At 42.8% G+C, this 108,584-nt stretch carries 93 protein-coding genes, 2 rRNA genes and 2 pseudogenes; 59 read left to right on the top strand and 38 right to left on the bottom strand.

Annotation, left to right across the window (positions count from 1 at the left end):
• Positions 1-173: ribosomal RNA gene (locus BM739_RS14080) — 16S ribosomal RNA — on the bottom strand; the annotation flags it as partial.
• 605 nt (positions 174-778) lie between these two features.
• On the opposite strand from BM739_RS14080, the gene BM739_RS14085 reads away from it, so the two are divergent.
• Positions 779-1,330 carry a gamma carbonic anhydrase family protein gene (locus BM739_RS14085; RefSeq protein ID WP_076541700.1) on the top strand — a complete coding sequence of 184 codons (552 nt, stop codon included), beginning with the start codon at positions 779-781 and terminating at the stop codon, positions 1,328-1,330.
• A 113-nt stretch (positions 1,331-1,443) separates the two neighbouring features.
• Here the strand turns inward: BM739_RS14085 and BM739_RS14090 are convergent, their stop codons facing one another.
• From BM739_RS14090 to BM739_RS14105, 4 genes are read right to left on the bottom strand one after another with little or no spacing between them, the layout of a single operon-like run.
• A complete protein-coding gene (locus BM739_RS14090) occupies positions 1,444-1,719 on the bottom strand; it encodes a DUF1488 domain-containing protein (RefSeq protein ID WP_076541702.1) in 276 nt (91 codons plus the stop codon).
• Between the two features lie 40 nt (positions 1,720-1,759).
• Positions 1,760-2,575 (bottom strand): shikimate dehydrogenase, encoded by an 816-nt coding sequence (gene aroE, locus BM739_RS14095; RefSeq protein ID WP_076541704.1) that lies wholly within the window; start codon positions 2,573-2,575, stop codon positions 1,760-1,762.
• Positions 2,576-2,621: 46 nt separating this feature from the next.
• The gene (locus tag BM739_RS14100; protein WP_076541706.1) at positions 2,622-3,875 is read right to left on the bottom strand and encodes an amidohydrolase family protein; all 1,254 of its coding nucleotides are present in this window, start codon (positions 3,873-3,875) and stop codon (positions 2,622-2,624) included.
• A gap of 11 nt (positions 3,876-3,886) precedes the next feature.
• On the bottom strand, positions 3,887-5,269 hold the full coding sequence (locus BM739_RS14105; RefSeq protein ID WP_076541708.1) for an amidohydrolase: 1,383 nt from the start codon (positions 5,267-5,269) through the stop codon (positions 3,887-3,889).
• A gap of 186 nt (positions 5,270-5,455) precedes the next feature.
• On the opposite strand from BM739_RS14105, the gene BM739_RS14110 reads away from it, so the two are divergent.
• Complete coding sequence (locus BM739_RS14110) at positions 5,456-5,893, top strand: group II truncated hemoglobin (protein ID WP_076541710.1); 438 nt, start codon at positions 5,456-5,458, stop codon at positions 5,891-5,893.
• 37 nt (positions 5,894-5,930) lie between these two features.
• Here the strand turns inward: BM739_RS14110 and hemF are convergent, their stop codons facing one another.
• The 6 genes from hemF to BM739_RS14140 all read right to left on the bottom strand — a co-directional run bounded on the left by hemF (position 5,931) and on the right by BM739_RS14140 (position 10,922).
• Positions 5,931-6,851 (bottom strand): oxygen-dependent coproporphyrinogen oxidase, encoded by a 921-nt coding sequence (gene hemF, locus BM739_RS14115; protein WP_076541712.1) that lies wholly within the window; start codon positions 6,849-6,851, stop codon positions 5,931-5,933.
• Between the two features lie 39 nt (positions 6,852-6,890).
• Entirely contained in the window at positions 6,891-7,457 is a 567-nt protein-coding gene (locus BM739_RS14120) for an L-threonylcarbamoyladenylate synthase (protein WP_076541714.1), read from the bottom strand.
• 93 nt (positions 7,458-7,550) lie between these two features.
• Positions 7,551-8,114 (bottom strand): type I DNA topoisomerase, encoded by a 564-nt coding sequence (locus BM739_RS14125; protein ID WP_076541716.1) that lies wholly within the window; start codon positions 8,112-8,114, stop codon positions 7,551-7,553.
• A gap of 131 nt (positions 8,115-8,245) precedes the next feature.
• The gene (locus BM739_RS14130) at positions 8,246-8,719 is read right to left on the bottom strand and encodes a DUF494 family protein (RefSeq protein WP_076541718.1); all 474 of its coding nucleotides are present in this window, start codon (positions 8,717-8,719) and stop codon (positions 8,246-8,248) included.
• Positions 8,720-8,721: 2 nt separating this feature from the next.
• Positions 8,722-9,735 carry a DNA-processing protein DprA gene (gene dprA / locus BM739_RS14135; RefSeq protein ID WP_076541720.1) on the bottom strand — a complete coding sequence of 338 codons (1,014 nt, stop codon included), beginning with the start codon at positions 9,733-9,735 and terminating at the stop codon, positions 8,722-8,724.
• Positions 9,736-9,818: 83 nt separating this feature from the next.
• Entirely contained in the window at positions 9,819-10,922 is a 1,104-nt protein-coding gene (locus BM739_RS14140; protein WP_076541722.1) for a LysM peptidoglycan-binding domain-containing protein, read from the bottom strand.
• Positions 10,923-11,057: 135 nt separating this feature from the next.
• Here BM739_RS14140 and def point away from each other — a divergent pair, with 135 nt between their 5' ends.
• The 5 genes and pseudogenes from def to BM739_RS14165 all read left to right on the top strand — a co-directional run bounded on the left by def (position 11,058) and on the right by BM739_RS14165 (position 16,758).
• Entirely contained in the window at positions 11,058-11,570 is a 513-nt protein-coding gene (gene def / locus BM739_RS14145; protein WP_076541724.1) for a peptide deformylase, read from the top strand.
• An 8-nt stretch (positions 11,571-11,578) separates the two neighbouring features.
• Positions 11,579-12,574 carry a methionyl-tRNA formyltransferase gene (gene fmt, locus BM739_RS14150; protein WP_076541726.1) on the top strand — a complete coding sequence of 332 codons (996 nt, stop codon included), beginning with the start codon at positions 11,579-11,581 and terminating at the stop codon, positions 12,572-12,574.
• Positions 12,574-13,857 carry a 16S rRNA (cytosine(967)-C(5))-methyltransferase RsmB gene (gene rsmB / locus BM739_RS14155; protein ID WP_076541728.1) on the top strand — a complete coding sequence of 428 codons (1,284 nt, stop codon included), beginning with the start codon at positions 12,574-12,576 and terminating at the stop codon, positions 13,855-13,857. The genes fmt and rsmB overlap by 1 nt, the downstream gene beginning before the upstream one ends.
• A 29-nt stretch (positions 13,858-13,886) precedes the next feature.
• Positions 13,887-15,296, top strand: coding sequence for a Trk system potassium transporter TrkA (trkA, locus tag BM739_RS14160; RefSeq protein WP_076541730.1), 1,410 nt, complete (start codon positions 13,887-13,889; stop codon positions 15,294-15,296).
• A gap of 19 nt (positions 15,297-15,315) precedes the next feature.
• Positions 15,316-16,758 (top strand): annotated as a pseudogene (locus BM739_RS14165) (TrkH family potassium uptake protein).
• Between the two features lie 22 nt (positions 16,759-16,780).
• Here the strand turns inward: BM739_RS14165 and hemG (BM739_RS14170) are convergent.
• Positions 16,781-17,335, bottom strand: a complete 555-nt coding sequence (gene hemG, locus BM739_RS14170) for a menaquinone-dependent protoporphyrinogen IX dehydrogenase (RefSeq protein WP_076541732.1) — start codon at positions 17,333-17,335, stop codon at positions 16,781-16,783.
• 172 nt (positions 17,336-17,507) lie between these two features.
• On the opposite strand from hemG (BM739_RS14170), the gene BM739_RS14175 reads away from it, so the two are divergent.
• Positions 17,508-17,816 carry a metalloregulator ArsR/SmtB family transcription factor gene (locus BM739_RS14175; protein ID WP_076541734.1) on the top strand — a complete coding sequence of 103 codons (309 nt, stop codon included), beginning with the start codon at positions 17,508-17,510 and terminating at the stop codon, positions 17,814-17,816.
• A 6-nt stretch (positions 17,817-17,822) separates the two neighbouring features.
• Here BM739_RS14175 and hemG (BM739_RS14180) read toward each other — a convergent pair whose 3' ends face one another.
• The 4 genes from hemG (BM739_RS14180) to pepQ form a co-directional block, all read right to left on the bottom strand.
• Positions 17,823-18,359 carry a menaquinone-dependent protoporphyrinogen IX dehydrogenase gene (gene hemG, locus BM739_RS14180; protein WP_076541736.1) on the bottom strand — a complete coding sequence of 179 codons (537 nt, stop codon included), beginning with the start codon at positions 18,357-18,359 and terminating at the stop codon, positions 17,823-17,825.
• 72 nt (positions 18,360-18,431) lie between these two features.
• On the bottom strand, positions 18,432-19,889 hold the full coding sequence (locus BM739_RS14185; protein WP_076541738.1) for a TrkH family potassium uptake protein: 1,458 nt from the start codon (positions 19,887-19,889) through the stop codon (positions 18,432-18,434).
• A gap of 183 nt (positions 19,890-20,072) precedes the next feature.
• Positions 20,073-20,687, bottom strand: coding sequence for a YigZ family protein (locus BM739_RS14190; protein WP_076541740.1), 615 nt, complete (start codon positions 20,685-20,687; stop codon positions 20,073-20,075).
• Positions 20,680-22,002: a Xaa-Pro dipeptidase gene (pepQ, locus tag BM739_RS14195; RefSeq protein ID WP_076541742.1), complete on the bottom strand. Its 1,323-nt coding sequence runs from the start codon at positions 22,000-22,002 to the stop codon at positions 20,680-20,682. Before pepQ ends, BM739_RS14190 begins: the two co-directional genes overlap by 8 nt.
• A 248-nt stretch (positions 22,003-22,250) precedes the next feature.
• Here pepQ and fadB point away from each other — a divergent pair, with 248 nt between their 5' ends.
• The 5 genes from fadB (at position 22,251) to BM739_RS14220 (ending at position 30,114) form a co-directional block, all read left to right on the top strand.
• Positions 22,251-24,401, top strand: a complete 2,151-nt coding sequence (gene fadB / locus BM739_RS14200) for a fatty acid oxidation complex subunit alpha FadB (protein WP_076541744.1) — start codon at positions 22,251-22,253, stop codon at positions 24,399-24,401.
• A gap of 22 nt (positions 24,402-24,423) precedes the next feature.
• Complete coding sequence (gene fadA, locus BM739_RS14205) at positions 24,424-25,593, top strand: acetyl-CoA C-acyltransferase FadA (protein WP_076541746.1); 1,170 nt, start codon at positions 24,424-24,426, stop codon at positions 25,591-25,593.
• A 216-nt stretch (positions 25,594-25,809) separates the two neighbouring features.
• Positions 25,810-26,055, top strand: coding sequence for a sulfurtransferase TusA (gene tusA, locus BM739_RS14210; RefSeq protein WP_076541748.1), 246 nt, complete (start codon positions 25,810-25,812; stop codon positions 26,053-26,055).
• Positions 26,056-26,057: 2 nt separating this feature from the next.
• On the top strand, positions 26,058-26,504 hold the full coding sequence (locus BM739_RS14215) for an MOSC domain-containing protein (protein ID WP_076541875.1): 447 nt from the start codon (positions 26,058-26,060) through the stop codon (positions 26,502-26,504).
• Between the two features lie 412 nt (positions 26,505-26,916).
• Positions 26,917-30,114 (top strand): amidohydrolase family protein, encoded by a 3,198-nt coding sequence (locus BM739_RS14220; RefSeq protein WP_076541750.1) that lies wholly within the window; start codon positions 26,917-26,919, stop codon positions 30,112-30,114.
• Between the two features lie 95 nt (positions 30,115-30,209).
• Here the strand turns inward: BM739_RS14220 and BM739_RS14225 are convergent, their stop codons facing one another.
• Positions 30,210-30,779 (bottom strand): DNA-3-methyladenine glycosylase I, encoded by a 570-nt coding sequence (locus tag BM739_RS14225; RefSeq protein ID WP_076541753.1) that lies wholly within the window; start codon positions 30,777-30,779, stop codon positions 30,210-30,212.
• A gap of 119 nt (positions 30,780-30,898) precedes the next feature.
• On the opposite strand from BM739_RS14225, the gene glyQ reads away from it, so the two are divergent.
• Entirely contained in the window at positions 30,899-31,804 is a 906-nt protein-coding gene (glyQ, locus tag BM739_RS14230; protein WP_076541755.1) for a glycine--tRNA ligase subunit alpha, read from the top strand.
• Positions 31,805-31,815: 11 nt separating this feature from the next.
• Entirely contained in the window at positions 31,816-33,885 is a 2,070-nt protein-coding gene (gene glyS, locus BM739_RS14235; RefSeq protein ID WP_076541758.1) for a glycine--tRNA ligase subunit beta, read from the top strand.
• A gap of 102 nt (positions 33,886-33,987) precedes the next feature.
• On the opposite strand, the gene BM739_RS14240 is transcribed toward glyS, so the two are convergent.
• The 5 genes from BM739_RS14240 to dnaA form a co-directional block, all read right to left on the bottom strand.
• On the bottom strand, positions 33,988-35,091 hold the full coding sequence (locus tag BM739_RS14240; RefSeq protein WP_076541761.1) for an HDOD domain-containing protein: 1,104 nt from the start codon (positions 35,089-35,091) through the stop codon (positions 33,988-33,990).
• A 114-nt stretch (positions 35,092-35,205) separates the two neighbouring features.
• Positions 35,206-37,623 (bottom strand): DNA topoisomerase (ATP-hydrolyzing) subunit B, encoded by a 2,418-nt coding sequence (gene gyrB / locus BM739_RS14245; RefSeq protein ID WP_076541763.1) that lies wholly within the window; start codon positions 37,621-37,623, stop codon positions 35,206-35,208.
• A 15-nt stretch (positions 37,624-37,638) separates the two neighbouring features.
• Entirely contained in the window at positions 37,639-38,721 is a 1,083-nt protein-coding gene (gene recF / locus BM739_RS14250) for a DNA replication/repair protein RecF (RefSeq protein ID WP_076541766.1), read from the bottom strand.
• Positions 38,722-38,843: 122 nt separating this feature from the next.
• Positions 38,844-39,944, bottom strand: a complete 1,101-nt coding sequence (gene dnaN / locus BM739_RS14255) for a DNA polymerase III subunit beta (protein WP_076541768.1) — start codon at positions 39,942-39,944, stop codon at positions 38,844-38,846.
• A 19-nt stretch (positions 39,945-39,963) separates the two neighbouring features.
• A complete protein-coding gene (gene dnaA / locus BM739_RS14260; RefSeq protein ID WP_076541770.1) occupies positions 39,964-41,352 on the bottom strand; it encodes a chromosomal replication initiator protein DnaA in 1,389 nt (462 codons plus the stop codon).
• 448 nt (positions 41,353-41,800) lie between these two features.
• On the opposite strand from dnaA, the gene rpmH reads away from it, so the two are divergent.
• The 6 genes from rpmH (at position 41,801) to BM739_RS14290 (ending at position 46,225) form a co-directional block, all read left to right on the top strand.
• Positions 41,801-41,938 carry a 50S ribosomal protein L34 gene (gene rpmH, locus BM739_RS14265; protein WP_011867659.1) on the top strand — a complete coding sequence of 46 codons (138 nt, stop codon included), beginning with the start codon at positions 41,801-41,803 and terminating at the stop codon, positions 41,936-41,938.
• A 16-nt stretch (positions 41,939-41,954) separates the two neighbouring features.
• Entirely contained in the window at positions 41,955-42,311 is a 357-nt protein-coding gene (gene rnpA / locus BM739_RS14270) for a ribonuclease P protein component (RefSeq protein WP_076541772.1), read from the top strand.
• Entirely contained in the window at positions 42,278-42,532 is a 255-nt protein-coding gene (gene yidD, locus BM739_RS14275; protein ID WP_076541774.1) for a membrane protein insertion efficiency factor YidD, read from the top strand. The genes rnpA and yidD overlap by 34 nt, the downstream gene beginning before the upstream one ends.
• Positions 42,533-42,535: 3 nt before the next feature.
• Positions 42,536-44,164, top strand: coding sequence for a membrane protein insertase YidC (gene yidC / locus BM739_RS14280; RefSeq protein WP_076541776.1), 1,629 nt, complete (start codon positions 42,536-42,538; stop codon positions 44,162-44,164).
• Positions 44,165-44,246: 82 nt separating this feature from the next.
• Positions 44,247-45,605: a tRNA uridine-5-carboxymethylaminomethyl(34) synthesis GTPase MnmE gene (gene mnmE / locus BM739_RS14285; RefSeq protein WP_076541778.1), complete on the top strand. Its 1,359-nt coding sequence runs from the start codon at positions 44,247-44,249 to the stop codon at positions 45,603-45,605.
• 8 nt (positions 45,606-45,613) lie between these two features.
• On the top strand, positions 45,614-46,225 hold the full coding sequence (locus tag BM739_RS14290; RefSeq protein WP_076541780.1) for a PolC-type DNA polymerase III: 612 nt from the start codon (positions 45,614-45,616) through the stop codon (positions 46,223-46,225).
• A gap of 31 nt (positions 46,226-46,256) precedes the next feature.
• On the opposite strand, the gene BM739_RS14295 is transcribed toward BM739_RS14290, so the two are convergent.
• Positions 46,257-47,126 carry a LysR substrate-binding domain-containing protein gene (locus tag BM739_RS14295; protein ID WP_076541782.1) on the bottom strand — a complete coding sequence of 290 codons (870 nt, stop codon included), beginning with the start codon at positions 47,124-47,126 and terminating at the stop codon, positions 46,257-46,259.
• 142 nt (positions 47,127-47,268) lie between these two features.
• Between BM739_RS14295 and BM739_RS14300 the strand changes: the two genes are divergently transcribed.
• The gene (locus BM739_RS14300; protein ID WP_076541784.1) at positions 47,269-48,399 is read left to right on the top strand and encodes an S-(hydroxymethyl)glutathione dehydrogenase/class III alcohol dehydrogenase; all 1,131 of its coding nucleotides are present in this window, start codon (positions 47,269-47,271) and stop codon (positions 48,397-48,399) included.
• A 77-nt stretch (positions 48,400-48,476) separates the two neighbouring features.
• Positions 48,477-49,319 (top strand): S-formylglutathione hydrolase, encoded by an 843-nt coding sequence (gene fghA / locus BM739_RS14305; protein ID WP_076541786.1) that lies wholly within the window; start codon positions 48,477-48,479, stop codon positions 49,317-49,319.
• Positions 49,320-49,438: 119 nt separating this feature from the next.
• Here the strand turns inward: fghA and BM739_RS14310 are convergent, their stop codons facing one another.
• The gene (locus tag BM739_RS14310) at positions 49,439-50,746 is read right to left on the bottom strand and encodes a sodium:alanine symporter family protein (protein WP_254843550.1); all 1,308 of its coding nucleotides are present in this window, start codon (positions 50,744-50,746) and stop codon (positions 49,439-49,441) included.
• Positions 50,747-50,926: 180 nt separating this feature from the next.
• Here BM739_RS14310 and mioC point away from each other — a divergent pair, with 180 nt between their 5' ends.
• From mioC to deoD, 23 genes are all read left to right on the top strand, one after another.
• The gene (gene mioC, locus BM739_RS14315) at positions 50,927-51,367 is read left to right on the top strand and encodes an FMN-binding protein MioC (protein WP_076541790.1); all 441 of its coding nucleotides are present in this window, start codon (positions 50,927-50,929) and stop codon (positions 51,365-51,367) included.
• A 490-nt stretch (positions 51,368-51,857) separates the two neighbouring features.
• Positions 51,858-53,747, top strand: a complete 1,890-nt coding sequence (gene mnmG, locus BM739_RS14320) for a tRNA uridine-5-carboxymethylaminomethyl(34) synthesis enzyme MnmG (RefSeq protein ID WP_076541792.1) — start codon at positions 51,858-51,860, stop codon at positions 53,745-53,747.
• A 121-nt stretch (positions 53,748-53,868) separates the two neighbouring features.
• Positions 53,869-54,492 carry a 16S rRNA (guanine(527)-N(7))-methyltransferase RsmG gene (rsmG, locus tag BM739_RS14325; RefSeq protein ID WP_076541794.1) on the top strand — a complete coding sequence of 208 codons (624 nt, stop codon included), beginning with the start codon at positions 53,869-53,871 and terminating at the stop codon, positions 54,490-54,492.
• Between the two features lie 56 nt (positions 54,493-54,548).
• Positions 54,549-55,331 (top strand): ParA family protein, encoded by a 783-nt coding sequence (locus tag BM739_RS14330; protein WP_076541796.1) that lies wholly within the window; start codon positions 54,549-54,551, stop codon positions 55,329-55,331.
• Positions 55,332-55,353: 22 nt separating this feature from the next.
• Entirely contained in the window at positions 55,354-56,253 is a 900-nt protein-coding gene (locus BM739_RS14335; RefSeq protein ID WP_076541798.1) for a ParB/RepB/Spo0J family partition protein, read from the top strand.
• Positions 56,254-56,479: 226 nt separating this feature from the next.
• Complete coding sequence (locus tag BM739_RS14340; protein ID WP_076541800.1) at positions 56,480-56,863, top strand: ATP synthase subunit I; 384 nt, start codon at positions 56,480-56,482, stop codon at positions 56,861-56,863.
• A gap of 12 nt (positions 56,864-56,875) precedes the next feature.
• Positions 56,876-57,697 carry a F0F1 ATP synthase subunit A gene (gene atpB, locus BM739_RS14345; protein ID WP_076541877.1) on the top strand — a complete coding sequence of 274 codons (822 nt, stop codon included), beginning with the start codon at positions 56,876-56,878 and terminating at the stop codon, positions 57,695-57,697.
• 32 nt (positions 57,698-57,729) lie between these two features.
• Positions 57,730-57,993: a F0F1 ATP synthase subunit C gene (atpE, locus tag BM739_RS14350; protein ID WP_076541802.1), complete on the top strand. Its 264-nt coding sequence runs from the start codon at positions 57,730-57,732 to the stop codon at positions 57,991-57,993.
• Between the two features lie 28 nt (positions 57,994-58,021).
• Positions 58,022-58,492 carry a F0F1 ATP synthase subunit B gene (gene atpF / locus BM739_RS14355; RefSeq protein ID WP_076541804.1) on the top strand — a complete coding sequence of 157 codons (471 nt, stop codon included), beginning with the start codon at positions 58,022-58,024 and terminating at the stop codon, positions 58,490-58,492.
• Between the two features lie 16 nt (positions 58,493-58,508).
• Positions 58,509-59,042, top strand: a complete 534-nt coding sequence (gene atpH, locus BM739_RS14360; RefSeq protein WP_076541805.1) for a F0F1 ATP synthase subunit delta — start codon at positions 58,509-58,511, stop codon at positions 59,040-59,042.
• Positions 59,043-59,056: 14 nt separating this feature from the next.
• On the top strand, positions 59,057-60,598 hold the full coding sequence (gene atpA / locus BM739_RS14365) for a F0F1 ATP synthase subunit alpha (RefSeq protein WP_076541807.1): 1,542 nt from the start codon (positions 59,057-59,059) through the stop codon (positions 60,596-60,598).
• A gap of 49 nt (positions 60,599-60,647) precedes the next feature.
• On the top strand, positions 60,648-61,508 hold the full coding sequence (gene atpG / locus BM739_RS14370) for a F0F1 ATP synthase subunit gamma (protein WP_076541809.1): 861 nt from the start codon (positions 60,648-60,650) through the stop codon (positions 61,506-61,508).
• A 34-nt stretch (positions 61,509-61,542) separates the two neighbouring features.
• Positions 61,543-62,934: a F0F1 ATP synthase subunit beta gene (gene atpD / locus BM739_RS14375; RefSeq protein WP_076541811.1), complete on the top strand. Its 1,392-nt coding sequence runs from the start codon at positions 61,543-61,545 to the stop codon at positions 62,932-62,934.
• Positions 62,935-62,967: 33 nt separating this feature from the next.
• On the top strand, positions 62,968-63,396 hold the full coding sequence (locus BM739_RS14380) for a F0F1 ATP synthase subunit epsilon (RefSeq protein WP_076541813.1): 429 nt from the start codon (positions 62,968-62,970) through the stop codon (positions 63,394-63,396).
• A 211-nt stretch (positions 63,397-63,607) separates the two neighbouring features.
• Entirely contained in the window at positions 63,608-64,972 is a 1,365-nt protein-coding gene (gene glmU / locus BM739_RS14385; RefSeq protein WP_076541815.1) for a bifunctional UDP-N-acetylglucosamine diphosphorylase/glucosamine-1-phosphate N-acetyltransferase GlmU, read from the top strand.
• Between the two features lie 164 nt (positions 64,973-65,136).
• Positions 65,137-67,257, top strand: coding sequence for a TonB-dependent siderophore receptor (locus BM739_RS14390; RefSeq protein ID WP_076541817.1), 2,121 nt, complete (start codon positions 65,137-65,139; stop codon positions 67,255-67,257).
• A 211-nt stretch (positions 67,258-67,468) separates the two neighbouring features.
• A complete protein-coding gene (locus BM739_RS14395; RefSeq protein WP_076541819.1) occupies positions 67,469-68,239 on the top strand; it encodes a DeoR/GlpR family DNA-binding transcription regulator in 771 nt (256 codons plus the stop codon).
• Positions 68,240-68,279: 40 nt separating this feature from the next.
• Positions 68,280-70,109, top strand: coding sequence for a glutamine--fructose-6-phosphate transaminase (isomerizing) (glmS, locus tag BM739_RS14400; protein ID WP_076541821.1), 1,830 nt, complete (start codon positions 68,280-68,282; stop codon positions 70,107-70,109).
• 174 nt (positions 70,110-70,283) lie between these two features.
• Complete coding sequence (locus BM739_RS14405) at positions 70,284-71,156, top strand: metalloregulator ArsR/SmtB family transcription factor (RefSeq protein WP_076541822.1); 873 nt, start codon at positions 70,284-70,286, stop codon at positions 71,154-71,156.
• Between the two features lie 60 nt (positions 71,157-71,216).
• Positions 71,217-72,239 carry an ArsJ-associated glyceraldehyde-3-phosphate dehydrogenase gene (locus BM739_RS14410; RefSeq protein ID WP_076541824.1) on the top strand — a complete coding sequence of 341 codons (1,023 nt, stop codon included), beginning with the start codon at positions 71,217-71,219 and terminating at the stop codon, positions 72,237-72,239.
• Between the two features lie 17 nt (positions 72,240-72,256).
• Positions 72,257-73,486, top strand: a complete 1,230-nt coding sequence (arsJ, locus tag BM739_RS14415; RefSeq protein ID WP_076541826.1) for an organoarsenical effux MFS transporter ArsJ — start codon at positions 72,257-72,259, stop codon at positions 73,484-73,486.
• A 474-nt stretch (positions 73,487-73,960) separates the two neighbouring features.
• A complete protein-coding gene (locus BM739_RS14420) occupies positions 73,961-75,187 on the top strand; it encodes a NupC/NupG family nucleoside CNT transporter (protein ID WP_076541827.1) in 1,227 nt (408 codons plus the stop codon).
• 56 nt (positions 75,188-75,243) lie between these two features.
• Positions 75,244-75,957 carry a purine-nucleoside phosphorylase gene (gene deoD, locus BM739_RS14425; RefSeq protein ID WP_076541829.1) on the top strand — a complete coding sequence of 238 codons (714 nt, stop codon included), beginning with the start codon at positions 75,244-75,246 and terminating at the stop codon, positions 75,955-75,957.
• Positions 75,958-76,125: 168 nt separating this feature from the next.
• Here the strand turns inward: deoD and BM739_RS20550 are convergent.
• Positions 76,126-76,377: pseudogene (locus tag BM739_RS20550) on the bottom strand (hypothetical protein).
• Between the two features lie 539 nt (positions 76,378-76,916).
• Between BM739_RS20550 and BM739_RS14430 the strand changes: the two are divergent.
• The gene (locus BM739_RS14430; protein ID WP_076541830.1) at positions 76,917-78,695 is read left to right on the top strand and encodes a sodium:solute symporter family protein; all 1,779 of its coding nucleotides are present in this window, start codon (positions 76,917-76,919) and stop codon (positions 78,693-78,695) included.
• Positions 78,696-78,978: 283 nt separating this feature from the next.
• Positions 78,979-79,386 (top strand): hypothetical protein, encoded by a 408-nt coding sequence (locus BM739_RS14435; protein ID WP_076541832.1) that lies wholly within the window; start codon positions 78,979-78,981, stop codon positions 79,384-79,386.
• Positions 79,387-79,534: 148 nt separating this feature from the next.
• Here the strand turns inward: BM739_RS14435 and BM739_RS14440 are convergent, their stop codons facing one another.
• The 3 genes from BM739_RS14440 to BM739_RS14450 form a co-directional block, all read right to left on the bottom strand.
• Positions 79,535-80,605 carry a polysaccharide lyase family 7 protein gene (locus BM739_RS14440; protein WP_076541834.1) on the bottom strand — a complete coding sequence of 357 codons (1,071 nt, stop codon included), beginning with the start codon at positions 80,603-80,605 and terminating at the stop codon, positions 79,535-79,537.
• A 74-nt stretch (positions 80,606-80,679) separates the two neighbouring features.
• Positions 80,680-81,930 (bottom strand): alginate lyase family protein, encoded by a 1,251-nt coding sequence (locus BM739_RS14445; RefSeq protein ID WP_076541879.1) that lies wholly within the window; start codon positions 81,928-81,930, stop codon positions 80,680-80,682.
• A 346-nt stretch (positions 81,931-82,276) separates the two neighbouring features.
• Positions 82,277-83,236 (bottom strand): polysaccharide lyase family 7 protein, encoded by a 960-nt coding sequence (locus BM739_RS14450; protein WP_139326896.1) that lies wholly within the window; start codon positions 83,234-83,236, stop codon positions 82,277-82,279.
• Between the two features lie 283 nt (positions 83,237-83,519).
• Here BM739_RS14450 and BM739_RS14455 point away from each other — a divergent pair, with 283 nt between their 5' ends.
• The 6 genes from BM739_RS14455 to BM739_RS14480 all read left to right on the top strand — a co-directional run bounded on the left by BM739_RS14455 (position 83,520) and on the right by BM739_RS14480 (position 91,711).
• On the top strand, positions 83,520-85,082 hold the full coding sequence (locus tag BM739_RS14455; RefSeq protein ID WP_076541836.1) for a polysaccharide lyase 6 family protein: 1,563 nt from the start codon (positions 83,520-83,522) through the stop codon (positions 85,080-85,082).
• Between the two features lie 35 nt (positions 85,083-85,117).
• On the top strand, positions 85,118-86,737 hold the full coding sequence (locus BM739_RS14460) for a chondroitinase-B domain-containing protein (RefSeq protein ID WP_076541838.1): 1,620 nt from the start codon (positions 85,118-85,120) through the stop codon (positions 86,735-86,737).
• Between the two features lie 50 nt (positions 86,738-86,787).
• Entirely contained in the window at positions 86,788-87,612 is an 825-nt protein-coding gene (locus tag BM739_RS14465; protein WP_076541840.1) for a hypothetical protein, read from the top strand.
• Positions 87,613-88,212: 600 nt separating this feature from the next.
• Positions 88,213-88,929, top strand: coding sequence for a FadR/GntR family transcriptional regulator (locus BM739_RS14470; RefSeq protein ID WP_076541842.1), 717 nt, complete (start codon positions 88,213-88,215; stop codon positions 88,927-88,929).
• Positions 88,930-89,134: 205 nt separating this feature from the next.
• On the top strand, positions 89,135-91,000 hold the full coding sequence (locus BM739_RS14475) for a DUF294 nucleotidyltransferase-like domain-containing protein (RefSeq protein WP_076541844.1): 1,866 nt from the start codon (positions 89,135-89,137) through the stop codon (positions 90,998-91,000).
• Positions 91,001-91,711 (top strand): 3'-5' exonuclease, encoded by a 711-nt coding sequence (locus BM739_RS14480; protein ID WP_076541846.1) that lies wholly within the window; start codon positions 91,001-91,003, stop codon positions 91,709-91,711.
• Positions 91,712-91,985: 274 nt separating this feature from the next.
• Here the strand turns inward: BM739_RS14480 and BM739_RS14485 are convergent, their stop codons facing one another.
• From BM739_RS14485 to BM739_RS14495, 3 genes are all read right to left on the bottom strand, one after another.
• On the bottom strand, positions 91,986-92,609 hold the full coding sequence (locus tag BM739_RS14485; RefSeq protein WP_076541848.1) for a bifunctional 4-hydroxy-2-oxoglutarate aldolase/2-dehydro-3-deoxy-phosphogluconate aldolase: 624 nt from the start codon (positions 92,607-92,609) through the stop codon (positions 91,986-91,988).
• A gap of 78 nt (positions 92,610-92,687) precedes the next feature.
• Positions 92,688-93,629, bottom strand: a complete 942-nt coding sequence (locus BM739_RS14490) for a sugar kinase (RefSeq protein WP_076541850.1) — start codon at positions 93,627-93,629, stop codon at positions 92,688-92,690.
• An 18-nt stretch (positions 93,630-93,647) separates the two neighbouring features.
• Positions 93,648-93,980 carry a cupin domain-containing protein gene (locus BM739_RS14495; RefSeq protein ID WP_076541852.1) on the bottom strand — a complete coding sequence of 111 codons (333 nt, stop codon included), beginning with the start codon at positions 93,978-93,980 and terminating at the stop codon, positions 93,648-93,650.
• 435 nt (positions 93,981-94,415) lie between these two features.
• Between BM739_RS14495 and BM739_RS14500 the strand changes: the two genes are divergently transcribed.
• The gene (locus tag BM739_RS14500; protein ID WP_076541854.1) at positions 94,416-96,551 is read left to right on the top strand and encodes a heparinase II/III family protein; all 2,136 of its coding nucleotides are present in this window, start codon (positions 94,416-94,418) and stop codon (positions 96,549-96,551) included.
• 4 nt (positions 96,552-96,555) lie between these two features.
• Positions 96,556-98,706: a heparinase II/III family protein gene (locus BM739_RS14505; protein WP_076541856.1), complete on the top strand. Its 2,151-nt coding sequence runs from the start codon at positions 96,556-96,558 to the stop codon at positions 98,704-98,706.
• A 156-nt stretch (positions 98,707-98,862) separates the two neighbouring features.
• On the opposite strand, the gene pstB is transcribed toward BM739_RS14505, so the two are convergent.
• The 4 genes from pstB to BM739_RS14525 form a co-directional block, all read right to left on the bottom strand.
• A complete protein-coding gene (gene pstB / locus BM739_RS14510) occupies positions 98,863-99,612 on the bottom strand; it encodes a phosphate ABC transporter ATP-binding protein PstB (RefSeq protein WP_076541858.1) in 750 nt (249 codons plus the stop codon).
• An 11-nt stretch (positions 99,613-99,623) separates the two neighbouring features.
• Positions 99,624-100,487, bottom strand: a complete 864-nt coding sequence (gene pstA, locus BM739_RS14515; RefSeq protein ID WP_076541860.1) for a phosphate ABC transporter permease PstA — start codon at positions 100,485-100,487, stop codon at positions 99,624-99,626.
• Positions 100,487-101,398 carry a phosphate ABC transporter permease subunit PstC gene (gene pstC / locus BM739_RS14520; protein WP_076541861.1) on the bottom strand — a complete coding sequence of 304 codons (912 nt, stop codon included), beginning with the start codon at positions 101,396-101,398 and terminating at the stop codon, positions 100,487-100,489. Before pstC ends, pstA begins: the two co-directional genes overlap by 1 nt.
• 74 nt (positions 101,399-101,472) lie before the next feature.
• Positions 101,473-102,282 carry a phosphate ABC transporter substrate-binding protein gene (locus tag BM739_RS14525; protein ID WP_076541864.1) on the bottom strand — a complete coding sequence of 270 codons (810 nt, stop codon included), beginning with the start codon at positions 102,280-102,282 and terminating at the stop codon, positions 101,473-101,475.
• A 661-nt stretch (positions 102,283-102,943) separates the two neighbouring features.
• Between BM739_RS14525 and BM739_RS14530 the strand changes: the two genes are divergently transcribed.
• Positions 102,944-104,143, top strand: a complete 1,200-nt coding sequence (locus tag BM739_RS14530; protein WP_076541866.1) for a potassium/proton antiporter — start codon at positions 102,944-102,946, stop codon at positions 104,141-104,143.
• Between the two features lie 45 nt (positions 104,144-104,188).
• On the opposite strand, the gene BM739_RS14535 is transcribed toward BM739_RS14530, so the two are convergent.
• From BM739_RS14535 to BM739_RS14545, 3 genes are all read right to left on the bottom strand, one after another.
• Positions 104,189-104,401: a DUF2061 domain-containing protein gene (locus tag BM739_RS14535; protein ID WP_076541867.1), complete on the bottom strand. Its 213-nt coding sequence runs from the start codon at positions 104,399-104,401 to the stop codon at positions 104,189-104,191.
• 190 nt (positions 104,402-104,591) lie between these two features.
• On the bottom strand, positions 104,592-105,494 hold the full coding sequence (locus BM739_RS14540) for a 1,4-dihydroxy-2-naphthoyl-CoA synthase (RefSeq protein ID WP_076541869.1): 903 nt from the start codon (positions 105,492-105,494) through the stop codon (positions 104,592-104,594).
• Positions 105,495-105,581: 87 nt separating this feature from the next.
• The gene (locus BM739_RS14545; protein ID WP_076541871.1) at positions 105,582-105,929 is read right to left on the bottom strand and encodes a hypothetical protein; all 348 of its coding nucleotides are present in this window, start codon (positions 105,927-105,929) and stop codon (positions 105,582-105,584) included.
• 169 nt (positions 105,930-106,098) lie between these two features.
• On the opposite strand from BM739_RS14545, the gene ccoG reads away from it, so the two are divergent.
• A complete protein-coding gene (ccoG, locus tag BM739_RS14550; protein ID WP_076541873.1) occupies positions 106,099-107,526 on the top strand; it encodes a cytochrome c oxidase accessory protein CcoG in 1,428 nt (475 codons plus the stop codon).
• A gap of 595 nt (positions 107,527-108,121) precedes the next feature.
• Positions 108,122-108,584: ribosomal RNA gene (locus tag BM739_RS14555) — 16S ribosomal RNA — on the top strand; the annotation flags it as partial.

Below are 108,584 nucleotides of genomic sequence, written 5' to 3' on the forward strand. Positions count from 1 at the left end.
ATTAGCAGTCGTTTCCAACTGTTATCCCCCTCGACTGGGCAGATCCCTAGGCATTACTCACCCGTCCGCCGCTCGTCAGCAAATTAGCAAGCTAATTCCTGTTACCGCTCGACTTGCATGTGTTAGGCCTGCCGCCAGCGTTCAATCTGAGCCATGATCAAACTCTTCAATTAAAGTTTTGTTGAAACATCCACTCTTATAAATAAAAGCTTCGTTTCGGCTCAATGAATTCTGATTTCGATTTAAAGACTCGGAAGAATCTCTAAAACGTTTGTTACATATTGCTATGAACACTCATTGTTACATTGAGTAATAATTTTGATTGCATCCTAAGATGCAATTTCGATTAACTTAATGCCTGTGAATGTCCACACAGATTTCTTGTTTGATTTGTTAAAGAGCGTTGATATCAATTTTTCAGATACCGCCGTTAGACGCTAGGTCGTTGGCTTGAGGAGGCGTATTTTACACTTCCCGCTGTTGGCGTCAAGTCATTTTTAAAGTTAATTTAAAATGCTTTTCAACCGGTTAATTATGATGCTTTAAAAGCAGCTTAATTAACGCTAACACCTTGAGGCTATTGGCCTGTCGCCGTGTCAGTGGATGCGCATTATAGGGAAGTTAAGATTTAGCGCAAGGGCTTTTATGAAGAAAAATGCCTTTACCTGTTCGCTTGCTGAGATTTTAAACTAATCAGCTAGTTTTTATGCATTTTTAGGCGCCAACAGCGACTTTTTGGCTTTATACTGGGTGCAATTAAACAAATCAGGGATTTTATATGTTTAGCTCTATTCGTTCTTATCAAGGTATTCACCCTCAATTGGCAGATAATGTCTATGTAGATAGTGCAGCAGTTTTAGTGGGTGATATCGCCCTAGATCATGATGCGAGTATTTGGCCTATGGTCGCTGCCCGTGGTGACGTGAACATTATTCGTATTGGCAAGCGTAGTAATGTGCAGGATGGATCAGTACTTCATGTGACCCGTAAGTCTCCATCAAAGCCTGAGGGTAATCCGCTGATCATTGGTGATGATGTCACGATTGGCCATAAAGCGATGTTACATGGTTGCACGGTTGGTAATCGGGTCTTGGTTGGCATGGGAGCCATTTTATTGGATGACGCGATTGTTGAGGATGATGTGATTATCGGCGCAGGTTCTTTAGTGCCACCAGGGAAAGTACTGCAAAGTGGTTTTCTGTATGTAGGAAGCCCTTGTAAACAGGTTCGCCCTTTAACTGATAATGAAATGGCTTTCTTACCACAATCAGCTGATAACTATGTCAGATTGAAAAATGAATACTTAGTGGATCTGCAGACTACAAGATAATTCTAATTGTGCCCTACTCATGTGATACAAATATAAGTAGGGCTATTATGCTAGAAATATTGCTTGGGCGATGCTTGAGTGTATAAAGCGATAAGACTCTTATGATGAGACTCTTATATAGTAATGTTTCCCTGCTGATCAAAGTCTTCTGCTTCTATCATCTCTTCGGCTATATCTTCTAGATCAAAACGTACTCGCTCGAATAATGCAAATGCTTGTTCTGCTTGCATGGATTGCTCAGTTGCGGTTTGTTGACCGCTTAGCTGTAACAACCTTTCCTTGCTAACAATGCAATTGATATTCATGCCTTGTACTTGACCAATAAACAGCATTGTTTGTTGTTGAGTATTCCATTCAACGAGATCGGTAAATATTACACTTTGGTTCATCTTAAATACTCGGTGTTTTAAGTGGTTTACTTAAGTAGTTTTACTTGAGTTGTGCTCTTAGGGTTTCATGGATAGCCTGAGTAGCCGGTTTAACACCACGCCAAATATAAAAGCTTTGGGCAGCCTGTCCCACCAGCATTCCCAAACCATCGGCCACGGATTGTGCGCCATTTGCTAATGCCCATTGGTTAAATAAGGTAGTCTCGGCACCATATGACATATCATAGCAGCAGGTGTGACTTGCTATGATCTGCTCTGGTAATTTAATCAACTCACCAGCTAATCCGGCTGAGGTTGAGTTGATGACAATATCAAATGCTTCATTTAAGTCATCAATGGGTTTAGCATCTACCTTGCCATATCCAGTAAAAATACTTTGCAAGGTTTGTGCTTTAGCATAGGTGCGATTACAAATAGTGACTTCTGCTTGCGACTCCAGCAGAGGTTTAAGGCAACCTCGTGCTGCACCACCCGCTCCAATTAACAATACACGCTTACCCTTTAAATCACCAAAGTGCTGCATAACATCACTGACTAAACCAATGCCATCGGTATTATCACCACGGATGCGTCCATCAGCTAAATAGATAAGGGTATTCACGGCACCTGCCAGTTTTGCAAGATCGCTTAACTCATCACATATGGCATAAGCTTGCTCTTTAAAAGGCGCGGTGACATTGGCGCCTTTACCACCGTCATTGAAAAAAGCCATTAGGGATTGAGAGAACTGATCCACAGGTGCAAGAATTGCTTGATAGCTAATGTCCTGCCCAGTTTGACGCGCAAACTCAGTATGAATGAATGGCGATTTACTTTGAGCAATTGGATTGCCAAATACAGCATACTTATCGGTCATTAACTTTCTCTATTCCCTAATGATTAATTCAACTTATGTGCATGGCTTATTGCGTATAAGCTTGTGGCATAGTCGACTTCTGGATATAGCGGTCGCGAAGCTCATCTTGGCGACTTTGCATGTTTTGTACTTCACCGTTAATCCACATTGTTTGAATCGCACTACTGTATTCAAATGGGTCGCCGCTCCAAAGCACCATATCTGCTGGTTTTCCTGTGGCAATTCGGCCAGCATCTAGATGGAAGATATCGGCCACGTTAGCCGTTATTGATGCCATCGCTTGATTATAATCCATGCCATTGGCAACCGCATTACCTGCTGCGTAACGTAAGCCATAAATGCCATGGGCATCACCCGGTGTCGCCAGTATCACTTTGACCCCAGCTTTACTTAATTTTCCGGCGTTATCCAGTGAATTATGTAAAGAGTCAAAACTTTCAGGTAAATTGCGCATCGCATCCATAACCACAGGAATATTAGCTGCCGCCAATTGCTCAGCAACCACAACGGCATCGGCAGCTTCAAGTAATACCAAATCGAGGTTAAAGCGAGCTTTTAAGTCAATTAGCTGCAAGATGTCACTGGCTCTGTCGACATCAACCACCATGGTTATCTCACCAGCAAGCACTGCGTTAAGGAGTAACTCTTCTTTGCTTGGCGGTTTTGTTGCATCGGCTTGTTTGTCCGCAGTTAATGCTGTTTGCCTTGCTTCCAGTTTATTGATCAGTTGCTGCATACCGATAATACGTGAGCCTTCATGCACTGCACCTAACTGTACTAGCACGGCTTTTTCAGTTGCAACCACACTATCCCAGTTTCCTGTTAGCTCGACTTCAATAGCTTGGCCTGAAAAAATAGACTCTCCACCACCTGGTACCACGATATTACGGGTAATGCCGCCTTTGCGGGCAAAGGCGATTGCGCTACTTTTAGGGTTAAAGGCTAAACTTGGGTCGAAGGTGATATCTGCGTCTTTAGCATTGACGTCACGGGTTATTTTTTCTTGACCAATTTCTACCAAACCTAAGTAGTTCATTGAGCCAATAAAGCCTGGGGTTAACACACTGCCCTTGGCATCAATAATATTATCCGCAATAACAGCTGAGTCATTGGGCTGCTTGGCATTTACAGCGATGATGTTGCCATCTTCAATGACAACCGTAGCACTATCAAGCACGCCTTGTTCTGTTGAGGTATATACCTTAACGTTAGTAATTGCCGTGGTTGCAGCAGACGCGATGATTGGGGTCAAACTCGCGAGCATAGCGCCAACGACCAGTGATTGGTTAAACTTTTTCATTGTATTGCTCCTTATTGTTGACCTAGCATGAAATCACTTTTAGCGCGGTAAGCATCGTCTTGATGATCAAACACTTTGGCGCCATCGATAAACACTTGCTCAGCTTTGGCATACACACTAAATGGATTGCTATTCCAAATTACCACATCGGCGTTTTTACCCACTTCAAGGGAACCGGTTTTATCTGCAATACCTAATGACTTGGCCGCATTCGAGGTGATCCAACCAATAACGTGTTCTTCTTTTAGATCAAAACCGTTTTGATTAGCACTATGCATAATTTTGGCGGTTTCTTGGTTAAGGCGCTGAATGGTCACGCTAGAGTCGGAATGCACCACAGCGCAGGAGTTGTTAACCGCATCTACGATGGCTGCATTTTCAACCACCATGTCATAGGCTTCCATTTTAAAGCCCCACCAATCAGGCCACATTGCGGCGCAGTTACCATTTTCAGCTAACAACTCAGCTATTTTATAACCTTCAATTGCATGGTGGAATGTACCGGAGTGATAGTTAAACTCTTTGCCTAAATCCACCATCATCGCCATTTCTTCCGCTTTATAACAATGGTTATGAATTAAAATGTCACCCTCTAACACGCCGCGTAAAGTGTCTTTGGTAAGATCTCGCTCTGGCGCTGATGGGTTTAAACCAGCAGCATAATCCGCATCATATTTATCCCAAGCTCGCTTGTACTCAGTGCCCTCAATGAAAGCTTGACGATAACCCGCCATATTACCCATTCGGGTCATGGGCGCTTCTTTACGCTTTCTGCCATAGGCACCTTTAGGGTTTTCACCACAGGCCATTTTCAATCCATAAGGGGCTTGGGGGAACTTCATGCCTTGCATGGTGGTTGCTGGGATGTTTTTTAAGGTCACCCCGCGACCACCAATTAAATTGGCAGAGCCAGGTAAGATTTGTAAAGTGGTGATACCACCTTCACGGGCACGATTAAACCCCGGATCTTGCGGCCATACGCTATGCTCTGCCCACACTTCAGCGGTATTGGGAGAGGTCACTTCGTTGCCATCGCCATGGGCATCTGCGCTAGGGCTTGGATACACGCCAAGGTGGGAGTGAACATCTACAATACCTGGGGTTATCCATTTACCGCTAGCATCAATCACAGTGACATTGTCTTGACTTAATTGCCTGCCAACCGCATTAATTTTGCCATCCATCATTAGGACATCAGCGCCGTCGATTCTTTCACCTGTACCTGTTAGCACAGTAGCATTAATCAGCAAGGTCGATGTTCTTGGCATCACTTGGTAAGTACTTGGGTAGGGATTTTTATTAATACTAACTTTAGGGTCTTGCTGGGCTGAGTTACAGCCAAGCAGGGCTGTTGAAATCGCAATTACAATTAATCTTGGTGCCATCTTGGCCATGATCTCGGTCCTCGTTATTATTGTTATTAGAACGCCTAAGTTATCCGATAAGCATCTGACATCACAACAGATAAATTTAGCAAAACATTAACAAAATATGTTTATGGCTTAGTAAAGCGAGAGATATAAACGGGATTAATCGTTATAATCAAGCCACTTTCATTACTTGTACTCAGTGTCGATACCATGAATTGGTTAAAAAAACTTTTTAGCAATAAGGCGCAACCTGATGACCGAGATCCAAATCAGTCCAATGCCTATGATTTAATTGGTGGCGAGAAGACCATTCGCTTAATTGCCCAAAACTTTTACCAGCAGATGCAAAGCCGTGAAGACACACAGCCGCTACTAGCTATTCATCGCGCTCCAATTAAAGATTCACAACAAAAGTTATTTGAGTTTTTAAGTGGCTGGTTAGGTGGGCCACAGCTTTATCAGCAAAAGTATGGCCACCCGGCATTACGGGCACGGCATATGCCGTTTGATATTGACCAAACGATGGTTGATCAATGGTTAACCTGTATGGAGCAAGCCATTGCTGAGGTAATAAAAAAGCCTGAACATCAACAAGTGATATTTCAGGCTGTTTCGCAGCTGGCTAATAATATGCGCAACAAAGACTAACTTTCGAGCTTTAACTAATTTGTTGGCTAAATAAAGACTAGCTTTCGAGCTTCAACCAATCTTGTGGTTTAAGATAACGCTCATATAACTCCGCCTCTTGGGAACCTTCTTCTGGGGTAAAGCCATATTCCCAGCGAACTAAGGGCGGCATAGACATCAAAATAGACTCGGTGCGGCCACCGGTTTGTAAGCCAAATAAAGTGCCACGGTCATAAACCAAATTAAACTCAACATAACGGCCACGACGGTACAGCTGGAACTGGCGCTCATCATCGTTATATTCAAGATCTTTATTGCGCTCAACAATCGGCGAATAAGCCGTTAAGAAACCATTACCCACGGCTTGCATAAACTCAAAACTCTTATCAAAACCAGGTTCATTGAGATCATCAAAGAATAATCCACCGACACCACGGGTTTCATTACGATGAGGCAAAAAGAAGTATTCATCACACCACTTTTTATATTTTGAATAAACCTCATCACCAAATGGGGCGCAAATATCGGCCGAGGTTTGATGCCATGAAACCACATCTTCTTCAAATGGATAGTAAGGGGTTAAATCAAATCCGCCGCCAAACCACCATACGGGATCGGCGCCATCTTTATGGGCAATAAAAAAACGCACATTGGCATGAGTGGTAGGAATAAAAGGGTTTTTAGGATGGATAACCAATGACACGCCCATAGCTTCAAAGCTGCGTCCAGCTAATTCTGGTCGATGAGCGGTGGCTGATGCCGGCATTGCAACGCCCATCACGTGAGAGAAGTTAACACCAGCTTGTTCAAATACATGGCCTGCGGTCATCACCTTACTGGTGCCACCACCACCTTCGGCGCGCTCCCATGATTCCGCTTGAAAGCTGGCCTTTCCATCTAATGCTTCTAAACCAGCACAGATATTGGCTTGTAGAGATAACAGGTACTGCTTTACGACTGCGGCATCAGGCATTGCCATATCAAATTCCTTATTGTTTATTCGATTATTTTTATTAAATTACTGTCCGTTACGTAATATTTTGCCGCTACGAGCATCGATAATGGTTGAAGGCTGACGCTGAGCGCCAAGCTCACCGGTTATCACAGCCGCAACACTGCTTGTAAAAGTCTCTTGAATTTCAGCGATGGTCAGTGCGGGCGCATGACCGGCTAAGTTAGCACTGGTGGAAACAATGGCTTTATTAGTGGCATCACATAATGCTTTTACCACTGGATGAGCCGAAACTCGCACCGCAATGGAGTCAAACTCGCCGCATAATAATTGGCTAACCTCAGACTTAATTGGCATTACAAAAGTAAAAGGCCCGGGCCATTTACTAAAAGCGAAGGCAAGTTGTGCATCTGTGAGTTGTGATTCATCAATATAGGGCTGCAGTTGCTTGTAATCGCTGGCAACCAGAATAACGCCCTTCTGCCAAGGACGTTGTTTGATTTCAAGTAACTTTTGAATAGCTGATAGGTTATCAGGATCGCACCCAAGGCCATAAACGGCTTCAGTGGGGTAAGCGAACACTTCTCCTTGCTCAAACACTTCAGTAACATCTGCTGGATGCAACAACTGCATGAAATACCCTTTAATCTTATAAATTATCGACAAATTATACAGACAATAAGGATATGAACAAATACTGATATAAGGCGGATATAGCCAAAAAAGTTATATTGGACGCTTATATTTACATGATTTTTGCGGGCATTCTAAGCGGCTTCCGGCAGCGCCTTTGCGCTCAACTAAAATACCAAAATCACACTCAGGGCAAGATTCATTATGGGGCGGGAAATTCACCAAGTACTTACATTTAGGGTAAGTGTTGCAGGCAAAAAAGGTTTTACCAAAGCGACTGGTACGAGATTCTAAATGGCCTTTTTTACAATGGGGGCAGTTGATAACCTCTGCATTTTCATCGTGATCGTGTTTTTCAATGTGAGTGCACTGTGGATAGTGAGTACAGCCAATAAAAATACCAAAGCGGCCAGACTTAACGGCTAACTCATTGCCACACTCTGGACATTCAGAGCCTTCAATTACTTGAGTTTCAATGGACTCATGTTGAACCAGAGGTCGCGTGAAGTCACAAGTGGGATAATTATTACAGCCTATGAATCCACCATGTTTACTATTTTTAACTGATAACTCACAGCCACACTTAGGGCAGAGTTCAAACTCTTTTTCCAAAGCATGCTCGTGCACAGTAAACAATTGCTGATCGATTTTAGACATTTTACTCTCAATATTACATAAAGGTGTCACCCTATTCAGGTTACACAGGGATGACAAAATAGCCAAGCTGACGATCAAAAAAGGAGGCCTAGCCTCCTTTTTAGTTAACTCATCACAATCGGTTTAAAGACTTAAGAATGTAACCGCCCATCAGGCTGTTCAAAAATAAGATCTTCCATTTGCTCATAAGCAGACTCGTTGCCTGGTACATTAAATAACACCATCAACACCACCCACTTTAAATCTTCCAAGATTAGGGTGGTTTCATCTAACGCCATCACGCGTTCGATGACCATTTCACGGGTTTCAACACTAAGCACTTGGATTTGTTCAAGGAACAATAAAAACCCTCGACACTCAACATCCAATTTATCCATTTCGTCTTTGGTATAAATACGGAAAGACTGCTGGGCGTGATTGCACAAGTATGGTTTATCGCCTTCTTGTAAATCAGCCAGTCGTTCTAGCCAAGACAGGGCTTTCAAAATATCTGCTTGATGAAAACCTGCTCGGGTTAACTCTTTGGTAAGCTCATCTTCGTCAACTAATAGCTCTACTTCGCTATGAACATAGTTTTCAAAAAGGTACATGAGGATATCAAACATGGCTATCTCCTCTCTAATCTGACGTAACCACCAGGCACTTGTGCCACCTGGCCCTGTAATTCAAGTTCAAGCATTTCAACTAACACCAGATCTATCGGCTTTCCACTATGCTCGACTACCGCATCTAAACTAGTAGCCTCATAACCTACACTAGCTAACAGCGCAGAAAATGGCAAATTTGTTGTATTATCTGCTATATGGTGACGATTAGCGACATTTTCAAGGTGAAACTGCGTCAATGGGGACAATTCTTCAACAACATCTGTTGCACATTCTACCAATTTAGCGCCATTTTTTAACAAGTCATGGCATCCTTGGTTATAGCCACCGATCACCGAGCCGGGCACAGCAAACACTTCTCGATTTTGCTCCATCGCCAAGCGCGCACTGATCAACGAGCCACTTTTGCGTGTTGCCTCCACCACAATCGTGCCCAGTGATAAACCACTAATAATGCGATTTCGCCGCGGAAAATTACCTGCATAAGGGCCAATCTGTGGCCAAAACTCACTTAGTACACAACCTTGTTGCTGAATTTGATGATACAGATTGCTATGGCGTTTGGGGTAAATACATTCAACCCCTGTACCTAACACCGCAAGGGTTGCGCCATTACTATCTACTGCCCCTTTATGGGCCGCGCCGTCAATCCCAGCCGCCATACCGCTGGTTATTGCAAAGCCCATCTGAACCAGCTCTGTGGCTAACGCCTTTGCCATATTCAAACCGCCAACGGATGCATTGCGACTGCCTACCATGCCAATTGAAGGTCGTAGCAGCGCTTCGAGCTGGCCTTTAATAAATAACACTCCTGGAGGATCTGATATTTGTTGTAGTAGTGCAGGATAGTCAGGGTCTGACAAAGTAATGATGTGATGTTGCGGGGATTGATTAAGCCACTCAATGGCCAAATCAACTTTATCAAAATCAATTTGGCATTGAGACAGCAGCTTTGCCGATAATGGCAAAGACTGCTTTTCAAACTCTAAACGTTGCCGTAATTCCTCAACATCCATTTGAGTTAATAATTGTTGAATCCGGGCGGGTCCTAGCCCGGATACTGCACAAACAACTAGCCAGTCGACCAGTTTATTATCGATTACTCGCCTTTTAACTCAGTCGTCTTAGGGGTGACTAACTTATCGTCAACTCGCACAGGACGCTCATTGGCAATAATAATCGCCATACTGGTCTTTTCGAAAACTTTAAACACCATTAACTTGCCATGGAAAATATCAGGCATGGTAATCGCATTATCGTCAGATATTTTGGCTTTTAAGTTGTCGTAAGCACTGCGGTCAATGGTTGATACCGGCATACCGTCGCTATTAATAACAATGGTTTCACCGTTGCGATAAATACCAAACACATGGCCGGTGTCGATACCATCAACAGCCCCTTTATCAAGGTAAACAATATCTAACTTGCCAACTTCACGAATATCTTTCTCAATGGCTAACACGTTAGCAGGCACTGTTTCTGGCGCCGCTTTAGGGATAAAGTAAGCTGACATCAGCGCTTCATCTTCTACTGGTGCTACTTTAAAACCGGCTTTCGATTCGCGTAAGTTACTCAGTAATTGCACTTTCGAAATGTCGCCAGATTCAATCACTCGACCACTGGCAGTCAAAATAATTTCTTGTCCTAGTAAGTCGCTATTTTCTTTATCAAAAAACTCTCGACCTTCTTGGTATACCGCCAGCTTTTCGCCCACAGGTAAATTGGCATTGATATAAACCACATCACCTACTGTATGATGACGCGATGGGCTTTCACCAGCAAGGATCATTGGCAAGCCATCAAGCCACTCTGGGTCTACGATTCGGTTTTGCACCAAATAAGGCTGGATCAGTGATAAATCAATCGCAGGGATTGGACCACCTTTGTCGCTAATGCGCCCTTCAGGGCCTTTTTTGATATGCTGCTTTAATACTAATCGTGGTTGTCCATCGATAAACACTAAGGTGAGTCGATCGCCAGGATAAATTAAATGCGGGTTCGCAATCTGTGGATTTGCGCCCCATAATTTAGGCCAGCGCCAAGGATCTTCTAAGAAAAAAGCTGATATATCCCACAGCGTATCGCCTTTTTTAACGATATAAGAGTCGGGGTGACCAGACTTTAATGTTAACTTATCCGCCAAAACCAAGGTTGAGGCTATGGTACTTAGTGTCAAAAACGCGAGTAAAAATATCCGTTTCATGGTTCATTCCATGTGTTTAGCTCTTTATTAGAGCTTTTGCTGTTATTGATAGTCAGTAAGGATTAAAATTAACCCATTAACCAAGCCAGTATAGCTAACTGGCTGAAATTTGACAGACTTGTTAAGAGTTTATATATGCCATTATTAAAAGTTTTACGTTTTCCAGATGAAAGATTACGCACAGTTGCTAAGCCTGTCACCGATTTTGGTGAGGTTTTGCAAACCCAAATAGATAACATGCTTGAAACAATGAACGAGGAAAAAGGCATTGGACTTGCGGCAACGCAGGTAGATTTCCATCAACAATTAATTGTGATGGACCTACAGGATGAAGTTGAGCGTCCGACTATTTTCATTAACCCTGAGATTGTCAGCAAAAGCGGCGAGTTCACTAATGAAGAAGGCTGCCTTTCGGTTCCGGGCATTTACGCCAAAGTTGATCGTGCTGAATTTGTTACCTTAAAAGCCCTAGACCGTCACGGTAAAGAGTTTACGGTTGAAGCGGATGAGCTATTTGCTATCTGTCTGCAGCACGAAATGGATCATTTAAAAGGCAAGTTGTTCGTCGATTACTTGTCAAAAATGAAACGTGACCGTATCAAGACTAAACTTGAGAAAGAAGCCCGTTTAGAAGCAAAAGAAGCATAGGACTCCATTTGAAACCGTTAAATATTATCTTTGCTGGCACGCCAGACTTTGCCGCTTTACATTTGCAGGCACTTATTAATTCCGACCACAATGTGATTGCGGTGTATTCGCAGCCTGATAGACCTGCGGGCCGTGGTAAAAAGCTGCAAGCTAGCCCGGTAAAGCAGCTTGCTGTTGCCAACGATATCCCGGTATATCAGCCGCCATCATTACGCAAAGAGGATGCTCAAGCTGAGCTTGCTGCCTTAAACGCTGACATTATGGTAGTAGTGGCATACGGGTTAATCCTGCCAAAGATAGTATTAGATACGCCAAAACTGGGTTGTATTAATGTGCACGGCTCTATATTGCCTCGCTGGCGTGGCGCCGCGCCAATCCAGCGCGCACTTTGGGCTGGTGACAGCGAAACTGGCGTCACCATTATGCAAATGGATATCGGTTTAGATACTGGTGACATGTTGCTAAAAACCTCGCTTAAAATTGAAGACACCGACACTTCTGCAAGCCTGTATAGCAAGCTAGCCGAGCAAGGCCCACAAGCATTAATCGAAGCGCTTGAAGGTATTAGTGATGGTAGCTTAACCCCAGAGAAGCAAGATGAGTCTTTAGCCAACTATGCTGAAAAGCTATCTAAAGAAGAAGCTCAAATAGATTGGACTAAGCCTGCGAAGCAATTATGGCAAGAAATTCGCGCCTTTAATCCTTGGCCTGCCAGTCACTTCGAGCATCAAGGTAATACCATCAAAGTATGGCAAGCGAGCTACAGTCATGATGTCGATAGTCAGCATGCAAACGCTCAGGCCACACCAGGTACTGTGCTAGAAAGCAATAAACAAGGCGTCACCGTCGCTACGGGCGAAGGCACTTTGCAGCTGCAAGTCATGCAATTACCGGGTAAAAAGCAAATGCCTGTCGCTGATATTCTTAACTCACGCGCAGACTGGTTTGCCCCCGGGGTAAACTTTAACCCTGTCGCTAAAGAAGACAATGAGGCACAGTCATAATGAATGTTAGAGCGCTCGCAGCCAAAGCCATTTTCAATGTACTTGAGAAAGGCATTTCACTATCGGTGGCCTTGCCAGATCAACAACAGCATCTCGAAAATGGTAAAGACAAAGCCCTATTAGCAGAACTTTGTTATGGCGTAATGCGTCAACTGCCACAACTGGATAAATGTGTCAGCGACTGTTTAAGCAAGCCCTTTAAAGGTAAGCAGCGTATATTGCACCAATTATTATTGGTGGGTTGTTATCAGCTTTACTTCACTCGAATTCCTGCCCACGCGGCCATTTCAGAAACCGCTGAAGCTTGCAGACAAATGAAATTTGATGGCTTAGTTAAAGTGGTTAATGGTGTATTACGCACAATTCAGCGTAAAGAAGCACCACTAAATACTGACAACGATACCCTAAAATACAACACCCCAGCCTGGTTTATTAAACGCCTAAAATCGGCCTACCCCGATCAATGGCAACAGGTTATTGAGCAAAGTCATCAACGCCCACCAATGTGGCTGCGTAACAATCAACTATCACAAACTCGTGAGCAGTACTTAGCCCTACTTGCTGAACAAGAAGTAGAAGCCAGTGCTGGCGAAAGTGATGATGCAATTTTACTTGCTAGTCCAACAGATGTAATGCGATTACCCGCTTTTGCAGAAGGTGCAGCCTCAGTACAAGATGGCGCCGCGCAGTGGGCAGCAACGCTATTAGCACCAGAAAGTAATGAACTGGTTCTTGATGCCTGTGCAGCACCTGGCGGAAAAACCTGTCATCTAATAGAAACTGCGCCCAACATTAGCTTAGTCGCGGTTGATTTTGATGAAAAACGCTTAGAGCGTGTGCAACAAAATCTGGACAGATTACAATTAAAAGCGCAAGTTATTCATGGTGATGCAGCCAATATTGATACTTGGTGGCAAGGTGAAAAGTTTGACCGGATCTTATTAGATGCCCCTTGCTCTGCAACCGGTGTCATTCGTCGCCACCCTGACATTAAGTGGCTACGTAAAAACAGCGATATTGATGAATTGGCTTTACTGCAACAACAAATCATTGATCATTGCTGGAAATGGCTCAAACCCGGCGGCACCATGCTTTATGCCACTTGCTCAATTTTGCCAGAAGAAAACAGCCAGCAAATAGAGCAATTTTTACAACGAACAACCGATGCGACATTAGTACCAATCGCCCAACAATCATCTGCTGATGATATTGGTTGGCAATTGCTACCAGGCCAAAACAATTGTGATGGCTTTTACTACGCACGTTTAGTTAAAGCGCTTTAAGCTCGTTTAGTAGGGATACCAGCACAGCAATGAAAATTATTATTTTGGGCGCAGGCCAAGTTGGCGGCACACTGGCTGAAAACCTGGTCGGTGAGAATAACGACATCACCTTAGTGGATAATAACCGCGCCAGAGTTAAATACTTACAAGATAAATTCGATTTGCAAACCGTCATCGGCCATGGTGCTCACCCGAGCACCTTAAAAAGGGCCGGCGCCGAAGATGCTGATATGCTAATTGCCGTCACCAACAGTGATGAATGCAATATGGCGGCATGCCATATTGCATACAGCTTATTTGGCACGCCAACCAAAATTGCCCGAATCCGCTCAGAAGCTTACCTTGAGCAGCGCGACAAATTGTTCATCAATACCGAAGTTAAAAACAGTGACACCAAATTACGTGGTGGCTTTGTTATTGACGAATTGATTGCCCCAGAGCAACTAGTTACTGCCTATATTGAACGTTTAGTGCAATACCCTGGCGCACTGCAAGTACTGGAGTTTGCTAAAGGCAAATTAAGCCTAGTGGCCATTAAGGCTTATTATGGTGGCCCACTCGTGGGGAATGCACTGGCAACGCTACGTGAACATATGCCCAATATTGATACCCGGGTGGCGGCCATTTTCCGTAAAGGTAAAGCTATCATGCCCCGAGGCACCACCATTATCGAGGCCGATGATGAAGTGTTTTTCGTTGCCGATACTCGTCACGTTCGCGCAGTAATGAGTGAAATGCAAAAGCTGGATAATTCCTACCGTAATATCATGATCGCCGGCGGTGGTAATATTGGTTATGGCCTTGCAAAAAGATTACAAAAAAAGCACTCAGTCAAACTCATTGAACACAGTTTAGAGCGCGCCGAAAGCCTGTCAGAAAGGTTAGAAAACTGCACCGTATTTAACGGTGATGCATCGGATCAAGAATTACTGCAAGAAGAACACATTGACCAAACGGATGTGTTTATTGCGGTGACTAACGATGATGAAGCTAACATTATGTCGGCGCTGCTGGCCAAGCGAATGGGCGCTAAAAAAGTTATGGTGCTTATCCAGCGTGAAGCCTATGTGGATATTGTCCAGGAAGCCAATATCGATATTGCTATTTCGCCGCAGCAAACCACCATTTCAGCTTTACTGACCCATATCCGCCAAGGCGATATTTGTAATGTTTACTCATTACGTCGCGGCGCAGCTGAAGCTATCGAAGCCATTGCCCATGGCAGTTCTTCCACCTCAAAAGTGGTCGGCAAGCAAATCAGCGACATAAAATTACCCCCAGGAACGACCATTGGCGCTATCGTTAGAAATGATGAAGTGATTATGGGTCATGATAAAACCGTCATTGAAGAAGGAGATCATGTGATTCTATTTTTAGTAAATAAAAAGTTCATTGGCGATGTAGAAAAGCTGTTCCAACCGAGCGCGTTTTTCTTCTAGCGTCACCATTAATGGCACTATGCTGAATTTAAAACCGCTACTGTTTGTCATTGGCGCTTTTTTATCTATTCTCACTGGCTTCATGCTGGTGCCAATGGCTTTTGCGCTGTTTTATCATGAAGAAACTATCGGCGCATTTATGATGTCCGGGTTGTTTAGCGGCTTAGTCGCGATTTTATGTATTCAAGCAGGCCGTAGCAGCGACGTTAATCTTAATATCCGCGATATGTTTTTTCTCACCAGCATTACTTGGCTGGTAGTCAGTTTATTTGCCGCCTTACCTTTCACCCTTTACCACGGCATTAATTATACCGACGCCTTTTTCGAAACCATGTCCGGCATCACCACCACAGGTTCAACTGTGTTGTCGGGCTTAGACGACATGGACCACAGCATTTTAATCTGGCGCTCCCTATTACAATGGCTTGGTGGTATCGGTTTTATTGTTATGGCAGTGGCCATTCTGCCTTTTCTTAATGTGGGTGGGATGCGCCTGTTTCGCACCGAGTCGTCAGATTGGAGCGACAAAACTCCCCCCCCGTACCCTACATATGGCCAAGTACCTTTTTGAAGTCTATGTGGCGCTGACCGTGTTATGTGCCTTGGCCTATCACTTGGCGGGGATGCATTGGTTTGAAGCCATAAACCATGCCATGACCACACTGTCTACTGGCGGCTATTCAACCTCTGATAGCTCAATGTCAGCTTTCAGTCCAGCTGCCCATTGGGTGGCCATAGTGTTTATGGCGGCGGGAGGTTTACCACTGCTGATGTTTGTGCAAAGCATTCAGCAAAAAACCTTAAAGATATGGAATGACGAACAAGTTAAAGGCTTTATAAAATTTATCATCTTGGTGTCGCTAACCCTTGGCTTCTGGCTTTGGCTCAAATCAGATATGGCACTGCTCGACGCCATGCGCCTATCTGGGTTTAACGTCATCTCGGTGGTCACCACCACGGGCTACGGTTTGACCGATTATCAGGCATGGGGCGCTTTTGCCAGTATCTGTTTTTTATTTCTGATGTTTGCTGGTAGCTGCTCCGGCTCGACTTCTGGTGGGATTAAAATATTTCGCTTTCAGATTTCACTTAAAGTCATGCATCAGCAATTAATTCAGCAAGTTCACCCTCAAGCGGTTGTCAGTAAGCGCTATAATAATCGCGTCATTGATAATGATATTATTCGCTCAATTATGGCCTTTATCATGCTGTTTTTGATTGTGATTATATTACTTGCGGTGACCTTGGTACTTACAGGCTTAGATCCTGTAACCAGTATTTCAGGCGCCATTACTGCAGTAACCAAGTCGGCCCAGGTCTTGGGCCTGTTATTGGGCCTGCGGGTAATTTTGCCAGTTTACCGGATACTGCTAAATGGGCGCTGGCTTTTGGAATGTTATTGGGGCGATTGGAAATTATTACCGTGGCGGTACTGTTCGCCCCAAAATTCTGGAAGTATTAATTAGGCTTGCTAACTCAAAGAGCTAGCTGGCGACCGCGGTCTCCCCAAGGCTGACAACATGATCGGCATACACTTTCACATCTTCCCAGTCAGTATAATCAATCACGCTCTTAGGATCGGTCGGGCCGTCAGTCATTTTCATAATTAAACGAATCGCCAAGCTGTCATACCAAGTCCATGATGGGTAATTCACCTTACCTGCGATGATTTTCACATCTTGTGGTTGCCAAGGTGAAAGCTCAATGAACTTTTGTAGGTATTTATTATTTTCTGGAATGCGTTTTTCAGGCTTACGTGCCACAACGTTGACACAGAAAAAGCTATTGGGCTTGCTGCTCAATTGTTGTTGGTAGCGATTAACAAATTCAAATACCGACTTATGATAAGAACCATATAAAACACAAGCGCCTAACGCAATAATATCATAGCTTGCCCAATCAATGTCAGCATGGTTATTATCAAGAATATTGACCACATCACACTGATGACCGTTATGGACAATCTGCTCTGCAATTGCACGACTAATTTGTGCAGTATGCCCACCTCTTGAATAATAAATAACTAAAGTTTTTGCCATTTCAACACCGATTGTTGCTTGAATAAGCAGCCATTGTTACAAAAAAGGCTATTATAATCGTGCTCTTTGATCACAAATTAGAAACGTCTCATATAATTAGATGATAAAATTGAGATCTAAGTTCGCCAGCAGTATGATGAATCTGAGTATTAAATCAGTAATAGGTAAATAAATGTCTAAAAATATTGATGTAGAGTCGATGCTAGGTAATGCCGAGATGGCAGCCAAATGGCTAAAAGCGATTGCTAATCCTTATCGATTAATGATTTTGTGTTTACTGCTGGAAAAAGAACGCAGTGTCACTGAATTAAACGAAACGGTGCCATTAAGCCAATCTGCATTATCTCAACACCTTGCAGTAATTCGTGCCCAAGATTTAGTCAATACCCGTAAAAGCTCGCAGAACGTGTATTACACCCTAAAAAATGCTGAAGTGACTGAAGTTATCTCAATTTTGCATCGTTTATATTGCGCAGCTTAATAAGCCTTAACGGCTATTAAGCTGAATAAAGTCATTGGCAAACTCATCAACTTTATTCCAATCGGTAAACTCATAAGTCCCCGTTATATCTGTTGGCCCTTTGGTCATCCACATGATAAAGCGGATCATCACTCGATCCATGGTGCGATATTTAGGGTAATCAATTTTGCCGGCAAACACGCCTAACAACTGCGGTTGCCACTGAGAAAGCTGTAAAAACTTTCGCATATACGGATTGGTGTCTGGGGTATTTTTAAGGGGTTTTCGAGCAACAACATTTACCGTAAAAAATGCGCTTTTCATTGAGGATAAGCAGCTCAGGTTTGCCTGTATGAACTCATATAGCTCAGGTCGATGTTTGCCATAACGAATGCTGGCGCCAATTAAGACTTTATCAAAATAAGTAAGTGGCAATGATTTAGCCTCTGTGACAGAAACCAAAGTCACCATTTCGCCTGCCTCTTCTAGTAGCAACTTAATCTTGTTGCAAATAGACAAGGTTTGCCCATCAACTGTCGAATATATCATGATGCTTTTATGCATAACTCTTCCTTTGAAGCGACGATTTCCTCAACAGCAATAAGCGCTAAATGCCCATTGAAGATAGCTAGGTCATTAGTTTTTCCAAAACGTCGGCGTAAATAACACTAACAAGGTAAACACCTCTAAACGGCCAAATAGCATGGCCAGTACCAACACCCATTTAGCGCCATCAGTAACACTGGCATAGTTACTGGCCACCTCTCCTAAGCCTGGGCCGAGGTTATTTATACTGGCAGCAGTTGCACTAAAGGCGGTAATGGCGTCCATCTCCATTGCCATTAATAACACCATGCAAATGACAAACACTAAGGCATAGGCAGAGAAAAAGCCCCACACCGCATCAATGACACGATCAGGCAAAGCAGACTTACCAATTCTAATCGAGTACATGGCCTTAGGGTGTATTAAGCGTTTCATTTCTCGGGAGCCTTGCAGCAGCAATAGCACAAAGCGGATCACTTTCATGCCGCCGCCGGTAGAGCCAGCGCAGCCACCAATAAAACTAGAAAAGATTAATAATATAGGCAAAAACAATGGCCAAGAGTTAAAACTTTCAGTGCCAAAACCAGCCGTAGTGGATATCGACACTACTTGGAAAAAAGCATAATCCAAGGTCTGCTCTGGCGAATCATATAAACCTGCATTATATAAAGTCGCGAAACAAATAGCGGTTAATACCAATTGAATGCCAATCAAGGCTTTAAATTCAGCATCTCGAAAATAGACTTTAAAATTAATCCCTCGCCAACTAAATGCGGCGAAATGCAGGCTAAAGTTAACCGCCGCAATCAGTAAAAACACCGCACAAATCACATTGATAAGCGGGCTATTAAAATAGCCAATACTGGCATCATGCGTTGAGAAACCACCAATAGCAATGGTCGAAAATGAATGACAAATAGCATCAAAGGCGCTCATGCCAGCAAAATAAAATGCTGTCGCACAAGCCACAGTTAATAATAAGTAGATATACCAAAGCGCCTTGGCGGTCTCAGCAATTCGCGGTTTCATCTTACTGTCTTTAACCGGCCCGGGTATTTCAGCTTTATAGAGCTGCATACCACCAATACCTAACAGCGGCAAAATGGCTACCGCTAGCACAATGATCCCCATGCCGCCCATCCACTGCAGCAGATGGCGATAAAACAATATCGCTTTGGGCAAATCATCGAGGCCGACAATCACGGTGGCCCCTGTGGTGGTCAACGCTGAAAAGGATTCAAAGAAGCTGTCTGTCCAACTTAAGTCGGGTTCGGTAGAAAAGATAAATGGCAGTGCTCCGATGGAGCCCAGTACCGTCCAAAACATCACCACAATCAAAAAGCCTTCGCGGGTGCGTAAATCGCCTTTTTGAGACCGGTTTGGATACCAGAGTAAAAAACCTAAAAATAAACTGACGCAAAACGCCTGAATAAATGCAGTACCGCCGCCATCTTTATAAAAAATGGCAACTAATGCGGGTGGCAGCATAGTGATAGAAAATAATCCCATCAGCAGGCCAGTGATTCTAATAATTGTTTTATATTGCACTGTGTTTATATCGCATAGGTTTTATTTTGCACTAATTTGAGAGCATCGATGTTAATGCCGCCCAAGACTCGGGCGCGCTAATAAGCCATAACGCCTCGGCTAATCACATATTTAAAGATCAGCGATTAACAATTAAGCTTATTATCGTTATGACTTTGTATTTTGGCATACTTTTTACACGCATCAAACGTTAAACTTTGCCTTAAGCTGACCTTGGGTTTGGGTGGCCAGCTCACGATTAAACTCATCATGAAATGCTTTGGCGATTTCAAATTCAATTTCGATAACATCAGTAAAGACTTTATTGCTGATCACACCATCAAATTGATTAACTAAATATTCAATTTGATTAAGTTGCGGGTAACTGCAACTTAGCTTAGTACTATAGCGAATATATTTAGTTTTGGTTTCAAGTTCGGTTAAACCAGACTTGATCCCCGATGAGTAAGCCCGCACTAAACCACCCACTCCTAGCTTAGTGCCGCCAAAGTAGCGCACGACAATAGCGCCAATCTCACCAATATTTGAGCCTTGTAAGGTTGCTAACATCGGCCGACCGGCACTGCCAGCAGGCTCGCCATCGTCGCTACTGCCAATGGCAATACTATTTTGCGGATCGGACGCCACAAAAGCATAGCAATAATGGTTAGCGCCCGGGTATTCTAGCTTTATGTTAGTAAGCGCACACTTCAGCCCTAACTCACTACTACAATGAAACAGCACAGTGATAAATCGACTGTGCTTGATATCTTCTTCGATGGTGAGTGTTTGATTAGGTATTTGGTATTGTTCAGTCAATGAGGCCTAGCTCTCGGGTCATGTTTTCGTTTCTATCTTGGTGCACAATAACATTATCTTCAATTCGAATGCCGCCAAAAGGTCTTAATTCGTCGACTTTATCCCAATTTATTTGCGATTGTCGCTGATCGGCTTTTAGTCCAGCAAGTAAGGAATCAATAATATAAATACCAGGCTCAATGGTAAAAACTTGGTTGGCGGCGATTTCACGGCTGCAACGCAAAAATGGATGGCCAGCAGGAGTGGCGATACGGCTGCCTGCTGCATCACCTAAAAAGCCGCCCATATCGTGTACCTGTAACCCCAACATGTGGCCTAAACCGTGGGGGCAGAAAACGCTGGTAATACCCTGCTCTACCAAGCCTTGCGCATCACCTGTTGCCAAATTAAACTCCAGCATCAAATCAGCCAGTTTTGCATGAAAACGTAAGTGTAAATCAGGGTATTTAACCCCTGGCTTCATCATGTCCACTAATGACAGTTGCAACTTATTCATCTCCACAATCAACTCGTAGAAACTATTTTTCTCAAAAGAATAAGTACGGGTAATGTCAGATGCATAACCATTATAGTTAGCCCCTGCATCGATTAAGAATGATAACCGTGGCGACGGGATTTGATGTTCTAAAGCGGTGTAATGCAATATCGCCGCATTTTGGTTAAGCGCAACAATATTGCCATAGGGTACTTCGTTTTCAGTTTGGCCAATGGCGGATAAATACTGCTGCTGAATTTCAAACTCACTGCCACCATTATAAAAAGCATTCTTAGCCGCTAAGTGACCTTTGATTGCAGTTTGGTTAGCGCGGCGCAAACATTCCAGTTCGTACTGGGTTTTATCGGCGCGGTGATAATGCAGGTAATTCATTACCGCATCAGGATTACAGCAACTAATACCGAGCGCTTTTGCCACCTCAATATGTTCGCCGATATAAGCCCAGTCAGATAAGTTAGTCGGTAATAACTGCGCCACTTGGTCAGCTTTAGTCAGTAATTTAATCTCAAAATGTTCTGCCCAAAAATCATTTGGCTCATCACTCACCTTATGCCAAAAATCCACCGGACGATAAAAAATCAGCTGTGGTTTATCAACTCCGTTAGCGACAACCCAGCAATTGGGGTTATCCAGCACTGGTAACCAGGCTTTAAACTGCGGATTAACTTTAAATGGATAATGTAAATCATCAAGAAACTGACGATGAGCTTGCCCTGAATGAATAACCAGTCCAGCCAGTTGTTGACCTTGTGTTATTTCGGCAACACGACGATTTAGTTCTGCAATGTGTGCATGATAAAAATGAGCCAGCTGATCCATTATTTCAGTCCCTGTAATGATTTTTTTGTTTTGAAAGAACTTGTGAAGTGTATCACAAAGGGCAAAATTGACTCTAGCTGCCAATTATTTAAACGGACGTTTAAATTGGGTGTTGTATTTTATTTCATTTCGTCGCACACTGTTTGGCAACTGGTCAAATGATGGCCGTCGCTGCTGTGAAAACAAAGCTAGATAACAACACAGTGATTGTGATGTAGAAGTCGCTTTTAGCAAAAAGGAAGCAAGCAATGATCTACCAAAGTCCTACGATTCAAGTTGAGTTATTAGAGGATAATATTGCCAAGCTGTGCTTTAACGCACCAGGTTCGGTAAACAAATTCGATAAAGAAACTCTTTCTTCATTAGATGCTGCATTAGAAAGCATCAAGCAAAACACCAACATACAAGGCCTACTGGTTACCTCTGGTAAAAGTACCTTTATCGTTGGCGCTGATATCACAGAATTTTTAGGTTTATTTGAGCAAGATGACGCCACGTTATTATCTTGGGTCGAACAAGCCAGCGCAGTATTTGATAAACTTGAAGACTTACCATTCCCAACAGCTTCTGCTGTAAATGGTTTTGCATTAGGTGGCGGTTGTGAAGCTATCCTTGCGACTGACTTACGCATCGCAGACACCAACGCCCGTATCGGCTTACCAGAAACCAAGCTTGGTTTAATCCCAGGTTTTGGTGGTACTGTGCGCTTACCTCGTGTGATTGGTGCTGACAATGCACTGGAATGGATCACCACAGGTAAAGATCAACGCCCAGAGGCGGCTTTAGAAGTTGGCGCTATTGATGCAGTTGTTGCACCTGAAAACCTAGAAGCTGCAGCTCTGCAAATGCTAAAAGATGCCATTAACGAAAAGTTAGACTGGCAGTCTCGCCGCGCACGTAAACTTAAACCACTTACATTGCCAAAGCTTGAAGCTATGATGTCGTTTGCAACGGCTAAAGGCATGGTCTTTAAAGTTGCAGGTAAACATTACCCTGCACCTATGATGGCAGTTAACGTTATTGAACAAGCTGCAACATTGGATCGCGCTGAAGCACTAAAAGTAGAAAACAAAGCGTTCATCAAGTTAGCGAAAACTGAAGTGGCCACGGCATTAATTGGCATTTTCTTAAACGATCAGTTCGTTAAAGGCAAAGCTAAGAAAGCCGGTAAACTGGCTAAGAAAGTAGACAGTGCCGCCGTATTAGGCGCTGGCATCATGGGCGGCGGTATCGCTTACCAAAGTGCTAGTAAAGGTACACCGATTGTCATGAAAGACATCGCTCAACCTGCATTAGATTTAGGTCTTGGCGAAGCCGCTAAATTGCTAACAGCGCAAGTTAAACGTGGCCGTTCTACGCCAGCTAAAATGGCTGCAGTGTTAAACAACATCACTCCAGCGTTAGATTATGCCCCTATTAAAGATGCTGATGTTATCGTTGAGGCTGTAGTTGAGCACCCTAAAGTAAAAGCGTCAGTATTAGCTGAAGTTGAAGGTTATGTTGCAGATGATGCCATCATTGCATCAAACACCTCGACTATCTCAATCAACTTGTTAGCGAAGAGCATGAAAAAGCCAGAGCGCTTCTGCGGCATGCACTTCTTTAACCCAGTACATAAAATGCCATTAGTTGAAGTCATTCGTGGCGAAAACAGCTCAGAAGAAACTATTGCTTCTGTTGTGGCATACGCCAGCAAAATGGGTAAAACCCCAATCGTTGTTAATGATTGTCCAGGCTTCTTTGTTAACCGCGTATTGTTCCCTTACTTTGCCGGCTTCAGTGGTTTACTTGCTGACGGTGCTGATTTTGCCAAAGTAGATAAAGTAATGGAAAAACAATTCGGTTGGCCAATGGGCCCAGCATACTTACTTGACGTTGTTGGTCTAGATACTGGTCATCATGCACAAGCAGTTATGGCTGAAGGTTTCCCTGACCGCATGGGTAAAAATGGCAAAGATGCTATCGACATCATGTTTGAAAGCGAGCGCTTTGGTCAGAAGAATACTAAAGGTTTCTACTCTTACTCTGTTGACCGTCGTGGTAAGCCGAAGAAAGATTTAGATCCAACCAGCTATGAATTGTTAGGTAAAGAATTTGGTGAGCTAAAAGAATTCGAAGCTGATGAAGTTATCGCTCGTTGTATGATCCCAATGATTATCGAAACGGTTCGTTGTTTAGAAGAAGGCATTATTGCTTCTCCTGCTGAAGGCGATATGGGTCTGGTTTACGGTATTGGTTTCCCACCATTTAGAGGCGGTGTATTCCGTTACCTAGATACCATGGGTGTGGCTAACTTTGTTGCACTTGCTGACAAGTTTGCTCACTTAGGTGGTTTATATCAAGTGACTGATGCAATGCGTGAGCTTGCAGCCAATAACGGTACTTACTACCCAGCCTAATTAGCAGTAAAGGAATAACATCATGAAAAACGCTGTAATCGTCGACTGCATTCGTACTCCGATGGGCCGCTCTAAGGCTGGAGTATTTAGAAATGTACGTGCAGAAACTTTATCTGCAGAACTAATGAAATCATTACTATCACGTAACCCAAAGCTTAATCCAACTGACATCGAAGATGTTATCTGGGGTTGTGTGCAACAAACGCTTGAGCAAGGTTTCAATATTGCTCGTAACGCGGCGCTTTTAGCTGGCATTCCAAAATCAGCTGGCGCTGTAACGGTGAACCGCTTATGTGGTTCATCAATGGATGCTCTGCATCAAGCAGCCCGCGCAATTATGACTGGCCAAGGCGATACCTTTATCGTTGGTGGTGTTGAGCACATGGGTCATGTACCAATGAACCACGGTGTAGACTTCCACCCGGGTCTGGCTGCTAACGTGGCAAAAGCGTCTGGCATGATGGGCTTAACCGCTGAAATGCTAGGTAAAATGCACGGTATCACTCGTGAACAACAAGATGCATTTGCTGTACGTTCTCATCAACGTGCCCATGCAGCGACTGTTGAAGGTCGCTTTGATAACGAAATCGTTGCTATTGAAGGCCACGATGCAAATGGTGCATTAATTAAAGTGACTCACGATGAAGTTATTCGTCCTGAAACCTCTTTAGAGTCTTTATCAGGTCTACGCCCAGCGTTTGACCCAGCTAACGGCACAGTAACAGCTGGTACCTCTTCTGCACTTTCTGACGGCGCTTCTGCTATGTTAGTCATGGAAGAAGAAAAGGCTCGCGAATTAGGTTTACCGATTCGCGCTCGTATCCGCTCTATGGCGGTTGCTGGTTGTGATGCTGCGATTATGGGTTACGGCCCAGTACCTGCGACCAAAAAAGCCTTAGCGCGTGCTGGTCTCACTGTCGATGATATGGACGTGATTGAATTGAATGAAGCATTCGCAGCGCAATCATTACCATGTGTTAAAGATCTTGGTTTAACCGAGGTGGTTGACGAGAAAGTTAACTTAAACGGCGGCGCAATTGCATTAGGTCATCCATTAGGTTGTTCAGGTACTCGTATCTCAACAACACTGATTAACTTGATGGAAGCTAAAGGTGCTAAGTATGGTTTAGCCACTATGTGTATTGGTTTAGGCCAAGGCATTGCAACTATCTTTGAGCGCGTTGATAGCTAAATCTAATTTACTATCACAGCTGCATTAGTAGCATCTAAATTAAAAACCGAGCTATCTAGCTCGGTTTTTTTATCGCTGCTTTACAGCAATGTTTCACGTGGAACATCATATTTCTGTGAGCATAACATCACGCTTTACTAATAAAGCGAGCATCGGTGTTGCATCAAACTTTAACCAGAGTAAAATTAGCGCAATTGTTGAGTAAGAAGAATTGATATGACTAAAGATTTTACTGCCGCAGACCACCACTTAGATGCGCTTGGTTTACGTTGCCCAGAACCTGTAATGATGATCCGTAAAACTGTGCGTAAAATGGCAGAAGGTGAAAGCCTATTAATTACTGCAGATGATCCGGCAACCACCCGCGATATTCCAAGCTTTTGTGAGTTTATGGATCACACTCTTCTTGCAAGCGATACCAAGCAAACCCCATACAAATACTTGATTAAAAAAGGCCTCTAATGATGATTTCGTTACGCGCTATTGCTTACAAAACGGCTAAAAAAGGGCCGATGAAGCCAGTATTTTGTGCCAAGGTAAGTTTATTAACAGGCGTTGAAAACGATATTTTTGGAAAGCCCGGGAAACGCCAAGTGACCGTCATGTCGCAACAACAGTGGCAATTGGCCTGTAATGAAATTAATGCCGATTTAGACTGGTTAACCCGAAGAGCCAATATATTAATTGATGGCTATGAGTTTAGCGCCGCAGATGTTGGTAAAGTCATTAAACTTGGTAATGATGTTAGCTTACTGATCACTGGTGAAACCGACCCATGTAAAAAAATGGAGCAGTCACATCAAGGTCTTGAAAAAGCCCTTACCCCAGATTGGCGTGGTGGCGTAACCTGTAAAGTGATTACTGAAGGCCTGATCCAAATTGATGATCAGGTTTCAATAATAACCATATAAGTAAGCCTATTGAGTTTTATCGTTAATGGGCGCAGCACTGAGCAAAAATGAATAACTGTTCAGTGCTTTATTACACTAATCAAACTAGCGAAATTAGGTACATACTCACGTATTTTCATAGGACTTAATTACAACTCAAGCTCTCAGTTTCACTCCCCAATTTAACCAACACACAGCAAGTTATCAGATTAAAAATGGCAAAACTCCTAGCTTCATATCGCTGAGCTGCAAATAATTATGCTGCAGCCAAACAGTCACCAGATAGCTGTCATTATTTGAAACAGAATATCTATTTAGTTATTGGCTAATATATGCGATAAATGTCATCAGATTTGCAACTCGCCAATAACACCAAGCAACATAAAAAGTGTTAACGCGACCTATAACAATAATGACGACCAATGGACTGTGCATGCTAACTTCAAAAATAAAACCGCTCTACACCGCGATAGCGTTAAGCTTAGCGAGTGTTTCACTCACTGCTAATGCCTCTGATGATACAGCTAAAGAAACAGAAAAATGGCAAGTTAATGCCCCAGCAAACGCGCCACTAGAAAAACTCTCTATTGATGTCACCGAAGGCACATGGATGAATGTCAGCGTTTCCCCTGACGGTAAAACCATAGTGTTTGACTTACTGGGTGATATCTATCAAATGCCCATAAAAGGTGGCGAGGCAACAAAACTTGCTTCTGGCATCGCTTGGCAAATGCAGCCAGTTTATAGCCCAGATGGCAAATACATTGCCTTCACCTCTGATGAAGACGGTGGCGACAATATTTGGGTAATGAATGCCGATGGCTCAAACCCACATCCAGTGACCAGTGAAACCTTCCGTTTACTCAACAGCCCTGCTTGGAGTCCTGATTCTCAATACTTAGTGGCCCGTAAACATTTTACCGGTAGTCGCAGTTTAGGTGCTGGTGAAGTGTGGATGTATCACGTGGCAGGCGGTGAAGGGGTAAAATTAACAGAGCGTCCGAACGAACAAAAAGATTTAGGCGAGCCTGCCTACTCACCTGATGGCAGATATATTTATTTCAGCCAAGATGCCACTCCAGGTAAAACCTTTCACTACTCAAAAGACTCTGTCAAAGGTATCTACAAAATTAAACGCTACGATACTCAGTCTGGTGATATAGAAGTATTACTTGAAGGCACTGGCGGCGCCATTCGTCCAACACCTAGCCCTGATGGCACCAAGTTAGCTTATATCAAACGTGATGGCTTCCAATCTTCGCTGTATTTACTCGATTTAAAATCAGGTGAGCAAACTAAGCTTTATGGCGATTTAGATCGTGATATGCAAGAGACATGGGCAATTCATGGTGTTTACCCAACCATGTCTTGGACCCAAGATAATGAAGAAATTGTTTTTTGGGCCAAAGGTAAAATTAATAAACTGAGCCTTGAAGACAAGTCTGTGGAGAATATTCCTTTCAGCGTTAAAACTGAATTAGAAGTGCAACCATCAGTACGCTTCAGCCAAAATCTAGATCAGGATAATTTTGACGTAAAAATGCTGCGTATGGCCCAAGTGTCACCAAATGGTGAAAAAGTGGTATTTGAAGCATTAGGCAAACTTTGGATCCGTGATATTGAAGATGGTAAACAAAAACGCTTAACTCGACTTGATGATGACGTTAATGAGCTATTCCCACAATGGTCACGGGACGGCAAGAATATCGTCTTTACCACTTGGAATGATCAAGACCAAGGCACTGTCAGTATTGTGAGTAGCAAAGGTGGCCGCAGTAAACAACTGACATCCCTGCCAGGCAAATATGTCGAACCGACCTTTTCGCCAGATGGTAAAACCGTGGTCTACCGTAAAGCGAAAGGCGGATTTGTCACTCCAAGAACTTGGTCACAAGAACCGGGTTTATATAAAGTTGATTTAAAGAATAAGCAAAATACCAAAGTTTCAGCTAGCGGTTATCAGCCACAATTTGGCGCTGATAATAATCGCGTATTCTTTATGGATCATGGAAAAACCCCAGAGCTGGCATCAATCAGTTTAGATGGCTTTGAAAAACGTACTCACTACACCAGCGAGCATGCTACTGAATTTAGAGTATCGCCAAATGGTGAGCACCTAGCCTTTGCTGAACGCTTTAGAGTTTATGTCACCCCATTTGCCAAACATGGCGAAACCATCAAGATCAGCCCGAAAGCGAAAAACTTACCTGTTAAGCAATTAAGTGCCCGCGCAGGTGAAAGCATTAGCTGGAACAGTAACAATGAAGAAATTTATTGGACTTTAGGCCCAGACCTTTATCAAGCTAAAGTTGATACTGACTACAACAGCGATGAAGAAGCTAAACCTGAAGTTACTGCGATTGGTTTCACTAAAAAAGCAGATGTTCCACGTGGAACAATCGCATTTGTTGGTGGCAAAATCATAACCATGGAAAATGACCAAGTTATTGATAATGGTGTTGTCATCGTTAAAGATAATAAAATTGTCAGTGTTGGCGATGCTAACTTAACCATTCCTAGTGACGCACAAATCATCGACATTAAAGGTAAAAGCTTAATGCCGGGTTTATTTGATGCCCATGCCCATGGTAGCCAAGCAGATGATGAAATTACCCCACAGCAAAACTGGCAGTTATACTCAGCACTGTCATTAGGCGTAACGGCAATACATGATCCGTCAAATGATACCACTGAGATTTTTGCTGCATCAGAGCAACAAAAAGCAGGTAACATTGTTGGCCCACGTATATTCTCAACCGGGACTATTTTATACGGCGCCAATGCACCGGGTTACACATCCCATGTAGATTCACTGGATGATGCTAAATTCCATTTAGAGCGCCTGAAAAAAGTTGGCGCTTTCAGTGTGAAAAGTTACAACCAACCGCGTCGTAACCAACGCCAACAAGTGATTCAAGCTGCTCGTGAATTAGAAATGATGGTGGTTCCCGAAGGTGGTAGTTTGCTGCAGCATAACTTGTCGATGATTGCTGATGGCCATACCACTGTCGAACACTCATTACCCGTTGGCTCTATCTATAGCGATATTAAACAGTTCTGGAGTCAAACCAAAGTCGGTTATACCCCAACACTGGTTGTCGCATATGGCGGTATTTCTGGCGAGCATTATTGGTACGATAAAACTGATGTTTGGGCACACCCTCGCTTAAGCATGTATGTACCGTCTGATATTCTTAATGCGCGCTCAATGAGAAGAACAACGGCACCGGATGAGCATTACAACCATTTCAATGTGGTACGGGTTGCCAATGAGCTAAATGATATTGGCATCAAACCTAATATTGGTGCTCATGGTCAACGTGAAGGTTTAGCGGCCCATTGGGAAATGTGGATGTTTGCCCAAGGTGGCATGAGCAATATGGAGGTACTAAAAACCGCAACCATCAACCCTGCAACCACCTTCGGCATGGACCATCAAATCGGCTCGATTAAAGCCGGCAAACTTGCTGATATTATTGTGATTGATGGCGACCCATTAGCTGATATCCGTGTGACTGATAAAGTCACTTACACCATGGTCAATGGTAAGTTATTTAATTCAGAAACCATGGATCAGTTAAATGGTGAAGAAGTAAAACGTAAGCCATTTTTCTTTGAGAAAAAAGATTAATATTGAGCTAATAAGCTTAGGTTAATCGAAAACGGTTGAGCAAAAAAAAGGATGTTCCACGTGGAACATCCTTTTTTTATTTTCTAAAAGCTGCGTTAAACAAACTCGCTTCCATAACAAAAACAATCTGTTGTATGGTCATTAACCATACCTACCGCTTGCATGAATGCATAACAAATTGTCGGGCCAACAAAGTTAAACCCAAGCTGTTTAAGTGCTTTAGACATGGCCACTGACTCTGCTGTTTGAGCTGGTAAATCCGCCGAAGTTGAATAGTGATTGACCACAGGTTTCCCCCCGACAAACTGCCAAAGAAATTCAGAAAAATCATTGCCCTGCTCTACAAAGGCTAAATAGGCTTTGGCATTACGAATAATAGAATTAACCTTTAAACGATTCCTGACGATTCCAGGATTGAGTAATAACTCTTCGACTTTGGCGTCATCAAATGTGGCAATAATTTTAGGGTCAAAATTGGCAAACAAGGCTTGGTAATTATGCTGCTTTTTTAAAATGGTGATCCAAGACAACCCTGCTTGCTGGCCATCTAAGCAAAGCTTTTCAAATAACTCAAGTGGATCATAAACTGGCCGCCCCCAAACGTTATCATGATAGTCTTGATATATGGGGTCATCACTGACCCAAGCACAGCGTTGTTGATCCATTTATTGAGTCCTTTACTATTTTTAGTCTCTACGTTAAAAAATAACCTACATAAGCCTTTATCTACAAGGTATAATCAAAACCATTTTCTATTTATAGCCTAACCAGTAGATAAGCGGACATGACGACGAAATACGACGTAAAAACATTCCAGGGCTTTATTATGACCCTGCAGGAATTCTGGGCGCAGCAAGGTTGCGCAATAGTTCAACCATTAGACATGGAAGTTGGTGCTGGTACATTCCACCCAATGACATTCTTGCGCTCATTAGGCCCAGAGCCAATGAGTAGTGCTTATGTTCAGCCATGTCGCCGCCCTACCGATGGCCGTTACGGTGAAAACCCTAACCGTCTGCAACACTACTATCAATTTCAAGTAGTGCTTAAGCCTTCTCCTAGCAATATTCAAGAGCTATATCTTGGTTCTTTAGAAGCACTAGGCGTAGATATGGGTGTCCATGATGTTCGCTTCGTAGAAGACAACTGGGAATCACCTACATTAGGTGCTTGGGGTCTTGGTTGGGAAGTGTGGTTAAACGGTATGGAAGTATCGCAATTTACCTATTTCCAACAAGTAGGCGGTTTAGAGTGTAAGCCTGTCACTGGTGAAATCACTTACGGCCTTGAACGTCTTGCGATGTATATTCAAGAAGTAGATAGCGTATACGACCTAGTATGGACAGACGGTCCAATGGGTAAAGTGATGTATGGTGATATTTTCCATCAGAACGAAGTTGAGCAATCAACCTATAACTTTGAACATGCCAATGTCGAAGTGCTATTCAAACAGTTCGATGATTGTGAAATTGCTTGTCAAAAACTACTTGGACTTGAAAAGCCATTGCCTCTTCCTGCATACGAGCAAGTAATGAAAGCATCTCATGCCTTTAACTTACTTGATGCTCGCCACGCGATTTCGGTTACTGAACGTCAACGTTATATTTTACGTGTTCGTACTATGGCCAAAGGTGTTGCAGAATCTTACTACCAAGCCCGTGAAGCGCTTGGTTTCCCAATGTGTAAGTAGAGGTAAATAGAATGAATGTTGAAAACTTACTCATTGAAGTGGGTACTGAAGAATTACCGCCAAAAGCATTACGTAAATTAGCTGAATCATTTTTAGCTAACTTCACCGAAGAGCTAACCAAAGCTGAGCTGGCCTTTGAAACAGCCACTTGGTACGCCGCGCCGCGCCGTTTAGCTATTAGCATTGAACACCTTGCTGTAGCGCAAGCAGACAAAGTGGTTGAAAAACGTGGCCCTGCTGTTGCCCAAGCATTTGATGCTGATGGCAACCCAACGAAAGCAGCTATGGGCTGGGCTCGTGGTAACGGCATTACTGTGGAACAAGCTGAGCGCTTGAAAACAGATAAAGGCGAATGGTTATTACACCAAGCTAAAGTGGTAGGCGTAGAAACTAAATCACTGATCGCAGCCATGGCGCAAAAATCATTAGATAAGTTACCTATTCCAAAGCCAATGCGCTGGGGAAGTAACACCACACAATTTATCCGTCCGGTTCATACTGTCACTATGTTGTTAGGTGAAGAGTTAGTTGAAGGTGAATTGTTAGGTATTCAATCTGCACGCACAATTCGTGGTCACCGCTTTATGGGCGTTGATACCTTCGAGTTAGATCATGCTGACAACTACTTAACCGCTCTTGAGCAGCAAGGTAAAGTTTTAGCTGATTACCAACGTCGTAAAGGTATTATCAAGACTAACGCTGAAGCTGCAGCAAAAGATATTGGCGGTGTAGCAGAACTTGAAGATGACCTACTTGAAGAAGTCACCTCTTTAGTTGAATGGCCTGTGGTATTGACTGCAAGCTTTGAAGAAAAGTTCTTAGACGTTCCAGCTGAAGCCTTGGTTTACACTATGAAAGGCGATCAAAAATACTTCCCAGTATTTGATCAAACTGGACAACTATTACCTAACTTTATCTTCGTTACTAACATCGAATCTAAAGATCCACAGCAAATTATTTCAGGTAATGAAAAAGTGGTTCGTCCACGTTTAGCTGATGCTGAGTTCTTCTTTGAAACAGATAAGAAAGACAGTTTAGAGTCGCGCCTTGCGAGCTTAGAAACAGTGGTATTCCAAAAGCAATTGGGCACCATTAAGCAACGTGTTGAACGCATCTCTGCAATGGCTGGCTTTATTGCCACTAGCATTGATGCCAACAGCGAAGAAGCAAGCCGTGCTGGTTTGCTGTCAAAATCTGACTTAATGACCAATATGGTGATGGAGTTTACTGATCTTCAAGGCACTATGGGCATGCACTACGCGCGCTTAAATGGTGAAACAGAAGCGGTTGCCCTTGCCTTAGCTGAGCAATACAAACCTAAGTTCTCTGGCGATACCGTTCCGACGGCACCGATTTCAATCTGTGTAGCATTAGCTGAAAAGCTTGATACCTTAGTGGGTATTTTTGGTATTGGCCAAGCACCAAAAGGCGCGGCGGATCCATTTGCACTGCGCCGTGCAGCGATTGGTATTTTGCGTATATGTTTAGAAAACAACTTACCATTAGACTTGGTGGATTTGATTGCTAAAGCAAAACAATTACACGGTGAAAACCTCACTAATGACAATGTGTCTGAGCAAGTGCTTGAATTCTTCATGGGTCGTTTCCGCTCTTGGTATCAAGATCAAGGCGTCAGCGTTGACGTTATTCTTGCCGTGCTTGCACGCAAGCCTACCGCACCTGCTGACTTTGAAAGCCGTATTAAAGCTGTGGCGCACTTCAGAAGCTTAGAACAAGCATCTTCGCTGGCTGCGGCTAACAAGCGTGTTTCAAATATTCTAGCCAAAGTTGAAGGCGAGATTGCCACTAGCATTGATGCCAGTTTATTGGTTGAACCTGCTGAAAAAGCCTTAGCTGAAAAGTTAGCTGAACTGCAACCGCAACTTGCGCCATTGTTTGCTGCCGCCAACTATCAAGAAGCGTTAGCATTGCTAGCCAATCTGCGTGAAAGCGTTGATGCCTTCTTTGAAGGTGTCATGGTGATGGCTGATGATGAAGCCCTTAAGAATAACCGCTTGGCATTACTAAATAGCCTGCGTGAGCAATTCTTACATGCTGCCGATATCTCACTACTCCAATAATAGTTAACCCTATTAAGTTGTAAAAAAACGCGCTTAACATCAGTTAAGCGCGTTTTTTATTGGCTGGTTTTTAGGAGGTTATTGTTAATCGAGAATTGAGTCTTAGAAACAGATCAACTTTTGATGAATAACCTCAAACTCAGATTGATTAAGCCCCACTTGCTGCAATAGCTGCTGCAAATCATCTTGTTTAAGTTTATCTTTTTGCCGCAACATAGAACACTCACTAATGATATTAGCCCGCCATACAGCCAATGCCATCGCGTCTGTTGGACGATAATCAGAATTAGTTAATTGTGCTAGCTGAAACTCAAACTGCGCTGGCAGCTGCCAATGCTTAGCCAGTAACGCACTTAGCCCTAACGACTTAGTGGTCATCACTTGCTTAAACAATGCCGAACTTGGTTGCTCACCCGGCTCGGCTTTTTCAAAGGCATCCAGCAGCATTTTGAAAATGGCGATTTTGCCCACATCATGAAGTAATCCCAGCAAAAATACTGTATCAGCATCTTCTTCAGCTAAGTCACTGGCAATAAAAGCCACTTGCATTGAATGACGCCAAATTTCAGCGCCAAAACGCCTAAAGTAAATCGGCTTAATATCAATCATTTCTTTCACCAAACAACTGCGAACAAACTGACGTAATTGCGCTCGCCCTAGCTGCACAATGGCTTGCTGTAGATTAGTAATATCTTTGTCTGAACGCTTAAAAGCACTTGAGTTGCATAACTTTAACACTTCGACGCTCAGTACCGGATCTTGCTCAATTAACCGCAGTACTTGTTTGGTTTCAATCCCATCTTGGGATAGTTGATGGTCAAGCTCGGTTATGCGCCTTGGCAGTTTTAATACTTTGGCAGCAATGTCTTGAGGTGCACTAAAAGCAATATTGATTTCGGCTAATATGCTACGTTCAAGATTATTCGCCATGCCACCATTTTTGTGGCTACTCATAGGAAAAAGCAGGCTATAAAACAGCGCGGATAAATCTATTTGTTGCGCCTCTTCCGCTGTTTCATTTGAGTTGCTTAAGTGTGATTTGGCCTGCCTTACATATGAGTCGCTTGAGCGCAGTTTCGACTCTGTAGCGCTTGGCTCTTGGATGTTAGCCGATAGCAATGAGTGCTGCTCATTTAATGCTTTGGCTTGTTTGACCTCAACGGCCGGTCTTAAATTAAAAATCTTATTGAATAGCTTTTTAAACACAATAAATTACCTACACTTCAGGTAAATATACAACAGTGACAAGATGAGTTTGTAGAGATTACCGATAAAAAAATGGGCGCCTTAAGGCACCCATTTAATGTCTTTTAAACTCGACTACACGTCTAAGTTAGCAACGTTTAGCGCGTTAGTTTCAATGAAGTCACGACGCGGTTCAACTTGATCGCCCATCAAACAAGTAAACAATTGATCAGCGCCTACGGCATCTTCAATGGTGACTTGTAGCATACGACGAGTTTCAGGATCCATTGTCGTTTCCCACAATTGCTCAGGGTTCATTTCACCCAATCCTTTATAACGTTGGATGTACAAACCACGTTTAGCTTCAGACATAGTCCAATCAAGCGCCTCTAAGAAGCTATCAACTTCTTTCATACGCTCGCCACGTTTAACATAGCCACCTTCTTCAATCATACCGTCTAATGCTGAGCCTAACTTAGCAATACGTTGGTAATCATTTGATTGGAAGAAGTCGTAACTAAATACGTAGTTAGTATCAATACCATGCTTACGGATTGTTAGGCTTGGTAGATATACCTGACGCTCAGGATCTAATTGTGGTTCAATGTTATAAATAACACCGTCAGTTTCAATCTCAATAAGGTCAGCGACAAAGGCATCACACCACTGCTTCATTTGTGCTTCGTCAGCCAGCATTTCATTGTTCAGTGCTGGATGGTAAAGCATACGGTTACAAATAACCGTTGGGTAACGCTTAGTTAAACGCTCAATAACCGCTTCAACCTCACGATACTGGCTCACTAAACGCTCTAGTGGCTCACCTGTCATACCTGGTGCACCCGCAGAAGGGTAAATATGAGTACCATCTAAGGCTTGAGTGGTTAAGTATTCCGTTAGTGCAGGCTCATCTTTTAGGTACTGCTCTTGCTTACCTTTTTTAACTTTAAATAAAGGTGGTTGAGCAATATAGATGTAACCACGTTCAATCAACTCAGGCATTTGACGGAAGAAGAAGGTCAACAGCAGCGTACGAATGTGCGAGCCATCGACGTCAGCATCGGTCATGATGATGATATTGTGATAACGGGTTTTCTCAGGATCATAATCATCACGGCCAATACCACAACCTAATGCAGTGATCAGCGTCGCGACCTCTTGAGAAGATAACATTTTATCAAAACGTGCTTTTTCAACGTTAAGAATTTTACCTTTCAGCGGCAGAATAGCTTGGTTTTTACGGTTACGTCCCTGCTTGGCTGATCCGCCAGCAGAGTCCCCTTCCACTATGTATATTTCAGAAAGCCCAGGGTCTTTCTCTTGGCAATCTGCAAGCTTACCTGGCAAACCACCTAAATCTAATGCGCCTTTACGACGGGTCATTTCACGGGCTTTACGCGCCGCTTCACGAGCACGTGCCGCATCAACGATTTTACCCACAATTAATTTGGCATACATTGGGTTTTCTAATAGGTAATCATTTAATTGCTCACCCATTGTTTGCTCTACCGCGCCCTTCACTTCACTGGACACTAACTTGTCTTTGGTTTGTGAACTGAATTTAGGATCAGGCACTTTTACTGAAATAACAGCGGTTAACCCTTCACGAGCATCATCACCCGTTGCATTGGTTTTACCCTTCTTATTGAAGCCTTCACGCTCCATATAGTTATTTAAGTTACGGGTTAGTGCACCACGGAAACCCGCTAAGTGAGTACCGCCATCGCGTTGTGGGATGTTATTGGTAAAACAGAAAATCTTTTCTTGATAACCGTCATTCCACTGCATTGCCACTTCAACGGTAATGCCGTCTTCACGCTCTTGAGTAAAGTGGAAAACCTCTTTATTCACTGGCGTTTTATTGAGGTTAAGGTAATCAACGAAAGCACTGATGCCGCCTTCGTATTTAAAGAACTCATCACGGCCATCACGTTCATCAACTAAACGGATACCCACACCTGAGTTCAAAAATGATAATTCACGAACACGTTTAGCTAAGATGTCAAAGTGGAATAGCACATCTGAGAATGTTTCACTGCTTGGCCAGAAACGGATTGAAGTACCGGTTTTTTCTGAATCACCCACTGGCGTGATTGGTGTATCAGGTACACCCATTGAATAAAACTGCTCGTAAACTTTACCGTTACGACGAATGGTCATTTGCAGTTTTTCAGATAATGCGTTTACAACCGAAACACCAACACCGTGTAAGCCACCTGATACTTTATAAGAGTTATCATCGAACTTACCACCGGCATGAAGTACCGTCATAATAACTTCGGCAGCAGACACACCTTCTTCTTCATGAACCTCAACAGGAATACCACGGCCATCATCTTGTACTGATACCGAGCCATCTGAATGAATGGTGATAGTAATGTCACTACAGTGGCCTGCTAAGGCTTCATCGATAGAGTTATCGACCACTTCGAATACCATGTGATGAAGACCTGTACCATCGTCAGTATCGCCGATGTACATCCCTGGTCTCTTACGAACAGCATCAAGGCCTTTTAAAACCTTAATACTCGAAGAATCATAACTATTCTCTGACATATTTCTCTCTCGTTTTTATTCAACTACCGTGACTTGCCCATGTTCCACATGAAACATCTTACTTGGTGGGCTAGCCAGCGAATCGACTATTGCAACAGGATCAATCGCTGTGACAAAAATTTGTGCACCGGTTTCGGTTAACTGTTTTAGTAATAGTTGCCTATGCTGAGCATCTAACTCAGATGGAAGATCATCCACTAGGTAAATACTATGCTTGTTTTGCTGTTTTTGAAGCAATTTACCCTGTGCAAGGCGCAGTGCACAGACTAATAATTTTAACTGTCCTCGGGATAACGCATCCTGTACCGGTAAGCTGCCAACGCGTAATCGTAAATCCGCTTTATGTGGTCCACTGCCGGTATTTCCCGATGCTAAATCTCGGTGATATTGAGTTTTAAGTAACTCGGCAAATTCCGTTTTGCTATCCCAGCCACGGGTAAAGGAAACCTTAATATCAACCCGTGGTAAAAACTCTTCGATTATACCCTTAAGTAGCTCATTTAACGAGTCCACATATTGATTTCGTATCGAAGTAACCTGCTCAGCATAACGCAACAATTCTTTATCCCAAAATTGTATATTTGAGTAAGAGGCGCCGTCTCTAAGAAGCTGATTTCTTTGCTTTAAAATTCTTCTGGTATTCACCCATGCCGTATAAAAATGACTGTCTGCATGAAAAGCGCCCCAGTCGATAAACTGCCGACGTGCTTTTGGGCCTTCAAATAGTAAAGAAAAACTTTCAGGGGTGATAACTTGGATCGGTAAGGTTTCAGCCAACACCGATAATCGCTTCACATTATCGCCATTAAATTTAACATCAATGTCGCCATTGCGGAACCGTCTAAGGCCTAATTTAGCTTCGCCATTAGGCATATCGAGCTTGGCAAACAAGGTCAGCTGATCTTGCTCAATATTGATAACCCGCTGAGACAGATGGCTGCGAAAAGAGCGTCCCATGCCGAGAAAATAAATGGCTTCTAAAATGCTGGTTTTACCACTGCCATTTTCGCCATAAATTAAATTAAGCCCATCACTTGGCGCTAATGTCGCTGACAAAATATTGCGGAAATGTTCGATATTGAGGCGGGTTAAACTCATGGAAGATAAACAGACCCTAATTTAAAAAGAGTGAAACGAAAGAAGGTGCCTTAATGTAGCACCTTCTTGGGGTAAAACGTTATAGTTAAACAGCGCTTAATCGAGTTTAAGCGACTATTTACTTATAAGCGCATTGGCATAACCACGTACATAGAATCTTCTTCTGCGTGGTTTTCAATTAGCGCGCTTGAGTTACCGTCTATTAAGGTAATTCTAACATCATCACTGGCTAAATTATTTAATACGTCCAATAGATAACTGACGTTAAAGCCAATTTCGAGGTTATCTGAGTTGTATTCAACATCGATAATCTCTTCTGCTTCTTCTTGCTCTGGGTTATTGGCGGTAATGCGCAGTAATCCCGGCTCAAGCTGAATACGCACACCTCTGAACTTCTCATTCGACAAAATAGAAGCACGGGTTAACGCTTGTTTTAATTGGTTACGGCTAGCCACCACAATTTTGGTGCCGCCTTTAGGTAATACCCGGCGATAATCAGGGAAACGACCATCAACTAATTTACTGGTGAATACCGCATTGGCAGTAATTGCGCGAATCGCACTGTCACCAATCGCAATGGTAATGTCACTGTCTTCGCTTTCAAGTAAACGCGCCATTTCAACCACGCCTTTACGCGGCACAATCACTTGCTTCTCAGGTAAGCTGGTTTCAATTTGACGATGACTTAATGCTAAGCGATGACCATCTGTGGCAATGGCCTTTAAAGTGTTACCTGCGGTTTCAAATAACAAGCCATTTAGATAATAACGCACATCTTGGTTTGCCATTGAAAATTGCGTTGAGTCAATAATCGACTTCAAGGTGCCCTGCTTTAAGCTAAATTCAATTTCAGCTTCAAAGGCTTCAACATTGGGGTAATCTGATGCTGGCAAGGTCGCCAGTGAAAAACGGCTACGGCCTGAACGTAATAACCATTTGTTCTCTTGCTGCTCAATTTTAATTTCAACTTGCTCAGGAAGAGATTTAACAATATCTAATAATTTTTTAGCCGGAACTGTGGTGCGTCCCACTTCAACTTCACCTTGGATGGGAGCTTGACCAACAAGCTCAACCTCTAAGTCCGTACCTGTTAGCTTAAGTGAGTCCTCACTAACTTCAACAAGTAGATTAGATAAAATAGGCAAGTTGTGGCGTCTTTCTACTGCGCCACAAACCAACTGAAGTGGTTTTAATAGGGCATCCCTATCAATTGAAAATTTCATTCGTCTCAATTTCCCGATATTAAGAAGATAAAGTACGTATCAAGTTAGCATAATCTTCTTTAATGTCATGACTTTCTTCACGTAACTGAGCAATTTTTCTGCATGCATGTAATACGGTAGTATGATCACGACCACCAAATGCGTCACCAATTTCAGGCAAGCTTTGGTTAGTTAACTCTTTTGATAATGCCATCGCCACTTGGCGTGGTCTGGCAACACTGCGCGAACGGCGCTTAGATAACATGTCAGCCATTTTAATTTTGTAATATTCAGCAACGGTTTTCTGAATATTATCAATAGTGACTAACTTTTCTTGTAACGCCAGTAAATCACGTAATGCTTCACGGACAAAATCAATGGTAATGGGTCTACCAGTAAAATTCGCATTCGCAATAACGCGATTTAATGCGCCTTCTAATTCACGCACGTTTGAGCGTAAACGCTTAGCAATAAAGAATGCCACTTCATCAGGCAGATTAATGCCGCTCTCTTGTGCTTTACGCATTAAGATCGCCACACGGGTTTCAAGTTCTGGTGGTTCAATGGCAACGGTTAGGCCCCAACCAAAACGAGATTTTAAGCGATCTTCAACACCATCGATTTCCTTGGGATATTTATCCGAAGTTAAAATAACTTGATGGTTACCTTCAAGCAAAGCGTTAAAGGTATGGAAAAATTCTTCTTGAGAACGATCTTTATTGGCAAAAAATTGAATGTCATCAATAAATAATGCATCAACACTGCGGTAGTAACGTTTGAAATCTTCAATGGCGTTATTTTGCAGTGCTTTAACCATGTCCTGAACAAAGCGCTCAGAATGCATGTAAACCACTTTGGCATTGGGATTATTTTTGATGATCCCATTACCAACAGCGTGTAATAAATGGGTTTTACCTAAACCAGTGCCACCATATAAAAATAGTGGGTTATAAGCGCCACCTGGATTTTCAGCCACTTGTAGTGCAGCCGCTTTACCCAGTTGGTTTGATTTACCTTCAACAAAATTATCAAACTGGTAAGTCGGATTAATGTTACTGCGATGGTTAGCATGCTCAACCGGTTCAGCTTGAGTATTAAACGAAGTACTAACGCGCGCTTTAGTATGGGTATTTTGAGGTTTCTTTATTTCAGCAATCACTGGCGCCGCAGGTTTAGCTGCAGACGGACGACTACCAATATCAAAACGCAGCTTAGGCGCATTGCCACCTAACTGTTCAGTGAAAAATTGATTAATGATATTGATGTACTTATCGCGAACCCAATCGAGTACAAAACGATTCGGCGCATAAAGTACCAAGGTATCACCATCCATTTCAGCTTGCAGCGGACGGATCCACATACTGAATTGCTGCGCAGACAATTCGTCTTGCAGTCTGCCGATACATTGTTGCCACAGTGAAACCGCCACTAAAAATCCTTAAATACCGTTTGTTGAAGGAGGGGTATTCTATCGTTAGATCTCAATGATCGCTATCGATAAAAAAAATTTTATCCCCAAGCTGATCATTGTATGTGGATATCTGTGATCTTTGAAGATCAAAATCGATCTATTTATTATGAATTGTTCATAGATCCTGCTTTATTAACCGATCAACATTGATCTATAATAACGCGGCTTTGATCTAGTAAAACTATCTTAGATCCACTACATATTGTGTTGGTACACAGAGTTATCCACATCCTGTGGTAGATTTTTAGGGTACTGATCAAAGTTAAATTGGTAAAAATTGTTCATATAGTCATTTTCCTAGTTGACGGTAGTGATTAAAGTGATTACAATTCGGCCTCTTTTTTGTCCTTGCGTCTTATTTCAAGAATGTAAGGTTTATTAACTACTAAATATACGGATTGCCAAAATGAGTAAACGTACTTTTCAACCAAGCAACCTGAAGCGTAAGCGTTCTCACGGCTTCCGCGCACGTATGGCCACTGTAGGCGGCCGTAAAGTGATTGCACGTCGTCGTGCAAAAGGTCGCGCTCGTTTATCTGCTTAATCAGTAGATATTCATAGTGACTAGCTATGCTTTTACGCGGGAGTTGCGTTTGCTAACTCCCGCGCAATTCAAATCTGTATTTTCAAATCCCATCAAAGCATCTTCTGCTGAAATAACTCTGCTTGCTATTCCAAATTCAGAGCAACATCCTCGTATTGGATTAACTGTCGCAAAACGTTTTGTTAAAAATGCCAGTGACCGAAATCGTATTAAACGAGTGATAAGAACTAATTTCCGTTTACACCAGCATGATATTCCAGACCTTGATATAGTTGTCTTGGTAAGAAATGGCGTGGTCGATATGGAAAATGCAGACTTACATAAATTAATAGAGAAGTTATGGCGCAAACTCAGTCGCCGTTACAATGGTTAGCCACAAAGGCTATTCGTGGCTACCAACTCTTTATCAGCCCTATGCTGGGACCCCGCTGTAGATTCAATCCAACGTGCTCTTATTATGCAATTGATGCAATAAAAACGCATGGAACTGCGAAAGGTTGTTGGCTTGCGGCGAAACGCATACTAAAATGTCACCCTTTACATCCCGGCGGAAGTGATCCCGTCCCCCCTAAAAACGACAGGTGTAACAAATAGGCTATGGAATCTCAACGTAATTTAATGCTTATCGCTCTGCTTTTTGTCAGCTTTTTAATGTGGCAAGCATGGCAAGACGATAAAGCCCCGCAACCAGTAGCGGCCCAAACAACGTCACAGACTACTAATGTTGCGTCACAAAACGTTAGCGATGTACCAGAGGCTGATGCAGGCATGCCTGTTCAATTACCTGCTACACAAAATTTAATTACTGTGAAAACAGATCAACTAGACATTAAAATCAGCCCAGTAGGCGGTGATATTGTTTATGCAGCATTAGTTGATCATAAAGTTGAAATCGACAGTGATGACCCATTCGTAATACTTGAACAAAATGGTTCATTTAATTACATCTCACAAAGTGGTCTTATTGGCCGCGATGGTATTGATAGCAGCCGCCATGGTCGCGCTCAATTTTCAGCAGAATCTGAAAATTATGTGTTAGCCGATGGCCAAGACTCTTTATCAGTACAGCTTAATTATGTTGACGCTAACGGCGCAGCATATACCAAAGTATTTACCTTCACCCGTGGTCAATTTGATGTGACTGTTGATTACAATGTAAACAACACCACTTCAGCACCGCTGCAAATGCAAATGTATGGTCAAATAAAACAAACTGTACAAGCATCTGAAAGCAGCATGATGATGCCTACTTACCGTGGTGCAGCATTCTCGACTAGCGATGTGCGTTACGAAAAGTATGACTTTGATGACATAGCAAAAAGTAACCTTAACCAACAGACACTCGGTGGTTGGGCTGCAATGCTACAACACTACTTTGTATCAGCTTGGGTGCCACCTGCAGCTGATTCAAATACTATTTTTACCAGTATGAGTGCTGGCGGCCAAGCCAATGTTGGTTTCCGCGGCGCAGTACATGATATTGCACCAGGTGCACAGCAAACCATTAGTGCCCAATTCTATGTTGGCCCTAAAAACCAAGAAGCTTTATCTAAAATTTCTGAAACATTAAACCTTGTTGTAGATTATGGTTTCCTTTGGTGGTTAGCGATTCCAATTCACTGGTTATTGATGTTCTATCAATCATTTGTGGGTAACTGGGGTGTGGCAATTATTTTAATTACCCTAACCGTGCGTGGTCTTTTATACCCGCTAACCAAAGCACAATACTCGTCAATGGCTAAAATGCGTAACTTGCAGCCTAAACTGACTGAGATGAAAGAACGCTTAGGTGATGACCGCCAGAAAATGGGTCAAGCCATGATGGAGCTGTATAAGAAAGAGAAAGTTAACCCTATGGGTGGCTGTCTTCCTATCTTGCTGCAAATGCCTATTTTCATCGCCTTATATTGGGTATTACTAGAAAGCTATGAATTACGCCATGCGCCATTCATGCTTTGGATTACCGATTTATCGGTTCAAGATCCTTACTATGTATTACCATTATTAATGGGTGTGTCTATGTGGTTAATGCAAAGAATGCAACCAATGGCACCGACTATGGATCCGATGCAAGTGAAAATGATGCAGTGGATGCCAGTTATCTTTACCGTGTTCTTCCTATGGTTCCCAGCCGGTCTAGTTCTATACTGGTTAGTAGGTAACTTAGTCGCCATTACACAACAAAAGATTATTTATGCAGGTTTAGAGAAAAAAGGCTTAAAATAAGTCATAGCTCAAACTGATATAATCAACAAAGGCGGCTATTAAGCCGCCTTTTCCTTTACTATTTTCAACAAGGTTTTCCTCAATGACAGACACTATCGTGGCACAAGCAACCGCACCAGGTCGTGGCGGCGTAGGTATCATTCGTATTTCAGGCGATAAAGCCACGGCAGTCGCACATAGCGTATTAGGCCATTTACCTAAAACCCGTTATGCCGATTACTGTGATTTTAAAAGCGCGTCAGGCGAGGTCATTGATCAGGGAATCGCACTGTTTTTTAAAGGACCTAACTCCTTTACCGGTGAAGATGTATTAGAGCTTCAAGGCCATGGCGGCCAAATTGTGCTTGATATGCTGATCAAACGCGTAATGGAAGTTGATGGACTGCGTATCGCCAAGCCAGGTGAATTCAGTGAACAAGCTTTTATGAACGACAAGCTGGATTTAACCCAAGCTGAAGCTATTGCCGATTTGATTGATGCCACCAGTGAACAAGCCGCTAAGAGCGCGTTAAACTCACTTCAGGGCGAGTTTTCTGATGAAGTGCATCAATTAGTCGAGCAAGTGACTAATTTGCGCTTATACGTGGAAGCAGCCATTGATTTCCCTGATGAAGAAGTCGACTTTTTATCTGACGGTAAAATTGCTAACTCACTGTATAACATCATCGCCAAATTAGACTTAGTGCAAGCCAGTGCCAAACAAGGCTCAATTATTCGTGAAGGCATGAAAGTGGTGATTGCTGGTCGTCCAAATGCCGGTAAATCAAGCCTATTAAATGCCCTAGCAGGTAAAGAGTCTGCTATTGTCACTGAAATTGCGGGGACTACCCGTGATGTGCTGCGCGAGCATATTCACCTTGATGGCATGCCACTGCATATTATTGATACTGCAGGTTTACGTGACACCGCTGATACCGTTGAAAAAATCGGTATTGAGCGTGCGTGGGATGAGATAGCAACCGCCGATAGAGTGTTATTTATGGTTGATGGCACCACCACCACCGATGTAAATCCTCACGATATTTGGCCAGATTTTATTGACCGTTTACCGAAAAAACTCGGTGTCACGGTTATTCGTAACAAAGCTGACTTAACCGGTGAACCAGTAATGACCACCGATGAACATGGCTACAGCGTTTACCGCATATCAGCGAAAACAGGCCTCGGGGTTGAAGAGCTCAAACAGCACCTTAAATCATTAATGGGTTATCAAAGTAACCTTGAAGGCGGTTTTATTGCCCGTCGTCGCCATTTAGAAGCGTTAGATTTAGCTGCAAGTCACTTACAACTGGGTAAAGAGCAATTAGAAGTGTATTTAGCCGGTGAGTTATTAGCCGAAGAATTACGTATGTGCCAAATGGCGCTATCTGAAATTACCGGTAAGTTCACCTCTGATGATCTACTGGGTAAAATCTTTAGCTCATTCTGTATTGGTAAATAGGATCGCTCATGACATTGGCAAATAAAGTTATCGTGCTCGATTTCGAAACCACAGGCTTATCACCTAATAATGCAGATCGCGCCATCGAAATTGGTGCGGTAAAACTGATTGATGGTGAGATCGTCGATAGCTTTCAAGAATTAATGAATCCCGGCCGATCGGTAAACAGCTTTATTGAAAACTACACAGGCATCACCAATGCCATGCTTAAAGAGGCAGATTCTTGTGAAGCAGTCATGACTCGCTTTGCCAATTTTATTGAAGACTTTAACTTAGTGGCCCATAACGCCAGCTTTGATAAGAAGTTTTTAGATGCCGAGTTTGAGCATTGTCAGCAACAATATTCTGGTCAATTTGCCTGTTCATTATTATTGTCGCGCCGCATTAGCCAAGATGCGCCCAACCATAAATTAGGCACCTTAGTTGAATATCATCAACTACCCAATGATGGCGTTTTTCACCGCGCATTAGCCGATGCCACCATGACGGCGCATTTATGGAATCATCAACTGCAGCTGCTGCAACAGCAACTCCCCCATAAAGCGATTACTTTTGAGCTGATTAACCAGATTTCAAAGCGCCCTAAAGCCCAAGTTAGTGGTTACTTACAATCTTTATAACGGCTAACTTATTAACGCATTATACGGCTCGTTAAGGCAATTCTGCGGCGAGCTTATCCACCAGTAACCTCACTTTGGGTGACAAATGCCGATTGTGAGGATACAAAGCCCAAATCCCCTCTTGTTGCTGCTTATAAGATTCTAAAATAACCGAAAGCTGACCCGCTGCTATCGCCTCTGCCACGTAATAACCTGGCAATTGCACAATCCCCAAGCCTTTAATGGCCGCATTAAGCAAACTAATACCGCTACTGCACTGCAAATTCCCCTGCACTTTAATACTTCTTACTTGGCCCTGTTCATTAAAATGCCAGTGCGGCTGCGAGCCAACTAAACAATTGTGCTGCGTTAACTCTGATAATGAATACGGCGCGCCGAAACGATTAATGTAATCAGGGGCTGCGCAAACAAACTGCTCACGGCTGGTTAAACGCTTTGCCATCATGCTCGAATCAGGTAAGCGCCCTAACCTAATCGCTAAATCATAGCCGCCTTCCACTAAATCTAACTGCCTGTTCGTTAACTCACAAATCACTTCAACATCTGGGTGTTGCTGCATATAGTCAGTCACTATCGGCATCACAAATGACTCACCATAGGTCACAGGCGCAGTAAGTTTAATTAACCCTTGGGGTTTATTTTGCAAACTACTAATTGCCCGCTCAGCTTCTTCAAGACCATCAATAACCTGACGACAATGACGATAAAATATTTGCCCTTCTTCAGTTAACGACACTTTACGGGTAGTGCGATAAAACAATTTGGTGCTTAATCTGTTTTCAATTTGACTGATTTGGCGACTGACTTGGGCGGTCGAAATCGCTAAACGCTTACCCGCTGCGGTAAAACTGTCGGTTTCAGCCACAGCCACAAACTCGTAAACCCCTTCCCATGGCAACATTATTACCACCTCGTAAAAGTAATTTGCATTTATAGCCCATTATCAACTGACAGAAAATAAATACAATAGATCCATCATCTACTGAGCCTCATCTACACTAAGTAGATCCACTTTTATGGTTAACGTTAAAAGGACAAACACTATGTCAGCACAATTTATGAAATCTAAGGCCGCTATTGCATGGGGACCAGGACAGCCATTATCGGTTGAAGAAGTCGATGTTATGTACCCAAAAGCCGGTGAAGTAATGGTAAAAATCATTGCTTCGGGTGTTTGTCATACCGATGCATTTACCTTATCGGGCGACGATCCTGAAGGAGTTTTCCCAGCGATTTTAGGTCACGAAGGTGGCGGCGTTGTTGAAATGGTGGGTGAAGGTGTCACTAGCGTACAAGTCGGCGACCATGTTATTCCGCTATACACCGCAGAATGCGGCAAATGTAAATTCTGTACTTCAGGTAAAACCAACCTTTGTAGCGCAGTACGTGAAACTCAAGGTAAAGGCTTAATGCCAGACGGTACGACCCGTTTTTATAAAGATGGTCTGCCAATTTTCCACTATATGGGCTGCTCAACCTTCTCTGAATACACTGTATTACCTGAAATTTCATTGGCGAAAGTGAATAAAGATGCGCCTTTAGAAGAGGTGTGTTTATTAGGTTGCGGTGTCACTACCGGTATGGGCGCCGTATTAAATACAGCCAAAGTGCAAAAGGGCGACACTGTAGCCATTTTCGGTTTAGGCGGCATTGGCTTATCAGCCATTATTGGCGCCACCATGGCGGGTGCCAGCCGTATTATAGGTATTGATTTAAATGAATCAAAATTTGAGTTAGCCACCAAACTTGGCGCTACAGATTGCATTAATCCGAAAAACTTTGATAAGCCAATTCAAGAAGTGATTGTGGAAATGACTGATGGCGGCGTCGATTTCTCATTTGAATGTATCGGTAACGTCAACGTGATGCGCAGCGCGTTAGAGTGTTGTCATAAAGGTTGGGGCGAGTCTGTGATTATCGGCGTTGCTGGTGCTGGCCAAGAAATCTCAACCCGTCCATTCCAACTAGTTACTGGTCGAGTGTGGAAAGGTAGCGCCTTTGGCGGCGTTAAAGGTCGCAGTGAATTACCGGGTATTGTTGAGCAATACTTAAATGGCGAATTTAAATTAGACCACTTCATTACCCATACAATGGGGCTTGAAGGCATAAATGATGCCTTTGATTTAATGCACAGCGGTGAAAGTATCCGTTCAGTCATTCACTTCGATAAGTAAATCTTATTGTTGTATGGGATTAATATCATGCCCTTAACCTTAGGCTAAGGGCATTTTTATCATAAGCGATCAATCAAATGACTTTAGAAAACGTCAGTAGTAATAAAATGTTCGGTGGCTGGTTAAAACAATATAGCCATCATTCCGATACGCTAAATTGCCAAATGCGCTTTGCTATTTACCTGCCGCCACAAGCGGCATCGCAAAAAGTGCCAGTTCTATATTGGTTGTCAGGCCTCACCTGCACCGACGAAAACGTGATGCAAAAATCTGGCATTCAACGAGTTGCTGCAGAGCTTGGTATTGCTATTGTGGCTCCAGACACCAGCCCGCGCGGCGAAAATGTCGCAGATGATGCCAATGGCGCTTATGATTTTGGTTTAGGCGCCGGATTTTATCTCAATGCCAGCCAAGCGCCCTTTAATACCCACTATCAAATGTATGACTATGTGGTAAAAGAATTGCCAGCCTTTATTGAGCAGCATTTTCCGGTATCGAGTATGCGCAGCATCAGTGGCCACTCTATGGGCGGTCATGGCGCAATAACCATAGGACTTAAAAATCCGCAGCAATATCAATCTATTTCAGCGTTTAGTCCGATCTGTAATCCGATAAATTGCCCTTGGGGACAAAAGGCCTTTAACGGTTATTTAGGAGCAGATCAAACAAGCTGGGCTGAATATGACAGCAGCGAGTTAATGAAAAGCTCGATGGTTAAAGTACCTATGCTGGTGGATCAAGGCACTGAAGATAACTTTCTAGTTGAACAACTAAAACCTGAAAGCTTAATTGAAGCCGCTAAAGCTCAGCAATACCCGCTGACATTACGTATGCAGGAAGGCTATGATCACAGTTACTTCTTTATCAGTAGCTTTATTGAAGATCATTTACGCTTTCACGCAAAGCACTTAATAAAGTAACCAATAAGCCCACAAGTCGTAAATAAGTCACCTTGTATTATGACCGGACATAAAAAAGGGAGTGATCATTCACTCCCTTTTCTTATCTATTTTATTCAAATTCAACTTGTTAGTTAATTTTATGCCGCAAGTTTAGCAAAATACTTCTTTGCTGCAGCTCTGACTTTAGGCGCCAATAAAATTGCCGAAGTCATGGTTGGTATTGCCATTAAGGCATAGGCAGCATCAATAATATTGACGATTTCTTGAATGGTTGCAGTGGCAGCAAACAAAATAGCTAATAAGAAAAACAGCTGATAAAAGCGTAATCGCTTACGTCCAAATAGAAATGCAAAGCACTGACCACCATAAAATGCTTGGGTAAATATGGTACTAATACTAAAAAATACCACACAAAGGATCAGTAAATACGGGCCAACACCGGGCATAGTAGCCTCAAAAGCTTGCGCAGATAAATTTACTCCCTCGGCTTCACTTCCTTGCCACACCCCCGAGATTAAAATGATCATTGCCGTCGCGGTGCACACCAATAAGGTATCAATAGCAGGGCCCAGCATGGCCACTAAGCCTTCTTTTACCGGTTCATTGGTTTTGGCACTACCATGCGCCATTACCTCAGTGCCAATACCCGCTTCATTTGAAAAAGCCGCTCGGCGAATACCGATCAACATGGTTCCCAATATGCCACCACCAACCGAATTAAGTGAAAATGCTTCAGTGATGATCAACTTAAAATAACTCGGTATATCAGCAATATTGACAGCAATAACATAAAAAGCGCAGCCCATATAAATCAGGATCATTAACGGCACCACTTTTGTTGCCACCGAAGCAATACGTTTAATGCCACCTAAGATGACGCTGGCAACGATCAACATCACCACAATCCCTAAGCTTAAATCCACCCAAAAAGTGGATTGATCACTGGGGAAATAGCCAGGTTTGACAATTAGCCACTCACGAATAATCTGCACTAATTGATTTGCATTGAATAATGGAAAATTACCAACAAGGCCAACAACACAAAAAAATACCGCTAAAAAGTGCCATTTTTTGCTTAAACCTTGGGTGATGATGTACATGGGACCGCCCTGCACATCACCATTTTCGTCCTTGCCGCGATACATAATGGCTAAGGTACAGGTGAAAAATTTAGTCGCCATTCCCACAATCGCGCTAATCCACATCCAAAAAATGGCACCGGGCCCACCCACCATAATCGCCACGGCAACACTGCCAATATTCCCCATACCAACGGTGCCGGCCATGGCACTGGATAACGCCCCTGCGTGACTAATATGTCCCACAGCGCCTTTATCAGGATGTTTACCACGGACAATATTGATGGCGTGGCCAATGTAGCGAAAAGGAATAAAACGTGAATAAATCAGGAAGAAAAGCCCACCACCTACCAGTAAAACCAGCATGTGAGGCCCCCATGCTAAATCAGCCATTTGAGCCGTTATTGAAACCAGAGACATAATAAAAGTTAATTTTTTGTTAATTGTAATTATTGAAAATACGGATAAAAACCACTTTGTGCAATGCTAAATAGGCGTAAACTAAGCCTATAAGTAGCGTTTAACAGTAATAATCTAGGATAAAACATGGCAAAAATAGACATTTTAGTGGGCTCAACTCAAGGCGGAACCGAATATGTGGCCGACGATATGGCGGCTCAGCTTAACGAAATAGGCCACCAAAGCTGCATTCATTTAGCCGCAAACTTGGATGATCTTGACCCTAAATCACTGTGGATCATTGTCAGTTCAACTCATGGCGCAGGCGATCTTCCAGACAATTTAGCGCCTTTTTATCAGCAGTTATTGGCCTCAAATAGCGATCTCAGTGAGCTAAAATTTGCTTTGTGCGCAATTGGCGACTCAAGTTACGACACTTTTTGTCTTGGGCCTGAAAAAATAATTTCAAGACTCGATCAGTTAGGTGCCAAACCGTTTGTGAATAAGATCCAAATTGATGTTCAAAAGGATCCTGTTCCAGAAGATCCGGCACTAGCTTGGCTTTCAGAGTGGCAATCTTCTATTTAGATCCCTAAAAAACCAGATAACTTGGTTAACATCTTTATTTATACCCACAATAACAACCTATCTTATCCACAAAAAGCAAAATACGATCATAACTTTGTGGATAAGCTATTATTTTTACCGATCATAACGCTGTACAGATCTTAAGGTGATCTGCTCGAAGATCACCCCTGTGGATAACTAGTCGATCTATCCCCAAGTTATATTGAGTTTGATCCTTCATTGATCACAGGATCGTTTTGTCGTTAACCCATGAAAATAAACAGATAAATGAGTTACCCACAGAAAAGTGCGATCCTAATAGTAATAGTAATAAAAAGATCTATTTAAAGATCTTAAGATCTATTAAGCCAAGCCCGTTAGATCGAAACTAGAAAATTGATCATTCCCGAAAAGCAAACCAAGTGCTAAAATACTCGGCTCAAGCAAGCCCTAGATTTGAAATCTAGTTAAAAATTGCAATATCAAATTTACTTTTATCCAAGGTCACAAAATGCATTTTCATGAACGGTTTGATGTAATTGTTGTTGGTGGTGGTCATGCCGGAACTGAAGCTGCCCTAGCAGCGGCAAGAATGGGATCAAAAACATTATTGTTAACACATAACATTGATACTTTAGGTCAAATGTCGTGTAACCCTGCCATCGGTGGTATTGGAAAAGGTCATTTAGTTAAAGAAATTGATGCTCTTGGTGGTGCAATGGCCACTGCAACCGATTTTGCAGGTATCCAATTTCGAACATTAAATTCCAGTAAGGGCCCTGCAGTCAGAGCCACTCGTGCTCAAGCTGACCGAGCGCTTTACCGTCAAAAAATCCAACAGATTTTACAACACCAGCCTAATTTACGTATTTTCCAACAAGCGGTAGACGACTTAGTTGTTGAAAATAATACTGTAATTGGCGTAGTCACTCAGATGGGTCTCGCTTTTGAAGCGCCAAGCGTAGTGTTAACTACAGGCACTTTCCTCAGTGGTAAAATCCATATTGGTTTAGAAAATTACAGTGGTGGCCGAGCAGGTGATCCGCCAGCGATTGCCTTAGCAAATCGATTAAAAGAATTGCCTATTCGTGTGGGACGTTTAAAAACCGGTACTCCACCACGAATTGACGCCAATAGCATTGATTTTTCCAAGATGGCTGAGCAAAAAGGTGATTCACCTTTACCAGTTATGTCGTTTATTGGTGATGTCAGTCAACACCCTGAACAAGTCTCTTGTTATATCACTCATACCAATGAAAAAACTCACGATATTATTCGTGGAGGTATGGATCGTAGCCCAATGTATTCAGGGGTGATCGAAGGCATTGGACCACGTTATTGTCCATCGATCGAAGATAAAATTAATCGCTTTGCAGATAAGTCATCACATCAGATCTTTATCGAACCTGAAGGCTTAACCACCAATGAGATCTATCCCAATGGGATCTCAACCAGTTTGCCATTTGATGTGCAATTGAATTTGGTGCGATCAATTCAAGGTATGGAGAATGCAGAAATCATTCGTCCTGGTTACGCTATTGAATATGATTATTTTGATCCAAGAGATTTAAAAAACTCACTTGAGACTAAAAATATCAATGGTTTGTTCTTTGCTGGACAAATTAACGGTACAACCGGTTATGAAGAAGCCGGTGCTCAAGGATTACTCGCCGGTATGAACGCGTCATTGCAAGTTCAAGGCAAAGAGACTTGGTGCCCACGCCGCGACCAAGCTTACCTTGGGGTGTTAGTTGATGACTTATCAACCTTAGGTACCAAAGAACCTTACCGTATGTTCACCAGTCGTGCTGAATATCGTTTGCTACTGCGTGAAGACAATGCTGATTTACGTTTGACTGAAAAAGGCCGTGAATTAGGTTTAGTTGATGATCATCGCTGGGCATTATTCAGTGAAAAGATGGAGTCCATTGAAACTGAGCTGCAACGCTTACGTGGTCAGTGGGTTCATAATAATTCACCTTTGCTTGATGTATTAAACCCTGAGCTTAATACCCCTATTTCTCGTGAAGCATCATTTGAAGATCTACTTCGTCGTCCTGAAATGGATTATAAAAAATTAATGAGTTTGGAAGGTTTTGGACCGGGGATTGAAGATCCACGTGCTGCAGAGCAAGTTCAAATTCAAGTGAAGTACTCTGGTTACATTCAAAGACAGCAAGGTGAAATTGATAAAGCGATTCGTCATGAAACCACCATGTTGCCGCTTGATCTTGATTATCAAGAAGTACCAGGCCTTTCAAATGAAGTGATCGCCAAGATGAATGAGCATAAACCTGAAACCATTGGTCAAGCATCAAGAATTTCAGGAATGACCCCAGCTGCGATCTCAATCTTGCTGGTTCATCTTAAAAAGCGTGGTTTATTGCGTAAAAGCGCATAAATCCCAGCAAAAAGTTGTCTTTTGACCAATAAGGGAAGCTTTGAGGCTTCCCTTAGTCATTTTCGCCATTCATAATACCCGATGATTTTATTATTCCCATTGCTTTTCGAGGTCACTCAGCGTGCTAGCAACTCAACTTAAAACCTATTTAGCTGAAACAAATATTTCAGCCACAGAGACACAGCAAAAACAACTGGTTGATTTTGTTGCCATGCTGAATAAGTGGAATAAAGCCTATAACTTGACCTCGGTTAGAGATCCTGAACAGATGTTAATCCGACATGTGATGGACAGTTTGGTGGTTTCTCCTTATCTTAAGGGACAACGCTTTATTGATGTAGGAACCGGACCCGGTTTACCAGGGATCCCATTGGCCATTTTAAATCCGGATAAAGAGTTTGTATTACTCGATAGTTTAGGTAAACGGATCCGTTTTCAAAAACAGGTTCAATTTGAATTAAAAATAAATAACATCACTTCAATTGAAAGTCGTGTTGAAGCGTATGAGCCTGAGCAAAAATTTGATGGCGTCATCAGCCGCGCCTTTGCATCAATCGAAGATATGCTCAGCTGGTGTCATCATCTTCCTGCTGCTGATGGTATTTTTTACGCCCTTAAAGGTCAGCTTAGTGATACTGAGTTAGCGACAATTCCTCAGGGTTTTGAAATAGCAGAAACGATAGTGCTTAATGTGCCAAAGCTAGATGAACAAAGACATCTATTAAAGCTGGTTAATAAAAAATAACCATAGCTAATAATTTATATTATCGGACATCGTAAATCAGTCATTAGGGTGAACTTGTGGGTAAAGTAATTGCCGTTGCCAATCAAAAAGGTGGCGTAGGAAAAACAACAACTTGTGTAAATTTAGCAGCATCACTTGCAGCCACAAAGCGCAAAGTGTTGTTAATTGATCTTGATCCACAAGGTAATGCCACTATGGGCAGTGGCGTCGATAAATACGATGTTGAAAACACCGCTTATGAATTATTAGTCGAAGAAAAGCCCTTCGATGACATAGTGATCAAAAACACGTCAGGTAAATACGATCTGATCGCAGCCAATGGTGATGTTACCGCTGCCGAAATCAAATTAATGGAGTTTTTTGCCCGAGAAATTCGTTTAAAAAATGCCATTGCAGCTGTTAAAGATGATTACGATTACATTTTTATTGATTGCCCGCCTTCATTGAATATGTTGACCGTTAATGCCATGTCAGCGGCTGACTCGGTACTGGTACCAATGCAATGTGAGTATTATGCATTGGAAGGCTTAACTGCCTTAATTGATACCATCACTAAACTGGGCGCCATGGTTAATCCTAGCCTTAGTATCGAAGGGATTTTACGCACCATGTACGATCCGCGAAATCGTTTATCCAATGACGTGTCTGATCAATTAAAACAACATTTTGGTGAAAAAGTGTATCGCACGGTTATTCCAAGAAATATCCGTCTTGCAGAAGCGCCAAGTTTTGGGGCGCCAGCAATGTATTACGATAAATCCAGTGCTGGGGCCAAAGCCTATTTAGCACTGGCTGGCGAAATCATTCGCCGTGCTGAGCAACAAACAGAATCTAAGTAAGTATTAAGTGTAAGGGAATAAAATGACGTTAAAAAAACGCGGTTTAGGAAAAGGCTTAGATGCATTATTGAGTAACAGTAGTGCTGCCAGTCGCAAAGCTGAACTTACACAACCTAAAGCTGAAGTCAGTGAGCCACAAGTGGTTGCTGAAGACGGTTTACTGATGCTTGATCTCGATTTGCTGCAATCAGGTAAATATCAGCCTCGTAAAGATATGTCACCTGAAGCACTCGATGAACTGGCTGAGTCGATCCGCTCACAAGGGGTTATTCAACCGATTGTAGTGCGTAAGGTTGATGATACCAAGTATGAGATTATTGCCGGCGAACGTCGCTGGAGAGCCGCTCAAATAGCTCAATTAGACAAAGTACCTTGTATCGTTAAACAAGTTGCAGATGAAGCTGCGGTTGCCATCGCCTTGATTGAGAACATTCAACGTGAAGACTTAAATGCCATGGAAGAAGCCATTGCATTACAACGTTTACTCGAAGAATTTGAACTGACCCATCAACAAACGGCTGATGCCGTCGGAAAGTCTAGAGCAAGTGTGTCTAACTTATTACGCTTAAACAGTTTAAATGAGCCAGTAAAACGTTTACTGGAATATGGCGATATTGATATGGGTCATGCCAGAGCCTTGCTTGCCATTGAAGGTGAAGAGCAAACTAGCTTAGCTCGATTGGTCGCATCTAAAGAAATGACAGTTCGTGAAACTGAACGATTAGTCAATAAAGCCCTAAATCCGGCTAAAGAGCCTGAAAAAGTAACTCAAGATCATGATGTAAGCCGCTTAGAGCAACAGTTAATTGATCGATTAGGCGCAAAAGTTGCCATTAATCATGGCAGTAAAGGCAAGGGTAAGATTGTAATAAACTACCAAGATCTTGCTGAGTTAGATGGTATTATCAGTAAAATTCATTAAATTCCTCAACAAAATCATTTCAAAGGTAACTTAGTAACAAGGCGTATTTTTAACTTTTAGAGTAATTAACGTTAAATCTCGCCTTATATCACTGATAAACCTCTTATCAAAGTTGCAAACAAGGTGTGAAAAGGTATACTTTGCATGCTTTTTTTTCCCAATAGATTTATTAATAAATACATTAATAATTTAAGGAAAAATTAAGTATTAATGCGGAGATAAAAAATTGAGTAAGGTTTTAGCGCGTCGTGGCCGATGGTCAGCCTATCGAATAGTGTTGCTACAGGCGGCGATAGCTGGGGGAACTTCAATTTTCTTTTTCGCTCTGTGGGGAGCTCAGTACGGATTTTCTGCGTTAGCAGGAGGTCTTATTGCTGTACTCCCTAATTTTGTATTCGCAACCCTTGCTTTCTCTCATGCGGGAGCTAGAGCATCAAGAAAAGTCGTTTGGTCGTTTTTCTTGGGGGAAGCGGTAAAGTTGCTGCTAACCATAGTGTTATTTGCCTGTGCATTTGGCCTGTTAAATACGTCATTTATGCCGTTATTCATCAGCTATCTGTTGGCATTATTAATACCTTGGACGGCCCCTTTATACTTCAAGCAAAATTAAGTGAGATTAATCATGGCGACAACTGGTGAAGCATTAAATGCTTCCGAGTATATCCAGCATCACCTGACTAATGCGAAAATGTGTTCTGCCGATGGCGGAATCGCTTTTAACTATGCATGTCAAGATGCCGGGTTTTGGACTTGGCACATTGACTCACTTTTGTTTTCAGTAGGTCTTGGGGTTCTATTTTTGTGGGCTTTCTACAAAGTAGGACGAAAAGCAACAACTGGCGTTCCAGGCAAATTTCAATGTTTCGTTGAAATGTGTGTGGAAGGTGTAGATAAAATCGTTAAAGACTCATTCCATGGGCGTAACGCGGTTATCGCACCATTAGGTCTGACTATTTTTGTCTGGGTTTTCCTGATGAATTTAATGGACTTAATTCCGGTTGACTTTGTACCTGAAGCCGCAAACAGATTATTAGGTGTTCCTTACCTTAAAATTGTACCAACAACTGACTTAAACGTAACTCTTGGCTTAGCTTTGAGTGTGTTTGCGTTGATTGTTTTTTACAGTATTAAAGTTAAAGGATTTGGTGGTTTCACAAAAGAAATGACCTTACAACCTTTCAATCATTGGGCACTGATTCCAGTAAACTTAGTATTGGAAACAGTAACCTTGGTTGCGAAGCCGATTTCATTATCGCTTCGTCTGTTTGGTAACCTGTATGCAGGTGAGTTGATCTTTATTCTGATAGCACTGATGCCTTGGTGGGCTCAGTTTGCACTATCAGTGCCTTGGGCTATTTTCCATATTTTGGTTATTGTGCTGCAGGCGTTTATCTTCATGATGCTTACGATTGTATATCTAAGCATGGCACATGAAGAACATTAATTTAATAAAATTAGTTATTTATCGGAGATAAAATGGAAACTGTAATTAGCTTTACAGCAATAGCTGTTGCAATCATGATTGGCTTAGCAGCGCTAGGTACTGGTATTGGTTTTGCTATCTTAGGCGGCAAGTTCTTAGAAGCTTCTGCTCGTCAACCAGAACTAGCTCCAGCATTACAAACTAAAATGTTCATCGTAGCTGGTCTACTTGATGCGATCTCAATGATTGCAGTTGGTGTTGCATTATTCTTCGTATTCGCTAACCCATTCGTAGGTCAGTTACAGGCTGTTGGTTAATCGTCCCTCTTAGTAAGGAGTTGTCGTTATGAGTATTAACGCTACCCTGCTAGGCCAAGCGATTTCTTTTGCTCTCTTCGTGTGGTTTTGCATGAAGTTTGTATGGCCACCATTGATGAACGCTATCGAAGAACGCCAGAAGAAAATTGCCGATGGACTAGCTGATGCAGGACGTGCTGCAAAAGATCTAGAGTTAGCTCAAGCGAAAGCAAATGAGCAACTAAAAGAAGCGAAGGCGACTGCTAACGAAATTATTGAGCAAGCTAATAAGCGCAAAGCTCAAATAGTTGAAGAAGCAAAAATGGAAGCTGATACAGAGCGTGCGAAAATCATTGCTCAAGGTCAAGCTGAAATTGAAAACGAACGTAATCGCGTTAAAGATGACTTGCGTAAGCAAGTTGCTACTCTTGCCATCACTGGTGCAGAGAAGATTCTTCAACGTTCGATTGACCCAGAAGCTCACAGTGACATAGTTAATAAACTTGTTGCTGAAATTTAATTAAGGAAGCGGAGTTATGGCTGAAATAAGCACCATTGCTCGTCCTTATGCAAAGGCAGCTTTTGATTTCGCTGTTGAGCACAAAGCAATTGAAGCTTGGGCAGAAATGCTTAACTTCGCGGCATTGGTAAGTGAAAACGAATCAATTAAGCCGTTGCTAGGTGGCTCATTAGCGAGTGCCAAGCTTGCATCATTATTCATAGAAATATGTGGTGATCAAGTGAACGCGCAAGGTCAAAACCTTTTGAAGGTTATGGCCGAAAACGGTCGTTTAGAGATACTACCTACAGTATCGCTACTTTTTGCTGAATATCGCAATGAGTGGGCAAAAGAAGTTGAAGCAACTGTTGTTTCAGCGACTGAGCTAAGCTCTGAGCAACAAACGCAAATTAGTGTTTCTCTTGAGAAACGTCTCGCACGCAAAGTAAAGCTGAATTGTAGCGTAGATGCATCACTGATTGGTGGTGTAATTATTAAATCAGGCGACTTAGTCATTGACGGCTCTGTTAGCGGTAATTTATCGCGCTTGTCTGATAAGCTACAATCGTAATTGGGAGTTTGAGCATGCAACTGAATTCCACTGAAATCAGCGATCTGATTAAGCAGCGGATCGAGCAGTTCGACGTCGTTAGTGAAGCTCGCAACGAAGGTACAATCGTTGCAGTAAGTGACGGCATCATTCGCATTCACGGCCTAGCCGATGTAATGCAAGGTGAAATGATCGAACTGCCTGGTGGCCGTTTTGCAATCGCGTTGAACTTAGAACGTGATTCTGTCGGTGCCGTAGTAATGGGCCCTTATGCTAATTTAGCAGAAGGCGCAAAAGTTAAGACCACTGGTCGTATTCTTGAAGTACCAGTAGGTCGTGGTTTATTAGGCCGCGTTGTTAACACTCTTGGTGAGCCAATTGACGGAAAAGGACCTATCGACAACGATGGTTTCTCTCCTGTTGAAGTAATTGCTCCTGGTGTTATTGAACGTCAGTCAGTAGATCAACCTATTCAAACTGGTTATAAAGCCGTTGATTCAATGATCCCAATCGGTCGTGGACAACGTGAACTAGTAATTGGTGACCGTCAGACTGGTAAAACAGCGATGGCTATCGATGCTATTATCAACCAGAAAGATTCAGGCATTAAATGTGTATACGTAGCGGTAGGGCAAAAAGCTTCTACAATCGCTAACGTAGTGCGCAAGCTTGAAGAGCACGGTGCATTAGCTAACACTATCGTTGTAGTTGCAACAGCTTCTGAAGCTGCAGCATTACAATACTTAGCACCTTACTCAGGTTGTTCTATGGGTGAATACTTCCGTGACCGCGGTGAAGATTCTTTAATCGTATATGATGATCTATCTAAGCAAGCAGTTGCTTACCGTCAGATCTCGTTACTATTGAAGCGTCCACCAGGACGTGAAGCATACCCAGGTGATGTATTCTATCTACATTCTCGTTTATTAGAGCGTGCTTCACGTGTAAACGAAAACTATGTAGAAAAGTTCACTAACGGTGAAGTAAAAGGTCAAACCGGTTCTTTAACTGCGTTACCTATTATTGAAACCCAAGCTGGTGACGTATCTGCATTCGTACCGACCAACGTAATTTCTATTACAGATGGTCAGATCTTCCTTGAGACTGACTTGTTTAACTCAGGACTACGTCCTGCTGTTAACCCAGGTATTTCTGTTTCTCGTGTTGGTGGTGCGGCTCAGACTAAGATCATCAAGAAACTGTCTGGTGGTATTCGTACCGCGTTAGCACAGTATCGAGAGCTTGCTGCGTTCTCACAATTTGCATCTGACTTAGATGATGCAACTCGTGCTCAACTTGAGCATGGTGAGCGTGTTACCGAACTTATGAAGCAAAAGCAATATGCTCCAATGAGCGTTGCTGATCAAGCTATCTCAATCTTCTCAGCTGAAAAAGGCTACTTGAAGACTGTAGAATTAAGTAAAATCGGTAGCTTTGAAGCCGCTCTGCTTTCATATATGAACAGCGAACATGCTGAGCTTATTAAAACTATCAATGCAACTGGCAACTACAATGCAGACATTGAAAGTGAATTAAAAGCGGGCATGGACAAGTTCATTGAAACCCAAACCTGGTAATGAATAGAGGTGTCGTAAGACACCTCCGGTCCAGAATTGGAGAGTAAAGATGGCCAACGCTAAAGAGATTAAAACCAAGATCGCGAGTGTTAAAAACACTCAGAAGATCACTTCTGCTATGGAAATGGTTGCAGCCAGCAAAATGCGTAAAGCGCAGGAACGCATGGCTTCAAGTCGTCCATATGCAGAGCATATGCGTCAGGTGATCGGTCACGTTGCGCAAGGTACTCTCGAGTATAAACACCCCTATTTAGAGGTGAGAGATGCCAAGCGGGTTGGTTACATTGTTGTGTCAACCGACCGTGGCCTTTGTGGTGGTTTGAACGTTAACCTTTTCAAAAAGGTTGTGTCAGACGTGAAGAGCTGGAAAGACCAAGGGGCAGAAGTTGAATTTTGTCCTATTGGTGCACGTAGTGTGCAGTTCTTCAAAAGCTTTGGTGGAGAAATCTCTGCCCATGCATCTGGTTTAGGCGATGCGCCTAAATTAGCCGATTTAATCGGTACCGTACGTGTGATGCTACAAGCTTACAACGAAGGTAAATTGGATCGTTTGTTTATTGTGTTCAACAAATTCGTTAACACAATGACTCAAACTCCTGTGATCGAGCAGCTGCTACCTTTGCCTAAGTCAGAAGAAGAAGTAGCTAAGTATCCTTGGGATTATATCTACGAGCCAGATCCAAAAGAAATTTTGGAAGTATTACTGACTCGTTATGTGGAGTCTCAAGTTTATCAAGGTGTTGTTGAGAATATTGCCTCTGAGCAAGCTGCCCGTATGGTAGCGATGAAGGCGGCAACAGACAACGCTGGCGAACTGATCAATGATCTGCAATTAGTCTACAACAAGGCACGACAAGCTGCGATTACGCAAGAATTGTCGGAAATTGTTGCAGGTGCTGCAGCGGTTTAGGTTAGGTAACGAAAACAAGTTTAGAGGATTAATCATGAGCACAGGTACTGTTGTCCAAGTAATTGGCGCGGTTGTGGACGTAGAGTTTCCACAAGATTCTGTACCTCAGGTATATGACGCTCTGAAGATCACAGGTGAAGGCGACTGTAATGGTTTGGTGCTGGAAGTTCAGCAACAACTAGGTGGTGGTGTTGTTCGTGCCATCGCTATGGGTTCTTCTGATGGTCTGCGTCGTGGTCTAGAGGTAGCAAACTCAGGTTCACCAATTTCTGTTCCGGTAGGGGTTGCAACCCTTGGCCGTATCATGAATGTATTGGGTGAGCCTATTGATGAAGCGGGTGAAATTGGTGAAGAAGAGCGTTACGAAATTCACCGTGAAGCTCCTTCATACGAAGATCAATCAAACTCAACTGAACTTTTAGAGACTGGTATCAAGGTTATTGACCTTGTATGTCCATTCGCTAAGGGTGGTAAAGTTGGTTTATTTGGTGGTGCTGGTGTTGGTAAAACCGTCAACATGATGGAATTAATCAACAACATCGCAAAAGCACACTCAGGTCTTTCTGTATTCGCTGGTGTTGGTGAGCGTACTCGTGAGGGTAACGACTTCTACTACGAAATGAAAGATTCTGGCGTACTCGACAAAGTAGCCATGGTTTATGGCCAAATGAACGAGCCTCCAGGTAACCGTTTACGTGTTGCATTGTCTGGTTTGACAATGGCTGAGAAATTCCGTGACGAAGGTCGTGACGTACTGTTATTTGTTGATAACATTTACCGTTATACCTTAGCCGGTACTGAAGTATCTGCACTGTTAGGTCGTATGCCTTCTGCAGTAGGTTACCAACCAACACTAGCTGAAGAAATGGGTGTTCTACAAGAACGTATTACTTCAACTAAGTCTGGTTCTATTACCTCTGTACAAGCGGTATATGTACCTGCGGATGACTTAACCGATCCGTCACCAGCAACAACCTTCGCTCACTTAGATGCGACTGTTGTACTGTCTCGTAACATTGCATCGCTAGGTATTTACCCAGCGGTTGACCCATTGGATTCGACTTCACGTCAATTAGATCCATTAGTAGTTGGTCAAGAGCATTATGATGTTGCGAACGGCGTTCAAACTGTACTTCAGCGCTACAAAGAGCTGAAAGATATTATTGCGATCCTAGGTATGGATGAATTATCTGATGAAGATAAAACAACTGTATTCCGTGCTCGTAAGATTGAAAAATATCTTTCACAGCCTTTCTTCGTTGCTGAAGTATTTACAGGTTCTCCAGGTAAATACGTTTCTCTTAAAGACACCATCCGTGGCTTTAAGGGTATCTTGAATGGTGAGTTCGATCACATTCCTGAGCAAGCGTTCTACATGGTTGGTTCAATCGACGAAGCTGTCGAGAAAGCTAACAAAGCAAAATAACTGAGCATTAGCTTAGTATTTTAGGAGAACTTGATGGCAGCCATGACAGTCCAACTTGATATAGTAAGTGCTGAAAACAGCATGTTCAGCGGTGAAGTAAGCTTCTTAGAAGTGAGCGGCACCGAGGGTGAGTTAGGTATTATGCCTAACCATGCTCCATTACTTACTAGAATCAAACCTGGCATGGCGCGCATGATCAAGCAAGATGGTAGTGAAGAAGTGATGTATCTTTCAGGTGGAATCCTGGAAGTACAACCTGCTTCAATCTCTGTTCTTGCTGACGTCGCTTTGCGTGCCGATGATATTGATGAGCAAGCTGCATTAGAAGCTAAGCAAAAGGCTGAAGCGAATATCGCTAATGCTGGTGCTGACTTTGATTATGAAGCTGCAACAATTGAATTAGCTAAATCATTAGCTCAACTTCGTGTTGTTGAAACCATCAAAAAGAACATTGCCAGATAAAGGTTATTGTTTTGAAAAGGCGACCCTAGGGTCGCCTTTTTTGTATCTAGAATTTGAATTAATTGCATCATAATAGTCGTGCTTATGCGCCAATTTTTGACTGATAGTGTAATAATTTCCATGCTGATTTCCTGTCACCCATAATCTAGGTTAAAATCAGCCTCAATAAACTGCATTAGCCAGAATTGAATACTTGTATAAAGGAATCCCGATGTCATTAAATGTTGTAATTTTAGCTGCTGGTAAAGGAACACGGATGCGTTCAGACTTGCCAAAGGTACTGCACCCTATTGCCCACAAAAGCATGGTGCAACATGTTATTGATACTGCAAACTCATTAGGCTCAAACGCTATTCAATTGGTTTATGGCTATGGCGCAGACAAGCTGCAAGCTTCTTTAGGTGAGCAAGCGGTTAATTGGGTATTGCAAGCTGAGCAATTGGGTACAGGCCACGCCGTCGCGCAAGCCAATCCAAACATTAACGATGATGACACTGTGCTGATTTTATACGGTGATGTGCCGTTAATTCAGCAATCAACTTTAGAAAGTTTACTTGCTGCTCGCCCTGAAAATGGTTTAGCAATATTAACGGTTAATTTAGCTAACCCAAGCGGTTATGGCCGTATCGTGCGCGAAGGTGGCAAGGTTGTTGGCATTATCGAGCAAAAAGATGCTAATGCTGAGCAGCTGCTCATTAACGAAGTAAATACCGGCATTATGGCGGTACCTGGCAAGCAATTAAAAGCGTGGCTTGGGCGTCTTTCAAACAGCAATGCCCAAGGTGAGTATTACCTAACTGATATTATTGCTATGGCCCATGAAGATGGAGTGGCAATTGATACCGCGCAGCCGCAATCAGCTGTTGAAGTTGAGGGCGCTAATAACCGCGTTCAGTTAGCGCAATTAGAGCGTGCTTATCAAGCCCGTGAAGCTGAAGCGTTAATGCTGGCTGGCGCAAATTTACGTGATCCTAGCCGAATCGATATCCGCGGTGATGTGACTGTGGGTATGGACGTGATGATTGACGTTAATGTTATCTTTAATGGCAAAGTGACTTTAGGTAACAATGTCACTATTGGCGCAGGCGCGATATTAACTGACTGTATTATCGCTGATAACGCTGAAATTAAGCCTTACTCAATCGTTGAAGGGGCAAAGCTTGGAGTTGCAGCCAGTGCTGGGCCATTTGCTCGTTTACGTACAGGCGCAGAGCTAAAAGATAATGCCCATATCGGCAACTTTGTCGAAATGAAAAAGGCAGTGTTAGGCGAAGGCTCTAAAGCTGGCCATTTGGCCTATTTAGGCGATGCCAATATTGGCGCTGGGGTTAACATTGGCGCAGGCACGATTACCTGTAACTATGATGGTGCGAATAAATTCTTAACCACCATAGAAGATGGCGTCTTTGTGGGGAGTGATACTCAATTAATTGCCCCGGTGACCATAGGTAAAAATGCCACTTTGGGTGCTGGTTCAACAATTGCTAAAGATGTCGCTGAAGGCGAGTTAGTGATTACTCGTGTTAAGCAGCGCCATATCAGTGGTTGGGCAAGACCAGTTAAAAAAGCCAAATAGACTAAAAAACGATTAAATATCAAACGACAAGCATCGCTGCTTGTCGTTTTTTTTTACATAAAAAACACAAAGGTAAAGTCAATGTAAATAAACTTTAATAATAATCATTCTCATTTATAGTTGCGCCACATAAATACACAATTGCGAAACTTTAGAGGGTGAAGATGTTAACAAAACCATCTTGTTTGTCACTTGCGGTAACGAGTGCAATTTTATCAATGTCTGTTATAGCAGAAGAGCAGATCCATACCAATCAAGCCAGCTCTCCAGGTATCGAGCATATTGAAGTCACAGGTAGACAATTCAATGACTATAAAGTCGGTACGGCATCCGGCGCAATGCGCGGCGATATTAGCATTTTAGATACCCCTCAATCGGTTACTGTCATTCCTGATTTTATTACCGACGAGCAATTAGCCACAAATTTATCAGAAGTGTTAGTTAATGACTCCAGTGTGACTGGCGGCAGTGAAAAGTGGAATCGTCAGGTATTTAACCTTCGCGGTTTTGAGCTATCTTCAGGCTCAGGCTTCCTGATTAATGGTCAGCAGCAGTGGTCTCACTATGTGCAGCCAATCGAAACATTACAGCAAGTTGAAGTGTTAAAAGGGCCTTCAAGCATGTTGTACGGTCAGTCAGGTCCCGGTGGATTGATTAATATGGTCACCAAAAAATCGAGCTATGATGCAATGCTCGATATCGGTTTTGACATTGACGAGCATGGTTCTACTCGTTTGCAACTTGACGCGGGTGGCAGTTTGAATGAAGCACAAACGCTGCGTTATCGCACCGTGCTGGTTAAACAAGATACCCAGTATTGGCGAGAGTACCGCGATGACTCGAATCAAGAACGAGATCGTTGGTTAGGCTATTTAAATGTAGAGTTTGATGTCACAGATGATTTGTTGTTGTCGGTTAAATATGACCATACCCAAGACAAAACCGGAATCGATCGTGGTGGTTGGTTAGATGCTGATGGTGAGCTTATTGGTGGACGTGACACGATTTGGGATATGCCTTGGGCATTTACCGATAACACCATTAGTAATTTAGGTGCTGAATTAACTTATCATTTAACTGATGATTGGAAAATTAAAGCTGGCTATAACGACCAACAATTTAACCGTCAGCGTTTAGATTCATCGCCAAGCCAATGTACTGCTTGCGGTGATGATCCGCTAACTGATGGCTACTATATCAGTCCATTTGATCGTTATGATGACTGGCAGCATAAAACTGGTTTTGTTGATTTCACCGGTAATTTTCAAACGGGTAATTTAGGCCATCAATTGTTAATTGGCGCCAATATGCTTGATTATTATTACGGTCAGCTCAAAGAATCTGGCGACAAATATCAAGTTGTGATGCCTGGGGAGCCTATGCCTAACCCTCAACTTGATTATCGTAATGATGACACTAAATCTGAAAGTGAATACAAGCATTACGGCTTTTATATTCAAGATTTAATAACAATCAATGACTCATGGAAAGCGCTGGCTGGCATGCGTTATGACGAGCAAAAGAAAGAAGGTGCTGGTAATAATAGTTATGCAGTGTCACCTAAGTTCGGGCTTATTTACTCGCCAGTAGAAAGCGCAAGCATTTACCTTAATTATTCAAAAAGCTTCACACCACAAGGTATGGTTAACGACATTAATGATCTTAATGACCAAATGAACCTTGATCCTGAATACGGCGAACAGTATGAACTTGGTGCCAAGTGGGAGCTATTTGACGGCAGTTTATTACTGACTGGCGCTGTATTTGATATCACAGTGAATAATGTCACAGTAAAAGAGCAGATTGAAAACTCTGAGCTAACCATCACTACTCAATCAGGTGAGCAGCGCCATCGAGGTTTTGAAATCGGTTCACAAGGCCAACTAAGCGATAAATGGTTTATGACCGGTTCAATGATGTATTTAGATGCTGAGTATATCCGCCCAGATCAAGACAGCTTAGATGGTAAAACCCCAGTAGATGCGCCTGAATTGTCGGCGAATATCTGGACTCGTTACGAAATGACCCAAGACTTAGCCTTTAACTTCGGGGCAATATATGTCGGCGAACGCTTTGCTAATACCAGTAATGCCATTGTAAAAGACGACTATGTTCGTTTTGACTTAGGTGCAGCCTATTCAATGCCGGTCATGGGAAGCGATATTAGCGTACGGATGAATATCAAAAACCTATTTGATACCGACTATCTTGATGGTGGTTCAGAAACTGATGTCACCGTTGGAGAGGGACGGAGCTTTAGCTTAGCATTTGAAGCAAAATTCTAAGTGCTAATAAAGCGTTAAGTAAGTCACTGCCACAATTGTTGCTGTGGCACTGCTAGCTTAGTTTAACTTTTGATTATCAACACCAAGCCCCTATATCAATGATAGGGGCTTTTTTTTGGGCTAAATTTGAAACAGGTAACTTTCAAAAACTAGTAAAAAAGTTTCGTTTGGTTATAATGTGCCTTTCGAATCGAAACTTAAGCTACTGAACATGAATAAAAGAAACACACAGCAGCGACGCCATAGCATTATTAGCCTGCTCAATAGCCAAGGCGAAGTCAGTGTTGATGAGTTATCCTTACGGTTCGAAACTTCTGAAGTCACCATTCGCAAAGACTTAGCCACCTTAGAAAAAGCCGGACTGTTATTACGCCGTTATGGTGGCGCAGTTGCTATACCTGATGAAGTCACTCAGGCATTTAGCAGCAAAATAGCCCCGAATAAATTATCCATAGCGAAAGCTGCAGCTGAATTAATTAACGATCACAACCGCATTATCATCGATAGCGGCAGTACCACCTCAGGGTTAATTCAACAGCTCAATCATAAGCGCGGCTTGTTAGTGATGACGAACTCATTGCAACTGGCAAACGCCATTCATGAGTTAGAAAATGAGCCGACATTATTGATGACCGGTGGCACTTGGGATCCGCATTCAGAGTCGTTTCAAGGCCAAATTGCAGAACAAGTACTACGCTCATATAACTTTGACCAGCTGTTTATTGGCGCAGATGGCATTGATTTAGCCCGTGGCACGACCACCTTTAACGAATTAACTGGCTTAAGCAAAGTGATGGCAGAGGTCTCAAGAGACGTTATCGTGATGCTTGAGTCGGACAAGTTTGGCCGCCGGATCCCCAATCTCGAATTACCTTGGAGCAATATCAGCGTATTAGTCACTGATGACAAGCTACCAGCAGAGACGGTGGCCACAATTACAGAATATGGTGTGAGAGTCATTTTGGCTCCCCACAAAGAATAACTTTTACATTTTTACTAAATTAAATAATTGGACATAAATTATGTGTGGAATCGTTGGCGCAGTAGCGCAAAGAGATGTGGCTGAAATTCTAGTAGAAGGCCTTAAGCGTCTTGAATACCGTGGTTATGACTCAGCAGGTGTTGCCATCATCAATAATGATGAACTTGGCCGTACTCGCCGCGTCGGTAAAGTACAAGAGTTATCAGATGCGTTAGCCGCAGCGCCACTATCTGGCGGCACAGGTATCGCACACACTCGCTGGGCTACCCATGGTGAGCCAAGTGAGCGTAATGCTCATCCACATGTGTCTGAAGGCGATATTGCCGTAGTGCATAACGGTATTATTGAAAACCACAATAAACTGCGTGAAATGCTAAAAGGCTTGGGTTACCGCTTTGCATCAGATACAGATACCGAAGTGATTTGTCACCTTGTTCACCATGAATTGAAAACACATGACACCCTAGTAGCCGCAGTGCAAACAGCTGTTAAACAACTAGAAGGTGCTTACGGAACTGTAGTTGTCGATCGCCGTGATAACTCGCGCATGGTTGTTGCCCGTAGTGGTAGCCCATTAGTTGTGGGTTACGGTTTAGGTGAAAACTTTATCGCTTCAGATCAGCTGGCTTTATTACCTGTTACCCGCTCATTCGCCTTTTTAGAAGAAGGTGATGTAGCTGAAGTGACTCGCCGCGAAGTCAACATTTTTGATGTTAATGGCAATGCGGTAGAGCGTGAAATAAAAGAGTCAGAAGTCACCCACGATGCCGGTGATAAAGGTGAATACCGTCACTACATGCTTAAAGAAATTTATGAGCAGCCAACCGCGATAGCCCACACCTTAGAAGGTCGTATTGCTGGTGGTAAAGTATTGGATTCAGCTTTTGGTGACAACGCCGCAGAGTTCTTAAAAGACATCAAACACGTACAAATCATTGCCTGTGGTACCAGTTACCATGCGGGGATGGCGGCGCGTTACTGGTTAGAAGACTGGGCTGGCGTATCATGTAATGTCGAAATTGCATCAGAGTTTCGCTACCGCAAATCACACCTGTTCCCGAACAGCTTATTAGTCACTATTTCACAATCAGGTGAAACGGCTGATACTTTAGCGGCAATGCGCCTAGCAAAAGAAATGGGCTACAAAGCCACCTTAACCATCTGTAATGCTCCTGGTTCATCATTAGTACGTGAATCTGATATGGCTTATATGATGAAAGCCGGCGTTGAAATTGGTGTGGCGTCAACTAAAGCCTTTACCGTGCAATTGGCTGGTTTATTAATGCTAACCACTGCAATTGGTCGTCATAATGGCATGACTGAGGCGATGGAAGCTGAAATTACCCAAAGCTTACAATCTATGCCAGCTAAAGTTGAGCAAGCCCTTAGCTTAGATGATGCCATTGCTGAACTTGCAGAAGATTTTGCTGACAAACACCATGCATTATTCCTAGGCCGCGGCGATCAATACCCAATCGCAATGGAAGGCGCACTAAAGCTTAAAGAAATCTCTTATATCCATGCTGAAGCTTATGCTTCTGGTGAGCTTAAACATGGCCCATTAGCGTTAATTGATGCTGATATGCCAGTGATTGTCGTTGCACCTAACAACGAGCTACTTGAAAAGCTTAAATCAAACGTAGAAGAAGTTCGTGCTCGTGGCGGCTTAATGTATGTGTTTGCCGATAAAGATGCCGAGTTTGAGTCTGATGACACTATGAAGGTAATCCCAGTACCACACTGTGATGAGTTTATGGCGCCGCTGATTTATACCATTCCACTACAGTTATTGTCATACCATGTGGCATTAATCAAAGGTACAGACGTGGATCAACCACGTAACCTCGCCAAATCGGTAACGGTTGAATAAATCGACAGTTAATTACTAACATTTTAAAAGCCTCAACATGCAGATGTTGGGGCTTTTTTGTTTTGTGGCTATTTGAGAACTGCTGAAACTAATCATTCAAAGTTCAAAATAAAACTGGCATATATGATATTTCGTATATACAATATTTTGTATAAATTTTGCATAGGGATAAATATGAGTATCAACAAACAACGAGTGTTATTTCTGTGTACGGGCAATTCAGCCCGTTCGCAAATGGCTGAAGTGTTGTTAACGCACCGTGCGGGTGATCGCTTTGAGGTTTATAGCGCTGGCACCCAGCCTGAAGCGGTGGACCCTCGCGCTGTTGATGCCCTCAACCGTTTTGGTATTGATACGGCCAATACCACTAAACTGGTTACAAACTCTATTAGTGATTTTAAAGCGCAGCAGTTTGATTACGTCATTACCCTTTGTAATAGGGCTACTGCAGAGTGCCGCAGTTATGAAACTGCCACTAAACAACTGGCTTGGGATTTTTCCGATCCTAAAGCGCGTTCCGGCTGCCAGCCTTTTTCGGCGACTTTGAATGAAATCAATGATCGCTTGTCGATGTTTCTTTTAGTGGAAGCAGAGCCTATTAGCTCTACATCTATTAACTCAACATCTATCAACTCTAAAGCTATTAGTTCTGAAACTGCCACCAGCATTGAGCCAGTAAAGCCGCTCGAACCTAGCGCTTTTTATAAATGTTTAACTGATGATATTCGCTTAAAAACCTTAATGTTAACCCACTATCATGGTGAGTTATGTGTTTGTGAGTTGATGCAGGCATTGGCAGAAGATAGCCAACCTAAGGTATCGCGCAATCTAGCGGTACTTAAAAAAGCCAACATTATCAGCGATAGAAAACACGGCCAATGGGTGTTTTATCGGATTAATGCCGAGCTACCTTTGTGGGCCAAATCTGTGATAGCGCAAACCACAGAAAATAATATTTCCTTTATAGCCGCGCCGCTGCAAAGGCTAGCGCAAATGCAAGGCCGGCCAAGCAAGGCAAACTTTAGTAAGGCGAGCTTTTGTAATTAATTTTTAAATTAACGACTTATTTTATAACTTGTTTCAAAAGAAACAGCAGAGGATATGCTAATGACTATTAAAATCGGTATTAACGGCTTTGGCCGTATGGGACGCTTAACAATGCGTGCAGCATTTGATTGGGACGAGGTTGAAATCGTGCATATCAATGATCCCGCTGGCGATGCTGCAACATTAGCCCACTTAATGACGTTTGATTCAGTCCACGGCCGCTGGCACCACGAGGCGACCCATACAGAAGTGAATGACGCTCAAGCTATGCTGATCAATGGCAAAGCCATCCCATGTACCCAAAATGTCGCCACTCAAGATACCGATTGGTCACAGTGTGATGTGGTTATTGAGGCGTCAGGTAAAATTAAAACCAAAGCCTTGTTACAAGCATATTTAGACCAAGGCGTTAAAAGGGTCGTTGTTACTGCGCCAGTTAAAGAAGATGGCGTATTGAATATTGTCATGGGCGTTAATGAAGGCCTTTATGATAAAGCCATTCACCCTATCGTTACCGCAGCGTCTTGCACCACTAACTGTTTAGCGCCAGTGGTTAAAGTGATTCATGAAAAAATTGGTATCAAACATGGCTCAATGACCACCATTCATGACATTACTAATACTCAAACCATTATTGATGCGCCTCACAAAGATTTACGCCGAGCCCGTGCTTGTGGCACTAGCTTAATCCCTACTACCACAGGTTCTGCAACGGCAATTACTCATATTTTTCCTGAGCTAAAAGGCAAGCTTAATGGTCATGCGATTCGAGTGCCACTCACTAACGCATCCCTAACCGATTGTGTGTTTGAAGTTGAGCGCAAAACCGATATTGCTGAGATAAACCAAGTATTGAAGCAGGCTGCTGACAATGAGCTTAAAGATATTTTAGGCTATGAAGAGCGCCCGTTAGTCTCAATTGATTATAAAACCGATCCACGCTCAAGCATTATTGATGCCTTATCCACCATGGTGGTAAATGACACTCAAGTGAAGCTGTATGTGTGGTATGACAATGAGTGGGGCTATGCAAATCGCACCGCAGAATTGGTTCGTATGGTTGGTTTGGCTGACAAGCACTAGATAAAGGTTATGAGTTAATGGGACTTTTATCGTTAAGCAACTTATCACCACAGATTAAGCAATACTTGGTGATAACCGGTAATTATTGGGCGTTTACCTTAACCGATGGTGCGCTGCGAATGCTGGTGGTGTTGTACTTTCATCACTTAGGCTATAGCCCGCTCAATATTGCCATGCTGTTTTTGTTTTATGAAATCTTTGGCGTGGTGACTAATTTAGTCGGCGGCTGGCTTGGGGCGCGTTTGGGGCTCAATAAAACCATGAATATTGGTTTGGGGCTGCAAATTATCGCTTTAGCCATGTTAGCTGTGCCGGCTGAGATGCTGACTATTGGCTATGTCATGCTAGCACAAGCATTGTCAGGTATTGCCAAAGACTTAAATAAAATGAGTGCTAAAAGCGCCATTAAACTCTTGGTGCCAGCAGGGGCTGAGGGCAAATTATATCAATGGGTCGCAATTCTTACCGGCTCTAAAAATGCCTTAAAAGGGGTGGGCTTCTTCTTAGGCGGTTTATTACTGACCTTGCTTGAGTTCAGGGGCGTGATAATCTTAATGGCATCACTGTTGGCGCTAGTATGGTTATTTAGCTTAATCAGCCTTAAACAGGATTTAGGTAAAGCCAAGAGTAAGCCTAAGTTTAAAGAGGTGTTTTCAAAAAGCCGCTCAATCAACATCTTGTCTGCTGCAAGAATGTTTTTATTCGGCGCCCGTGATGTGTGGTTTGTGGTGGCCTTGCCAGTATTTTTGGCGGTGACTTTTGATTGGGATCACTGGTGGGTTGGCGGCTTTATGGCAAGTTGGGTGATTGGCTACGGCATTGTGCAATCCTTTGCGCCCTACATTACCGGTAAAAAGCATGGCCAAGTGCCCAGTGGCCGCGCAGCAGTATTATGGGCCAGCTATTTAACCCTAATACCCGCTGCAATCGCACTGGCGTTACAGATGGATTTTTACGTTCAAAGCAGCATTATTATTGGTTTATTGGTGTTTGGCGCTGTGTTTGCGGTGAATTCATCACTGCATAGCTATTTGATTGTTAGCTATGCCGATAGTGATGAAGTGTCCCTTGATGTGGGCTTTTACTATATGGCGAATGCTATGGGACGGCTAATTGGTACGGTATTATCTGGGCTAGTGTTTCAGTTTTATGGTCTAGAAGCCTGCTTGTGGATCTCTGCGGCCTTTGTTGCTATTGCAGCAGGGCTATCGACCAAGTTACCTGTGACCAAACTGAATACGAACTGATTTATCGTTACAGTTACCGCAGTGCTATTTAATGGTCATTCTAAATAAAAAGCCCGTTTAACGGGCTTTTTCATCTTCATCTATCTTATTTGAATCATTGTTCTTGTTTGAGTACTTCGAAAGTGAAGCATTTTGGGGCTAATTTTTAACGTTTTTTAGTGTTGTAAAATTACTTAGTTGTAATAATTTGATCGGATAAAGTGACATTTTATTCTGTTTGAAATCACGCCGCTATTGATTCAGTTGGTCACCCTTGTGAGGATGATGTTGGTGATGTTTTTAAGTTGTAATTTGATTGCTACCTGTCTGCTCCTTATGAAAGCGCTATTTAGGCTTTGCGTTGTTATTTATAAGGCGTCATCAGGCTTTTAATCGTCTAATAAAAATAATCATCCCGACTGGTATCTATTGCTTGAGTCCGTGCCATTGCTCGCTAAACTGCTCGTATCGTAGAGTTTAGTGAGTTAAAAATGTATGGATGTTTTCATCAGTTTACTAGGCATGTGTGCCTTGATTGGTTTAGCTGTTTTACTGTCAGAACGAAGAAAGGCTATTAACCTAAGAACGGTTATCGGTGCGTTAGCATTCCAAGTCGCCTTTGGTGCATTTGTAATGTACGTGCCAATGGGTCAAACCATATTGGATAGCGCTTCTAATGGCGTGATGCACGTTATTAGCTACGGCAATGAAGGCTTAAGCTTCGTGTTTGGTGACTTGGCTAAATTCGGTGTTGGATTCATCTTTTTAATTAACGTGTTATTCATTGTGGTATTTATTAGCGCGCTGATAGCTGTGCTGTATTACCTTGGTATCATGCAGCTGTTTATTGGCATTATTGGCGGCGCATTATCAAAAATACTTGGCACTAGCCGCGCTGAGTCGTTATCGGCAACCGCCAATATTTTTGTGGGCCCGATTGAGGCCCCTTCAATGGTGCGTCCATTTGTAAAACACATGACCCGCTCAGAGCTATTTGCCGTGATGACTGGCGGTTTAGCCTCTGTTGCTGGTGGTACCATGATTGGTTATATCCAAATGGGTGTTGATATTAAGTACGTGCTGACCGCTGCCTTTATGACTGCGCCAGCAGGGCTATTGTTTGCCAAAATCATGTGGCCAGAAACTGAAACCCCTCGCAATGACATTGGTAAGGTCATGGATGAGCAAGAAGACAAACCTAGCAATGTACTTGATGCCGCCGCCAATGGCGCAGCGATGGGCATACAACAGGTGATGATGGTTGCTGCGTTACTGATTGCATTTGTGGGATTGATTGCAATGGTTAACGGTCTTATTGGTGGCGTAGGTAGTTGGTTTGGTATTGCAGATCTAACCCTACAAGCCATCTTAGGTTACTTGTTAGCACCACTTGCATGGTTAATGGGGGTGCCTTGGTCTGAAGCGACCCAAGCGGCTTCATTTATCGGCCAAAAAATGGTGATTAATGAGTTTGTGGCTTATCTCGACTTCTTAAAAGTAGCCTCTGAACTGTCACCAAAAACCCAAATCATTATCAGTTTTGCCCTTTGTGGCTTCGCTAACATTGGCTCACTCGCCATGGTGATTGGCGGTTTAGCGGCATTATGCCCAGAGCGTCGTCATGACCTAAGTGAAATTGGCATGAAAGCCTTAATTGCCGCTGCGCTAGCAAACTTAATGAGCGGTACCATTGCCGGTTTATTATTTAGCTTAGCCGGCTAATAACCTTATTTTTTACGCCTGCTTATCAATAGCAGGCTTTTTTATTGGAGTAACACATGACCCCACATATTAATGCCCCAGAAGGTGCTTTTGCTAAGACAGTTTTAATGCCTGGCGACCCTCTACGTGCTAAATATATTGCTGAAAACTTCCTTGATAACCCAAAGCTAGTGACTGATGTTCGTAACATGCTGGGTTATACCGGTGAGTTTCAAGGTAAGCCGATTTCAGTCATGGGTTCTGGTATGGGGATTCCATCAATCTCTATTTACGCGAAAGAGTTGATCACCGAATATGGCGTTGAGAACATTATCCGTATCGGTTCTTGTGGCGCGGTAAGCGACAAAATTAAATTGATGGATGTGGTGATGGCAATGGGCGCAAGCACTGACTCAGCGGTTAACCGTTCGCGCTTTGCTAATACCGATTTTGCTATGATTGCTGACTTTAACATGTTGCGTTTAGCAGCTGATGCAGCTGAAAAACAAGGCGCTAGCTACCATGTCGGTAACCTATATTCTTCTGACTTATTTTACAGTGCAGATGAAGAACGTTACGACCTAATGGAAAAATACGGCATCTTAGGCGTCGAAATGGAAGCGGCAGGGCTTTACGGCGTTGCAGCTGAATATGGCGCTAATGCATTAGCAATGATGACAGTGACCGATCATTTAAGACAAGGTTTACACTTGAGCGCTGAAGAGCGTCAACAGACTTTAAATGACATGATCAAGCTGACATTAGAAGCGGTAAGCCACTTAGACTACTAATTAAAGAGCTTATCGAGTGTAAATCCTCGCTGAGACTGATTGATAGTATGAAGCCGTCATGCCGGCCAATTCCTTATGGTATTGGGCGGCATTTTTAATGGGCTTTATCTGAAATTGGTCAATTCGCTTGTTAAATAATTATTTGGATAAAACTTAAACTCAACAGATTTACTTCATGGTTACCTTGCCACCAATCATCTTAAAGGCAGGTGTCCCACGTACTAGTGTGTCTCTAGCAAAAGTGCTTTCACATTGCGGACATATACATGGGCTGGTGGTGTAATCATTTACAATGCGCTCTTTAAAGCATTTTACTCATGCACCTTTCCCCCCTTTGCGATATTTAAAAAGTTGGGTTTTACATTTGCCACAGAAGATATCGACAGTGCGACTAGGGCCTTTAGCGTTGGGTTTTGCCATTAAAGTCTCATTCAGTAAGGTTAGCGGCATCTCTTAAACTGCTAATGGAGAAAGTGTGCAATGCACTTAGGTGCTATTTTAATGCTTGTTACTGTCACTTATTATGAGTGCTTTCAACATTTTTTAATATTAATTAAGTTATTTTACACACATAACTGCTTTTTGAGGTGATTTGAAAGTAGTTTTGTTTGATATTCGTAAGTGAAACCTCTCTCTAAATGGATAATAAATACTACAATTAGGTGGTTGTGGTGAAAGAGTTACTACCCTTAACTGTCATAATGTAATAATTATTTGTGTTTTTTCTTTAAGTGAAAATGTGTGAACCTACTCACTTGTGGTGGGTATGTTGCTGTTTTTTATGGTTTTGCTTCCTTTTTGGTTTTTATTGAAAATGAATATAAATCATAAAATGCGACTGCAAATAAAATAGCCGAATAACTGTTATGCGTTTGATCACACATTTGCTATATTGTAGTACAATTAAATGGGGCTTTTAGATTATAGTCAACTCAAGCGTATTAGATTAAGGTTGGACAATGGAACTTAACACGATTGTTGTCGGAATATATTTCTTATTCCTGATTGGTATTGGTTGGATGTTTAGAACGTTCACGAACAATACAAGTGATTACTTCCGTGGCGGCGGAAACATGCTGTGGTGGATGGTAGGTGCATCGGCGTTTATGACGCAGTTTAGTGCTTGGACCTTTACCGGTGCTGCAGGTAAAGCGTACACCGACGGTTTTGCTGTCGCAATATTGTTCTTAGCCAATGCCTTTGGCTACCTGATGAACTATCTCTATTTCGCCCCTAAATTCCGTCAACTTCGCGTTGTTACCGTTATTGAAGCCATTAGAATGCGTTTCGGTAAAGTTAACGAGCAAGTGTTCACTTGGACCGGCATGCCAAACAGCGTGATTACCGCGGGTATTTGGCTAAACGGTTTAGCCATTATTGCATCAGGTATCTTCGGTTTTGACATGACCACCACCATTATCCTAACGGGTCTTGTGGTATTAGTGATGTCAGTGACAGGGGGTTCTTGGGCGGTTATCGCCTCAGACTTCTTGCAAATGCTGGTGATTATGGCCGTAACCGTTACTTGTGCGGTAGTGGCAATCATTCACGGTGGTGGCGTAAATAACATCATTGAAAACTTCCCAACTGAGTCATTCATTGTTGGTAACGACATGAACTACTTGAGCATCTTTGCGATGTGGGGTGTGTTTATCTTCTTAAAGCAGTTCAGTATTACCAATAACATGCTGAATTCTTACCGTTACCTTGCTGCAAAAGACTCTAAAAATGCCCGTAAAGCAGCATTGTTAGCGTGTATTTTAATGACTATGGGCCCATTAATTTGGTTCATGCCAAGCTGGTTTATAGCTGGTGAAGGGGTTAACTTGGCACTGGCTTACCCAGATGCTGCTGGTAAAGCCTCAGATTTTGCTTACCTTTACTTCGTAGAAACTTACATGCCAGCAGGTATGGTGGGGTTATTGATTGCGGCCATGTTTGCAGCAACCATGTCTTCTATGGACTCTGGTCTGAACAAGAACTCAGGTATTTTTGTTAAAAACTTCTATGAGCCAATTGTTCGCCCAACAGCGAACGAGAAAGAGCTCGTAGTGGTTTCAAAATTAACCTCTAGCTTCTTTGGTGTTGCGATTATCTTGGTGGCATTGTTTATCAACTCGCTCAAAGGGTTAAGCTTATTCGATACCATGATGTACGTGGGCGCCTTGATTGGCTTCCCGATGACTATCCCTGCTTTTTGTGGCTTCTTTATTAAGAAAACCCCAGACTGGGCTGGTTGGGGTACCTTAGTTGTCGGTGGTTTTGTGTCATTCTTTGTGGGCTTTATTATCACCCCAGAAATGATAGAAACAGCGTTTAACTTAGATAATCAGTTAACCTCACGTGAGTGGTCTGAGCTCGTGGTTGCCATTGGTTTGATTGGTCACTTAGTGTTTACAGCTGGCTTCTTTGTGGCATCAACATTGTTCTACAAGCCATTAACGGCAGAGCGTCAAAAAGATGTAGATAAGTTCTTCGAGAACCTTGATACACCGTTGGTTTCAGAAGGTGAAGAGCAGCAGAAGTTAGATAACAAGCAACGTAAAATGCTCGGTTCACTGATTTCGGTGGCAGGTATTGGCATTATGACCATGTTCTTCATACCTAACGAGATGACCGGACGCTTTATCTTTATCTTGTGTGGCGGCATTGTACTTACCGTGGGTCTAGTGTTGATTAAAGCGGTAGACGATAAGATTGAAGATGCAGCCCTAGAGGCAGAAGCGAGCAATAGCTAAGCTTTAAATAACAGTTAACTCTGTTACCCTACAAAACTATTAACCATAAAAACCACCTAGTAATCTAGGTGGTTTTTTTTTTGGCTATTTGCCAATGGGAATTTAGTTTTCAAACTTGGTTTGCTGATTTTAAAAAGATTAACGTTGTAATTAGAAGTGAGTATTGGTCATTAAGCCTACTCGTCATTTCGATTTTGATTTGCTAAAGTACTTATTAATTAATAGCTTCGCTGAATGTACTGTCACTGGCTGGCTATAAACGTTATGTTCTAAAGGGATTTAGATGCAAAGGAATAATCTACTTATTGTTGCGGGTTTCTTAAGCTTTTTCGCTGCGTTATTACACATCAGCTGTATTTTCGGTGCTGGTGAGGGAATGGCGCAGATGGCTGCTGCTGGTGACTCTTACCCGACGATAGTCACGCTTATCATCGCTACTATTCTAGCGGGCTGGGGCTTTTACGCCCTATCTGGCGCTGGGGTTATCTTTAAACTTCCTCTATTAAAAACCTGTTTAGTCTTAATCACCGCTGTGTATTTAGTGCGTGGTGTTGCTGGATTAATCGTACCGTTTTTCACATCCGCTCCCGTGGTGCACCAAAACTCGCCCACATTTGGGGTCGTCAGTTCTGTCATTTGCTGTATTTTCGGTGCTTATTACTTGCTGGGCACAATAAGGTTATGGCGATAGGATTTTAGTTATCAAACTTGGTTTATTGATTAAAAAAATCAAGACCATAAGCTCGTAATTAACGATAAATGCTAGCTATTGAGGGTGATTTCTACCAAAAAAGCCAGCTTGTTGCTGGCTTTATTAGTGACTTAAATAACCCACAATACTACTGTTTCAAGTTCAGCTTATAAAAACTCACTTGAGTGTAATCTCCAGCAGCGACACCGTTGTTAGTGCATCCTGTGCCCCAAACTGGGTGTTGGGTACCTTGGTTACATTGGTTATAAGCACCGGCTTTAAAGTACATGTTGTCGCTGCCATAACCTTGGTCAATGGGATGGCCTGGGTAAGGCTGACTTAAATCGGTTTTAAATACCTTGGTTTGGGCGGCATCAGTACCGGGATTTTTGACAAAGGTTAGCGTCATCAAGCTGCCAACCACATTGACGTCATAACTAAATAGCTCACCTAGTTTGATGCCATCAACAGGATCGTCACTTTGCTTGGTTAACGTATCGCTGCCCCAAATGGGAATAGGGATATCGTAGCGTTGGTCGATATCAGCGGGGTAAACTTCATAGTTCCAAAACAGTGACCCATATTCATGGTTTGGCATTTTACGGTAGTAAATTTTAAGTGGTTCAACTTTGCTTGAACCATGAATTTGGCCAACCACCACCGAGTGCGATGGAAATTTACTGTCATCACCACTAACACTAACCCAATCAACCGCAACGGTGGCACTTAACTGGCCGCCGATTGCGCCATAAGCTTGCTTGTTAGGGTGAGTATCAATGACAAAGTTATTGCTTGGATGCTTGGGGTTTACTTTGGTGCCTTCACCATTAAGCATGATCCGCAGTTCAGAGCGGGCATTAGCGCTATTTTTGGTGGTTGGTGCTATGTTAGGTGATGCCATCACCATGGCGCCAGTTTCAGGGTGGCTGTAAAACCAAAAGTGGTTAGTGTACGGGCGCACACTATCGTTAAGTTCATCCACTTCAATTTCCATTACCTGACCTTGGCGCGCTGGGCGATGATCAGGAATAGGCAGATTGATTTTCATTTTCGATAAATCAAAATTTTGCGCAGGTGCCAGCGCTGGGCTTAATGCTTGGCTGAGTTTAGCTTTGTAGGCTTGCTGCTGAGTGGCTAAGTCTGTGGCGGCATAGGCGCTTGAACAAAGGCCTATTGCCATCGCTGTAGCAATGGTAGTTTTTATTAAACGGTGTGGCATCTTGCCTCCTGTTTGACGCTATAAATAACACACCTAGTAGCGGTTGCGACTGGGTGTTAGGATATTATTAATGATTATTGCTTGTGATAAAGCAGCTCAATGTCACGCTGCTCCCACACTTCGGCTAAGTTCTTTTTCACGCTGAATTGGCTAAAGTCGGTGTCTTTGGCAAGCTTTATCCACTGAGGTTTATTCAGTGACTCTCCGGCTTTTAAGTAGATGCTGGTCATGCGCTCAACGCGGCGACGGTCATCTTTTTGTGAGTAAGGCCACTTCACTGCGGGATCATGGTAGTTGGCCATTAACTGGATACCTTGAGCCATCGAGCCGCCTTTGTCGTTTTCATAGTTCCACAAATCAACCCCGACTTTTTCACCGAGTTCAGCAATGCCCACTAATGGCACAATACTGAAATAGTGGTAATGGTAGGCGCGAGTACGCTCAATTTCATGGGGTTGTGAGCCATCAGCTTCAAACTGGGTATCAACCCGCATTTTGCCTTTTTGCACCATCTGTTTAGTGAGGTGATCATTACCAATAAAGTAAGCGATGCTGGCCACTTGGAAGTCATACCAAGTGCCATGGTTATTAGCCGCTGCCGCCTCACCTTTAGGGCCGCCAGACAGATCGTCAACAATTAGCCAATCTAAGTACTCGCTGTACCACTGCTTAATTTGCTGCTCGTCTTGTTCAGTCCAATGCTTTGATTGCGACAAAATTGCAATGGCATCTAGCATTCTGTCGGCAAGGGTGCGGGTATCAATAATACCGCCTCGACGACCTTCTGCTCTGCCAGGAACCCCTTGACCATAATTGACGTTAGGGTTCATTTTAGTGGCTTCGTTCAAGAACCATGTACGCACAAACTCGATGCCTTTTTTGGCATAGGCTTCATCTTGGCTAAAGTAATAAGCTAAGGCGACCGCGCGGGTTGAGCGGGTAAAGTTACCAATGCGTCTAGAGTCAGTTTCTGTGGTTTTTGAGGCTGGGTTGGTTTTGCCATCGTGGCGGATCCACGGCAAACCATCAGCTTTGGTTTCATCAGGCCACCAATAAGGGCTGATACTCATGTAATCATGTTTGTCGCCACTTGGCGGTGTCATGCCTTTTTCAGCGACACTAAAAGGCGCTTGTTGCATGGCGATGTCGGCTTCTTCAAGCAAGCGTTCATAGGCTTGCTTCATTGAGTCGCTGGCAGCTTTACTTTGAAGGATGGTGCGATTTTGCTGCAAAACATCTTCATTTAAGAACACAAAATCGGCGGCTTGTACTTGGTGACTGAGTGCTAATGCACTTATAAGTAGTGCAATTGGGCGTAGGGTCATTTGGGTCACAATATCATCCTTCATAGAATTTGTTATAAATATTAAATAATACAAATAGGGTAGTTGTCTAGCGGTTTCGATGCTGTGATCCAGATCTTATTGTTTTGTGTTAATGGCAAGCTATTGCGCCATTTGCGACTGGCTTAGGTTTATTTAGTTTTTAATTAATGATTTGAATGCAATGTATATATGGCGTCAGCCATTGCTTATACAAGGTTTGCTGTAAATAGTGCTGCTAACCCTCATTGTAAATTTGTCATACATTAATGCGAAGTTTGGGCTGAATGGAATTAACGCTTATAAGTTAATGGCAGCCTTATATTACGGCTGCCATTTACCTTTAACGCTACTGGTGCTGGATTGAGATCTTGTCAAATGACACTTCAAAAATCTGGTTTTGGTAGTCTTCATCAGGTTGGATTTGCGGATAAATTCCAGCTTTGAAGTAGTAAGTTTCCCCTAACCAAGCTTCTGTTAAGCTGTAATATTTACCGTCTTTTGCCAGTACAGGCTCGCCCCAAGCTAGGGTTCTTGCTGTGGTGGTATTATTGATCTCAGTGGTGATTGTTAATCCTTGCTGATTAGCCACAATGTCATAGTGCCACTGAGTACCGGCATCCACTGTGCCTAGTTCAATACTGAATGACTGGCAGCTATCGCAGCTGCCATTGTTAGGAGCAAAACTGTCGTTCAAAATCGCGCGTATGGGTTTATCTGGCCCGTCCCATTGCAGCTTAACCAGTGCCTGCTTAATTTCATAAGCATGAATTTGGCCGACAATCACTTTAGGATCTTGGCCACTGATCTGTGGGTACTGTTCAATGCGCAGGCTGCTTGAAAGTTGATGTTGTTGATTAATTGCCCAGTTTTGATTGCTGCTACTGCAAGGGTCTTGGGTTTGATAGTGATATAGCTCTCTTAATTCTGAACGTACATAAGATGAATTGATGGTCGTCGCGCCACTATCGCCCAAGTTGACCTGAAAATACATACGCTTATCGCTGTCATCAACCCAGAAGTAGGGTTCGTTGGTGTCGTTTGATAGTCGAGTTTTACCGCTACAATCAGCTGGAATTAGCTCTGCGGCAGAGTCGCCACCGGTGCCGTAGTAATCATCTTTACTCACAGGTAGGGTGAGTTTCCATTGATCTATGTTCCAGCTGCAACTTTCACATTCTTCAGGCGGTACGATTTCTTCAGGTGGTACGATTTCTTCGGGTGGAACCGTTTCTGAGCTGCCACCCCCACAAGCCGTTAGCATAAAAATAACACTAGTTAAAAGCGGTATTGATGTCTTTTTAGTCATTTTTTATCTAAATCCCTTCTGATTAATAAATAATACAATAGATCCAATGCTATTTGGTTGCTATTATCCGAATCATAAATGTGACCCACGTCAAAAAACAACATGCTTATTTTTCGACTTAAGTGGCGTATGTTTTTAAGTTTATGTTTTTTAAGGTTTTTGCTGTTATTATTTAATTGTTAATTTTTTGATAATAATAAAGTTTAGAAAAGTTTGCGCAATATCACAGATATGATGCGACAAAAATAAAACAATAACATAATACAAATAAGGGGACGATTTAATGAAGATTAGCTTAGTTGCAGGTTTAGTTACGTTAAGTTTACTGGGCGGATGTGCCACCGAAAACTATTCAAAAGTTGACGAGGGTACACAGACAAATAAGGTCGCAATAGATAATATTGTTGCGCACGAAAAAGCAGTGATTACTTCAGGTTCAATCAAGGCCATTGATAGCGCAGCGTTAAAAAGCAAGCTGGCTTCTCTTGCTGACGGGGAAGAGTTAATTCTTGAACCGGGCAAATATGCTGATTTAGGTCGTCTCAACATCACTGCGAATAACGTGGTGATTAAAGCTAAGGTACCAGGGCAAACTTGGTTTACCGGCTTAGTGCAACTTAACCTTGTGGGTAACAATATTACCCTTGATGGTGTGGTTTTTACCGAAGGTGGCCCTGCTGAGCGTATGGGCGGCATCACTTTCCGTGGTAATAACAACACTCTACAAAATTCCATGTTCTACTTCTTCAATGATAAATACACTTATCAGCCAGACTCTAAGCGTGATGAATATCCAAAGTATTTATGGTTATCGCTTTACGGCAAAAACAACCAATTATTGAACAACACCTTTGAAGGTAAGCATAAACGCGGCACCTTGATAGGCATCCAAAAAGCTAAGGGTGACGAAACTGCAGATAACCATGTCATTAAAGGTAATTTGTTTTATGACCAAAAGCATAACCAGTATGAAGAGTTCGATATTAGCGATGCGATTCGTTACAACTCAAATAGCTGGGAAGCCATTCGTGTCGGTGACTCAAAAAGTTCTATCTACCCATCAAAAACCACTATCGAAGGTAACTTGTTCTACGAGTGTGATGGTGAAACTGAGTTAGTGTCATTTAAGTCAGCTGGCAACGTGCTGCGCGGTAACACCATTATTAATAGCTCATCTATGGTGTCATTACGCCATGGGGTAAATAACGTGGTTGAAGACAATGTCATTTTAGGTAATGGCAAGCGTCGCTCTGGTGGTATTCGTTTATACGACGAAGGCCATACCATTCGTAACAACTACATTGAACGCGTCATGGGTACCGGTAATGTTCGTGGTGGTATCGCCATCAATACCGGTATTACTGATGTGCAAAAAGGCGAACGCTTAAGTCAAGACGTCAAAGGCAAAGGTTTAAACAAACAAGCCACCCCAAACAAGGTGTTAATCGAAAACAACACTGTGATTAACTCGCGTCAAAACTTCTTATATTCAGATAAAAAACACCGCGTAAGCCTCTACGACAACCAAAAAGTGTCGACGGTTTTTGCTGCAGTTGATACTCACTTCGAAAATAACTTGTCATACGCAAAAGTGAAAAAAACCTTAGCGATTAAAGGTAATGACGAAGTGGCTAAGCTGGTTAACCCAACTTATAACAACGAAGTCTATTTGGGTCCTATTCAAGCGGTAAATTTACCAGCAGAAGGCATTAGCACTGCTGAACCAAAACTTATTGTTGCACCGAATGGTTTGCTTGAAGCGGCAGATTTAGATGTGGGCGCGAAAGGCTTAAAAGTACTGACCATGGCAGATGTTGGTGCGAGCTACACAATTTCAAAAAAATAATTCGATTAAAATAAAACTTAGAGAAAGGAAGTTGTATGAAACTCAATAAATTATCATTATTTATTAGTGCTGTTTTCGCTGTAACAACTCTATCGGCTTGTGACTTTTATGATGAGCCAATAACTGAAGATCCAACTGACCCAACGGATCCAACCGACCCAATTGAACCTATAGGCGATTTAGTCCCTGATTTGGTATTTAGTGATGCTGATTTGAGCACTCTTAAAGCGGCTATTGACGGTGCGACTGACGTTAATGAAGATGGTCAAATCGTTATCTTATTAGATAATACTGCCAGCTTTAGCGGTTTAAGCAATTTAGTCTTAGACAGTGCAACACCATTAGTATTATTAGGTGGTGAACCGACTTATGATGGCCTAGAAGGCTCTGAATATGGCGCGGCGGCACAAATTACTGGTGGCGAAGGTTGTGTGGTTATCTCTGCTGATAATATTCAGTTACGTAACATTACTTTTAAAGACGTTACTCCAACCTGTAAAGACAGTTCAACCACCACCCTTATCAACGTAGGTACTTCATCTTCAATGGGTGAGGCTTATGAAACCGTTGAGAGTAAGCCTGCTGGCGTGGTGTTATCACAACTGACCATTGATGGCGAAAACCTAGTTTCAAACGGCCACGATGACCCATTAGATTGGATTATGGTGCGCGGTGAAGGCACGCAAATCATCTATAACGCCTTTACTAACAAACCCACTGAAGAAGGCTCTTTCATTACTGTTCAAGGTACGAGTTCATCACATAAAGATGTGGTTATTAGCCACAACCATTTCAGCAACCTAGCCCTTGATAATCCTTTTAGCGGCACCAATGACGTGTTTGCGATTCGTTTAGGTACTTCAAGCTCATCTAAAACAGACTATGTGACCAATACACTCATCAGCGACAACCTGTTTACTGACGTAAATGCATCTCGCCGGATGATCTATGTGCGTTTAAGTAGTAACACTATTGAAAATAACACTTTTATTAGCAGCAATGGCTTTGTGTCATTGGAAGGCGGTGAAAACAACACTGTAGCTAGCAACATTATGATCAACGATGGCTCAGGTGAAGATGATGGTAAGTACGAAGCGGGTATTCGTATCATCTCTAAAGGCCACACAGTGACTAATAACTATGTCTACAACAATAGCCGTTCTAAAACTGGTAATGAAGTGGGCGCGATTTCAGTACTCGATGCAGAAATCGATGCTGGTGTGACGTTAAAAGCGCCATCTACTGTTGCCAACAACACGATTGTGAGTGCTAAACAAGGTTTCATCTTTGGTAAGTCTGGCGCATGTACTGAAGATTCAGTGGTGAATTTTGCTGACAACCTAGTGGCCAACGGTGTTGATGGTGTTGAATCTAGTGATAAAGGTATGCGCGATGACTGTTTACTTGGCGCTGAGTCTACTTGGTCTGGCAACATGTTTGCGGTAACCACGTTATCAACGAATGGTAACTACGAAGAAGCAGCGGGTGAGCGTGAAAACCTAGGTAATGGTACTGCTGAACTAACCGAATCTGCAGAAGATTCGAAATTATTCCTTGCAACTCCAGAAGGTAATGTTGCTGGTAAAGGCGCAACGGGCTTAGTGATTTTAACTGAAGCTGAAGTTGGTCCTGAGTCAGTAGAGACGGCTGAATAAGCTCAAGTTATTAACTGGATTTGATTACAAAAATAATTAGGAATATCAAAATGAAAAAGTATTTAGCAATTGCTGTTTTAGGTGCCTTGAGTTTTAACGCCGCTGCAGAAGATGACGATGATCTACGCCCAGGTAAAAGTACCGTTGCCATTAAATGGGAACATAAACTACTTGATGGTCGTACCGACCGCCCTAAAGTCGAGTTTGGCCATCGTATGCGTAATGGCTTTAAGTTCGGCGTTGAACAAGCTTGGCAATATGACCGCAGCAAGTCTGAAAAAGAAGTGGGCTTTGCCCCTGAGCAGTATGAACTGACATTCAAAACCGATTATCAAACGCGCTGGGGTGACAATAATGAACACCAAGCAGGCCCGGTATTAGATTATCAAACTAAAGAAACTGCCAACAGTATCCGTTTTGGTGGTTACTATGGTTATAAAATTAATAGCGATTGGCAGGTAAAAGTGCGTGCACGTTATAGTCAGCACCTTGACCGTATCTCACTAAAAGATGATCCGGCCGATAGCTACTACCGCGATGACAAAAACAAAGAAATGCGTTACGACATGTGGTTGACGTACCGTTGGGATAACTTCCGCTTTGTATATAACCTGATCCACTACAGCAAAATCTCATCACACAAGAATGACAGTGGTGTAGAGCAGCATGTATATAGTAATGGTGAGCGCAGTTCATTTGAGCACGAGTTTACCGCGAACTACCGTTTCCCACATGCGAAAAAGCACACGGTATACGGCAAGTTCAAGTTAAAAACTGAGATGCTTAAAGACAGCCATATGGTAGAAAACAGTGGTTACGATTGGTACGGTAAGCGTGATAACGCTATCGAGCTTGGTTATAAATACAGCTTCTAATGTTTAGCCGTTAATTTAATGAATAAATAACTATTGGGGTTTTATCTAATTCCTTGTTTTTTAGTGATTAATTGACAAGAAGTCTGACTTGAAATGCTGCTGTGTCCTTGGTGACAGGCAGCATTTTTTTTACCCTTAACACTAAAATAAAGATTATTTTTGATTTTTGTGAGCTTGTCAGTATTAACTATGAACAAGGATTAAGTATTAATCTTCAATTAAGGTTATTATAATTGCATTAATATTATTACTGGCCTAACGCTGGTTAATGTTAAACGATGCCATATACTAGTTAAAACAGTATCAGTCGGCGTTATAGGTCATTGTAAAAGACATAGTTTAACAAGCTTTATTGGCGGATAACTGTAATTGGTTTCAGTGTTATTACTTGCTAATTATCTAATATATAGAGTAAAAGTTTTTATACTGCTGACTTTAATATTTGCGTTAAGGCTTCGCTTAGCTAAAATATCGTGGTTATCAATTGCCATTGTTAAACCTCAGCTTATCAGCAAGGCTCCTTTATTTTGTATCTTTGTGATACAAGTTATTATGTCTTTTGTATTAATTAATGTGTAAATCATAGGTGGGTATTACTACATGAGCACAAAATTTACACCAATTGGTGGCGAAAAACGCAGCTTACATGTGCAAGTGGCATGTGAAATGGCTCGTAGTATTATTTCTGGTGATTTGCCACAGGGTGAGATTATCCCTGGGGAAATGGACCTTTGTACTCAGTTTGGTGTCAGCCGTACCGCATTGCGAGAAGCGATTAAGCTGTTGACCTCTAAAGGTTTGTTGGAGTCTAAGCCTAAAGTCGGCACCCGAGTGCGAATGCAAGAGTATTGGAATTATCTTGATTCTCAATTACTTGACTGGCTCATTGATATGGAAAAAACCGAGCATCTCTATCAAGAGTTTTTATCGCTGCGTAAAGCGATAGAGCCTGAAGCCTGTGCTTGCGCCGCCCGCAATGCCACGGTTGAGCAGCGCATGCAGTTATCGGCACTCTTCCAAGAAATGGATCGAATTTCTAAAGGCTTTGACCATGAAGGTTGGGTCGATGCCGACTTAGAGTTTCATCGGTTAATCTTTATTTCGACTGGTAACAGCTTCTTTTTACCGTTTGCCAACGTGTTAACCACCATGTTTAAGAGCTTCTTCCACCATGCCTCAAAGCGTGGCACTACCTGTATTGAAGAGCATCGTTTAATTTACGAAGCGATTATGGCGGGTAATGCAGAAAAGGCCCGTCAAGCCAGTGAAGAGTTACTCAATCAAAGTGACCAAGAATTAGAAGCGATTCAGCAGTAAGCTTTAATCGCTAAAAGAGGCCAACTTGTTACTGACAGGTTGGCCTTTTTTTGTGGGCTGTTCTATAAGTTAAAAAGTAGCAGTTTTTCGCAGAAGATTACTGTCAGGTTAACGTTTTATTCCTCAAAATGCGTTAATATTAAATCATACAAATACTAAGGTTTTTTGGCCTTGGTATCGACCCGTCGCTGATTGAGAGAAGATAATGGATGAATCGCTAATTCCTAATATTGTTGATTTTATTGGGCAAATTGACCCCTTTGATCAACTGTCTGGGGACGTTTTAAAAGATGTTGCCAGCTGTATAAGCATTACCTACCTTGGCCGTGGTGAGCAGATCCAATTCAGCGACGATTCGAGTGAAAAATATTTATATATTATTCGTACCGGCTCTATGGAGCAGCGTAAGCCTGACGGGGTGTTGCGTTCAAAAATGGGCCCTGAAGACTTATTCGGCTTTACCTTTTTAGAACCCTTAAAAAATATCCTCGATGGTTATACCGCCACCGCCATCGAAAACACCTTATTGTATTTAATCCCTCATTCTAAGTTGCTTAAGCTGACCGCTCAGCATCAACAGTTTAGTGAAAGCATCTCCTCGGCGGCGCAACTGCGCTTACGCTCGGCCTTAAATGTGGTGTGGTCCAATAAAGAAAAAGGCTTATTTTTAAAGAAAGTATCTGAAGTGGCCAGTGGTCATGCGGCAGTGGTTGATATTGATATGAGCATTCAAGATGTCGCCAAAGAGATGCGTGATACCTGCCGCACCTCAACCGCGGTTATCAAAAAAGACGCTAACATTGTTGGCCTTATTACCGACCGAGATATGACCAAGCGAGTCATTGCTGATGGCCTTGATATTAGTTTGCCTATTCATACGGTAATGACTACGCCTGCCATTACCATTGGCCCGGATGATTTAATTTTAAAAGCAGCATCTTTAATGATGCAATCGGGTATTCGCAGCTTGCCCGTGGTACGTGGCAATGAAGTGTTGGGGTTACTAACCTCGTCGCACTTGGTGCAAAAACACCGGATGCAGGCGATTTTCTTAATTGAGAAAATCAAATACACCGAGACTGCAGCAGGGTTGGCAGAGTTAACTTCAGAGCGGCAAGCGATTTTTGAGGCGCTAGTTGACGGCAAGGTCAGCGCCGAAATTATCGGCCAAGTGATGTCGATGATCATGGATGCCTATAATCGCCGCTTAATTCAAATGGCCGAAGAGCAATTTGGCGCCCCGCCTTGTGATTACAATTGGGTGGTTGCAGGCTCCCACGCTCGCAATGAAATTCATATGCTGTCAGATCAAGATAGCGCCATTATTATGGATGACAGTGCGACAGAAGAAGATAAAGTTTACTTTATCAAGCTCAGTGAGTTCGTTAATCAAGGCTTGGATGGTTGCGGCTATCCCACCTGTACTGGCCATTACATGGCGTCGAACCCTAAATGGTGTCAGACCTTATCAGTGTGGAAACAGTTTTACCGTAAGTGGGTCAACAACCCCCAATATGGCATGTTGATGAATGTCAGCGTATTTTTAGAGGTGCGAAGTTTACATGGCAATGCTAGTTTTTCCGCTGAACTGCAGCAGCACTTACATCAATTAATTGCCCAAGATCATCAGTTTTTGCATTCGCTGGTTACTGATGCGGTTCGAGTGCAGCCACCTTTAGGGATTTTTAATAAATTGGTGGTAGAAAAAAGCGGTAATAACACTAAGGTGCTTAATATTAAAAAGTATGCCTTAAATTTGATTGTCGATTTGGCGCGTATTTATGGTTTGGCGGTGGGCTGCGCAGAGTCAGGGACTCGACATCGTTTTGAGTATGCCGTGAGTCAAAAGCTACTCCATGAAGATGACTTTAAGGATATTATTGAGGCCTTCTATTTTGTGACTCAAGTGCGTTATAACCATCAACTATCGGCATTGCGTCAGGGGCAAAAGCCCAATAATCACATGGAGCCAAGCTCCATCAGCTCATTTGAGCGTAAACATTTAAAAGATGCTTTTAGAATTATCAGTAACCTTCAGGATGCGGCCAAGCTTCGCTTTAGTGGTAATTAAATGATAAAAAAATGGCTAAACCACTTTCACCCACTAACGCGACTCAATAAAGCCAGGCAGGATTATATTGCTGCACATCCGCAATTACCGGATTTCTTATTGGCGCTATTAACCCAGCCGCTGCCAGAGCTTGAAGCTAAGGTCACTGAGCTCACTTATTTGTCGCTAGACATTGAAACCAGTGGTTTGGATGCTAAGCAAGATCATATTTTGAGTGTCGGTTACGTTACTATGCGTGGCAAGCGAATTGACTTAGCCAGTGTCGGCCACACCTATATTAAAGGGGTGGTGAGGCCAGAAACTGCGGTGATAAATCACATTATGCCGCAGATGGTTAATCGGGCACAGAAGTTGGATATTGTGATGGAGCATTTGTTTCGACAGATGCAGGGTAAGTTACTGTTAGTCCATGGTAAACAGGTCGAGCAGCAGTTTATTGATCATTATTTGATGAAAAAATATCAGCTACCGCCGATGCCACTGTTGTGGCTTGATACTCTGGCAATTGAAAAGTCGATGACCTTGAATAAAGCGAGTCAGCAAGATGGTGACTATCGACTGATTTCGATACGGCAGCGTTATGGCTTACCCGAGTACCATGGTCATAGCGCCTCGGTTGATGCGGTGGCCACCGCGGAGCTGTATTTAGCCTTATGCACGAAATTATTTGGCAATCAGATAGGAGAGATTAAGCAGGTCTATCGTCCTTAAAGTTGTTGTTTAAACGTGGTTTAGTTAGCTGCAGGCATAAAGCGAAAAATCCCCAATATCCATATTGGGGAAAAGAATACCACCGGAGTGGGAGTATGATTTTTTTATTATTATTTGAGCATGGGGATTAGGTTTTCGCTAGTTTCTACGCTAGCTTTTACATCGGAGTTAAGATGATGATTTGGTCTTGCTATTCATCTTTTAATAAGCGCTGCAACTTGCTCATTTGCAGCAACTCATTATATTCACCACAGCTATTAGTTCACCGCGGCTATTAGTTTAGTGCAGCTACCGCTTCGCGAACTAAACGGCCAATTTCATCCCATTGCTGGTTATCAACTAAATTCGCTGGCACCATCCAAGTTCCACCACAGGCTACCACAGCATCAACGGCTAAGTAGTCATTGATGTTTTTTGGTGAAACGCCACCTGTAGGCATGATTGTTACTGGGTAAACAGCGGTTAATGCTTTAAGCATTGAGATGCCGCCCGACGGCTCAGCTGGGAAAAACTTAACTGTGTCTAAACCCATTTCCATTGCTTGCTCGACTAATGATGGGTTGTTTACCCCCGGGATAATCGCCATGCCACGTTGCTGACAGTATTTCACTGTGGTTGGGTTAAAACCTGGGCTCACAATGAAATCAACCCCTGCATCAATGGCTGCATCTACCGTTGCTGAATTTAGCACTGTGCCTGCGCCAATTAACATATCTGGGTAGGCTGCGCGCATATTCTTAATCGCTTGAGCTGCCGCTGGGGTACGGAAAGTAATTTCCGCACAAGGCATGCCATTTTCAACTAAAACCTGACTGAGTTTGACCGCATCATCGGCATTTTTTATGGCAATAACCGGGATGACTTTTAGCTGTTTTAGCCTTTCATTTAGCGTGCTCATGTTGTTTCCTTTTGAATAATGACTGGTGGTAATCCGCCAAAGTGGATAACCTAAAATGGTTGCAAAAAATACTTAGCGTTATGAATCAGCAGCCATTGCGATAACTGGCATTGCGCTAATATCAATGATGGCACCTTTGTGCTGGATCACTTCGCTGGCTAATGCATGACCGGTAAGCGCCGACTGCTGTGGACTTGCGCCCAGTAACCGTTGCGATAAATAACCTGCAGCAAATGAATCGCCCGCTGAGGTGGTATCTACCACGGTTTCGACTAAGGTAGCTGGCACGCTGACTTGGCCGTCGTGGGTGACTATGATGCATTCTTCGGCACCGCGCTTAATCACCACTTCGCTCATGCCGGCACTGAGGCTGCGATCGATACAGGTGGCCAGTTGTGTGTCACCAAATAAGGCTTGTTCATCTTCAAAGGTCAGCAAACCAATGTCAGTTAATGCCAACATTTTAAGGTAGCTTTCTTGGGCCTGTTGATGGGACTGCCACAGCCTTGGGCGGTAGTTATTATCAAAAATGATTTTGCCGCCATTGGCTTTACATTTTTGCAGGACTTCAAACAATATTTCACGGCTTTTTGGGGTTAAAATCGCCAAGCTAATGCCGGATAAATACAACACATCATATTGGCTGATGCTTGTTAGTAGTGTTGCTGAAGCGTGTTCTAGCCAGAATTTCGCCGCGGCATCATTACGCCAGTAATGAAAACTTCGCTCACCTTCGTCATCGACTTCAATGGCGTATAAACCGGGCAGCTTTTCAGACATGATTTGAACGTGCTGGGTATCTATGCCTTCTTGTTGCCAGCTTTTAAGCATGCTTTGGCTGAAGGGATCTTGACCTAAGGCACTGAAATAACTGATGGTCATATTTTTATCTTGAGTTAATCGAGATAAATACACCGCAGTATTTAGGGTGTCGCCACCAAAGCTTTGGACAAGTTCGCCATCACGTTGTTGCAGCTCAATCATGCACTCGCCAATGATACCGACCTTTAACATAGACATATCAGCTCCTATTCGGTTTTACAGAAAATCTTGACGAGCTGGATTGAACATATCAATCAAGATGCTGTCTTGCTCTAGTGCAACCGCACCATGCATCACCATTTTAGGTGCAATGTAAGCATCGCCCACTTTAAGCACTTTTTTAACGCCATCGATTTCAGCTTCAAAACTGCCAGCAGCCACGTAACCAATTTGATCGTGAATGTCGTGAGTATGAGGATGGCCAATGGCACCTTTATCAAACTTCACGAATACCGCCATTAAATCAGGAGTATAACCAATGATTTTACGGCTTAAACCATCACCTAGATCTTCCCAAGCGGTTTTGTCGTTTTCATAAAATGCGTTCATTCCAATCTCCTTTTATTATCGATAGCAGCATTAATGCTAGGTTCAGGCGATGTTGATTGCTGAACAAGCGCGCTGGTATCGACGGTTTATCTTGGCTAAGGTTAGCGTTCAATGTGTACGTTAACTGAACGTTACCCTGTTTAATATGATCTTAGTGTACTAGTAAATTACTTTTATTTGTAATACAAATCTACCATAAGTGTGATCGGCTTCGTATTTGTTTTATCATATTTTATACGTTGATCGCCTATCTAGTTGATTTGGCGTGGTAAAAATGTTTTTCGCTATTTATTAATTATTTTAAAAGCATAATTTTCTGTGGCAATGAATAGCAATAGTCAGTGATCCAAGTCTATTATTAGTTTATATATGCTGAAATTTTTGTTTATTTGTATTATTTTAGATGCAGATGGGCACTTTTAGTTTGAGGTTAATATGTCGCAAGCCATTAAAGCGGTACTTTTTGAACAGTCGGAAATCGCATCAATCGCCAGTGAATTAGGCAAAGATAGCCTTATGGGCAAAAGCTTAACTCAGTTAATAGCAGATACTGATGCGTTTATGGCGTTAGGAGTTGAAGTTCCTGGTCATAGTGAAGCGGGTGGTTATGCACATAATCGTCACAAACAAAATTATCAATACATTAACCAAGCGGGACGTTTGTTTCTGATAACAGGTGAAGACAAGTATGCTCAGTATACTGCTGATCTGTTACTTGCTTATGCTGATAAGTATTTGAAGCTGGATTATCATGAGCAGCTAAATACTAACCCGCCGGGTCGTTTGTTTCATCAAATTCTCAACGAACATGTCTTCCTACTTTATTCTAGCTTAGGTTATAGCTGCATTCGCCATTGGTTGTCTGCTGAGCAGCAGCAAACGATTATTGATGGTTTATTCCAGCCAATGTTAGATATGTTTACCGATAAGTATGCATTCGACTTTGACCGTATCCATAACCACGGTATCTGGGCTGTAGCAGCGGTTGCTATGTGTGGTTTAGCCATTGATAAGCCTGAATATGTTGAAATGTCGATTCACGGCCTTAAAGGTGATGACATTGAAGGCGGTTACTTAGCGCAGATCAGTAAGTTGTTTGCTCCTTCTGGTTACTACATGGAAGGTCCTTACTATCACCGTTATGCCATTCGTCCATTATGTTTGTTTGCTGAGGCAATTCACCGTCACCGTCCTGAGCTAGATATTTTTAACTTTAACGGCCAAGTGATTGGTAAAACCGTTAAGGCGATGCTGGCAACAGCTTATCCAAATGGGGTATTTCCTGCATTAAACGATGCTTCACTGACCATGGATATTTGTGATGCGGGCGTAGTGGTTGCACTGAGCTTATACGCGAAACATTACGGGATCGATGATGACATTTTAGGCATGGCGCAAATTCAAGATAGCGTTTGGGTTAACGCCTGTGGCCAAGCCCTGTCAAGCGCATTTGATAACAATGACGCCGCTTTAAACCCTTGCTGGGCCAGTGTTGAGCTAAACGAAGGCCCTAATGGCGATCGTGGTGCGCAGGCATTTTTACGTATGCAAAGCAATAAAGGTGATGTAAGCCAATTAGTGATGAACTACGGTCAACACGGCATGGGCCATGGTCACTTTGATACTTTAGGGGTGAGCTTCTTTAACAATGGCCAAGAAGTATTACGTGAATATGGCTTTGGTCGCTGGGTTAACGTGGAGCCAAAATTTGGTGGTCGTTACTTAGATGAAAACAAATCTTATGCGCGCCAAACCATTGCCCATAATGCGGTAGCGGTAGATCAAAAGTGTCAAAACAACTTTGACGTTAAACTCGCCGATAGCCGCCACGGTGAGCCACACTTCTTTAGTGGTGATGATAAACAGATCCAAGGTGTGAGCGCATTTTGTCGTGACTTCTATGAAGGGGTTGATCAGCAACGTAGCTTGCTCATGATTAACGACGAACGTTTAGCACAGCCAATCTTGGTTGATTTATACCGTTTAACCAGTGATGTGGCGCATCAATATGACTACGCACTGCATTACGATGGTCAAATCGTGCGGACTAACTTTGATTATCAAACTCACGCCGAGTTATCGACGCTAGGTGATGATTTTGGTTATCAGCATCTTTGGAATGTCGGTCAAGGTAAAGCCAAAGACACCACTTTAGTGAGCTGGCTACAAGGTAGCAGTTATTACACTTGGCTTGCGGCATCAAGCGCAGAAGACGAAGTTATCTTTACTCGCAGCGGCGCCAATGACCCATCATTTAACTTACGCAGTGAGCCAGGTTTAGTATTACGTCGCAATGCAAAAGACACTCTATTTGCCAACGTACTTGAGACTCATGGTTACTTTAATGAAGCCATTGAAGCCAGTACTGAAGCGCGCGGCCAAATTACCGAGGTTAAGGTGATTGGCACCAATGAGCAGGGATCGGTCATCGAAATTATCGCTAAAGATTACTCAATCATTGTGATGGTCAGTAACCAAGTTGGCGTGACTGAAACAACTAACACTAGCGTGACATTTAACAATCAAGACTTCCAATGGCAGGGTTACTTTGCTGTTGAAGTAAGAGGTTAATCCCATGAGTTACCAACCATTATTAATGAGCTTTGAAGAAGCTGCCGAGTTACGTACTCACCTTAATACAGACAGCTTAATGGGCCGCTCTATTGCGGCTGAAGTGGCTGCACTTGAAGGTTATTTACCTGTTGGCATTGAAATTCCAGGCCATGGCGAAGCGGGCGGTTATGAGCATAATCGTCATAAGCAAAACTACATTCATTTGGATTTAGCAGGGCGTTTATTCTTAATTACTGAAGATAAACGCTACCTTGATTACGCTAAAACCATGTTGGTTGAATACGCCAAGGTGTATACCAGCTTTGAGCTGAACACCAGCCGTGACTCAAACCCTCCGGGGCGTATTTTCCATCAGACACTAAACGAAAACATGTGGATGCTGTACGCATCTTGTGCTTATTCGTGTATTCGTCATGAGTTAACCACTGACGAACAACAGTTAATCGAAAACGACTTATTCCGTCCGATGATTGATTTGTTTGTTGATACGTATGCCCACGATTTTGACATCGTCCATAACCACGGTCTTTGGGCTGTGGCGGGTGTGGGTATTTGTGGTTACGCCATTAACGACCAAGCAAGTGTTGATAAAGCACTTTATGGTTTAGCGGGTGACAGCGTATCAGGTGGCTTTATTGCTCAGCTGACGCAACTGTTCTCGCCAGACGGTTACTATATGGAAGGTCCGTATTATCACCGTTTCTCGTTAAGACCGATTTACTTATTTGCTGAGACCATTCAACGTCGTCAGCCTGAAATCGATATCTATAACTTGAAAGATCAAGTAATTAAAACCACCACTTACGCGGTGATGTCTACTGCGTTCCCTAATGGTGTGTTGCCAGCCCTTAATGATTCATCTAAAACCATGGACATTAAAGACGAAGGCGTATTGATTGCCACTAGCGTGTGCTTTAAGCGTTACTCCCAAGATGACAACCTTAAATCAATGGCTGTGCATCAAGACAAGGTTTGGGTACATGGATCGGGTGCGGCATTATCTGACGGTGTAGCGAACTCTGAAAAACTAGCTGGTTTTAACTGGGGTAGTTTACAGCTAACCGATGGCCCACAAGGCGAGCGCGGCGGTATTTCAATTTTACGTCATCGTGATGTAAAAGATGACGATAGCATGGCGCTACTATGGTACGGCCAACACGGCAGTGACCATAAATTACATTCAGCATTAGATCATGGCCACTTTGATGGTTTACACCTAAGCCTGTTTAATCACGGTCAAGAAGTGACTCATGATTATGGCTTTGGCCGTTGGGTTAACGTTGAGCCAAAATTTGGCGGTCGTTATATTCCTGAAAACAAAAGCTACTGTAAGCAAACTGTTGCTCACAATACGGTTGTGGTTGATCAAACCAGTCAAAACCAAGGTGACACAGCCACTGCAGAAGCACGTTGGGGTGAGCCGCATTTCTTTGTGGCGGGCGATAACAACATGCAAGCCATGAGTGCCTTTGTACGTGGTTACTACCCAGGGGTTGATCAACAGCGCACAGTAGTGATGTTTGAAGTTGCTGGCATTGCTAAGCCAATCGTATTGGATTTATTCCGCTTAACCAGTGACGAGCAGCATACCTATGATTATGTGATGCATCACAGCGGCCAAATTATCCGTACAGATTTTGACTACCAAACGGCGTCTAAGCTTAAGCCTGTCGGTGAAAAATCAGGTTACCAGCACTTGTGGAACATTGCTTCAGGCAAGGTTGATCAGCAAGGCAGCTTGGTCAGCTGGTTAATGGGCAGCAGCTACTATTCAATGGTGAGCAGCGCAACTCAAGACAGTGAAGTGATTTTTGCCCGTACTGGCGCCAATGACCCTGACTTTAACTTACGCAGCGAGCCGGTAATGCTGTTACGTCAGCAAGGCAAGACGCATTTATTTGCTAACGTCTATGAAACCCATGGCTATTTCAATGAAGCGATTGAAGCGAGCACCGATGCCCGTGGTCAAGTGAGCAAGGTTGAAGTATTGACTCACACAGCTGATGCGTCAGCGGTGAAACTGACGCTGGTGTCAGGCCAAGAGGTTAATGTGTTTGTATCAAACAAAGCTGATGTTAATGCTGACAGCCAAACAAGCCTTGAAGTTGCTGGTAAAACAGTAAGCTGGAAAGGTGAAGTGTATATTGGTTAATGGCCAATAAGGCGCCTAATAAGCCGTCTTATTTATTCCGCTGTGAATAAGGTGAGCTAAATTACCAATAAAAAAATCCCGAGCTAACCATGTTAGTCTCGGGGTTTTTGTTTCTAGCAGGCTGTTAGGCTTGCTGAGTCAATTGCTTATAAACGCTTAACCAAACTCACCGCTAACATAACCTTTGGTACGGCTATCAACTGGGTGTTGGAACAAGGTGGCGGTATCTGCGTGTTCAACTAACTCACCCATCCAGAAGAAGGCGGTTTTATCTGAAATACGCTTTGCCTGATTCATTGAGTGAGTCACAATCACGATGGTGAACTTTTTACGTAGCTCGTCCATTAACTCTTCAATTTTATGGGTAGCGATAGGATCAAGCGCACTGGTTGGCTCGTCCATCAAAATCACTTCAGGTTGCATGGCAATGGCACGAGCAATACATAAACGTTGCTGCTGACCACCTGACAAGCCTAATGCAGGGCTATGTAGACGCTCTTTGACTTCATCCCATAATGCTGCGCCACGTAATGACTCTTCAACCATATCAGCAATCACTTGCTTGTCTTTTTCGCCCTGAGCTTTCAGGCCAAAGGCAACATTGTCATAAATACTCATCGGGAATGGGTTGGGTTTTTGAAATACCATCCCCACTCGCATCCGCAGTTGTTTTACATCAATGTCTGAATATATGTTTTCGCCTTCAAATAATACATCACCATCAATTTTCACCCCTGCCACTAGGTCGTTCATGCGGTTTAAGGTGCGCAATAAGGTTGATTTACCACAACCCGATGGACCAATTAACGCCGTGACCTGTTTAGCAGGAATAGGCAATGAAATATTCTTCAGCGCTTGGTTTTCGCCGTAGAAAAGGTTGAGATTATTGACTTCAAGCTTGTTCATTTTTAATTGCCTTAATGTGAATGTTTATCAAATCGAGCTGCGATAATTTTGGTGGCTAGATTGAGTACTAGCACTAATACAATCAAGATGGTGGCAGTGGCATAGGCCTGATCCCACTCATGTTGAGTAAATAATTCTTGGGTGAGCTTGTATAAATGCACGGTTAAGGTGCGGCCAGAATCTAATACTGATTCAGGAATTTGTGTCACCATGCCCGCGGTTAAAAATACCGGTGCCGATTCACCAATCACCCGGCCTGTACTCAAAATAATTGAGGTCACAATACCCGGTAATGCGTTAGGTAAAATGAGGCGCCAAATGGTATAAATCTTTGAACTGCCCAGTGCATAACCCCCTTCACGGTAGCTCATAGGTACCGCCATTAGCGCTTCTTCAGTGGTGCGGATTATCACAGGTAAAATCAGCATTGATAGTGTCAGCGCGCCAGCAAGGATAGAGAACCCAAGGCCGAGTACTGTCACAAAGAAGGTCATACCAAACAGGCCGTAAACAATCGATGGAATACCGGCTAATGATTCAATACAAAAACGGATCACTTCAACCAATTTACTGCCAGGTTTGGCGTATTCGGTTAAGTAAATAGCGGTCATAATCCCCAGTGGGGCTGCGATACCCAGTGACAATCCAACCATATAAACGGTTGATACAATCATCGCCCAAATACCTGATGCTTCGCCAATGCGTGTGTAGCTACTGGTAATAAACTCCCAACTGACATGGCTTAAGCCGTTAGATAAAATGTGCCACACGACCCAAAGTAAAAATACGATGGTGAGCGCTGCAGATGCCCAAACGCCTGCCAGTGCAGCCTTGTCTTTAAACACTCGGGATTGCTTGTTTGATACTTGAGTCATTATGCATGCCCTCTTTTACGGTTTAGATAAAGTAGTCCAGCATTTAAACAAACGATAAAGGCCAGTAATACAATGCCTGTAGCGTATAAAGCACTTGAGTGGATGCCGGTTGCATAAGACATTTCCATAGCGATGTTAGCCGTTAATGAACGTGCAGGTTCAAGTAGTGAACCTGGCATAGCAGGAGCATTACCCATCACCATGATAATGGCCATGGTTTCACCAATGGCGCGGGCGACACCTAAAGCCACACCGGTATAAATTCCGCTTTTAGCTGCAGGAATTAACACATTAAAAATACTGTAAATATGCGATGCCCCTAAGGCTAAAGCACCTTCTTTGTAAGTCGGGGTGAGTGCTCTTAACGATGTTTCTGAAATCGTAATAACGGTTGGCAAAATCATAATCGCCAACACGATAATCCCCGCTAATAGAGTGTTACCTGCAGGAATATTAAAAATGCTTTCAATAGCTGGCACGATAACAATCAAACCGAAAAAGCCATAAACCACCGACGGAATACCCGCTAATAGCTCAACAGCAGGTCTAACAATGTTGGCGAGCCACTTTGGGGCAATTTCCGCTAAGAAGACTGCGGTTAATATTGCGACTGGTACGCCAATCATTACCGCGCCCATGGTTGAAGCAAGCGAGGCGACAATCATGGCGGCGATACCGTAAAGCGCAGGTGGTAGCCATTCTTTACCAAAAATGAGGTTTAACACTCCCGCTTCTTTAAATGCGGGTAATCCTTCATAGAAAACGAACCAGCCAATAGTGATGACCGATACCACGCCGACCATGGCGCTGAGAAAAAATAACCCGTGAAAGAGTAGTTCTACCCAATCAATTTTCTTGGCAGGAGACAGTGACACCTTTGTCGTCATGTCTATTTTGCTAGCCGTTTCCATGTTACAACCTCTATATAAACAAAAAGCAGCATAAGAAGGTCTAGGCCTTCTTATGCCATGCATTCAATCAGTAATTACTGAACGCGGATGTAGCCTTCTTCTGCAACGATACCTTGACCGTCTGCAGACATAATGAATTCAATAAATGATTTTGCAGTAGCTGGTGCGTCGTCATTCATTAACGCAATGAAAGGGCGGGCAATTTGATAGTCGCCAGCGGCAATGTTGCTATCGGTTGCTGCAACACCATTGACTGATAATGCGTTGAGTGAATCATCAACACTACCTAGTGAAATATAACCAATAGCGTATGGGTTGTTAGCAACGATGGTTTTAATCATGCCGTTACCGTTACCTACTTGAGCTGAAGGAGTAATAGCAGTTACTGTGTGGCCATTAACTTTGCGTTGTAGCTTCATGATTTCTTCAAATGCACCACGGGTTCCTGAACCATTTTCGCGAGTAACAACAACGATTGGACGTGCTTCGCCGCCAACTTCGCTCCAGTTTTTGATTTCGCCACGGTAGATTTTAGAAATTTGCTCTTGAGTCAGGTCTTTTACTGGGTTTGCTTTGTTTACTGCAGCAGCAATACCGTCACGAGCAATAACAATTTCTTTTGTTTCAGCGCTTAGCTCGCCTTCTTTAATATTACGTGAAGACATACCAATCATGCTGGTGCCATCTTTAGCTGCACGAATACCCGCTGATGAGCCGGTGCCCTGCACTTCAACATTTTTGTTTGCTGTATTTTGAAAATTCTCTGCTAGCACTTCCATAACGTGTGCAACAGAGGTTGAACCAGATACGGTAACTGTACCAGCTTGAACAAGAGGTGCTGTCATTAAACCAACAGCTGTTAGTAAACCAATCACTTTTTTCATCACAAGTTCCACTTAATATATGTTGTTCGTTCAATCCATTTGGATATCAACGTTAGGGGGCTTCTTTTCAAATGTGTTTTTGAAGCGAGTGCATTAAGACAGATCAATATGACAGTTAAGTTACAGTCAAAAAAAGAGTAAATTAATTTGGCTTAATTATAATTAAGTTAATGTTTTTAATTGTTAATGTTTTGTTGTTACCCATGAAGATCTCGGTGATGGCGATTGAAAATCAGCCTGCAACTTCTTAAGTGAAGTAATTCTGTAATAACTCAGTCTTAATAGGCTTTTTAGCCTAAAGCTGTCTTTGTTTTTAGGCTTTTTTTGGGGGGGTAACTTAATAGGTGTTTAAGGTTATTTTAATATTCACTTGGTGTTTAGGTGTTTTTTTGTCCAGCAGATGTTCACATTACTATTTATATGAAAGTTTTATGACAATTAATTAATGCGTTAAAATAATATACAATTAATAAGCTTAACCGCAGATTGAATCAGGTTAAGTCATCGTATTGAGTACAACAACATCATCATTTTTACTTTTCCCTTGCCAAATTTGCGAGCAACTAAGGGAAGCTTGCCCGCAATATGCGTGCTGCACGCAACGCCATGCTCAGCACAATAGTGTGCATCGACAATTATTCACAATATATAAGGTAAATGTATGACAACAGAAATGGTTATGGTTGGAATTTCATTGCTCATCGTTATTGGCATTTTATTGCACCATCCATCTCGCACCTTAGGTATCCCGTCTTTACTGATATTTATGGGTGTTGGTTTAATGTTGGGCAATGGCGAATTTAATTTTGTTTATGACAACCTTAGTCAAACAGCATGGATAGGTGGTTTAGCACTCAATGTGATTGTATTTGTGGGGGGCTTAAATACCTCTACCGACAAAATAAAAATCGCATATAAAGAAGGGGGAGTACTGGCGTCGTTTGGCGTTATTTTTACCACCATTATTTTTGCAGCGATCCTCTACCTGTTGTTAGATTTTGATTTACTGACCTGCCTGTTATTTGCTGCAATAGTATCTTCAACCGATGCGGCTGCGGTTTTTTCAATTTTAGAGTCTAAAAAGCTTAAGTTGAAAGAGCAAACCGATACAGTGCTTGAGTTTGAATCTGCCACCAATGACCCCGTAGCGATGTTGATGGTAATTGTATTAACCGATATGGCGCTTTCATCTCATCAATCGATAGCACTGTCGACCCTGACATTGAATTTAGTTACCCAAGTTTTGGTTGCGATTGTCGTCGGGCTGTTAATCGGAAAAATAGCCGTGAAGTTATTAAATCAGATTAGCTTAGCTGAGTTTGGACTCATTCCTGTATTTGTGCTGGCAACCTTTATTATCGCCACATACGGTGCTGATATGCTTGGAGGTAATATTTTACTGGCGTCTTATATTGCGGGGGTGGTGATAGGTAATGGCATTAAGCGTGGGCAGCTGGTCAACTTACACTTCTTTAATAGCCTGTCTTGGTTAGCACAAGCGTTAATGTTCATCGTGCTAGGTTTACAGATATTCCCGCAGACATTAATGAGTGTCTTTTGGGTGTCTATTATTCCGGGGCTATTACTTATCTTGGTCGCGAGACCGTTAGCGGTGCAGTTATGTTACTTGCCGTTTGTGAAGGCCAGTTGGAAAAAGCGATTGTTCATTTCTATGATTGGTTTAAAGGGGGCGACCCCCATAGTCTTTGCACTTATACCAGCTGCTGCAGGTGTTCCTGGTGCGATAGATATAGTCCATATGGTATTCTTCTTTGTTCTGATGTCAGTATTTATTCAGGGCGGAGCAATAGCACCGCTAGCAAATAAGCTTGGCTTAGAGCAAAAAAATAAAGAAGAGTAACCTTTATTACCTTTAGCGCAGGCATAGTCGAGTCATAGTTTACTCTTAAGCTGTGATAAGTTGCTCTGACATCGCTTCAGCAGCTTTATTTTGCTCAATCTTCTTCCATGCTTTGTCATGAAAGTAAAATACCACTGTGTTCACCGCAGGTTCTAACAATGCGATGGTTCCGCCAATGACAATACTGCCAGTGAGTAAATAGGTAATAGTGAATGCCACACTGAAATGTAAAATGGCGAACGAGATTGTTTTTTTCATGATGAATGACCTGTTTGATTAACCTGATATAAATGATAATCATTATCATTTGGGTTGTAAAGGTCAGTTTATCGATAGGAGTCATTTGATTTTTCAATTAAGCCGACCGAGAAGTGGTCGGCTTATAATATTGTTATGGCGCTATGTTGTTTACATCTTCTCGCTTAACAATCGTAAACCACTGCAATTATTAGTAATGCCAAGGGAACTTAGAAAAGTCTTGGTCGCGCTTTTCTAAAAATGCATCACGGCCTTCTTGCGCTTCGTCTGTGCCATAAGCTAAGCGAGTGGCTTCACCAGCAAATAATTGCTGTCCAACTAAACCATCATCAGGCAAGTTAAAGCCATATTTGAGCATACGCATCGCGGTTGGAGATTTACTGTTGATTTCTTTCGCCCAATTTAATGCTTCAGTTTCAAGTTCAGCATGGGGAATAGAGCGGTTAACCATGCCCATATCAAAGGCTTCATCAGCGGTATAATTAAAGCCTAAGAAGAAAATTTCGCGAGCACGTTTTTGGCCAATCATTTTCGCTAAATAAGCACTACCATAGCCTGAGTCAAAACTGCCCACATCAGGATCGGTTTGCTTAAACACCGCATGTTCTTTAGAGGCTAAGGTGAGGTCACACACCACATGTAAGCTATGGCCACCGCCAACAGCCCAGCCAGGTACCACAGCAATAACAACCTTAGGCATAAAGCGGATAAGGCGTTGTACTTCTAATATGTGCAAGCGGCCCATTCGCGCCACATCAGGCTTACCTTCTTCTGCGCCTTCATATTTATAGCCATCTTTACCACGGATACGCTGATCGCCACCGGCGCAAAACGAGTGCTGCCCTTTTGCTGAAGGGCCGTTACCTGTAATTAATACACAGCCCACATCAGACCATTGGCGGGCATGATCTAACGCAGTGTAGAGCTCATCTACTGTTTTAGGGCGGAATGAATTAAGGCAGTCGGGGCGGTTAATCGCGATACGCACCGTACCTTGATCTTTTGCGCGATGATAAGTGATGTCTTCAAAATCGAAGCCAGTTACAGTGTCCCAAAGTGTTGGGTCGAATATGTCGGAAACCTGCTGAGTCATTTTTTGCTAGCCTTTTTCAATAGATTATCCAAAGGCTAGGCTGAAATAATTCTCAGGTCAATTGACATAGGTCAGGAAAGCTAAAAATTATATTTTATCGCAGATAAATTGTAGGTTTTGTTTACTAATAGCAGGATGTGTCAGCCCAAAACCGCAATACTCATCTTTAAATGCACTCACTGACTCATTATCAGTAAACACGCTTTTCAGTTCAGAAAGCTCTTTAGCTGTCAGTCTTTCTATCACATCGCTGGGAATGGTGGGGATAAACTCTTCCTTTCTAGTGATCTTAGTGCCCGTCATTGATTTTATTTTTTTTTCTGCATCGTTGAATACAGACTCAACCGCAGCAATAGGTTCATCTAGTTTGTCGGTGTCGGTGGCAAAGTAGTAAATAACGCCGCCAATCAGTGCTATAAGGATCCAGCCTCTCATCTTTTAGTCCAATTAAAGTGAATAAGTGTAAACAATGCGAGTATAATACACACAATTAACACTCTATAAACGAGTGTGTAGCAGTTACAGGCGATTTTTATCTAAATTAATAACGTTTTCTGTAACCTAAACTGAATTTGCCCCTTTTTTTGAGTAGTAAGGCATCAAGATGACACAAGAATCTCAAGCTAAAGATTACGCTAAGCAAACCCGGATCAAGATTCATCAACCCGACGCCAGTAAAGCGGATCGCTTTAATCCGAGTAATAGTATCTATGTCCGTGCTGTCACAGGACTGTGGACCACAGTAAGACGCCGTATTGGCTGGGCAACGTTATCTTTCTTTCTTATCCTGCCTTGGTTGTCTTGGGGTGACAGACAAGCCGTGTGGTTTAATTTGGGTGAACAGAAGTTCCACATCTTTAATCTCACTATTTGGCCGCAAGATTTAACCCTATTAGCAGCACTCTTTACCATTGCCGCATTTGGACTGTTTTTTGTCACCACCTATCTCGGGCGCGTTTGGTGTGGCTACACTTGTCCGCAAACCGTGTGGACATTTATCTTTATCTGGTTAGAAGAGAAGTTTGAAGGGGCGCGTAATAAACGTATCAAGCTAGATCAGATGCCGTGGAGCTTTAATAAGCTATGGCGTAAAACAGCCAAACACACTTCTTGGTTACTCATATCATTACTTACAGCAATGACCTTTGTGTCGTACTTTGTGCCAAGCCGTGAAGTCTATATTGATGTGTTTACCCTTAATGCAGGTATTGGCATTTATTTCTGGATAGTATTCTTTACCTTAGCAACCTACGGTAATGCTGGCTGGATGCGTGAGATCATGTGTATACATATGTGCCCTTATGCGCGCTTCCAAGCAGCCATGTTTGATAAAAACACATATATAGTCGGTTATGACGCAAAACGTGGTGAAACCCGTGGGCCACGTTCACGTAAAGCAGACCCTAAAGAAATGGGCCTAGGTGACTGTATTGACTGTGACCTTTGTGTTCAAGTTTGCCCAACCGGAATTGATATTCGTAATGGGCTGCAATATGAGTGTATTAACTGCGGCGCCTGTATCGATGCATGCGATACCACCATGGAGCGCATGGGTTATGACAAGGGACTTATCAGCTACACCACCGAAAATAAATTAGAAAACGTTAAAGAAAGCATCATAAGACCGAAATTGGTGGGTTATGGTGTGGCGTTAACTGTCATGATCTTAGTGTTTATCTATGCCAGCGCCACGATTGCCCCGGTGCGAATGGATGTTATCCGAGACCGCAATGCTTTATATAGAATAACCAACGATGGCTTAGTGCAGAACACCTATACCTTAAAGCTGCTTAATAAAACTGAACAAGCGCAGCAATATGCACTTTCGATGGATGGTATTGAAGGGTATGAATGGAGCGGTCCACAAACCGTATCAGTGCAAGCGGGTGAAGTGCTCACCTTACCTATTAGTATTGCTGTCGATCCAGGAGCATTAGAGCGAACCGTGACTAAAATTAACTTAATCGTAGCCGCGACCATTGATGATAAGGCCGTTGTCATCAAACAAGAATCAAGATTCTTTGGTGAATAAAGCCTGATATAGCGCCTTAAAAGGGACGGTTAGTCCCTTTTTTGTGCGTTTCGTTTGAAATAGCAACGAACAAGCCATTTTCTATGGTTTTCTTCATAAAAGCCCTTGCGCTAAATCTTAACTTCCCTATAATGCGCATCCACTGACACGGCGACAGGCCAATAGGCTCAAGGTGTTAGCGTTAATTAAGCTGCTTTTAAAGCGTCATAATTAACAGGCAGAAAAGCATTTTAAATTAACCTTAAAAATGACTTGACGCCAACAACGGGAAGTGTAGAATACGCATCCCTAAGCCAACGACCTAGCGTCAAATGGCTGCTGATATGAAAGAATATTTCTTACATGATTAGCAACGCTCTTTAACAAATCAAACAAGAAATCTGTGTGGACATTCACAGACATTAAGTTAATCGAAATTGCCATTCTTTCTCGTAAAGAATGATGCAATCAAAATTATTATCAATGTAACGATGAGTGTTCATAGCAATATGTAACAAACGTTTTAGAGATTCTTCCGAGTCTTTAAATCGAAATCAGAATTCATTGAGCCGAAGCTTTACTTTTATTTATAAGAGTGGATGTTTCAACAAAACTTTAATTGAAGAGTTTGATCATGGCTCAGATTGAACGCTGGCGGCAGGCCTAACACATGCAAGTCGAGCGGTAACAGGAATTAGCTTGCTAATTTGCTGACGAGCGGCGGACGGGTGAGTAATGCCTAGGGATCTGCCCAGTCGAGGGGGATAACAGTTGGAAACGACTGCTAATACCGCATACGCCCTACGGGGGAAAGGAGGGGACCTTCGGGCCTTTCGCGATTGGATGAACCTAGGTGGGATTAGCTAGTTGGTGAGGTAATGGCTCACCAAGGCGACGATCCCTAGCTGTTCTGAGAGGATGATCAGCCACACTGGGACTGAGACACGGCCCAGACTCCTACGGGAGGCAGCAGTGGGGAATATTGCACAATGGGCGAAAGCCTGATGCAGCCATGCCGCGTGTGTGAAGAAGGCCTTCGGGTTGTAAAGCACTTTCAGTAGGGAGGAAAGGTTAACGGT

Source organism: Shewanella sp. UCD-KL21 (assembly GCF_001957135.1).
Taxonomy (GTDB): domain Bacteria; phylum Pseudomonadota; class Gammaproteobacteria; order Enterobacterales; family Shewanellaceae; genus Shewanella.

What these genes read in the sequence shown, in the direction of transcription:
- BM739_RS14300 (WP_076541784.1), top strand. Translation starts at nt 47,269, where the DNA reads ATGTCAGCACAATTTATGAAATCTAAGGCCGCTATTGCATGGGGACCA.
- BM739_RS14120 (WP_076541714.1), bottom strand. Translation starts at nt 7,457, where the DNA reads ATGCAGTTGTTGCATCCAGCAGATGTTACTGAAGTGTTTGAGCAAGGA.
- tusA (WP_076541748.1), top strand. Translation starts at nt 25,810, where the DNA reads ATGACTAAAGATTTTACTGCCGCAGACCACCACTTAGATGCGCTTGGT.
- BM739_RS14455 (WP_076541836.1), top strand. Translation starts at nt 83,520, where the DNA reads ATGAAGATTAGCTTAGTTGCAGGTTTAGTTACGTTAAGTTTACTGGGC.
- rsmB (WP_076541728.1), top strand. Translation starts at nt 12,574, where the DNA reads ATGAATGTTAGAGCGCTCGCAGCCAAAGCCATTTTCAATGTACTTGAG.
- BM739_RS14100 (WP_076541706.1), bottom strand. Translation starts at nt 3,875, where the DNA reads ATGAAAAAGTTTAACCAATCACTGGTCGTTGGCGCTATGCTCGCGAGT.
- pstA (WP_076541860.1), bottom strand. Translation starts at nt 100,487, where the DNA reads ATGACTCAAGTATCAAACAAGCAATCCCGAGTGTTTAAAGACAAGGCT.
- atpE (WP_076541802.1), top strand. Translation starts at nt 57,730, where the DNA reads ATGGAAACTGTAATTAGCTTTACAGCAATAGCTGTTGCAATCATGATT.
- BM739_RS14105 (WP_076541708.1), bottom strand. Translation starts at nt 5,269, where the DNA reads ATGGCCAAGATGGCACCAAGATTAATTGTAATTGCGATTTCAACAGCC.
- BM739_RS14545 (WP_076541871.1), bottom strand. Translation starts at nt 105,929, where the DNA reads ATGAGAGGCTGGATCCTTATAGCACTGATTGGCGGCGTTATTTACTAC.
- atpD (WP_076541811.1), top strand. Translation starts at nt 61,543, where the DNA reads ATGAGCACAGGTACTGTTGTCCAAGTAATTGGCGCGGTTGTGGACGTA.
- BM739_RS14485 (WP_076541848.1), bottom strand. Translation starts at nt 92,609, where the DNA reads ATGAGCACGCTAAATGAAAGGCTAAAACAGCTAAAAGTCATCCCGGTT.
- BM739_RS14380 (WP_076541813.1), top strand. Translation starts at nt 62,968, where the DNA reads ATGGCAGCCATGACAGTCCAACTTGATATAGTAAGTGCTGAAAACAGC.
- dprA (WP_076541720.1), bottom strand. Translation starts at nt 9,735, where the DNA reads ATGGATGTTGAGGAATTACGGCAACGTTTAGAGTTTGAAAAGCAGTCT.
- BM739_RS14470 (WP_076541842.1), top strand. Translation starts at nt 88,213, where the DNA reads ATGAGCACAAAATTTACACCAATTGGTGGCGAAAAACGCAGCTTACAT.
- atpF (WP_076541804.1), top strand. Translation starts at nt 58,022, where the DNA reads ATGAGTATTAACGCTACCCTGCTAGGCCAAGCGATTTCTTTTGCTCTC.
- hemF (WP_076541712.1), bottom strand. Translation starts at nt 6,851, where the DNA reads ATGGCAATGCCTGATGCCGCAGTCGTAAAGCAGTACCTGTTATCTCTA.
- BM739_RS14530 (WP_076541866.1), top strand. Translation starts at nt 102,944, where the DNA reads ATGACAACAGAAATGGTTATGGTTGGAATTTCATTGCTCATCGTTATT.
- pepQ (WP_076541742.1), bottom strand. Translation starts at nt 22,002, where the DNA reads ATGGATCAGCTGGCTCATTTTTATCATGCACACATTGCAGAACTAAAT.
- BM739_RS14435 (WP_076541832.1), top strand. Translation starts at nt 78,979, where the DNA reads ATGCAAAGGAATAATCTACTTATTGTTGCGGGTTTCTTAAGCTTTTTC.
- BM739_RS14480 (WP_076541846.1), top strand. Translation starts at nt 91,001, where the DNA reads ATGATAAAAAAATGGCTAAACCACTTTCACCCACTAACGCGACTCAAT.
- fadA (WP_076541746.1), top strand. Translation starts at nt 24,424, where the DNA reads ATGAAAAACGCTGTAATCGTCGACTGCATTCGTACTCCGATGGGCCGC.
- hemG (WP_076541732.1), bottom strand. Translation starts at nt 17,335, where the DNA reads ATGGCAAAAACTTTAGTTATTTATTATTCAAGAGGTGGGCATACTGCA.
- BM739_RS14125 (WP_076541716.1), bottom strand. Translation starts at nt 8,114, where the DNA reads ATGTCTAAAATCGATCAGCAATTGTTTACTGTGCACGAGCATGCTTTG.
- glyS (WP_076541758.1), top strand. Translation starts at nt 31,816, where the DNA reads ATGAATGTTGAAAACTTACTCATTGAAGTGGGTACTGAAGAATTACCG.
- BM739_RS14540 (WP_076541869.1), bottom strand. Translation starts at nt 105,494, where the DNA reads ATGACTCAGCAGGTTTCCGACATATTCGACCCAACACTTTGGGACACT.
- BM739_RS14505 (WP_076541856.1), top strand. Translation starts at nt 96,556, where the DNA reads ATGAGTTACCAACCATTATTAATGAGCTTTGAAGAAGCTGCCGAGTTA.
- BM739_RS14295 (WP_076541782.1), bottom strand. Translation starts at nt 47,126, where the DNA reads ATGTTGCCATGGGAAGGGGTTTACGAGTTTGTGGCTGTGGCTGAAACC.
- BM739_RS14465 (WP_076541840.1), top strand. Translation starts at nt 86,788, where the DNA reads ATGAAAAAGTATTTAGCAATTGCTGTTTTAGGTGCCTTGAGTTTTAAC.
- BM739_RS14445 (WP_076541879.1), bottom strand. Translation starts at nt 81,930, where the DNA reads ATGACCCTACGCCCAATTGCACTACTTATAAGTGCATTAGCACTCAGT.
- BM739_RS14490 (WP_076541850.1), bottom strand. Translation starts at nt 93,629, where the DNA reads ATGTCTATGTTAAAGGTCGGTATCATTGGCGAGTGCATGATTGAGCTG.
- BM739_RS14110 (WP_076541710.1), top strand. Translation starts at nt 5,456, where the DNA reads ATGAATTGGTTAAAAAAACTTTTTAGCAATAAGGCGCAACCTGATGAC.
- BM739_RS14090 (WP_076541702.1), bottom strand. Translation starts at nt 1,719, where the DNA reads ATGAACCAAAGTGTAATATTTACCGATCTCGTTGAATGGAATACTCAA.
- mnmG (WP_076541792.1), top strand. Translation starts at nt 51,858, where the DNA reads ATGCATTTTCATGAACGGTTTGATGTAATTGTTGTTGGTGGTGGTCAT.
- deoD (WP_076541829.1), top strand. Translation starts at nt 75,244, where the DNA reads ATGACCCCACATATTAATGCCCCAGAAGGTGCTTTTGCTAAGACAGTT.
- pstC (WP_076541861.1), bottom strand. Translation starts at nt 101,398, where the DNA reads ATGGAAACGGCTAGCAAAATAGACATGACGACAAAGGTGTCACTGTCT.
- BM739_RS14405 (WP_076541822.1), top strand. Translation starts at nt 70,284, where the DNA reads ATGAGTATCAACAAACAACGAGTGTTATTTCTGTGTACGGGCAATTCA.
- dnaN (WP_076541768.1), bottom strand. Translation starts at nt 39,944, where the DNA reads ATGAAATTTTCAATTGATAGGGATGCCCTATTAAAACCACTTCAGTTG.
- fghA (WP_076541786.1), top strand. Translation starts at nt 48,477, where the DNA reads ATGACTTTAGAAAACGTCAGTAGTAATAAAATGTTCGGTGGCTGGTTA.
- BM739_RS14215 (WP_076541875.1), top strand. Translation starts at nt 26,058, where the DNA reads ATGATTTCGTTACGCGCTATTGCTTACAAAACGGCTAAAAAAGGGCCG.
- BM739_RS14410 (WP_076541824.1), top strand. Translation starts at nt 71,217, where the DNA reads ATGACTATTAAAATCGGTATTAACGGCTTTGGCCGTATGGGACGCTTA.
- BM739_RS14395 (WP_076541819.1), top strand. Translation starts at nt 67,469, where the DNA reads ATGAATAAAAGAAACACACAGCAGCGACGCCATAGCATTATTAGCCTG.
- BM739_RS14335 (WP_076541798.1), top strand. Translation starts at nt 55,354, where the DNA reads ATGACGTTAAAAAAACGCGGTTTAGGAAAAGGCTTAGATGCATTATTG.
- ccoG (WP_076541873.1), top strand. Translation starts at nt 106,099, where the DNA reads ATGACACAAGAATCTCAAGCTAAAGATTACGCTAAGCAAACCCGGATC.
- mioC (WP_076541790.1), top strand. Translation starts at nt 50,927, where the DNA reads ATGGCAAAAATAGACATTTTAGTGGGCTCAACTCAAGGCGGAACCGAA.
- BM739_RS14440 (WP_076541834.1), bottom strand. Translation starts at nt 80,605, where the DNA reads ATGCCACACCGTTTAATAAAAACTACCATTGCTACAGCGATGGCAATA.
- trkA (WP_076541730.1), top strand. Translation starts at nt 13,887, where the DNA reads ATGAAAATTATTATTTTGGGCGCAGGCCAAGTTGGCGGCACACTGGCT.
- BM739_RS14430 (WP_076541830.1), top strand. Translation starts at nt 76,917, where the DNA reads ATGGAACTTAACACGATTGTTGTCGGAATATATTTCTTATTCCTGATT.
- BM739_RS14220 (WP_076541750.1), top strand. Translation starts at nt 26,917, where the DNA reads ATGCTAACTTCAAAAATAAAACCGCTCTACACCGCGATAGCGTTAAGC.
- BM739_RS14500 (WP_076541854.1), top strand. Translation starts at nt 94,416, where the DNA reads ATGTCGCAAGCCATTAAAGCGGTACTTTTTGAACAGTCGGAAATCGCA.
- recF (WP_076541766.1), bottom strand. Translation starts at nt 38,721, where the DNA reads ATGAGTTTAACCCGCCTCAATATCGAACATTTCCGCAATATTTTGTCA.
- yidD (WP_076541774.1), top strand. Translation starts at nt 42,278, where the DNA reads ATGGCGCAAACTCAGTCGCCGTTACAATGGTTAGCCACAAAGGCTATT.
- BM739_RS14175 (WP_076541734.1), top strand. Translation starts at nt 17,508, where the DNA reads ATGTCTAAAAATATTGATGTAGAGTCGATGCTAGGTAATGCCGAGATG.
- yidC (WP_076541776.1), top strand. Translation starts at nt 42,536, where the DNA reads ATGGAATCTCAACGTAATTTAATGCTTATCGCTCTGCTTTTTGTCAGC.
- BM739_RS14495 (WP_076541852.1), bottom strand. Translation starts at nt 93,980, where the DNA reads ATGAACGCATTTTATGAAAACGACAAAACCGCTTGGGAAGATCTAGGT.
- arsJ (WP_076541826.1), top strand. Translation starts at nt 72,257, where the DNA reads ATGGGACTTTTATCGTTAAGCAACTTATCACCACAGATTAAGCAATAC.
- atpH (WP_076541805.1), top strand. Translation starts at nt 58,509, where the DNA reads ATGGCTGAAATAAGCACCATTGCTCGTCCTTATGCAAAGGCAGCTTTT.
- BM739_RS14460 (WP_076541838.1), top strand. Translation starts at nt 85,118, where the DNA reads ATGAAACTCAATAAATTATCATTATTTATTAGTGCTGTTTTCGCTGTA.
- BM739_RS14290 (WP_076541780.1), top strand. Translation starts at nt 45,614, where the DNA reads ATGACATTGGCAAATAAAGTTATCGTGCTCGATTTCGAAACCACAGGC.
- BM739_RS14390 (WP_076541817.1), top strand. Translation starts at nt 65,137, where the DNA reads ATGTTAACAAAACCATCTTGTTTGTCACTTGCGGTAACGAGTGCAATT.
- pstB (WP_076541858.1), bottom strand. Translation starts at nt 99,612, where the DNA reads ATGAACAAGCTTGAAGTCAATAATCTCAACCTTTTCTACGGCGAAAAC.
- rpmH (WP_011867659.1), top strand. Translation starts at nt 41,801, where the DNA reads ATGAGTAAACGTACTTTTCAACCAAGCAACCTGAAGCGTAAGCGTTCT.
- atpA (WP_076541807.1), top strand. Translation starts at nt 59,057, where the DNA reads ATGCAACTGAATTCCACTGAAATCAGCGATCTGATTAAGCAGCGGATC.
- atpB (WP_076541877.1), top strand. Translation starts at nt 56,876, where the DNA reads ATGGCGACAACTGGTGAAGCATTAAATGCTTCCGAGTATATCCAGCAT.
- def (WP_076541724.1), top strand. Translation starts at nt 11,058, where the DNA reads ATGCCATTATTAAAAGTTTTACGTTTTCCAGATGAAAGATTACGCACA.
- glyQ (WP_076541755.1), top strand. Translation starts at nt 30,899, where the DNA reads ATGACGACGAAATACGACGTAAAAACATTCCAGGGCTTTATTATGACC.
- BM739_RS14450 (WP_139326896.1), bottom strand. Translation starts at nt 83,236, where the DNA reads ATGACTAAAAAGACATCAATACCGCTTTTAACTAGTGTTATTTTTATG.
- BM739_RS14420 (WP_076541827.1), top strand. Translation starts at nt 73,961, where the DNA reads ATGGATGTTTTCATCAGTTTACTAGGCATGTGTGCCTTGATTGGTTTA.
- BM739_RS14475 (WP_076541844.1), top strand. Translation starts at nt 89,135, where the DNA reads ATGGATGAATCGCTAATTCCTAATATTGTTGATTTTATTGGGCAAATT.
- BM739_RS14525 (WP_076541864.1), bottom strand. Translation starts at nt 102,282, where the DNA reads ATGAAAAAAGTGATTGGTTTACTAACAGCTGTTGGTTTAATGACAGCA.
- gyrB (WP_076541763.1), bottom strand. Translation starts at nt 37,623, where the DNA reads ATGTCAGAGAATAGTTATGATTCTTCGAGTATTAAGGTTTTAAAAGGC.
- BM739_RS14130 (WP_076541718.1), bottom strand. Translation starts at nt 8,719, where the DNA reads ATGTTTGATATCCTCATGTACCTTTTTGAAAACTATGTTCATAGCGAA.
- glmU (WP_076541815.1), top strand. Translation starts at nt 63,608, where the DNA reads ATGTCATTAAATGTTGTAATTTTAGCTGCTGGTAAAGGAACACGGATG.
- mnmE (WP_076541778.1), top strand. Translation starts at nt 44,247, where the DNA reads ATGACAGACACTATCGTGGCACAAGCAACCGCACCAGGTCGTGGCGGC.
- hemG (WP_076541736.1), bottom strand. Translation starts at nt 18,359, where the DNA reads ATGCATAAAAGCATCATGATATATTCGACAGTTGATGGGCAAACCTTG.
- atpG (WP_076541809.1), top strand. Translation starts at nt 60,648, where the DNA reads ATGGCCAACGCTAAAGAGATTAAAACCAAGATCGCGAGTGTTAAAAAC.
- BM739_RS14310 (WP_254843550.1), bottom strand. Translation starts at nt 50,746, where the DNA reads ATGCTGGTTTTACTGGTAGGTGGTGGGCTTTTCTTCCTGATTTATTCA.
- BM739_RS14535 (WP_076541867.1), bottom strand. Translation starts at nt 104,401, where the DNA reads ATGAAAAAAACAATCTCGTTCGCCATTTTACATTTCAGTGTGGCATTC.
- BM739_RS14085 (WP_076541700.1), top strand. Translation starts at nt 779, where the DNA reads ATGTTTAGCTCTATTCGTTCTTATCAAGGTATTCACCCTCAATTGGCA.
- glmS (WP_076541821.1), top strand. Translation starts at nt 68,280, where the DNA reads ATGTGTGGAATCGTTGGCGCAGTAGCGCAAAGAGATGTGGCTGAAATT.
- BM739_RS14140 (WP_076541722.1), bottom strand. Translation starts at nt 10,922, where the DNA reads ATGAAACGGATATTTTTACTCGCGTTTTTGACACTAAGTACCATAGCC.
- fadB (WP_076541744.1), top strand. Translation starts at nt 22,251, where the DNA reads ATGATCTACCAAAGTCCTACGATTCAAGTTGAGTTATTAGAGGATAAT.
- BM739_RS14225 (WP_076541753.1), bottom strand. Translation starts at nt 30,779, where the DNA reads ATGGATCAACAACGCTGTGCTTGGGTCAGTGATGACCCCATATATCAA.
- aroE (WP_076541704.1), bottom strand. Translation starts at nt 2,575, where the DNA reads ATGACCGATAAGTATGCTGTATTTGGCAATCCAATTGCTCAAAGTAAA.